This window comes from Bacteroides sp. HF-162 (assembly GCF_015679285.1).
Lineage (GTDB): Bacteria > Bacteroidota > Bacteroidia > Bacteroidales > Bacteroidaceae > Bacteroides > Bacteroides uniformis.
Window position 1 is genome coordinate 4,035,270 of sequence record NZ_CP064937.1, and the last position, 115,343, is coordinate 4,150,612.

Sequence of the window (115,343 nt, forward strand, 5' to 3'; positions counted from 1 at the left end):
ATCACTGTCCAGCATAAACATGCGGACACGCAGCCCATTGATGAGATAGGCTGCCAAAAAATATCCTCCGAACAAGGATACAGCCACCGCACAGCATTGTGTCATGGCATATTGAAAGCTTTGCGGCCCATCCCATCCCATCTTCATCAAAGAACCGATGAAAACGGACAACCCGCATAAACCAATCATAGGATAGACAAAAGCAGCAAACACTTTTCGCCTATCCTCTAAACTAATTTCCTCCCAGGCACGAGCCGGAGAGGAAATCAGTAGTATTGCTATATGAAATAAATCTTTGTAATTCAATATCTTATTTTTCAGTTTCTCCCTTTGTAACAGTATACACTTCTTCCTTAGTTTGAGAATCGTCCAACTTCAGTGAATATGAATTTACTTTCGTAACAATTTCAATAGTAGTCGGATTTTCAGAAGTGGATGTCTGACGTTTGTAACGTTCAAAAACCTTTCTTAAATCATATACTTTATAGAACAATCCCACCCCATAATAACCGCCAGTATTTGCAGTCAATGTGTAAGATGTGCTATTAGTGGATGTCGAATCACCATTAGAATTATGGCCCAAATATAATCTTAAAGTTGTTCCATTATCCTCATTCGGGTAATACACTAACGTCAAAAAATGCCTTTTATTAGTAATATAATAATTTATCGGAAGTAGAAGCGTATGATCGTCATAGAAAAACTTAGGAGCATATTTTATACCACCAGCATCATATCCTAACGAAATGATAGCAGCATTATTGGATTTACTGATGGAATCATTTGCAGCGACTCCCTTTTGTTCAACTATTTCCACTGTATTATCTAATGATTCAATAGAGTACAATTCAACCCCCTTAACATCTTTCTCATCAGCAGGTATATCTACTTGAGTAGGATCCCAACGATAATATATCTGTGCTACCTTATCGCTCATATCAGACATTTTAAAGCCATTGGCCTCTAAAGCCGAAATTGAGGCAGATGTTGGAGTTATAGTTACACCGTTCTCACCTTTAAAAGAATAAACACCCATATAGTTCTGAACTTTAACCATACCCCCTCCATAATTGTAAGGGTCACTATCCGAATTCAAACACGAAGTAAACGAAATGCCCATCAACAATGTCAAGGCAACCACCAAGAATTTTAATTGTTTCATCTTTTTTTCTATAAATATTAGAGTTTGCAAATTTAGATAAAAGAATTGAGTAATATAGTACTCTCCTCGTTTTTTCATTGTTTTTAAGATTAAATGAAAGATTAATCTAAATACTGCATATCACAGTAACATTTAACATTTACATCAGTTAATCCACACCTACACAATCTTGGCAAACAGCTCCAAATGTTCATCCACATAGCCAGCAACCAAAGCTGTATATTCCTCCTCTTTTTCCAAAAATTCATCTTCCAGCTCATCGAAAGCCTCATATTGCTCGTACATTGCCATAAACTCCTCGTCTGTACGTTCACGTTCCAAGTCATCACGATGGCTATCGTATACTTTCTTGGCAGCATAAACCAACTTACTCAAATCGCCCACTCTCCACAAACGCATCACTTTGGCAAACGGATTGTCGAAAATATAACCGCCATAACCATTTTGAATCAGTTGGCAGAAGCCTCCCTCCATCACTTCATCACGGAATATCTGATAGGCCAACAATGAATGCTGTTCACCGGTAAGCAAAGGCATCGTCTCGGCAGTCATTTCTCCGCCTATTTCTTTTTTATAAGCATCGGTGAATACGCCGATAAACGCATCCATCCCTTCGCCGGCAGCCTGGCGCAATGCCACATCTGTAACTTCTATCATAGTCTGAATCTTATTTGTTTCTCATTGATTGAATCGGGTGGCAAAGGTAAGAAATGAATTGCGAAAAAAGGAATCATAAGGACCAATTCTGTTCTGCTGCAAGCAGATTCAGCATATCTAAGAGGAAAACGTCCAAAAACTAGCCGCATACTCCCTGAAAACTAAGTACGGAATCGGCACCTATTATTCTTACCACAGCTGTTGTAAGAAAACAACACAGCCGTTGTAAGAAAACGACACAGCTGTTGTAAGAAAGGAACACAAGTGTAGTAAGAATAATAAGTAGGGAGTTTGAGGACAGTTGCAGGCACTTTCCCAACAAATTAATCCTAAGTTCCGGCATAACATTTCAGCCGCAGGATGACAGCGGATAACGCAAACTCATTTTTCAAAATCTGCTTTCGGGCGTACAAAGCAAAAGTCTGAAAAACATCCGCCGAACTACAATTTCACATTATTATAGAAAAAAGTCAAATTGAACAGTTGGCAGAAACGGGGAAAACAACTAACTTTGCACCCGACTAATAAAAGTAGACTACGTTTTTTTTAAATTATATCACTTAAAAAAGAGCTAATTATGACTTATTCACACGAAGTGGAACACATGTGTGTTGTGAAGAAAGGTCCTAACCACGGACCGGCTCCTATTCCCGAAGAAGGTAAATGGGTAAAAGCTAAAGAAATTGTTGACATCTCTGGTCTGACACACGGCATCGGCTGGTGTGCTCCTCAGCAAGGTGCATGTAAATTAACCCTCAATGTAAAGGAAGGCGTTATCCAGGAAGCTTTGGTTGAGACTATCGGTTGCTCCGGTATGACTCACTCTGCTGCTATGGCATCAGAAATCCTCCCGGGAAAGACTATCCTCGAAGCATTGAACACTGACCTCGTTTGTGACGCTATCAACACAGCTATGCGCGAACTCTTCCTGCAAATCGTTTATGGTCGTACCCAATCTGCTTTCTCGGAAGGCGGTTTGATGATTGGAGCTGGCTTGGAAGACTTGGGCAAAGGTCTGCGCAGCCAGGTAGGCACATTGTACGGAACGTTGGCTAAGGGTTCTCGTTACCTGGAAATGGCAGAAGGTTACATCAAGACTATCGCTTTGGACAAGAACGACGAAATCTGCGGTTACGAATTTGTTCATCTGGGCAAGTTTATGGATGAAATCAAGAAAGGTACAGACGCCAATGAAGCATTGAAGAAAGTTACCGGTACATACGGCCGCTTCACTGAAGAGCAAGGTGCAGTTAAACACATTGACCCACGTCACGAATAATATAAGGAGGAAAGACATATGATTAGAGAAGTAAAATTTGAAAGCCAAGACCGTCGTATCAAGCAGATTCTTGCCGCATTGAACGCAAACGGTATCAAAGACATCGAAGAAGCCAATGCTATCTGCGAAGCTCATGGTCTCGATCCTTATAAGACTTGTGAAGAAACTCAGCCCATCTGTTTCGAAAATGCAAAATGGGCATACGTTGTAGGTTGCGCCATCGCCATTAAGAAGGGCTGCAAGAACGCTGCTGAAGCTGCTGAAGCTATCGGTATCGGTCTGCAGGCATTTTGTATTCCGGGTTCTGTAGCTGACGACCGCAAGGTTGGTATCGGTCATGGTAACTTGGCAGCCATGTTGCTGCGCGAAGAAACCAAATGTTTCGCTTTCTTGGCAGGTCACGAGTCATTCGCTGCTGCCGAAGGTGCTATCAAGATTGCCGCTAAAGCTGACAAGGTACGTAAAGAACCTCTGCGTTGCATCCTGAACGGTCTCGGCAAGGACGCTGCACAGATTATCTCTCGTATCAACGGCTTTACATACGTTCAGACTCAATTCGATTACTATACAGGTGAACTGAAAGTAGTTCGTGAAATCGCATACAGCGACGGTCCCCGTGCCAAAGTAAAATGCTATGGTGCAGACGATGTTCGCGAAGGTGTGGCTATCATGTGGAAAGAGGGTGTGGATGTATCCATCACTGGTAACTCTACGAATCCGACCCGCTTCCAACACCCGGTTGCAGGTACTTATAAGAAAGAACGCGTATTGGCTGGTAAGCCGTACTTCTCAGTAGCATCCGGTGGTGGTACTGGTCGTACTCTGCACCCGGACAACATGGCTGCCGGACCGGCTTCTTACGGTATGACAGACACTATGGGTCGTATGCACTCAGACGCTCAATTCGCTGGTTCTTCATCAGTTCCTGCTCACGTGGAAATGATGGGATTCCTCGGTATCGGTAACAACCCGATGGTAGGATGTACAGTGGCTTGTGCGGTTGACGTGGCTACTGCCTTGAGCAAGTAATTTAAGTTACTTAATATAGATAAGCTCCTGTAATCCTTGTGGTTGCAGGAGTTTTTTATTTATGGTAACTTGACTTAGATAACAGATTGAAGCACCTTGCATCACTCATTATTCAGAGTGAATGAATGGTGAATCAGTAAGGAGATAACAAGATAAATCCTGCTTTATTTAAGTCCAAACAACTCATGTAAAGAGTAGCCAATTACCCCTCAAATCAAGCCATAAACAGGTTACTTTTGCAGCCGAATTTGCCATTCTTTAAAAACGGCTGCAAGAAGTGGCATAATCAATTATAATACAATGTGATACACTCCATATAACATTTAATTTAAAATGGAGAAACATTATACAATGGTTTACTTTTCATTAAGAGAAAGTAAACAAAACAAGAAAGGTCTATCACCTATTGAGGTTTCAATCACCACGAATGGAAAGAGAATCTACTTTAGCACAGGCAAACACGTACCTGCTGCTGATTGGAACAAAGAGAAGCAAGCTATAAAAGGCAAGAGTGAAGAAGCGCAGCTAATCAACGGTTATCTGATTCAACTACGGAATAAGATATATCAGAAAGAAATTGAACTACTCCAAAAGGGTTATCTTATCACTGCTGAACTATTGAAGCTATCACAGATAAGGTGGAAGCTCTGAACGAAAAGACTTTATTGGATGTTCTGAACGAACATAACACTGAACGCAAAGCAATGGTAGGTAAAACTGTTGCCCCTGCCACCTATTGGGTGTTTGAATATACAGGCAGATTATTCAAAGAGTTTATTCAGAAGAAATATGAGCGTAAGAACTTATATTTAAGAGAGATAAACTTGGGCTTCATTCAAGGATTCTATGCCTACCTTTTAGGAGAGAAGAAGATGGGAAAAAACTCCTGCACCAAGCATTTAAAGTTCTTAAAGAAGTTGCTAAATTTAGCTGTCGCCAACTCTTATATATCCTACAATCCTGTAAATGCTTATAAAGTAGAACGCGACCCCGTAGAAGTAGATTTCTTGGATGAAGAAGAATTGAGAAATATTATTAACTTTACGTGGGTTCGAAATAAAATCAAAAAATAGCAAGTTGTCCGTCATTGACAAAATTTACGTCAATGGCGGGTTGCTTTTCAAAAAAGCAGTATGCCGCCGACAAGGAGTTGGCTATAAAATTATTGAATGAACGATGTCTGGAGTGTTCTATCTACGCAATGTTCTTCAATTCGTCATTGACCGTGGCACTATAAAATATTTTGTGTAAATGGAAAATACGGGATTCAAAATCGAGTTCCGTATTTTTTATTTTATACATTTACCAAATGAAAAAGATTATGAAAGAAAAGAATCAAGTAGTGCCTGATGAGGTATTAAGCAAGGAGTTCCTTAGCCAGTTCAAGACAGAAGCGGATGTGAGCAGGTTTCTGAATCAGTTGCATGCGCAGGTATTGGAAAAGATGCTTGAAGGTGAGATGGATGCCCATTTGGGGTATGAGAAGAATTCCGTGGCAGGGAACAACACCGGCAACTCCCGGAATGGCAGTTATCCGAAGAAAATTCAGACCGGACATGGAGAGTCTGTCATCTCCATTCCGCGTGACCGCAACGGGCAGTTTGAACCGATAGCAGTCCCCAAGCATGAAAGCCGGGGACTTTCTATAGAGAAGCTTGTTATCTCCCTGTATGCCAAAGGAATGAGTGTTTCCGATATAGAGGAGGAGATGCGTGAGATTTATGAAATAGAGCTCTCTACATCAGCCATTTCCATTATTACAAACAAGGTAAGCCAGGCTGCGCAGGAATGGCAGAACCGTCCTCTGGATCCGGTCTATCTGATAGTCAGGATGGATGGTATCGTCTTCAAGGTACGGGATAACGGCAAGATTATAAACAAGACCGTCTATCTTTGTGTCGGTCTGAAACAGAACGGCCTGAAGGAAGTCCTTGGCATGTGGGTCGGCAAATCGGAAAGTTCCTCTTTCTGGATGGGTGTCCTGACCGACTTGAAGGCTCGTGGAGTGCAGGATATACTGATTACCTGTACTGACAATCTGAATGGATTTACAGATACCATCCGTACCGTATTCCCCCAGTCATCCACTCAGATCTGTGTGGAACATCAGATCAGGAACTCCTGTAAATATGTCGTTTATAAGGATAAGAAAGAGTTTACGGCGGATATGAAGAATATCTACAATGCACCTAATAAGGAAGTTGCTGCCGCAGAACTTGACAATCTGGAAAAGAAATGGGGAGGAAAGTATCCATACGCCATACTTTCATGGAGAAACAACTGGGATGATCTGACTGTTTTCTTCCAGTTCCCATTGGAAATCAGGAAAATAATCTATACCACAAATCTTATTGAGAATCTGAACGGAAAAATCAGAAAGTACACCAAATCAAAGCTTTCATTCCCGTCGGACGATGCCGTAAAAAAGACCGTGTATCTTTCACTTATGGAAATTGAAAAGAAATGGACAATGCCTATTTCAAACTGGGGATTGATTATGAACCAGTTTATGCTTATATTTGAAAACAGAATCCAGATATAAGAACAAACTTACAACTGAATCCTGTTTCCATTTACACAAAATTTTGGACAGTACCTTGACCGTTTCGATTAAGGCTCTTTTTCTGAGCAAAATCTTGTCGGCAATACTCATCAGTGAATTCTTCATATTGTTTTTAACTTTAATGACAAGCTGTATACCATTAAGAAAAAGGTTCTCAAACAGATCCTAACCAATATACCCTTTGTCTGCGCATAGTTTTCCTTTGATGTTCTCCAGAAACTTACCTTGCTTCAACGGTTCCCGGTCATCCACGTTTCCAGGCGTGAACATGAAATCGAGAATCTCACCCTTGTCATTGATTATCAGATGCAACTTGAATCCGAAGAACCATCCCATTGAACATTTTCCACGCTCGGCAAGTCCCTCAAATGTCTTATAAATAAGGAGTCTTTGGTTACGACAAACACGTAAGGGGGTGGAGTCGACAAAACTGATACCAATACAGGTTCCCAGCAGGACTTTTTTGATGAAGATGGTCATGGGAAGCAATACTTCCTTCTCCAGTTCCACAAAACGGTTATAAGAAACCTGACGAGGGAAAAGGTGTTTCAGATGTTTACAGACATACCCCTTATAGTAATGCTTGAAACAGCGGAAACCACCGGAGTGAAACCGGATTAGAATAACCATAATCTCAGCATCACTCATACGGTTGGGCTTGTTACAATACTTGGTCTTCTTATACTCAATCATATATTTTTCCTGTTGAAATGTAAATTCCTTGCAAAAATCATCGGCCATACAATAAATCTCTGTAACTTTAGACTCTGGAAACATAGTGGTAATCGTTTAAATGTTATAATTGGACACTATAATTTTAATACTTTTATCGCTATGTTTCTAATTATCAGAAAAATATATTTATTCTTATTTCGAATTCACGTGATTTAAGGTATGAACGCACTGCTTTCTGCTATTACAGAAAGTACAAGTGCAAATACATTCAGCTTCATGTAAAGATGAGCGAAGAACCCGTACACATCTTCATCATCAAATACGGACGAAGCACCCATCGGAAAGTGCTACTCACAACAGACACCTCCATGTACTCCGTCAGGGCCTTTGAACTGTATGAAAGACGTTGGGGCATAGAGGTCATATTCAAGGAATGCCGTGGATATTTAGGTATTTGAAAAAATAGAATTTATGGAGAAAATTTCAATGGCTTTTGGTTCTACAATACCGAGGTTATTCAATTACCATCCAAAGAAAATATAAACGAACCCCATGCCAATATCTACCCTTCCTGGCCGTGCGAAATGATTCAACCCGAACAAAGATCTGAGCAAAAACCGAAACCTTGAGAAAAAGAAGCAATTCCCTTACCACACCACATAACAGCCAAACGGGACACATACCACAAAGGTACATGTCCCGTTTTTAATTGTAACAATTGTAACGTAACGGCTGGTAGCGGCAAAGAAACTGATCAGAAATAAACCCCAAAAGGTGTGTCACAATGACAACATAACACACCTTTTATTGATTAATACATCTGATTATTTTTCTGTATAGCGTCGTATGATAGCTCCGCCCATTGGTTGGATGGGTCTGTTATCCCACAGATCACCGAAGACATTCATTGAGTGAACTGTTCCATTATAAGAAGAACGAGTTTGAAGTTGCGGCTTCTCTCCATTTTTTATCCACGTCAAAGCAATGTAGCCTAACTGGTCTTCCATCGTACCAAATTCACCCGGGTAAATGGCAGAATCATCAATTTCAACATCGGGAACAAATCCTGATGCATAATCTCCAAAACCTTTAGCATTTTTAATGTAGAAGCTGACAGGGTATAGATAAAAGTCATAGTTATAGAAACTACGTACCACACCTTCCATACCTACATTCTTTCCATTCGTTCTTTGACCGATAAGATTAACTTCTAAACCTAATCCACGGAGACCATTGATTACCATTTCACTGGCAGAAGCCGTTGTCTGACTAGTCAAAACATAGACAGTTTTTAGTCCCACAGCATGTTGAAGTGCTATTTCCAACGGTTCATAAACGCGTTCTACAGTTTCCTTGACACCAATTTTATAATCTCCTCCTTCCCCTGCATTGGTACGGTCTTCGTTAAATTGAGTATGTGCATATACCTGACCTTTATAATCAGCACCGACAATTAGGGTACCCATCATAGCACTAGAAAGCACATCACCACCATTATTATAACGTAAGTCAAGGATTAAATCAGTGACATGCTGCTGGCGGAAATATTCAAAGGCGGCCATCAAATCTTCATCAAAGTTTATATTGAATCCCATATAGAGTAAATAACCTACTTTTTTACCGGTACCTTCCATTTCTACTACCTTATGCTGATAGATAGCCGGATCTATAAAGGTTGCTGAGCCCAACTGCAAAGTGCCTTTCGGCATGAGTATGGGCGTAGACCCATTGTCCTCCCATTTTACACGATTCACAGTAACGCTCACATTACCATTATATATAAGTTCTCCCAACGCTTTATAATTAGCATCAGTAACAGCTGTACCGTCTACTTCAGTAATAAAGTCTCCGCGTACTAAACCTATCTGATCTGCCGGAGTACCTGGAGTAACCGCCATAACGGCATATCCGATAAAGTCTGCACCAAGACGAGTGGCTTGGAGCAAATATACACCTGAACCATATTGCTCTTGGCCTACTACCCGGGTGGTAGGAGCATCGCTTTTTAAGGTAGAATAATAATACATACGTTTTTTACCTTCCCAAAAACCATCATCGTGGTTGATCTCATCTTGGTCAGATACCCCGTCTAATATACTTTGGAAGAATTGATCGTAGTTGATACTGTAGTCTAAGAACAGATTATCAATCGGACGATTCCACAAATAATTCTGCTTCATATAAGCGGCTACCCATTCATTAACAGTACGGTACTTTCCATCACCTTGTTCTATGGAGCCCTCTTTTTGTTTGACGTTAAATGAAACAGAATTAGCAAAACCTGATACTTGAAGGGTTATGGTCGCTACACGGGCTGCCGTTTCTTCGTTTTTTTCTATAGTTAATCGCAGTAAAGATTCTCCCGCTACACCCGACGGAGTCTTCACAACGCACCATTCAGCAGAACTACTGGCTGTCCATTCAGCCTCTGCCATAAATTCAAAATCTATAGTTTCCCCTTCTATAATGGCTTCATTTTCATTTTCCCATAAAGCCTCTGAGACTCCTGTGCCTTGAATCAATTCATCATCGTCACTGCATGATGTCATAGTAAAAGTTAGCATGAGCATAACTATCAGCACCCTGTTAAATATCTTTTTCATGACTAATCTATTTTTAGTTATTTATATCTTTGTTCTACGGCCATTCTACGTTTATCTGCCATAGAAATATTATCTAATGTCAATACAACGTGCTGCGGCACCATAATGTGATCTACAGTTTTTGTGGTAGGCATTACAGCTCCTTGATTAGTATCACGTGTTAAGATGATTTCATCTGAGGCTGCAAAAGTCATATCACCCCACCATTGGCTTGAACCTGCCAGAACACCAGGATAATATTCAAACGAATTATCAACAGCTTTCTTGATAGTTATGGTAAGGTCATCGCTTACTTCTATCGGAAAACTTAGGGTCATATCAGTGAATTGATCACTGTTAGGACGTTTAGCAAATCCATGAAAATATATTTCGTGCCCGTTGAACTTTGCCATAGCATAATCCAGTTCACCATTTACAGGAGCACTTGTTGAAATGGCATTGCCTTTATTAAATTCGATAAACCATTTGGGACCATAATTGGCATCAGCTTCGTCTTGAGATGATGCCCATCCGTTGGCTAACAAAGTTTCCGGAGAGGCATACTCTACACCACTCGGAGCAAATCCTAATACAACCAGACGATTCTTATCATGATATGCCTTTTCGGTAGTTTCGTTTACCCCTGTGGCTATAACAACAGGGAAGGTTACATTCTGGCCCGTAACATCTTTAGTAGTAGCAGTATATTTCCCAGGAAGTTTAGCCCGGACTCCATTACCATCATACTGAGGCAATGTGGCTGTTGTAAAGTCGTGTACTACAGAAACACCTACGCCTTCTTCATTGGCGGCATAGATGCCAAATTCATATTCGGTATTTTGCGACAAATTGTCACTGCTTTCGAGCAGTAAACCTTCTGCTGTCATAGCTGCCGCTACTTGTTCTGGCGTCAACGATGAACCATTATTGGCTATGACATCGCCAGCAGTCAAAGATTCATTACCCGGACGGCTAAGTACTTCATTAATAGATCCTCTCGGGAAGATTCCAGCTACCATGGAAACGGTATGAGTAGTCTTGATGCGGAAAGCAGCCTTGTTCCAGGGTGTTTCTACCGATTCCGGCGTTGCGCTCAGTTCCGGCAGCGGACCTATAGGCTCACCGGTTCTAAAATCATACAGCAGTAATTTTTCACGGTTGTCTTTATCAAATCCTACAATTCCTACCTGATAATCAGTATTCGGCTTTAATCCCTTTGCATTGACCACGATGGATCCTGTGCCTTCGTTGCTTGTTTCACTCCAAGGTCCTATAATCATACGGCGTACAGAAGCTTCGCCTTCAAATGACATATAGTCAAATTCGGCTTTTGTATTTACATGATATCGGAAACGTTCGATACCAGCTTCTGGTATAATATTAATATCTGCTGTCATAGAAGTTATGTTCTTGACCATGACTTCTATGTTGTAAGGAGCCTTCCCCGCTTTTTTTGTTTTAAAGACCAGAGTCTTTACAGCCTTTTCATCAACCGTTCCTTCTTCGTTGAGTTCACCGGCAATCACGATAAACTCCATATCTGAATAAATATCTTGGCGGAATCCCGAAGCATCAAGAAATGTAGTATCAAATAAGTAAGTTTTATCTTCAGTGGCTTCTGTCCCAAAAGCATTAACGTAGGAAGTGGGAGTACCACCTACTAAGTTGATGATATAATCAAAATCTGATTTAGAAAGACAGACATGTTTGTATTTAGCAGCACCTTCTGGCTTCATGATATGATAGGAAAATGAAGTGGTTCCTACGCTTTCCAATGAAATCATGCCACTATATGGTTTATGGGTATCTATGGGCTGAGAAAGAATTTCACTATAAACGAAAGGATTAATGGTTCTGACAGCTGCATAAAGCATATAGTTAGAGTCGCCTGTCAAATCAGTAAGAGTAATTTTGGCCGTTTGGGAATCCTTTTCAAATATACCTGCTGTGCCCTCTTTGAAGAGCGTCTTTGCATCTGCTATTTTTTCTGCATCAGGTAATATTACATAGGCATAATCCGTTGCATCGCTTGACGAAATGGAAAAGGATGCGGTAGTTCTGGTTACATCACTGACCTCGAGATTTATTGAGGGAGGGATTGAAGTAACTACTTTACTTTCGTCATCGTCACTGCATCCCAGTAAACCCATCAAGGACATAAGTACAAATCCGACCATGCCCCCAAAATAATAAGATGTGCGCATAATTAAAAAAATCTATTAAAAATATAAAAAAAACAATATCATTACAACGGATAATAAATGATAAATCGGCACGGCACCGGCTGTTCTTCTTTCAACCAGCCTGTGACAGATATTCAGTATAATTTCTGTAGCACTCATATTTTAGTAATTCAATAATGCAAAGATATATAATTTTAGACAATAAAAGCAAAAGAAGGTGGGAAAGTTGTCAACTATGTCTGAAAATTAGGATATTCAGACGAGACATGCAAATGATATCCTCAAAAATCATACAAAAAACTCCCATCCTATCATCACTGACCAGACGAGAGATTGGATTTATTATTGGGGATATGTTATCATGGCTAAACAAAGGTAAGGGATATGTCAGGCTTCCGGTTATGCTGGCGTGATAAAAACAGCCTGCTATGGGATACCCTCCACAAAATCCTTCAGCCAATATAACCGGATGATGACTAAATTGTATAAAGGGTTGGGATAATATAAGTTCCCAATTATATACTTTAATACACTAATAACACAAAATAAAAACCGCACCCAAATTCAAACTTAGATGCGGTTTTTATTTATCTATATTCAACTTATACTATCTTATATCACAATTTCATTATATAAACCAAAGTATAGTTACAGTATCATTACCGCCAGTATCACCAACATTAAATGTACTTCCACCGCATATAAACTTTCCAATTAAATTAGTGACCCATCACATAATGCCCATCCATTTGGTATAGAACTACCTTTAAAGGCTATAATCATACCTGATACAAATCGGGCAAATACGTCTTCTATATCAGCTTTTGTAGGACATTCATTTGACGCCAAATCATTCCATGCCATATTATACCTCCTTTCTCAAAAACAATTCAACACTGTGGGTGGTTTTCGTCACTAAATTAAATGAGGGCAGAAATATTAGGGAACTTTCTTTATACATATAAATCTATATTTTAGTATTGATTTATAATATGTCACTACTGTCCACTAAAAATGGACAAGGTTAAAAATTAAATAAATTCGGTTCACTTGAATCATATTGGTCTTTGGCATTTTTGAAATTCGATTTGTCGAACAAGTCACTAAGATGTGTTTTGTCAGTTAGAGAGATTCCGAGAATTTGGAGAACTTCATAGGCGCTGCGTTCTAATTTCATATCGTGTTGTACTATTGCTACTAAGCAGTAAGTAATTATCTCACAATAGATTTGTATGAATACTGCGTTTTCTGATGTTCCCCAAAACTTCTTAATCCTCAGGTGTTGTTTTATCCATTTGAAGAATAGTTCAACACTCCATCTGTTTCGATAAAGCGATGATACTAACTCCGCAGATGCGTCAAGATTGTTCGTCAGGAAGATGTATCGTGTACCGTCTTCAGGATTCTCAATGATGAATTTTCTAAGTTTCTCGGGGTAATCCTTAGAACTTTTATAAACCGTAAAGCATCCGATTACATTTACACAAAATATTTTATAGTGCCGACGCTCAGTTCGCTGGTTCTTCATCAGTTCCTGCTCACCTAGAAATGATAGGATTCCTCGGCATTGGTAACAACCCGATAGTAGGATGTACAGTGGCTTGTGCAGTTGACGTAGCTCAGGCTTTAAGTAGATAATCATCTGATACACAGATTACGACAAAGATCTCTCCTTAGGGAAGGCTCTTCTTGTTTTAACAGACTTCCACGCTATCCTTGCTCTACTCACCTATACCCATCATCCTTTAGCATCATCACCTTATCAATTGTGACGATGCCCTATATTATACTCTATAAATTGCCACATTATCGCTAATTCTGTGACATACTTGTGACGGGGTATCTATACCGTCACAACAAAGTAAAACATTCATAAGTCACTATTGTATCAACTCATATCAAAATCATATTAAACACCTCCTATCTTATATTATTAATGGCATGTAATGAAATTACTTCAATCATACAACTTTATTTACTTTACACCTCTACCTTCAAATTCAAGAACATTTAGTTTACATTAGTTTCCCCTCTATAATATGGTTAACTTCGTATCAGATTAATTCAATTATCAATTATCAAACTGCTTGCTGTTCTTGAGGTTTCCAAATACGGCTTCCACATCCTGCAGTCGCTGATTGCGATATTTAAGGCCTTCCGGTGACATGAACTTTTCACGTTCTATTTCCTTGATTTTTCTCAGACGGTGATTCACCTGTACTATCCTTTCCGAGCGGCTTCTGTGACACCGGCATCTTAACGGGCAGCCCTTACAGTTATGTACCCTGTATCTTGGTCTGCACAAAACCGTTGCCTGTTATCCACCTTGCATCGGAGAGTCTTTCCATTCTCTGTCCCATCGGACAATACATGCCGTCGGTTTCTTCATTATAATAAAAGTAACTTCAGAAACGGATTGTTTCTGAAGTTACTTTTCTGTTCTTTATGAAAATAATTGTACTTTACGAAGCATGCAATGCCATGTCTGAAAGCATACAGATAGTTCTCTTCACTTCCGTATCCGGCATCACAGACAGATACGTCAAGATATCTGCCATAAAGGGAGAGGATAGGTGGAAGTATCACCTACACACTGATGGAGAGTTATAGCCCAAAATGAACTGGTTATTGGTACTGATCTGGGAATTATATCTGGAGTTGAATTGTCCGTTCCTCATATGCTCCTCTTTCATGCGTATGAAAGTGGCGTCATTGTCTGTCATTGGGTAGCTGTTACGTCCACCAAGTATTTTTCCCTATAATCCATATTTTTTGAGTTGTTCAGGCCATGACTTCCTTAGACGTCTTACCTTTGCTTTCATTTTCCTGTCAGCATCCCCCGTTCAGGGTATCATCTATCTGCACGAGTGCCTTTTCCACTTTCTTCGGGGTGATATCCTGATATGTGACCGGAGCGGAATCACGCAGTTCCTGTTTAGTGACGGAGCCCCAGACGAACCCGAACTGGATCATTTTGTGGAATAAAATCGCCTAAATATGGAGGCAAAAGCTGATTATCGTTGGAGGTGTAACTTTTAAACATTATCCTTGGGATATCTTGACTTGATTCCCTAAGATACGAAAAATTAGGGACACGGGCAAGTTCTGGCTGAGAGAAGTTAGGGCTTGTCCGTTTTTTTTGCAGACACAAAAAAGGCCATCTCAAACTCATTTTGAGACAGCCTTTTTTTCTATCTACCCACAATCGCCACCTTTATCACCCCCTCCAGCCTATTCTCAAAAATACGGTAGGCTTCATCAATTTCCTCTAATGGGAAACGATGTGTGATAAGCGGTGTGGTATCTATCTGCCCCGCCGCTATCAGGCGCAGTATCTCGGCACAATCGCACCCATCCACACCACCGGTCTTGAAGACAAGATTCTTGCCATACATCTCCGGCAAGGGCAATAACTGAGGCTGGTCATAAAGCGCCACAATGGTGACAATGGCATTGGGACGGGCACACTCCCATGCCAAGCGGAAAGTATCTTCCGTGCCGGCAACTTCAAGTACGACATCTGCCCCACCATGGTCGCTATGCTTCCTCACAAAGTCTTTGCAGTTTTCCGGCCCAATGACCAGCACCTCCGGATAATGCTCGCGGACAAAACGGGTTCTTTCGGCCGACTGCTCGCAGACAATAATGTGACGGGGATTCTTCAGCATGGTACAAAGCAGGGTACAAATACCCGTCGGCCCGGCACCGATGATGAGTACAGTATCTTCCTCGGTTATTTCGGAGATACGGGCGGCCCAGAAGCCGGTGGCCAACACATCGCCTACCAAGAGCGCCTGCTCGTCACTTACCGTATCGGGAATACGGTTCAGCCCCTGGTCGGCATAGGGCACACGTACATATTCCGCCTGGCCGCCATCGATACGGCACCCCAAAGCCCAACCGCCATTGGGATCGGTACAGTTGTTCACATATCCGCGACGGCAAAAGAAACATTTACCACAAAAAGTCTCCACATTCACAGTCACACGGTCGCCGGGCTTTACCGACTCAACGTCGGCACCCACCTGCTCTACGATGCCCACCATTTCGTGTCCTACCGTAATTCCGGGTACAGCGCGCGGTACGCTTCCATGCTTTATATGCAAGTCACTGGTGCATATGCTACCCAATGTCACCCGCACAATAGCATCGCGTGCATCCTCCAATACTGGTATCGGTTTCTCAAGCAATCCAAACTTTCCGTGTTCAATATAAGTATATGCCAACATAATATATGTTTTTTGAGTTATCACTTTTAAACGCGAAGTTGCCAGAAAGCAACGGCCGCCGCAGCCGCCACGTTCAGAGAATCGACACCGTGCGCCATGGGGATACGAACCACATAGTCGGCTCCCGCAATCGCTTCGTGCGAAAGACCATCTCCCTCAGTACCCATCACAATAGCCAACCGGGGCTCGGTCTTCAAAACGGGATTGTCTATGGAAATGGAATTGTCCGTAAGCGCCATGGCCGCCGTGCGGAAGCCCAACTCACCAAGCGTATCCAAAGGACCGTCCATCCACGTCCACGGCACAAGAAAAACCGTTCCCATTGAAACTCGGACCGCACGACGGTTCAGAGGGTCGCAGGAATTACGCGTCAACAGCACGGCATCCATGCCAAGAGCTGCTGCCGAACGGAAGATGGCCCCGATATTGGTGGTATCCACCACCCCGTCAATAACCACAATACGCCGGGCTCCCCGGCAGATGTCCTCCATACTCTTCGGAACCGGACGGCGCATGGCACAAAGAACACCACGTGTCAAGACGTAACCGGTCAGCTCGGCAAGCAATTCCCTACCGCTTGTGTAGACGGGTATATCGCCACAACGTTCAATGATTTCAGCAGCATCCCCATAGATGTGCTTGTGCTCACACAAAAGGGCCAAAGGCTCGTAGCCGGCATCCAGAGCCACCTTGATAACCTTAGGACTCTCAGCTATAAACAGCCCTTTGTCCGGCTCAAGGCGGTTGCGCAACTGGGCTTCGGTAAGGGTACTGAAGATCTCCACACCGGGATGAGTCAAAGATGATATTTCGATAATAGGCATCGGATGATTTATTATTTGACAATTACTATTTACAATTCATAGCAGAAAGCCCTATAACCCCTTTATTGTCTTCATCAGTTGTTCTCCCAGTCCGATGGTATATCCTTGCGATACAAAGACCACCCGATTGAAAGTATCGGCTATGATGAATATCGGCAGGCTCTCTTTATGCTTCAACTTCATGCTTTCTGCAATCTGCGCAGCGATACCGTCCGTATCTATACCATAAATAATGGTAGAGGGCAAATCGGGGAATGACTCGCGGGCGAACTTGCCGGCTTTGGCCTCATTAGGGAACAGCAACACCATCTTACGCCCCCACTTCTCCAAATCAGCCTTGAATGAAGCGATATCGCGCAACGCATGATTGGTTGGCTCTTGGTTGACACCCAGAATGCCTACGACAAAGTAACCGCGCCCACAAGCCTGCAGCAGACTCTGCCGGGCTGCGGAGCCGGCGTCCGGCAGCGGAGTGAAGAGAGACTCCGAATTAAAGTTCCCGATAACCTGCACCTCATCCTCGCTCTCGCGCATCACCAATTCAATTTCCGTTGTCTTCTCCGGCAGAATATTGAAAAAGGTGGTTTTAGAAAGTACCGTACCGCTGGCAAGGCGTGTACCTGTCACCAAAACATAACCTCCGGCCTCCAGAGCAGTTCCTTCCCTCAGCAGGCTATTCCAGGTAGTACCACCGCCCATATCCGTATCGCCTTCGTCATAAGAAAGCAACTGTAAACTACCCTGCGGAGTCAGTTTGGAAAGGGTGAAATGAGAATAGTATTTCGGGTTGTCCAACGAACGGATAGGCTTATAGGAAGCCACTAACTTTCCCTTCGAAGCAATTCCTTCCGCCATAAAGACCGGCTCTTCCGGATGATGGTTCAAGTCCACATCCGTCACACCATCATCCCCTATCAACTGTACTTTGCCGGTCACTCCGTTGATACGGGCAGGGATTGCCATGCTGCGTGCCATGGAGACGAAGAAAATGTCACGGCTATGGGCATCAGCCACACGGGCCTTCCAGACCCCTTCTGGAGAAATGGGAGCCCCTCCCAGATTACAGTCATTGTCTACCCGGATATTTTGGGCCACCCATGCCACCAGTTTCATCGGTTCTGCCTTGTATGCCTCAGCATCTTCCTTTGAGACGGCTTTCTTGAAAAAGCCTTTATAGGGGGTCAGCATCTCGTTGCTTACGCGTGGATTGCGCACATATCTGCGGAAATGGTCGGCATTCTTGCACATACGGGATTGCATGTGGTCCATCAGAACTTCCAGCGTAACGTCGCGGAGGTCTTTTGCCGAAATCCGTTGGAGCAGGTCCAGACCTCCTCTTTTGGACTTTTCAGAGCGCAACCGTGCCATGAAGTCGGCAATGACCCGGTGGTTTCCTCTGGAAGCGACCAGTATCCGTGAAACGGCATCTTCGTCGAGCTTGTACTGCCGGGCAAAATAACGTGCTGTCTCATCCGTCATGAACATAGACACATAAGCGTTGCGGATGGAATCTTCATGAACCATGCGGCGGTCGTTCGCCGCACGCTGTTCGGGCGTAACCGTCGGTAACTCCGCATTTTCGGGTGGCGGCACAAGTTCAAAATCTACCGCATGGCCGTCACCGACAGTCTTGTCCATCTTCACTGTCAGTTCATGGTCCTTGCCGAAAGACAGTTTGGCATAGCCGAACTTTCCGTCTTTGGAGGCCCATACCAGCATGTCGCCTTTGCCAGCCGTCAAGGAAGCTTTTCCCTCTTCATCACTCTGTTTCCGGGCCACAGTATAGAACTCCGCATAATTATAGAGTTTGAACTCCACACAGGCATCAGATACCGGATTGCCTTGCCCATCCGTTACCGTAACGGTGGACTTGGCTGTCGCTGCATAGTTACCGATTACATTGATTTCCGTATAAGTAGGAGTGACGGACATCACTTCCTCCGCTCCTTCATAACGTCCGAAGACCTTGGTATGCATCAACATACCGCGACTGGCCGGAGCATTGAACCAGCCAAGGTTGAGTACCGGTTCCGGTTCGCAGGCTCCAAGAAAATACCATTTCCCGTCTGCCCATGCTTCTACCCACGCATGATTGTCGTCCGTATGCGCCCACCGGGGGGTGTAGACCTGACGGGCAGGAATGCCCACCGAACGCAAGGCGGCAACCAGCAAGGTAGATTCCTCACCACAACGCCCGTATGCCGTGCGTACCGTTGCCAAAGGCGAACTGGTACGGGCATCGGAGGGAGTATAGATAGCCTTCTCGTGGCACCAGTGGTTCACCTCCAGAATGGCATCATAAAGGGACAGAGACTTGACACGATTCTTCAGTTCTTCGTAAAACACTACCCGTGCACTATCCAGATGCTCATTGTTCACCCGCACCGGAAGCACGAAATGACGGAACACCTCCTCGGGCACCGTTTCTCCCCAAGGCATTTCCTCGGCCGCCTTCCGAGAGGCTCGCACATTCATCAGATGAAATTCGCCGGGGTAGTCGGTTATGTCTGCCAAAGGCATATAGGCATAGAGAAACTCCAGTGCCTCACGCTCATACGGCGTCAGGTCCGCATCGAAAATAGCGAACAAATCACCCTGCGGTAACCTTTCCTTTTTTTGATTGAAGTCCTGCTCCACACGTTGGCGGTAAGAAGCGTCTGTAATGAAAGAACGTCCGCCACAAGAGGACAGCAGACATACCACTCCAAGAAATCCCAGAAGTCGTGCAACTCGTTTCATAATCCTTATTATTGAGGTTGAGCCACAAAAATAAGGATTATATTTCAATTTTTACTTCAGATGTATCACCAAAGTCATGTCTCCGGAGAAAATGAAGCTACATTTGGCATAGGACGGAGGCCCCATCATGCCTTCGGCATCATTGCTGAAACCAAACTTCTCCGTAGGGATGCCAAAAGCCCCGCTATCCAGCTTCCCGTTTCCATTCTCATCCTGGAAAAGGGAAATGGCATACGTGCCCGCAGGAAGTCCCTGGCAAGGGATGGAGAGCGACGTATCTTTTACATCTATCCGGAAAGCGGTCAAGGGTTTCTTCATGAACGCCTCTTCCGAGTTATAGAGGGCGACGTAGAGATGTCCCTCCACCTTTTCAATGTCACGCACTTCAATGGTCAGGTTCTGAGCAAAAAGCATCTGGGCAACACTTTGTAACACAAACACTAAAAAAATAATCATTGCTTTCATCTTTGTTCTTTTTTAAAGAGTTATCATTAGAAATTGGATACATCGTAAGCAGCCTTCTTCCCCAAAGTGACGTACACTCCTACATAAAAGAAACGGTCTTGGGAAGCCAGGACAGCCTTGTTGTCTACTTTGCCAAACTCATTCTTGCGACCGAGGATATTGCTGGCGGAAGCATGGATAATCACCTTCTTGCTCGCCAGAAAGGTCACCCCTAAATCCAAGCTATTATAAGGCTTCACTTCATCGTTCATCAACCCCGGCAGCAATGGATTATGATAGGGACGCCCCGTGCTGAAACGGTTCGTTAAGCTGATGATGGAGTGAAGACGGGGCAAGGAATATTTCACAACCAATGCCGCGTTATGCCGAGTGGCATACTGGGGAATGGTCAGCTCGGAACAACTCTGATATTTACGCTTGGAAATGTTATACGTATAGGACAACTGGTATTCCAGATTCTTTATCGAAATCCGGTCGCGGAAGAACAAGTCTACACCTCTGCTATATCCGTATCCACCGGAAGTCAGAAGTACACTCCCCGTTCCAGCATCTGTTTCTTCCAGAACCAAGCGGCTATAGTCTTTATAATAAAGTTCTGCCTTATAGAAACGTCCTTCATAACCGTATTGCATCCCCAGATTATATTGCATGCACACCTCGGACATCAACTTCCGGTTACGTACCAACCAGTCATTTTCGGGCAATTGCGTGTAGCGGCCCACTATGCCAGAGAGCATCATATCCCCCAAATAGTAATTTACCGCCAGACGCGGAGAAAAATTCATCTTCCGGTTCAGAGAAGTGTACTCCGTACGGAAAGACAATTCTGCCTTCAAGCGCTCCAGCGGATAGTAAGCAGCCGAAAAGAAACCTGCACTGATAGTGGGGGACATTTGGTTGGCATCGTCTATGTCGGAGTATAGATAACAATTCCGATAGTTACGGATATAACTCTCCACCCCCATATCCAGGTGGAATACTGACGAGAAGCGCCTAGACATCTTAGTCTTCAAATGCAACTCCCACTGGCGTTCCAGCCAATTATCTCCCGAAACAGCAGCAGCGTTGACCTCCCGATTATAATAGGAATAAGCAGCCCCTGCAAACCAGTCCCATCCACCTGCCGCACGATAGCGAAAGGTAGCATTGACGTAGATGTTGTCTTCGGCCAGAGCGAACAATCTGCGTTCATCCCCCTCATAGGCAGAAAAGTCTGTCCGGTCATATTGCGCATAGATCTTAAAAACCGTCGCATCGCCGGGGGTATGACGGAACTGGGTGGCACCGGAAAACATCCGGTAGGGCCGCTCAAATTCTGTCCGTCCGGAATAAACCTTGTCATATAAGCTCAGATTCTGGTAATTCAGATCGACGGACAAGGAGCCACGGTCCAAAGTCTTGGTACCGCCCCCGCCCACACCGACTACGGAAGCATTCACGCCCACCTTATCCACTTTACTATAATCCTTGGTTTCTAAGGGCAGAACAGCCGAAAGAGCCTCTCCGTACTCCTGCGAAGCCCCGCCGGAAGCAAAATTCACCCCACTGAACATGAAGGTGGAATAACGACTACGCGAAGGGGTATTTATTCCATTGGAGGTATAGGGATTCAACACATGCATCCCATCAATGAAGGTCTGTGTCTCATAGCTGCTCCCACCACGTACCAGTAATTCGCCGGTCTCCCCCTGCACCTGCGTACCGGGCAAGGTCTGCAATGCCTTGTACAAATCACCGTTTGTACCGCCCACCGTGACTAGTTCCACCGGATGCATATCGCTCCACCTGCTATTGGCGGCAGGAGTCTTTTTCCCTCTTACCACCACTTCGTCCAGACCTATACTATCGATATTGAATGTCAGACGCACGGTATCCGTCACCGACTTCTGCGCTACGGAAGCTTGTACAAAGAGAAGTCCGCCCGTCATTAAAAAGATTATTTTCCACTTCATATCTTCATGTTCGTTATGTTTTCCTGCCACAAACATAAAGGAAGGACACGGACAAAAAAAATATCCGGGACAGACGACCCGGATATGTGACGAACAACCAACGACTTGTGACGAATGGCGTATCTCTGTGACGAATAGCTACCGCTTTATCTTGTTTTCTATCAGTGCTTTCACCTCCTTGGCATAGGCACGTGAAACAGGAATCTCCTCTCCATCTCCCTCCAGCCTCAACCGGTATCCTTGAGAGTTTCCGTCCACTTTCACCACCTTGCGGGCATTCACCAGAAAGGCTCTATGACACCGGATAATGAAGGGGCAGGCAGCAACCGCCTCCTCTGCCTGCTTCATCGTGGCACGCAACATCTTCCGGGTACTCTCTCCCTTCAGTCGATAATCCACCTTCACATAATTTCCTTCAGCCTCCGCATAAAGAAAATCTACGGCCTTCACTTCCAGCATATCTTTGGTGCCACCGGAAAACACCAACACTTCCTCCGGAGAAAACTCCTTACTTTCCGCCCCAACCTCTTGAGATGCCCTCTTTGAAAGGTGGCAATTTATCTCCATGGCTTCTTGCAGATTACGGGTCAGTTGCAAATTGCGATTCCACAGCAAGAAAAACACGACTGGAAAAGGTGCCAGTACCATTACCCAAGACAAAGCCAGAAAAAACAACCGCTTGTCCAGCCACATACCCATCAACCATGAATGATAGACCCAAATTCCCACCGCTATCAGTAACAGCATCAGCAACACGTCCAACACGTGTTTACCCAACGTCCAGTTCTGCTCTTTATAATAGGTGGGAAACAATGCCGGAAGCAGGTAAGTGAAGATGCTCGAAGCACCCGCCGCTATAAGTGCCGAACCGGCAACCACCCAAAATACACCTTCCTTTATCCGGGAAATACCGAAAGGTTGGAGTATATATAGTATCAGAAATATAATGACCGAAGGTATCACCACCGCTTTCCAACGTTGATAAAACATGGGATAGGGGCTCCGCCAAAGTTCTGTCAGTTTATTCATAAGTATTACCTCTCTTCTTTACATGGTAGTACATGCAAAGATATGTAATATATTTGTTATATACGGATTGCAAAATACAGTATTTCTAGAGAAAATGAAGAAAGAAACATAAGTTTTTATGTTATAGAACATATTTATCGCAAACATTTCGTATCTTTGCAGCGTTATAAGATAAAAGAAAAGATATAAAACCCGCTTTCCGAAACGCGGAGAGCACAAAAAGATGAGAATTATGAAAAAGAATGCAAATGAAATTTTTATGTTACAGTACCAAATCAAACGCTATCAAGCAATGGGTAATGGAACAATGTGCCAAACACTGAACGGTAAACTACAAAAACTGCTTGCAAAGCAGCCCCTTGTAACCATGTAAAAAAACACCTTTAAATACAATGAATGAAGGGCGGAGAACTGAAAAATTCCCCGCCCTTCTTCTTCTCTGGCATATTCCAAACCAACAGAAAATAACTCAAGCCGCAACAATATCCTTCCCGAAAGGAGTCAATGCCAGCCCTGCCAACTTAAAATGTTGAATACCGAAAGGAATGCCTATAATAGTGATGCACAGCAACAACCCGAATCCCAAGTGCGAAAGGCAAATCCAAATGCCGCCCAAGAATATCCAAAGAATATTCATCAGCACATAGAGGCAACCGTTGGAACGTTCCCCGCTACGAACCTCTTTGCCGAAAGGCCACAAGGCAAGGCTTGCCATTTTCAAGGTCTGCATGCCGAAAGGGATGCCAATAATGGTGAACATCATCAATAAACTTGCAATAAGATACTCCACAGCAGTGATGATACCTCCAAACATCAACCACAAAATATTCATAAAACAGCCCATAGCTTTCCTTTTTTTAATACTGAACACAAATATAGCATTATTTATTTGAATGGTCCGTCTCCCAGTCACTAAATTCAAAACTCAGCTGCTCCCAGACTCCTTTCTCCTCCCCCTCTTCACGGGGGTTGGAAACGGAAAGCCCAATCAAACGGATAGGATGATGTTCATAATCCACTTCCTGCAGCAATTGCTTTGCCAAAGGCAGAATCACGTCAAGGGCAACCAGCTCCTTTGTTTGGGTCATACTGCGGGTAATCTGGCTAAAATCATGAAACTTGATTTTCAGCGTCAGCGTATTCCCGCGGAAATTGGCGTGCTCCAGTCGCCCCACCAGCTCCACTGCCGCATGGTACAACTCTATAATGACGGATGAACGCTTGCTGATGTCCTTCTCCAACGTATGTTCACAGCCCACAGACTTGCGGATACGGACAGCCTCTACCGGACGGGTATCGATGCCACGGGCAAAATCATAATAGACTGTCCCCACTTTGCCAAACTCGCGGGTCAGCATTTCCAAAGACTGCATGCGCAGCTGTTCCCCGTTGTGAATCCCCAAGGTGTGCATCTTCTTCGCCGTTACCGGTCCCACTCCCCAAAAACTTTCAATGGGCAGCCGGGCAACAAAGTCCAGTGCCTGGGCAGGATGTATGGTGCAAAGCCCGTCCGGCTTGCGGTAGTCCGAGGCTATCTTGGCAAGAAACTTATTATAGGATATGCCGGCGGAAGCCACCAGATTCAACCTCTCCCGCACCTTCCGCTTTATCTCCTTCGCGATGTCCACAGCCAACGGAATGCCCGGTTTATTCTCCGTCACATCCAAAAAAGCCTCGTCCAGCGAAATGGGCTCGATGACATCCGTATATTCATGAAAGATTTCGTGTATCTGGCGGGAAACGGATTTGTAGACTTCCATCCGTCCCGGGATAAAGATAAGTTGGGGGCACAGCCGCTTTGCCTTCAGTGACGACATGGCAGAACGCACCCCGAAACGCCGTGCCTCGTAACTGGCTGCCGCCACCACTCCCCGCTCCTCCGCATGGCCCACGGCAATGGGCTTGCCCCGCAATGCAGGATTATCACGCTGTTCTACGGAGGCGTAGAATGCGTCCATATCGATGTGTATAATTTTTCGTCCGGTCATTCTTCTTTCAACTCCCCGATACAAAGATACACTAATTTTTCTTCATCCGAAGTATCCGCCGATAGACATAAATGAAGGCTGGTATTAAAAAGGCATCTGCAAAAATCCATGCAGTAGGGTCACCAAAACACACGGCCAGATAGCCGAAAGCCGGAACAGCCAGCAGGCTGACCAGTATCCGGGCAATCATCTCCGAGACACCGGAAAGCATAGCAAGATTGGTATATCCCACCCCCTGGATAGTGTATCGCAGGATGCAGAGCAGTCCCAAAACCGGGAAAAAGGAAACGGAAATGTGCAGGAACAACTCCGTATTCTTTAAAATCTCCAACTCAGAGGCATCTACAAAGAGCAGGGCAAAAGTCCTGGCACCGAACATCAGTACACAGAAAGTGAATGCCCAATAAACAATCATCATCAGTGCGCTTGCCTTGACTCCCATCCAGATACGTTCCGGCTTGCCCGCACCGTAGTTTTGCCCGCTATAGGTGGCCATTGCCATGCCCAGACTCTCGAAAAGACACATGAAAAACATCTTGATACGCATGGCTGCCGTGAATGCAGCCACACAAGCCGTACCCAAAGCATTATTGGCGCTTTGCAACATAATGCTGCCAATGGCAGTAATGGAAAATTGCAGTCCCATGGGTACGCCGATGTACATCAGTGTGCGTGCCAAAGCACCGTCGAATTTCCGCTCGGCAGGCGTTGTCTTCAGAATGTCGAAACGACGCATCATATAGATGTAGCACAATATGGCCGAGACGCCTTGTGAAAATACGGTAGCGATGGCAGCTCCTGCCACTCCCCAACCCAGTACCAGAATGCAGAACAAATCGAGCAGGATATTCAGTACTGTAGAGAGAAGTAGAAACCAAAACGGCGTCTTGCTGTCACCCAATGCACGGATAATACTGGACAGCAAATTATAGAAGAAAGTAAAGGGAACCCCGATAAACGTAACAAGCAGGTAATAATAGGCTCCCGTGAATATGTTCTCCGGCGTACTCATCATGTGCAGAATATCTGCACAGTAAATGCTGGTAACCACGGCAATGACAACAGACATCACCGCAGCCAGCTGCAGGCTGATAGCCACATAACGGCGCATCGTGACATAATCCCGCGCACCGAACTTTTGCGCCACAGGAATGCCGAAACCTCCGCAACAGCCATTGCAGAATCCCAGAATAAGAAAAACGACCGAAGTGCTTGCCCCGACTGAAGCCAAGGCGTTGATACCCAGAAAGCGCCCCACGATGGCTGCATCCACCAATGAATAGGTCTGTTGCAGCAGATTGCCGAGCAGTAAAGGCAAAGTAAAGTTGAAAATCAACGGAAGAGCCCGTCCTTCCGTCATTTCTCTGGATGTTGCCATAAATCTGATACCTCCGAAATTGGGTGCAAAAATACGAAAAGATAGCGTTTACAGACTTGACGAAAGTCAAATTTAATAGGGAAGCTTAAGGAGAAGGAAGGCGAAGGATAAATCGTTCCATCGTGGGGGAAATATTATTCCACCACTAGGAAAAAATCGTTCCACCATGGTGGAACGATTTTTCCTCCACGATGGAACGATTAAATCTATGCAGATTCGGAGCTTAGTATTTACACTCGCGAATTATCTCTATCAGCTGCCAGAAATCTTCGGGATGAACATCTCCGATATTGCCGATACGGAAAGTGTCGGCTTGCGAAATCTTTCCCGGATAGATGACAAATCCACGCTCTTTCAGTTGTGTGTAGAAAGCTTTGAAATTGAAATCGGCATGAGGATAGAGGAAAGAAGTAATAACGGGCGATTGAATCTCGTCCGGCAGCAACGTTTGGAAACCGAGGGAACGCATGCCGTCCACCAGCACGCGGTGGTTCTCGCAATATCTGTTGTGACGGGCCTCCACACCGCCCTCCTCTGCCAGTTCGTCCATGGCTTGCTTGAAGGCGCGGACCACGTGTGTGGGAGAAGTAAAACGCCATTTGCCATGTCCTTTCTCCATGGCTTCCCATTGGTCGTAAATGTCGAGAGAGAGTGACTTGGAGACGCCCTTGCAGTGCAACAGCTCGGAACGGCGAGCGATGATGAAGCCAAATCCCGGAACGCCCTGGATGCACTTGTTGGCACTGCTGATGAGGAAGTCTATGCCCAGTTCGTGTACATCGAGGGGAACACCGCCGAAGCTGCTCATGGCGTCTACAATCAGTTTCTTGCCGTGCATCTTGACGAGGTGGGCTATCTCCTTGAGGGGATTGAGCACGCCGGTAGTGGTTTCGCAATGCACCACGGCAACGTGAGTGATTTCGGCATTGTGCGAAAGATAGTCGTCAACGTAGCTGACGGAGACTTGCTCCGTTTCGTCAAAAGCAAGCATGTCGTACGAGATGCCGTGATACTCGGCGATGTTGCCCATGCGGTCGCCATAGGCGCCGTTGCTCAGTATGAGAAGTTTGTCGCCAGGCTTGATGACGCTACCGATGACGGCTTCCACACAGTACGTGCCGCTGCCTTGCAGGAGGATGGAAGTATAGTCGCCGGTATGCTGGGTGGCGAGGGAGACGAGGGACTTACGGATTTCTTCCACAATGTGGAGGTTGTAGTCTTCGTCCCAGGTACACCAGTCGGTCAGCATGGCTTCCTTGACAGTTTGTGAGGTAGTAAGGGGGCCGGGGGTAAGGAGAATGTAGGGTTTCATATGCATTGAGTTTTTAAGTTTATACGTTTATAAGGGTTACAAAATCTCAAGTTTACGGTTTATCTCGGCGATGACTGCGGGAAGCTCGGCAATGGTATCGACCACATAGTGGGCACCGGCGGCAAGCATGCGGCGGCGGACATCGGCCTTACGGGCTTCGAGCTCATCGGCAGGCAAGGAGGAGACTTCCTCTTGTGTCAGTCCCAGTTCGTTACTGCCGAGGACTACACCGACGGTCCATGCTTTGGCATTGATACCCTCCTTGATGTCGGCGATGGTATCGCCATACTTCAACACACAATCTACGGAGGGGATGGCGAGGTCTGCCATATTCTTATATATCATGTAGGGAGCAGGACGGCCTGCAGGCAACCCGTCGGGAGTGACACAATTATCTACCGCATAGCCTTTGGCAGTGGCGGCAGGCAGCACAACATCCATCATAGAGCGGGTATAGCCGGTGGTGGAGCCAATGCGGACGCCTTGCGCACGCAGTGCGGAAATCGTTTCCACCACACCGGGAATAGGGTCGGTATAATCTTCGAGCGAGGCAAACAACACCCGTTGGAATTCGGCATAACGTGCCTGCACGTCTTCCTCACCGGCGGGACGGCCGAATTTCCGTTCAAATTCCGCACGGACACGCTCTATATTGAACAGCGCACGGATTTCTTCTACTTTGGTCAGCCCCATGTGCGCACGTGTTTCGGCAGCAGTGACGGGAACGCCGATGGCCCGAAAGCTCTCGACAAAGGCGGCGACGGGAGCAAAGCAACCGTAATCGACGGCAGTTCCTGCCCAGTCCATAATGATACATTCAATTCTTTTCATACGATATATTATTATTATTCAGTCTCAAGAAGCAAGGAATTGCCCGGCCGGGACCAACGGCGCAAACGGAAAAGGGAAGAGCCCAACGGTCCCGAAGCATTCTCCTTGCGATAGCGCTGCACCAGGTAGACAGCCGAGCATAGGAAAGCCACGCTGCACACAATGCCTACATAGCCCGACATCAGGTTATAGAAATCCAGCCAGTTGATGTCCGGATTGAAGAATTCCTTGAATACCAATACCACCACCGTACCGGTATACCCGATAAAATCGAGTGTGACGATAAAGAACCCCACATTCCCCTTGATGCGGAAGCAGGCGATGAAACGCTCGAAGAACAACGTCTGAAAGCTGAGGTAAACAGTATAGAGCGACAAACTCTGGAGGAACAGCCACGTCATGGGTGGCAGTTGCAACCCATCGTAATTGAAGGCCACGAATCCCAAGGTCGCTGTGCCGCACGTCACAAGCACCAGCAGCAGGCACAGCACCTTTATATTACTCCTCACCGCGGACATCAGCCCGAAAAGCAACAAGATAATCAGTGTCACCACCGCATCTACCTTGGCAAATGCCCACGACGACAGCCCCACCGCCTCCACATCCAGAATCTTCACCAGGAAGTCCTCCTTGATGTCCTGCAAGACGGTGATGAACAAGTTTGCCGCAAACAGCATCAGCAATACCGGCATGAAGCTCTTGAAGAGGTCCGCACGCGCCCTGCCGTCCAGCGTCACCCGTTCCGAGCGCAGTGCCCGGTCTGCCGCGGTAGGTTGCGGCATTCTCGTCATCAGCCAGCCCAGCAACGACAGCAGCGGGAAGGCAAAGGCACCGATAAAGGCAGGCATCCAGAACTCACTGATGTGGAGATGCTCCATCACAAACAGCCCGACAGACTTTGCCGTGCCCGAACTGATGGCAATGCTCAGCCCCATCAGGCTCGCCAGCAGATCCGTCACCCGCCGCCCCTCGAGGAAACTGAAAATCACTCCCCACATGCATCCCAACGAAAGCCCGTTGAAGAACAGCGCAAAGACATTCAGCGGCCGGGGCAACGCTCCGAACAGCACCAGCGAAAGCTCGGCCACCGCCACCGAGAGGATGATGAACTTCAGACGGTTCTCCTTCTTCAGTTCCGAAATTACCTTGATGCCAATCAGCTTGGAAATAAAATAGCCGGAAATCTGCACGATGCTGGTTGCCGTCTTGTAATCCATCCCGAAGAAGTCGAGCCCGTCGAAGCCCGCAGCCGTAAACGGCTTGCGCAGCGCATAGACCAGTGAATAGGAAAGCAAAGCCGCTCCACCCGCCCAAAGGATGAATAAGGCATCAGCCAGTCTCTTGCTCTGTATTATCTGTTTTTTCTCACCGTTGAACATAGTGTGTTGTTTAAATTCGTTCTTGATTTCGGTGGCAAAGATAGAGGCGGGCGCTGACAGCAAAAATGAATTTCCATTATTAATAAACTTCATGAAAACAGCCCTTTATTATGTAACATTAATGAAATATTTATGTAACGCCAGCATAACATCCGCACCTTTTCTTTGCACCCATTTAAGTAATGTATCATAGAAGCACACCCTTATGAACGACCTTTTAGACATATACAAACGCATCGAATACCTCCGCAACAAAGGAGTGAAAATGAAAGAAATGGCAGACCACACCAACATGGCGGCGAGCGTCCTCTCCTCCCTCTACTCCAGCGTCCTCCCCACCTACATCAGCACCCTGCGGAAAGGCAGTACGGAGGAAGAATCCCTGGACTACGCCCTCTCCCAAGTGAACAACGTATCGAAGAAGCGCCTCCTCGGCTCCCTCAAAGAACTGAAGGAACAACTTTTTGAGCTGGAGCCTGCTCCAGCCACGGGGCAAAAAGCCAACCCTTTCCTCGACATGCTGACCGAAGAGATGCTCCACTCGGCGCAGGAAGTGTACAATTACAGCGGCATCTACATCAGTTACAGCCTCTCTTCCTCCTCCAATGCCTTAAAGGTGGAGCCTTACCTGATAACCCCTGCCGACAGCAACGACCACGTCAAAGTGGTGCACATGAGCGCCTACAACACCACCCACTTCGGCACTGCTATCTTCAACAACCACCAGAATGCCTATATCTTCTTCAACGAACGCGAGGCACCCCAACTGGCCTTGTTCACCATCTACCTGCAACTGCCCATGTACGACTTTCCCCACCTGCTCAAAGGGCTCTACCTCTGTCTGGACTACAACCGCAACCCCATAGCCCGCCGCATCCTCTTCATCAAACACTCGGACAGCACCTCCATGGACGACTTCCTGGAACTGAAAGGCCAACTCATCCCCCAAGACCAGCTGACCGACGAGCAACGCCCCTACTACAACTACACCTGCCAGCCGGGCGACTTCATCAAAACCTGCTCCGTCCCCTCTCCCCTGCTGAACGAGAAAGACCTGGAACGGGAGAAACGGATGTTGGAAATCTAAGATAACCCGGACAGTCCGGGATTTTTCACTTTGCAACCAAGTTGCATCTCCTTTCCGCTACCTTTGCTGCAGAAAATAGAAAATAGGAGGAAACAATATGAGTTGCAAATGCTGCTGCACACACGGACATACAGCGATACAAGAAAAAAGAAACAGTCTGCTGAAAGATTATTGGAGAATCATCCTCTCCGCCCTATTGCTCTTCGGAGGGCTCATCCTGAATGCTACTGACACCACCTTCTTCAAGGGAGAGTATGTACCTTTTATATGGTACTTGCTTGCCTATCTCCCCGTAGGCCTCCCGGTGATGAGGGAAGCCTGGGAAAGCATCCTGCAAAAGGACGTGTTCAGCGAATTCACCCTTATGTCCATCGCCACCCTCGGCGCCTTCTATATAGGCGAATATCCCGAAGGCGTTGCCGTCATGCTCTTCTACTCCTTGGGAGAGCTCTTTCAGGACAAAGCCGTAGACAAAGCCAAGCGTAACATCAGCGCCCTGCTCGACGTACGTCCCGAAACGGCAACGGTCATCAGAAACGGCAGTACACTTGTCGAAGCTCCCCAACGTGTGCAGGTAGGCGAAACCATCGAAGTAAAAGCCGGAGAGCGCGTCCCCCTGGACGGAACGATGCTGGACGAAGTTGCCGCCTTCAACACCTCCGCACTGACGGGAGAAAGTGTTCCCCGCAACATCCGCCAGGGCGGGGAAGTGCTTGCCGGAATGATTGCGACCGACAAAGTCGTACGCATCCAAGTCACCAAACCCTTCGAGAAAAGTGCTCTTTCCCGTATATTGGAACTGGTGCAGAATGCCTCCGAGCGCAAAGCGCCGGCAGAACTTTTCATCCGTAAGTTTGCCCGTATCTATACGCCCGCCGTCACCGGACTGGCGGCATTGATTGTACTGCTCCCCTTCCTCTATTCGCTGGCAGATGCACAATTCTCGTTCATCTTCAATGACTGGCTATACAGGGCATTGGTCTTTCTGGTTATCTCCTGCCCGTGCGCCCTCGTCGTAAGCATTCCGTTAGGCTACTTCGGAGGAATCGGCGCCGCCTCCCGCCTGGGTGTCCTCTTCAAAGGTGGCAACTACCTTGATGCCATCACCCAAGTCAACACGGTGGTATTCGACAAGACGGGTACGCTGACCAAAGGTACCTTCGATGTACAATCCTGCCAGGCACAACCGGGAGTTACGGAAGAGAAGTTGATACAGCTTGCCGCCTCGGCAGAGCGAAACAGTACGCACCCCATAGCCAAAGCCATCATAAGCTATGCCAAACAAAGAGATATAGAGCTGATTGCCACAACGGACGTTACGGAGATTGCCGGCCACGGACTGCAAGCCACTATGGATGGAACGCGTGTCCTGGTGGGCAACACCCGCCTGCTGACTAAGTTCGGGATAGAATATCCCGATGAATTGTCATCAATTGTCGATACGATTGTGGCCTGCGCCATCGGAACAAAATATGCCGGTTATCTGTTGCTATCAGACACATTAAAGGAAGATGCCGTCAACGCCGTCAAAGAATTAAAAGCTTTAAATATCAATAATATTCAGATATTATCGGGAGACAAACAAGCCATTGTTACTAACTTTGCAGAAAAGCTAGGCATCACCCAGGCATACGGAGACCTGCTGCCGGACGGAAAGGTGAAGCACATCGAGGCACTCCGCAGCAACCCTGCCAACCGAATAGCCTTTGTGGGCGACGGCATCAATGATGCCCCGGTTCTTGCCCTTAGCCATGTGGGCATCGCCATGGGCGGACTTGGCAGCGATGCCGCCATCGAAACCGCCGATGTAGTGATACAGACAGACCAGCCTTCGAGAGTGGCCACCGCCATTCATGCGGGCAGGCAAACCCGCCGGATTGTCTGGCAGAACATCTCGCTGGCTTTCGGAGTGAAGCTGCTTGTCCTCATCCTCGGTGCCGGTGGAATCGCCACACTTTGGGAAGCTGTCTTTGCCGACGTAGGCGTCGCCCTCATTGCGATAGTGAACGCCATACGCATACAGAAACTTATTAAATAGAAAAAATGGAAGAAAAGAAATATTTGGACCTATTGGCCAAAAGGGACATACAGCCCACTGCCATCCGCATCCTGGTATTGCGCACCATGATGCAGGCAGGCCGTTCCGTCTCATTGCTCGACCTTGAAACCATGCTGGATACGGTGGACAAATCCACCATCTTCCGTACCCTTACCCTATTCCTCTCCCATCATCTGATACACAGTATAGATGACGGGACGGGTTCCTTCAAGTATGCCGTGTGCAGCGACAGTTGCTCTTGCGACGTAAGCGACCTGCACACCCATTTCCATTGCGAGAAATGCAACAAAACCTTCTGCTTCACCAACATTCCCACTCCGGTGGTGAAGCTGCCTCAAGGATTTACACTGAACAGCATCAACTATGTACTGAAAGGCATTTGTCCGGACTGTGCAGCAGAAGTCAACCGGGAGGCTTAGTTAAAAAATAAAAATCCATGCAGTCATTCATGTTCTTCTCTATCCTTAAGAAATAACATTGAGACAAACACATGGATACAAAAGCTCTTGTCACTTTATGCCAGAAGGGAAACGGGCAGGCCTTGAGCCTGCTCTACGAAAACTATTCAGAGAAAATGCTGAAAGTATGCCTACGCTATATTCCCGACCCAACGATAGCCCAAGATCTTCTTCACGACGGTTTTGTCATCATATTCACTTCCATTCATTCGCTGCGCAACCCGGAGAAACTGGAATACTGGATGAAAAAGATTATGAGAAACCTGGCACTGCAATACCTCAACCATGCCAATGCCAACCCCACCATCCCATTGACAGATATTCCGGAAGAGGAAGAGCCTGCTGAAAATCCTTTTTGTCCGGATTTCATTTCGTACGATAAGATGCTGGATATAGTGGAGAGCCTTCCGGAGGGCTACTGCAAGGTATTTAAACTGGCAGTACTGGAAGGATTGTCCCACAAAGAAATCGGAGATTTACTGGGTATAGCGCCACACTCCTCTTCCTCCCAATTGTTCCGGGCGAAAATTTTACTTAAAAAGATGCTGGCAGGATACCGTGTATTCATTGTTTTGACAGTATTGCTTCTCTTTCCAACGCTGTATGACTATCTGTACAGAGAGAAAAAGAGTATCAGGGAAAACCGTTTGTCCAAAGTTTCTTCCAGGCAAGCCGGGAGTACGCAACAAACAAAGAAAACCGATACTCCCCGAACCGACGAACAATGCTATACCAAAGAAAATCTGAACAAAAGGGAACGAATCATCCCTCCCGTTCCAGTTTCCACAGAATGGCCCCTTGCCATACCCACAATGAAAGATAGTATCCACAAATATCCCATACCTTCTCCATTCACCGGACAGACCATCACCAACCGACAGATGGCTTTCGTCTTCTCCCCTTCCCTGATGCCGCCAACCCGCAAGAAGAAATCCGGAAAATGGAAGTTGATGCTGGCAGGTTCACTCGGACCGCAACTGGCACAGAACTTATATAAGCTGATTGCCACTCCACATACCGACGGCATTTCAAGTGACTTCCCTCAACAAGTCAGTACGTGGGAAGAGTATTATTCTTATCTGCACACCCGCTATCAGCAAGGTACTCTGGGAAAAGATTCCATCGGACTCATGCAGATTGCCCAGAATAACAGCGGCAGGATTGTTGAGAACCAGCAGCATCATGCCCCCATCGTCGTGGGACTCTCTCTCAGCAAGAAATTGAATGAGCGTTGGAGTCTGGAAACCGGATTGCAATATACGCTTCTCAGGTCGGAGTTCACTACCGGCGAAGCATTCCGCATTCAAGACAACCAGAAGCTACATTATATCGGCATCCCTCTCCGGCTTTCCTACCGTTTCTGGCATTACAAACGTTTCTCCGGTTATGCCACGACAGGCATGCAGGTGGATATCCCCATAAAAGGGACACTCCAAAGCTTCCATGTCACGGACAGTATTCCACACAAGCTCGGCAGTCATCCGGTAAGTGCTCCCTGGCAGTGGTCGGTCAACACAAGTATAGGCATACAATATCACCTCACACCCCAGGCAGGCATCTATCTGGAGCCGACTGTAAACTATTACATCCCCGACGGCAGCCAACTGCGCACCATCCGAAAGGAACACCCGTTCACATTCACCCTCCCGGTAGGCCTCCGCATTTCCTGGTAAAAAAACGATGCGCCACGCAGTCTTTTACCCGACTGATTATCTATTTATATGGATAATCAAACTCAAGAAGGAACAAAGAACATGCAGAAACGACATACCGACCGGGAAAGCTACTTTGATGAACAGTCACAGACCAGCAAGAACTATTATATCCCCTACATAAAGGAAGTCATCGGACACATCCCCGATAAAGTGCTGGAAGTGGGCTGTGGAGAGGGAGGCAATCTGCTTCCCTTTGCCAAAGCCGGTTGCCGGGTGATGGGCGTAGACATTGATGCCATGCGAATAGAGCAAGCCAGGACCTTCTTCACCCAAAGGCATCAGCAGGGACAGTTCATTTCCACCGACATTTTCCAGCTTGAGGACAAGGCTACGAATTTTCCCCTGATTCTTCTACACGATGTGATAGAGCATATCAGAGACAAAGAACGGTTCCTCTCCGGCCTACAAAAACATTTGTCTGCCGACGGAGCTGTATTTGTAGGATTTCCCGCCTGGCAAATGCCATTCGGAGGCCACCAGCAGATAGCACACAGCCACATTGTTTCACATTTCCCTTTTCTCCACCTCCTTCCCCGCACTTTATACAGATGGATATTAAGACTATGCGGTGAGCAGGAACGCGTAATCACGGAGCTACTGGATATAAAGAGCACCGGATGCACCATCGAACTGTTCAATCGCATCGCCCGGCAAGCCAACTATCAAATCATTGACCGGAGACTGTACCTTATAAACCCACATTATAAAATCAAATTCGGCTTGTCCCCACGAAGGCTCAACGGAGTTATTGCTGCTATCCCGTACATAAGAAACTTCTTTTGTACAAGTTGCTTTTACATATTAAAGAAAGGGACTAAAACTGTTAATCACTACTGATTTCCCAGCTTTAGAATTGATTCCGAACCATCAATTTAAGATTATATATTCAGAAGAAACCATTAAATTTTTGAATAGCTCTGATGAAAGAGGGGGTGTAGAAACCCTCATAAACTAAAAAATCACCCTCACTGCAGATGGTTGTAGCGAAGGGGATTTCAATAAAAGAGGAACTTGCACTTCTTCCCTTTTAATGTTTTTACATCGTTACTTGGTTCATTACAGCCTCGTCAGGTGTCGTTCCTATTTCATCGGCAAATAATATGTGGGTGATAGACCCTCTCGGGGTCGGAGTTTCGATTTTAATTCTTTGACCTTGGTACATCTCCGGAATATCCACCAGCTTACATCTATGGGCTTCGTTATTGCCAAAACTGACATAATAATCTTCCCCTATTACCAGCTTTACAGGTTTACGTTGAGAGAAATGAGTCGGACAAACAGAGCTATCCACTTTTATATCTATCACAAAACCAAGAGCGGATGTTACCTTAGATAGTATATCAATGCTCACATTATAAGCCCCTTTCTCTATCTTGGCTATATTAACACGATTAACACCACAAAGATTAGCCAATTCCTCTTGGGTCATATTTCTCTTCTTGCGAAGAATGGCTAACCGACTACCAATCCGTTCACGTTCTTTCAAAATCTTCTCTGTACATTTTCCTTCGTGAATTTTCATAAATCTGTTGCAGAATTTAAAGTGTTGCCCCCACTTCTAATAGTTATTGGTTTTTGAACAGACAAAAGTAGATATTAATTTTGAATTGTAGCACATTTACTACAACCGTTTTCTAAATGAATATAAAAGGTAGGGGGAGTAGAAGAAAAGAGAAAGCCCCTGAATTACTGGAATTCAAGGACTTACAAACTTCTTTTTACTATATCCGTGGAGCTGGAGGGTGTCTCTCGAACCTTTTTATAAAATCTCACAGAACATCAAATATCATATAATCAGTTATTTATCTCTTTCTTTCATTAATCTAAATATCTCTTAATATCATTGTATATCTCATTTTTCGGGTGTATTTTTGGGTGTCATTTTCAAACACACCCAATTATGAATATTAAAAGAAATATCATTTTTGCACCGGAAAGCCGCAAAAAAGACGGTATTCCAGTTACAAAGAATGTGCCAATCCGTATGCGTGTTATCTTTGCCAGTCAGCGTATCGAATTTACAACGGGATATAGAATTGATGTAGAAAAATGGGACACAGACAAGCAACGGGTTAGAAACGGTTGTACCAACAAACTAAAGCAAAGTGCATCCGAAATCAACGCAGAACTATTGCGGCAATACACCGAAATACAGAATGTGTTCAAAGAATTCGAGGTGCAAGATGTAATACCCACCCCTGCACAAATTAAAGAAGCGTTCAACCTAAAAACAAAAGAGGAAAAAAAAGAAAGCCATGAAGAAAAGCAGAAGGTTGAATTGGATTTCATGAAAGTTTTCAATGAATTTGTTGCAGAATGTAGCAAACAAAATGACTGGTCTTCCTCAACCCTCAAAAAGTTTGCAACAGTCAAAAAACACATTTACACATTTGACCCTAATACTACGTTTGACAGTTGGACGGAAAAACATTTCAATGACTATATAGAATTTTTACGTACAGAAAAAAACATGCGCAACACTTCCATTGCCAAACAAATCAAGTTCGTAAAATGGTTCTTACGTTGGGGTAATCGAAAAGGGTATCACCAAAACATGGCTTATGATAAATTCACGCCTAAAATGAAAAGTGCACCAAAAAAAGTGATATTCCTCACCCAAAATGAAATAAATAAACTAAGAACCTGCCCAATACCACCAACAAAGAAATACCTTGAAAGAGTAAGGGATGTATTGCTATTTTGCTGTTTCACAGGATTACGTCACTCCGATGTGTATAATTTGAAACATAGTGACGTTAAAAACGGTCACATCGAGGTTATTACCATAAAGACAGCAGACAGTCTTATTATTGAATTAAATGATCACAGCAAGGCAATACTCGAAAAGTACAAAGATGTGCCGTTCCCTAATGACAAGGCATTGCCAGTTGTAAGCAACCAAAGAATGAACGAATTTTTAAAAGAACTGGGACAACTGGCAGAAATAGATGAACCAATACGAGAAACATATTATAGAGGAAATGAACGAATAGACGAAGTTACACCTAAATACGCATTGTTAAGTACCCACACTGGAAGACGAACATTTATTTGTAATGCTTTGGCGCTTGGGATTCCAGTACAAGTAGTAATGAAATGGACGGGACACAGCGATTACAAAGCGATGAAGCCCTATATTGATATAGCGGATGAGATTAAAATCAATGCCATGACTAAATTTAATCTGATATAACTATGGACGAAAGAATAACATCAATGATACCCCGCTACGGGAAACTCAACAAGATATACACCGAAATAATGTCCGGAGGCAGTTTCTCTTTTGAGAAGCAACAGTTCATTTCCGGTTTTTACAGAGAGTACGGGGACACGCAGACCTTTGAAACCGCACTTATCAGCCTCATACTTGAAATGGACGCTACACACTATTCCGTACTCCTGAACAGCCTGAAACGTGAGATTGAGAACAATATATCGACCTACAATACCTGCAAGGAGTTTTTCGACCGTCTCGATACCGGATATGTCTGCCGACAGCATGAAAGCCGTTTTGACTGGGGCATTGACAGACAGATGAAAGTCACAAATGAATATTACCGGGAACTCATGGAAGCCAACGGCTCTTTGGAGGCGGTAGGTTTCAGGGAGCACGACCGTCAGGAAGAGGAGCTTTTGGAAAGAAGGTACGAACGGTGCAAACGGGAATACGACAAGGAGAAAGCCAGGCTGGACGAACTGTACAAGCAAAAGGAGCAGGCAAAGCGTGAAGCCCTGCAATGCCTGAAAAACCATTGCGGGGATATTTGCAGGCTGAGCGGCTCACTATTGGCTATCCTTGAAAAATACCTGACAGACCAAAAGAAAAAGGAGGGAGAAGAAAAGGAAGCTGTCACCGCACAGACAACCCCGCCCACCTACTTCCCCATGAAACTCTTGTCAGCCGTTTACGAAAAATGCAACGGTGAGCAGTTCGAAGCCGTTTCCGAATTGGACTTCTACGCCAACATGAACCTGCAACCATACGAAAGCAGACTGAAAATAAGACCGAGGGAGAAGGCACGTGTATGCTATCTCATTTTCCTTATGGGTGAAACGCTACCCAAGCCGGACAGAGAAAAATGGAAAGAGGACATCATGAACCTGCTGGGAATAGACGATACATACTACAAGTCAAAATACAAAGAGCCCGTTTCCGATTTTCCCAGTGACAGCAATCAGGAATTTGCTAAGGAAATGCGGTCAATATTCCGATAGCCGATGATATGTCCCGACATTCCACGACACAACCACTTTTACCACTCAAAATAATTTCTACCACTTTTTATTACTTACTGATATTTAACAAGATAGCGTGATACCCCAATCACGCTATCCACATCCTTACCACTCGTACCCGGGACTAACTTTGCACTGTTCGAACGAGGTAAAAAGCCCACGCGCAGGGCTTACAGTGTAAACTTAATCATATCAAGAAAATGGAAGTGAAAGAACTTTTATCAAAACCCGTATGGCAGATGACGGGCGAGGAATTCATATTCCTGAACCGCCATGCCTTGCAGGAAAAAGAAATGGGAGCAGCGCAGCCCGTAGCCGACAAGGACAAGAAATACGTGTACGGGATAGGCGGCATAGCCCGGCTGTTCGGGTGCAGCATACCCACCGCAAACCGTATCAAGAAAAGCGGAAAGATAGACAGAGCCGTCACGCAGATAGGACGCAAAATCATCGTCGATGCGGACATGGCACTGGAACTGGCAGGACACAAAAACGGGGGACGCAGATAAGGAGGCAGGCTATGGAGTACAGAGAAAGAAAAGAGGTCACGCCCGAAGAGGCGGTGATACTATGGCAAGCCTCACGGCTCGACCTTTCGGATGACTACGAGAAGGCACCCGAAATCCTGAAAGTGCGGGGCTCCGTCATAGGCACGCTGGGCAATTTCAGTGCGTCAATCGGAAAAGCCAAAAGCAAGAAAACATTCAATGTTTCCGCAATCGTGGCGGCTGCGCTGAAAAACGGAACGGTACTAAGCTACACGGCTGAACTGCCCGAAAACAAGCGGAAAATACTCTATGTGGACACCGAGCAAAGCACCTACCACTGCGCAAAGGTGGCAAAACGGATATTGCGCATGGCGGGACTACCCACAGACAGAAACCATGAAGACCTTGAATTTCTCGTCCTAAGGAAATACACGCCCGAAGAGCGTATAGCAATCGTAAGGGAGGCAATCTACCGAACCGAGAATGTAGGGCTGGTAATCATTGACGGAATACGGGACATGGTGTATGACATCAACAGTTCCGGCGAGTCCACAAGAATTATCTCCCTACTGATGACATGGACGGGGGAAAGGAATATCCACATCCATACTATCCTGCACCAGAACAAGGGGGACGAGAACGCAAGGGGGCACATCGGAACCGAACTCAGCAACAAGGCGGAAACCGTACTGCAAGTGGAGAAGGACAGCAAGAACCCCGACATAAGTACGGTCAAAACCGCACATATCAGGGCGGTGGATTTCGAGCCGTTCGCATTCCGTATCAATGAGGAGGCACTGCCCGAACTGCTGGACGGCTATCAGTTCAAGGAGAAGGAGCCGGGCAAAGGGAGGAGGAAATTCGACCCGTACAAGGATGTCACCGAGCAGCAGCACCGCATCGCACTGGAAGCGGCATTCACCCTGAAAGACGAATACGGCTACAAGGAACTCGAAAGGGTATTGAGGGAAACCTACGCCTCTGTCGGTGTCATGCTTGGCGGAAACAGGGTGACAGACCTCATTACCGTATTGAAGAACAAACGGATGATCGTGCAGGAGAACGGCAGGAAATACACCTTCAAACCCGATTTCCACTATTAGCGGTATTGCATGGAAACCACTTTACTTTAGTCACGTACTATATATATACGGAAATAAAGTAAAGTGGATATAGCCCGTAATATATAGAAAAGGTACGGGCAAAAACAAAAAAGACATTTGCACCACTTGACAAGAAAAACAGCATGACAGCCCGGAAACCGCTTTACTTTAGTCAGGGTGCATATATATAGCGAAGTAAAATAAAGCGGATGCAGCTCACAACATGCAAAAAGTACGGGCGAAAAGAAAAAACAATGTCCACTTAAACAGAAACCCACATGAATACGAATGAAGCGAAGCAGATACGCATAGAGGAATATCTGCACAGTCTTGGCTACAACCCAGTAAGACGGCAGGGAGACAGCCTATGGTACAAGTCACCGTTCAGGGACGAGCAGGAACCGTCCTTCAAGGTGAACGTGGAACGCAACCTATGGTACGATTTTGGCGCGAGCAGGGGCGGGAACATCATCGCACTGGCGCAGGAGCTCTACGCGTCCGACAGCCTGCCCTACCTCTTGGAACGGATAGCGGAGCAGGCACCAAACGTGCGCCCGGTCTCCTTCTCTTTTGGCGGGCAACCACTCTCTAAACCGAGTTTCCGGCAGTTAGAGGTGGTGCCGCTTTCTTCCCCCGCCCTATTGTCCTATCTGCGGCAAAGGGGGATAAATACGGAACTGGCAAAAAGAGAATGCAGGGAGGTGCGCTACCTGACTGACGGCAAACCCTACTTTGCCGTCGGCTTCCCCAACCGTTCGGGAGGCTACGAAATACGCAACAAATTCTTCAAGGGCTGTATAGCCCCGAAAGACATCACACACATACGGCAGGAACAGCCAAAGGAATCCTGCTACCTCTTCGAGGGCTTCATGGACTACCTTTCCTTCCTCACCCTGCGGCTGGAAAGGTGTCCTGCCCGCCCCGACCTTGACGGGCAGGACTACATCGTACTGAACTCGACTTCCAACCTCTCCAAAGCAATCCGACCATTGGGCGGTTACGGGCTCATCCACTGTTTCCTTGACAACGACAAGGCGGGAATGGAAGCCGTTCAGGAACTGCGGGAGGAATACGGGCTACGCATCCGGGACGCATCGCACATATACGGAGGCTACAACGACCTGAACGACTTCCTCCGGAGTAAACAGAACGAACAACCCGAACGGCAGCAGGAGAAGCCGGAGAGGAAAGGCAAAGGTTTCAGGATGTAACCGCACGTGCACCGGACGACTTTTGAAAAAGTCATAGCTCATTAGGGCTTTTTCTTGACGCAATGCACGCATCGCTAAAAAAGCCCCAATGAGCAAAAGGGACGCCGCCCCTTTTGAAACCCCGGAGCCATGCGGCATGGAAGCAAGGCAGGGGAAGTATTAACCGAAAAAATATATTACAGTTATGGGATATGCAGTTTTGCATTTGGAAAAGGCGAAAGGTGCGGACGGTGCAATGTCCACACACATAGAGCGTACCATTCATCCGAAGAATGCAGACAGAACACGAACGCACCTGAACCGGGAACTGGTGCGGTTTCCCGAAGGGGTGAAAAACCGAACGCAGGCGATAGCACACCGGATAGAAACGGCAGGTATCAGACGCAAGGTGGGCACCAATCAGGTGAAGGCAATCCGGGTACTGCTCACCGGAAGCAACAAGGACATGAAACAAATGGAAGCGGACGGACGACTTGACGGCTGGTGCAACGACAACCTGAAATGGCTACGGGAAACATACGGGGAGCAAAACCTCGTATCGGCAGTCCTGCACATGGACGAGAAGACACCGCACATACACGCCACTATCGTACCGATAGTGACGGGAGAACGCAGGAAAGCCAAACAAGACGAACAGAACGGGAAGAAAAAATACAGAAAGAAGAACCCGCAGGATGTACGGCTGTGCGCTGATGACGTAATGGCAAGGCACAAGCTGAAACACTATCAGGACACTTATGCACAAGCCATGAACAAGTACAGTTTGCAAAGAGGTGTGGACGGCTCACTGGCAAGACACGTTTCCACCTCACAATATTACAAGGAACTGGTGGAACAGCAGGACAGCCTGCAAGAGAACATAGAAGCCCTGCTGGGGCTGGAAGAGGAAGCGCAGAAGAGGTTGAAGCAAGTAAAGAGGGAAATCAACGTGCAGAAGATGAAAGGTGCGGCGGTAAACGCCACCACAGTCATAGCGGACGGGGTGAGTTCTCTTTTGGGCGGCAGCAAGGTCAAGAGGCTGGAAGCGGAGAACGAAAATTTGAAGCGAGACATTGTAGATCTGCAAAAGCAGGTACAAGCCGAACAGAGGGAGCAGACAAAAATGGAGAACCGCCACAACAGCGAGATAATCAGGATAGACCGAAGTTACCAGCAGAAAATTGCAGGGTATGACAATAGGCTGAAACAGATAGACACCTATTTCCCTATCGTAACGGAACTGCTGCCCATAGCCGAACAATGCCGGGAAGTGGGGTTCACCGAAGAACTGACAAGGCAAATCGTCAGCCTGCAACCCGTGGAGTTCAAGGGAAGGCTCTATTCAAAAGAACACAAGGAGAAGTTCAGGACGGAGCATTCAACGGCAACCGTAGAGAGAAATCCGCAGGAGAAAGGAAAGTTCCGGCTGTGCATTGACGGAATGCCGATACTTGAATGGTTTAAAATGAAGTTTCAAGAGCTCAAAGAGAAACTGGGTGTAGGCTACACCCAAAAAGAGGAAAACATACCCAAAAGGGGATTGAGGATGTAAAGCGTAATAAAAAATAAGGGGCTTTGGTTTCATTTATTCAGCTGTTTTTCATATTTTTGCACTGGATTGAGTGTGTTCTTTCCAAGACATATTAGAATTTTTAGAAGCGTTATGCTTATCTTGTAGATGAAAACGTAGGAAATTTTCAAAGAGTACAAGGATAGCATAGTGGTTCTCACGCTATAGGCGTGGGCTGCTATATCCATATCTGTACTCAAGGTATTTTCCTACGACCTTCATCTAAGACGTGGCATGTAGGCCCACGCTTCTTTTTGTATAACTCTGCTTAGTAGGGTCTCAGGCGGCTATGTATGAAACCAACAACATGATTTCACAAGATGAATTTTCTTTATTTGACCCTCAAAAAACGAGAGCTTCAGTCTTACCTGATAAGCCCGGTAACTATATCATAGTATTACGTAGTACGTCCTCATTGCCCATAAAAGTGCAAATTTCCACTACTCCCATACTAACCTCTTTTCAGCACAAAAAAGAAAAATACAATGTCGTGTATGTAGGCAAAAGCAGTAAAAGTCTGCGTATTCGTGACTATAAACAACATTTCACTGGCACTGCCGGAAATTCCACAATTCGTAAATCATTAGGATGTTTATTGGGATTCAAACTGATTCCAAGAGACATTAACTCTCCCCAAAACGGAAAAACTACATTTGGTGAATTTGACGAGCGTACACTGACCGAATGGATGAAAGACAACCTGCTACTTTTTTATTATGCAAATAATGATTGTGCAAATGTTGAAAAAGAATTGATTCGCACATATAATCCCCCTCTTAACTTGCAAGGAAATTTCAATAAAACTAATCTTGATTTCCGCAAGGAGCTTTCTGCGCTTCGTTCATGCACTTCAGCGAAACAAGCCCCAATACCAAATAACCAATTAAAACTAAATACTTATCCACAACAAATGCAATGCAGCAATTGTGGTATAAATCTAACAATTGATGAAGGGTTAAAAAATGAGGAGTACATTAAATGCCTTTCTTGTGGTTGTATTATTCAAAATCCCACCTACATACAAAATAAAAAAAATAAAGAACGCCGACAATGGATAGCGGTATTGATTTTTCTTGTTGTGGTTATAATTTTTAATATTTCAAGTAGAGAATACAGCACTTCTTCAAAGGGTAACAATAGAATCGAAAACTACGGGAGCAACAAAGGACCATCTCAAACAAAAGCTATGGCAGGAGTAAGGGTCTATCTTAAACGGCATTATCTTAAAGACCCTGACAGTTATGAAGGAATAAGTTGGGAAGCCTTTGGTATATATAATAAAGACAATAATACTTATTTTGCTCTTCATAAATATAGGGCTAAAAACAGTTATGGCGGTTACGTAGTGGAAGAAAAACTTTTTGTATTGGATTCTGACGGGAATGTTATAAAAGTTGTAGATGACATGAATGAAGTCATTAATGGTTATTGATATTTCCAATGAACAAACAATGAAGTTATGAAGGAGCAAAATGCTGAAAGACTTTCTGAATATGAGAAAGCCCAAATAGAGTTTGCAAAAGGTAAAGCGGAGTTTCTACAAGGATGTGGCGGTTGCCTGATGATTCCAATCATCATTATCATTCTACTTTGTATAGTAATTTTAATAGGTCTAATCGCTTCTCCTTTTATGGATTAATCAAAAAATTTAATTCTAACTTAAATAATATAGCATCATGAAAAAAATTATTACTTCTATTTTCATTTTGATGTTTTATCTTGGTTGTTCACCATCACAGAAGGATGTACTATTTGCAAACGCTTCCGATGAACAAATCATAGAATGGGGTAAACAGTACGTAGTCCATTCCATTGAGGATAGTTTAAAGGAAGGAGAAAGTTACAAAATAATGGAATGGATTTTGGCAGAAAAAAAGACAAGTATTCCCGTTGAAGTATGGCAAATGGATAATACATATAAAAAAGATTCAATACCAGGATGCACCAAGCTATTAGATACACGAGGTATTTTTGATGAACTCGCATTTATAGGAAACGGTGATAGCGCATTTGTAGCTTTCGCTGTTGCATATACAATAAATGAAAAGAATGGGAACTGCTCATTCTTAGAAAAAACATTTACCCTCGATAAAAACGGTAAAGTATCAAATTGCAGCGATTACCTCAGCCCTTCTCAAAAGATGAAACAAACAGAAGAAAAATTCCACAAAGCTTTGGAACAACTGGGACCTTTTCTCATTCAGGCGGTAAAGGAAGGTGCCGCTATGGCAGGCAAAGATACAAGTGGCATAACAAATGTGACGATTAATGGAAAAACATATTCCGAATAACTTATAATATGACGTATTATGAAGAAAAATGAACGTATTTCAAGTATCAACAGTGTATTGCAAGATTATTTTACGAAACATCCTCAAAGCGAAATGACTCTTGCAAAAGAGTTTATGCATCTTTTTATAAAGAATGGCATTTTCAATAAAGATTATAAGGAAGGTTTACCCATTCGAAAAATTCTGAGAGCTTTGGATGATGAAAATTCATTAGACAAAATCCCCTACGTTCATGCCGAAAGGAAACCTAAAATTACTAATTGGTATTTTCGCCCTTTGTTTTTATCGTTTGTAATATTTATGGGTACGCTTTCGAGTTGTTCTTTTAAGTCAAATACCGATTTTCCTGAAGTGACCCATGTAGCTTTCCAAAAAGAAAAACATGGGAAATGGGGCATGGTTGGAGTTGATGGAAACATCTTGTTTGAAAACAAATTTGATAAAAGACCGTCTTATGCAGTAAATGGAGTGTTTAGAGTTTGGGATTATGATACAAATCAATATCTTTACTATTCCGCAACTCCAACTCCTAAATTAATAGGGACTCCAAAAGGTTATAAGCAAGGAGGTGTATGTAGTGAGGGAATAATCCCAGTTGTGTCTACGGATGAACGTATTCACTATTTAACAGAAACGGGAGAAACTGCTTTTTATTTGCTTCCGTATCAGGGGAAGGAATTCTTATGTGTATCTCCGTTCTTTACGGAGCAACGTGCTTGGTTTCGATTAGAAAATCGTAAATGCGGATATATAGATCCACAAGGCAATGTTGTGATAGAACCTATTTATGATAACGCTTTCCCTTTCCATGAAGGAAAAGCTATTGTATATAACAAAGAAGTTGACAAATGGTTAGTTATCGACCCCAATGGAAAAGAATTATTTGAAGCCAGTTCCAATGGATACCAACAATATTCATACACTTTTTTTGAAAACGGATATTGTTTAATAGAAAACTTCTTACTCAATGAAAAAGGCGAAAAAGCACAGAGATTCCCCTCTAATATTTATAGTATTTCACCTTTCATTGACAATGTCGCTTTATTTCAAGACAGTAAAACTGGATTATGGGGACAACTTAACATACAAGGAGAAAGCATTGTAGAGCCTAAGTATTCGCGAGCTTTAGGTATTGTAGGTGATTGGATATATGTTGCTGATACAATTGCTAATTTAAAAGATGACTGGGATAATCAATATATGAATGTATATGCAATAAATTCTAAAGGTGAGATTAAAAATAAAATAGAAAACGTTTCATGTTTTTACCCATTATCCCAATATATCATAATGGCAGAAAATGAGAAATATTACTTTGCTAACAAGAAAGGGAATCCAGTAGACAACAACTCTTATTACAAAATTTCAGTTCCCCCATTTACAAATTCCCCCAGTTACTCATCCTTTTGGTCTTCTTTAATAGCACCTCACTCCTTGTCTGATTATGATGCTTGGGGAGTTGTAACCAATTATATAGATGAAAAGAAAACATTGGCGTCAATATTTGATAAATTAACATCCGATGGCATTGATAGTTTAAAAATGGGTCAACCTATTTCAAGAATTATGGATTTATACAATATAAAACAAATGCCAGCAAGTGGGATGGTTGACTTGCATAACAGAGATTGGGGTATAAATCAAGTTTTTGCAACATATTCCGTCGGCATTCTTTATGAATGTAAGTGTGTAATTGTGATTAAAGTAGAGATTAATGCGAATGCTTCACCGATAGGTGATAATCCTCAAAAATTATTTGATGCTATACCACAATATCTTACAGAAACTTTGGGACTAAAAAGGGAAGATGAAAACCTTTATCGCTCTAAAGATGCTTGTTATGATATTGTTTATTGTAAAGGAGAAAATTCGTTCTTTTTAATGTCTAAAGCGATGACAGAGGAATAGTTAAGAAATATTCATGTATCATCGAACACTTAAAAATATTCCCGCACAGGACATCAAATTCTGTACGGGAATACTTTTATACATAAAAAATAATTATCTAAGTATTGTGGACCTGGGGAGAATCGAACTCCCGTCCAAACGAGGAAACCATATGCTTTCTACATGCTTATCTTTGCCTAAAATTTTCGAACATAAGCAAGACCAAAGCCACCAACTTATGCCTTATCCTCTAAAGTTTCGTAAGAGTTACGAGGAAAAACTCAAACTATTCCCGATTTTACTGTGCCACTTTATCAAACGCTTCGGAACAAGAGCTTTTGAGTGACATCTCGTTTCTACCACTTTGGCGGAAATAAAGCTAATCTACTATACTTCGATTAAGCAGCGAGAGCATAATTTTCGTTGCCAGATAAATTTTTGAAAACTGGGATTATAGTGCCAATCAACCACGCACTGCATGCTTACATACCATTCCAACTCGCTGTCAATTCCAGTCAAGCCCAAAATGATTTTGCAAAGATAACGTTTCTTTATTACTTAAACAAATCCATAGATTAGTATCTTTGTATATTAGAAAATATCATACTGTTAATTTATTTAAGAAATAGACTATCATTCAATATAAAGAATGATAAATAAACATCTGCCACATTAAACCGGGTGTAAATTAGGGTGTATTATTCATAACTACCTAATAATCAACATCTATTGTGGAGCTGGAGGGAATCGAACCCTCGTCCAAACGAGGAAATCATAAGCTTTCTACATGCTTATCTTTGCCTAAATTTTCGTGCAGCGGCAGAACCAAAGCCATCAACCGTTGCCTTATCCTCTAAATTTTCACCCGCGCCACGAGGCTGACACGAACTATCCCCGATTTGACTGCACCACTTTATCGGAATGCTTCGGAGCAACAGCTTCCGAGTGATGTCACGTCCCAGCACCTGGTGCCGGGATTAAGCTTCAATCTACTATACTTCGATTAAGCAGCGAGAGCGTAACGAGTTTCGCCAGATAAAATTTTGAGGACTGAGATTAAAGTGCAAATCAACGACGCACTGCATGCTTACTTACCATTTCTGCCCGCTGTCAAATCCAGTCAACCCCATGACTTTGTAACGGTCTGAAATTTAAAAGATTGCGTAACTCATTGCTAAGTAGGGAGGGTGAAAAAGGGATAAATGCTACTTTATTTTTCATCCTCTACCGCTTTCTTTGGCCCAAAGATACATATTCTTTTATTAGCAATCACCATATATTTACAAATATTAGCTAATACTGACTTTTCGTGATAAAAACAATAATCTTCCATACATAGAATATGTGCACCCCATTGTCATCAATGTTCAAACAGCTACCAAAGCCAGTATCCGTTGACGGAATTACCCCCTGCAAGAGGGAATATCTATCTTCTGTAATGGATATTTGCACAAAAGAGATGGGAAGTTAACGGAAAAAGTCTCTGAAGTTAACTGAAAAACCGGAAAGAATTAAGGAAGCAATCTATCCCAAACTTTGGTTTTTCCATACCCAGCCTTGAGATGTCTAAACCAAGGTTTGGTTTAGACATCCCAAGGTTGAAAAGAAAGTTCTTCCGTACAAGCAACAATTCCGCCAACAGATTCCTATTATATAAATACACCCTCGTTTAACAGATGTAGCCGTAATACTTGTATACACCGCGATTGCATCTACTTTTCAGGTTATTATAGTGTTCTTTCTTTTTAAAAGTGAATGATATGTTTCGTCTAATAATGATTTGAATTCCCCGGTAGCGTCTTGGAGGATATTTTTAGTAAGAGGAAGACCCTTCGGACAATAAAAGCCGATACTTCGGACTATTTTATCCCTTTATTTCACACATTAGCCGTATTTTTGTCAACAAAAGAAACAATAATAACCAAGAGATTTTTAGAACATATCATGAAGAACCTTATTGCCCTAACCCTGCTGCTTGGAGGAAGCACACTGCTCTGCGCACAAAAGCCTGCCAAAACACCGGCAACCTACAAGCCGGTGAAAAGTGAAATGTACCGCAAAGGTTGGATAGACTTCAACAAAAACGGAGTGAAAGACGTGTACGAAGCCCCCTCCGCCCCGCTCGAAGCACGCATCGAAAACCTGCTGCAACAGATGACGCTGGACGAAAAGACCTGCCAAATGGTCACCCTCTACGGCTACAAACGCGTACTGAAAGACGACCTCCCCACCCCCGAATGGAAAGAGCTGCTCTGGAAAGACGGCATCGGCGCCATCGACGAACACCTGAACGGCTTCCAGCAATGGGGGCTGCCTCCCTCGGACAATGCCTACGTCTGGCCCGCCTCGCGCCACGCCTGGGCACTAAACGAGGTGCAACGGTTCTTTGTGGAAGATACCCGTCTCGGCATCCCCGTAGACTTTACCAACGAAGGCATACGCGGCGTGGAAAGCTACCGCGCCACCAACTTCCCCACCCAACTGGGACTGGGACATACCTGGAACCGTGAACTGATTCGCCAAGTAGGACTCATCACCGGACGCGAAGCCCGCATGCTGGGCTACACCAACGTCTACGCCCCCATCCTCGACGTAGGACGCGACCAGCGCTGGGGACGCTACGAAGAAGTTTACGGCGAATCTCCCTACCTCGTAGCCGAACTGGGCATCGAAATGGTGCGCGGCTTGCAGCACAACCACCAAGTGGCCGCCACCGGCAAGCACTTTGCCGCTTACAGTAACAACAAAGGCGCCCGCGAAGGCATGGCACGCGTGGACCCGCAAATGTCGCCGCGCGAAGTGGAAAACATACACATCTACCCCTTCAAACGCGTCATCCGGGAAGCTGGCATGCTGGGCGTAATGAGTTCGTACAACGATTACGACGGTATCCCCGTGCAGGGCAGCTACTACTGGCTCACCACCCGCCTGCGTGGCGAAATGGGATTCCGTGGCTACGTCGTATCCGACAGTGACGCCGTAGAATACCTCTACACCAAGCACGGCACCGCCAAAGACATGAAAGAAGCCGTCCGCCAAAGCGTGGAAGCCGGGCTGAACGTACGCTGCACCTTCCGCTTGCCCGACTCCTTCGTCCTTCCCCTCCGCGAACTGGTGAAGGAAGGCGGGCTGAGCGAAGAAGTCATTAACGACCGTGTGCGCGACATCCTCCGGGTAAAGTTCCTCATTGGTCTGTTCGATGCCCCCTACCAGACAGACCTTGCCGGTGCCGACCATGAAGTGGAAAAAGAAGAGAACGAAGCCATCGCCTTGCAGGCATCCCGCGAGTCCATCGTTCTGCTGAAGAATGCCGGTGAGCTGTTGCCCTTAGACATCAACTCCATCAAGAAGATTGCCGTCTGTGGTCCCAATGCCAACGAAGAAGGCTACGCGCTGACCCATTACGGCCCCCTTGCCGTAGAGGTGACCACTGTACTGGAAGGCATTCAAGAAAAGACAAAAGGCAAGGCAGAGGTGCTCTACACCAAAGGCTGCGACCTAGTGGATGCCCACTGGCCCGAAAGTGAAATTATAGACTATCCTCTGACCGACGACGAGCAAGCCGAGATAGACAAAGCCGTAGAAAATGCCCGCCAAGCTGATGTTGCCGTCGTAGTATTGGGCGGCGGACAACGCACCTGCGGCGAAAACAAATCGCGCACCAGCCTCGACCTGCCCGGCCGGCAGTTGCAACTGCTTCAAGCCATACAAGCCACGGGCAAGCCCGTCGTACTGATACTCATCAACGGACGCCCGCTCTCCATCAACTGGGCAGACAAGTTCGTCCCCGCCATCCTCGAAGCCTGGTATCCCGGCTCCAAAGGCGGAACGGCCCTGGCCGACATCCTCTTCGGCGACTACAACCCTGGTGGAAAGCTGACAGTGACCTTCCCCAAGACCGTAGGGCAAATCCCCTTCAACTTCCCCTGCAAGCCTTCTTCACAGATAGACGGTGGTAAGAATCCGGGGCCCACGGGCAACATGTCACGCATCAACGGAGCACTCTACCCCTTCGGTTACGGCTTGAGCTACACCACCTTCGAGTACTCCGACCTCGACATCACCCCCCGAGTCATCACCCCGAACGAGTCTGCCACCGTCCGCCTGAAGGTGACCAACACCGGCAAACGTGCCGGAGATGAAGTAGTGCAGCTCTATATCCGCGACGTACTGAGCAGCATCACCACCTACGAAAAGAATCTTGCAGGCTTCCAGCGCATCCACCTCGAACCGGGCGAAGCCCAGGAGCTGTCCTTCACCATCGACCATAAGCACCTGGAGCTTCTGGACACCGACATGAAATGGGTGGTGGAACCCGGCGACTTCGTGCTCATGGCCGGCGCCTCTTCCGAAGACATCCGCCTGAACGGAACGCTGACCGTAGAAGACTACCAGACCCGTGCCAAAGCCATTGAAGCCCAAAAACCAGCAAAGCGTGTGAGTGCCAGCACCAACCCAGAGGATGCCGAAAACGTGCTCGACGAAAAAATCAATACCGCATGGCAAGGAAATAAGGGAGATTATATTACCTTTGCCTTGAAGAACGGAGCCAAGGTAGATAAAGTTGCCATTGCCTTTACACGTGACAACAACCTGCCGGCAACCTTCGAAATCCAGCTCTCGGGCGGTGGCGGACAGTTCCTCACCGTATATTCGGGCACCGTCAGCGAATACGGCAAACTGATTTCCTATCCGTTCAAAGGCACTACCGCCAGCGACCTCCGCATCGTGCTGAACGATGACCGCGTCAGTATTGCCGAAGTTAAATTTTAATGTGCTAATGTGCCAATATGCTAATGTACCAATGACCATGCAGCATATACAGCGCAGCCAATTAGCACATTAGCATATTAGCACATTAACACATTAAATTAATGAAAACACTTCTTTTCTGTATGCTCGGATTAGGTTTGACAGCATGTGGCTCTTCTCCAAAGGGCACTAACGGTGACCAGGACGAACTCGCCATGCTAATAGGTACTTACACGAATGGCTCAAGCAAGGGTATCTATACCTTCCGCTTTAATCAGGAGACGGGAACAGCCGTTCCGCTCAGTTCAGCGGCATTGCCCAATCCCTCCTACCTCGTCCCCTCGGAAGATGGCGAATTTGTCTATGCCGTCAGTGAAATGAACGACAGCACAGCAGCCCTCAGCTCCCTTGCCTTCGACCGGGAAACGGGAGAACTGCGCCTGCTGAACACCGTTCCCACCTTCGGCGCCGACCCCTGCTACGTGGCCACCAATGGCCGGGAAGTGTTGACTGCCAACTACAGCGGTGGAACCATGTCCGTTTTTCCTTTACAGAAAGACGGCACTTTGGCTCCTGCAGACACGCTCTTTCAAGGCTCTGCCACCGGTCCCGACGCCATACGGCAAGCCACTCCCCACATCCATTGCACGGTCTTTTCACCGGACGGAAAATACATCTTTGCCACCGACTTCAGTGCCGACCGCATCCTGCGCTTTGTGATGCACCCCGACAACCCTATTCCTCATGCTTCTCTGGAAGCCGTTGGCATTGAGGCAGATTCCGGCCCGCGCCATCTGACATTTAGCCCTAACGGGAAGTTTGCCTATCTCATCACCGAACTGTCCGGTAAGGTCATTGCCTTCAGTTACGACGACGGCTGCTTGGAACAGATACAGACCATCACAGCCGACACCGTAGCCGCCCGTGGAAGTGCAGACATCCACCTCAGTCCGGATGGGAAATACCTCTACGCCAGCAACCGTCTGAAAGAAGACGGCATCGCCATCTTTGCCGTGAATCCCGAAAATGGGACCTTGGCAAAGGTAGGTTATCAGCCCACCGGCATCCATCCCCGCAACTTCAACATCACGCCCAACGGTAAATACTTGCTTGCCGCCTGCCGCGACAGCAATGTCATTCAGGTATACAAACGAAACGAAGTTACCGGACTCTTGGAAGATACTCATCAGGACATTGTAGTTGACATGCCGGTTTGCGTACAGTTCGTCAGCTCTGTTAATAATTTATAAAGCAATATTTAGCAAAGATAACTTCATTAACTTTGTCCCTTAGCTAAATCAGTCTAAACGAATGTACATTATGAAGAAGAATATATTGATGCTCTCAGCTCTGTTCTTGTCTACCACTGCCCTGGCGCAAACAGACGTAACCACCGGTGTGATGCGTGGCAAAGACTACGGAGTGACCTATATGTTACCCAAAACAGAAATAGAAATCGTATTGCAAGCCACCAAGCATACCTACACTCCCGGAGAATTTTGCAGATATGCCGACCGCTATCTGCGTCTCAACAACGTGTCTGCCGAACCCGAGGAGTTCTGGACACTGGATAAGATAGAAACCCGCATAGCCGGTGTACCGGATAAGGACAACGTCTATTTCGTGAAGATGAAAGACAAGACCGTAGCACCCCTTATGGAGCTTACCGAAGACGGAATTGTCCGCTCCATCAACATTCCGTTCAGCGGCAAGCCTGCTGCCAAGACGCCCGAAGCCAAAGCCACCGAAAGCAGCATTGACCCACGCAGTTTTCTGACGGAAGAAATACTGATGTCCAACTCCAGTGCCAAGATGGCCGAGCTGGTGGCTAAGGAAATATACAGCATCCGCGAAAGCAAGAATGCCCTCCTGCGCGGCGAAGCAGACAATATGCCCAAGGACGGCGCTCAACTCAAGCTGATGCTTGACAATCTGAACCAGCAGGAAACGGCTATGACGGAAATGTTCTCGGGCAAAATAAAGAAAGAACCCAAGACATTCACCATCCGGCTGACGCCTAAAGAGATGAAAGATGAAGTGGCTTTCCGTTTTTCCCGAAAGCTGGGAGTGGTGGCCAATAATGACCTTGCCGGTGAACCGTATTATATCAGCGTCACCGACCTCAAAAGTCCCGATGTATCTGCCACCGAGGAAGGCAAAAAGAAAGTGGACGGTGTAGCCTATAACCTTCCGGGCAAGGCACAAGTGACATTGGTGTATAACAATAAGAAATTGTTTGACGACCAACTTCCCATTACCCAATTCGGCACCGTAGAATACCTCGCACCGGTACTGTTCAACAAGAATTCTACCATCAAAGTGCTGTTTGATACGGCAACGGGAGGATTGATAAAAGTGGATAGGGAATAAAGGAATTCTAATTCCGGATTGTCAACTGGATAAATCCATCCTTACGCAACTGCATTACGTAGGCGGTGACCCGGGGAATATAATTCTCTTCCTCCCCAAAGTGCCTGGCAAGTAGATAGATGATTTCGCGCACGGTACGATGTCCATCTATCAGATTCCAGACAGCTGTACCGTGTTCTTCCAGCCTCACATGGATGTCAGGAGACATCCCCTTCGGCAATAAAAAACGACGCATCCATTCGTATTTAAACCGTGGGTAGGCGAGTACGGCGCACTCACCTTCCCATTCGGTTGTTATATGTCCACAGCGGACCGGAACAGCGTCCAACAGACTTACTTTTCCTTCGGGTATTTCCATCATACGGTATCCGCTTTTCCTATTATTTCTGAATATTAGGCTCTTCCAGCTTATAACCATACTTCTTGTCTGCCTTCTTCAGCAGTAGAGCCACTATAAGGGACAAGCAGGCAATACTGGTAAAAATGCACATAGGCACCGTATAGTCATACATATTCGTTCCATCTGGTTTCTTGCCGGATATACAATAGGCATCAAGCACCCACCCTATCAATGTAGGAATACCCCAAAGACCGATATTCTGGATAAAGAAAATCAATGCGTATGCCGTACCCAACTGGCTTACCGGGAATATCTTGGCCACAGCCGGCCACATGGCAGAAGGTACCAGCGAGAAAGCGATACCCAAAATTATCATCAGCACAATAGCTACCAGCCAATAGTTTATATCGGGAATAGCATAAATGAAATGCACACATATCAGCATGGCCGAGCCCAGCAGCATGATAGATGCGGACTTACCTCGCTTGTCAATGAAACCACCAAAGACCGGAGTCAGAATCAGCGCTCCCAATGCCGGAAGTCCGGCAAATGTACCGGCCACATTCTCATTGATACCGTATTTGATAATCATCAACTCGGAAGCAAACTTCTGGAATGGGAATACACAAGAGTAGAACAATACACACAGCAATGCTATCAGCCAGAAACCGGGATTGACCAGAATATTCTTCACATCCTTAAAAGAGAACTTCTCTTCCTCATCTTCCGTACCGGCAGCAATGGCAGCAGCTTCCATCTGTTTGTCCAGCTTCTTGTCCATCACTGCAAAGATGAAGAAAGCAATCATACCGCCCAACAACAGAACCAAACCCAACAACACCGGTGTGGAAATACCGAAAGCGCGGGCCAAAGGAATGGCTACGGCATAACCGGCTTGCGAACCGATACGTGCTAAAGCGACTTGTACCCCCATAGCCGTGGCAAGCTCTTTCCCCTTAAACCACTTGGCTATGATTTTGGAAACTGTAATACCGGCGACCTCCGCTCCTACTCCAAAAATGGAATAACCGGCAAAAGCAACAAACACACCCGTTTTATAGCCAAATATTTCATTGATTCCGAATAAAGTCGCGTCGGCACCGGCAAGTCCCGTCATTGCATAGTATTCAAGTGCTGTACCACCTACCATCAGGATAGTTGCCAGCTTTCCGGTGAAACGGATACCAAAGCGGTCGAGGATTAATCCTCCCCAAATCAACATCAGGAAAAAAACATTCAGAAAACTATAACCACCGGTAAAGAATCCGAAATCGGTACTCGACCAAGCCAAGTCCGTTTCCAACATTGTCTTCAACGGTGCTACCACGTCGTTTACATAATAAGCTGCCATCATCGTGAAGGCAACAATCACCAATGCCCCCCAACGGGTAGCCTTGGAATCATTCAATTTAAGTTTGAGTTGTTCTGTCATTGTACTATTTGGATTTCAATTTATTAATCAGATTGCATAAATTGCTGACAAAGGTAAATAAATACTTCATTAAAACGAAAAAAGGTTGACACCTTTTCAGTATCAACCTTTCTCTTATTTTTCCAAGCGGGAGTCATCCGCAATATCCTTATCTTATTCTGCTGCTGGGGCTTCTGCTGCAGGAGCAGGAGCTTCAGCCGGAGTTGTAGCTGCAGGGGCCTCCGATTGCGGAGCTTCTGTACCTACGGGCATGTTATAAGGATTAGTTTTTTCTTCTTGTTGCGCCTGTTCCAGAATCACATCACCGCCCTTACCTGTGGAAGAAGGAATAGTGTAAGCAGAAACAATACTGAAGACTACCATGACAGCTGCCAGAGTCCAAGTTGCTTTTTCCAAAAAATCCGTAGTCTTGCGCACACCCATAATTTGGTTGGATGATGAAAAGCCTGATGCCAGACCGCCTCCTTTAGAATTTTGAATCAATACAATGAAGCACATCAGCACAGATGCAATCAGCATTAAGATAACTAATAATAAATACATTTTGTTATTTTGATTTAGCGTTAATAATCAATTTCTCCAAAAATCTGATTTGGTCTGCAAAGTAAGCATTTTTTTTTGGATAATTCAAACTTAATTTTTTAATAATTTCAAGTGCCTTGTCATATCTGTGCTGTTTTATATAGATTTTGGCTAAAGTTTCCGTAAAACAGCTATCGTCCAATTCTTCCGTTACCGGCGATACGGAGCGCTCTTCCTCTTCTTCAGTCTCTTCCTCCTTCTCTACAAGAAACTCTCTTCTCGTATTCGCGACATCTGGAGACTCACTCTTTTGAATAAAGTCATCTATCAATTCATGTCCGCGCAGTTTAGGTACTTCCTGCTCATTTTCTGCATCTACACCAGGTTCTTCCTGCATTAAATAGGCCGTATAATCCACCGCATAATCCAGCTCTGTATGCTGTGAATGCTCTTCGGGAACAGTAGCCAAAAACGCATCTATCAAGGAAAGGGTACGGTCTACACTCGGCTCTTTCTCCGAATCGCCGGAAAAAAGCGACGAGACCTTCTGGGATTTCAAAGTATAGCGGTCACCCTCTATAAAGTAAAACAACACACGACGGTCTGCCACATACAACACAGCCTTGCGCAGCTCCGCGCCAAAGTTGATGTCGTGCAGCAGATAGAGGTTTTTCAGATAGAGCAAACGGAGCGACTGGAAATAAGGATAGCGTGCCACCAATGTGCGAAGCTCGTACAAAGTATCCCTATTCAGCGTCTCGGGATGCTGAATCCATTGTTGCAAATGGGTAGGCGTCATGAGTTTACCAGTTAGCTATAGTTGCATTGAAAATCTGTTCAGCAATGTCCTTCACCATCAGGGTTATCAGCTGGTCCTGCACATCGGTCAACAATTGTGAGGAATCATAGGTCTGGAAAGCCGAGAACTGCTGTTCAAAGTCCTCCTCATGGTTCGTGTTATTGGTGTAGCGCACGTTAACTGTCAGTGTCACCTTCACCTTCGAAGAGAAACCGCTGGCATCCACCGATTCATTATATTGGTTGTAACCGGTTATTTCTCCGTCTATGTCCAAGTCTCCTCCGGAGTTCACCAATTGCAGGCGAGTCTGCTGAATGAACATATCCTTCATTTTCTGATTAAACTCTGTTGCCAACGGTGCATATACATACTCTGCCCGGTTCTGGAAATCGGCAATGGAAATCGTTTTTACCTTTGTATAGTCAATAGAGCTTATCGGAGCAAGTCCCAACTTCATACTACATGAATTCACCAGAAATAACAAGCTTACCAACAAGGAAGCAAATGCCGCTTTTTTAATCCAATCCATATTCTTTTATCTTTCTGTATAACGTACGCTCAGAGATATTCAAATCCTGAGCCGCACTCTTACGCTTGCCGTGATGTTTTTCAAGCGCTTTACGTATCATTTCTTTCTCCACTTCATCCAGGGAGAGTGACTCCTCCACATATTCTTCCGTATCCTGGAAGTCATCGTCCACTGGAGTAACCGGCTTCACCGAAGGATGTATAATAGTAGGGACACTGGATGTCACCGGAGGTACCACCGCCGGAGTGACCGGCGCATAATAGGTAGATGTGGCAACCGTCGGATTGGATACCGTTCCCCTTTCAGCCATAATCTCATGCACCAGCTTTTTCAAGTCCGTTACATCCTGACGCATATCAAACAGAACCTGATAGAGAATTTCCCGTTCACTTCCGAAGCTCTTGTCCTCCTTCACTCCAAAGAAGGCAGGCAGGCGCTGCATATTGTTCTGCTCAGGCAGATAGCCCTTCAGTATGGATGCATTGATTTCACGATTGGTCTCAATGATGGATATCTGCTCGGTGATATTCTTCAACTGGCGCACATTACCCGGCCATGAGTAGCTCAGCAATACTTGCTTGCCGTCTTCCGTCAGCTGAATGGCAGGCATACGGTACTTCTCCGCAAAGTCCGAAGCAAATTTGCGGAACAGCAGCACCACGTCTTCACCGCGTTCGCGCAATGGAGGAACCTGAATAGGTACTGTGTTCAAACGGTAATACAAGTCTTCACGAAAGCGTCCGTCAGCAATGGCCTGTGTCAAGTTTACATTGGTAGCGGCAACAATACGCACATCGGTCTTTTCCACCTTAGAAGAACCTACCTTGATGAATTCACCGCTCTCAAGCACACGCAGCAAGCGTGCCTGGGTAGGCAAAGGTAATTCGCCGACTTCATCAAGGAAGATTGTTCCGCCGTTGGCTTCACCGAAATACCCCTTCCGTTCACCGATAGCCCCCGTGAATGCACCTTTTTCGTGGCCAAACAGTTCCGAATCAATCGTTCCTTCGGGAATGGCCCCACAATTCACGGCAATGTACTGTCCATGCTTGCGCCGGCTGTATTGGTGTATTATCTGCGGAAAGCTCTCCTTTCCCACACCACTCTCTCCAGTAATCAGTACAGACAAGTCGGTAGGCGCTACCTGGATAGCGATATCAATGGCACGCATCAGCGCTTCGTTATTGCCGATGATGCCAAAACGTAATTTTACTTGTTGTATTTCCGCTTTTGTCATTCTACAAATCTTCTTCTACACTATCGAGTTTCAGTTTGTCGCTATCGTCACGTTTCTCGTAATATTGCTTGCGCAGCGGATTTGCATGTGCCTCTTTCTCACGCTGGCGGTTACGGAACACATCTATAGCCACATAGATAGCCTGCCGGAACGAATCTTCAGAGGCAATTCCTTTCCCGGCGATATCGTAGGCCGTTCCATGAGCAGGCGAAGTGCGTATCACCGGCAAGCCGGCAGTATAGTTTACGCCCTCGTCCATAGCCAATGCCTTGAACGGTGCCAGCCCCTGGTCGTGATACATGGCCAGGATACCATCAAAATGGATAAAGTTATCTGAGCCCATAAACCCGTCTGCCGGATAAGGACCATAGCAAAGCATACCCTTAGCAGCCATTTCGTTGATGGCCGGAATGATAATCTCCTGCTCTTCAGTTCCCAGCAATCCACCATCTCCTGCATGCGGATTCAGTGAAAGCACTGCAATACGCGGTGCGCCGATAGCAAAATCCTGCTTCAAGGAGCGGTTGAATATCTTCAGTTTTTCTTGTATCAGTTCTTTGGTGATGCTTCCGGCTATCTCTTTAACGGGAATATGTCCGGTCACCAATGCTACCCGGAAGTCATCTTTCATCAGAATCATAAGGGCCTTCTCGCCATCTCCCAATTTCTGCTCTATATACTCCGTATGTCCGGGGAAGGCGAACTCCTCCGACTGGATGGTGTGCTTGTTGATGGGAGCTGTGACAATCACGTCTATCATCCCCTCCTTATATTCCTCAATGGCTTTTTCCAGTGCACCAAGTGCAGCTTTACCAGCTTCAACGTCAGGTTTAGAAAACTCAACCTTTACTTCATCATCCGTACAGTTCACTACACTCAAGCGATTGGGAGCCGCTTCGGAAGCGGAGTTGACGATACTGAAGTTGGCAGGCAAGTCCAATGATTTACGATGATAAGCTGCCACTTTAGGCGAACCGTAGATAATCGGCGTACACAATTCCAGCATCACCGGGTCTGCAAACGTCTTTAAAATCACTTCATACCCTACACCATTAATGTCGCCTTGTGTAATGCCGACTCTTATTTTGTTATCTTCCATTTTTATTACTTATTATTAGTAGTATCTTTTGCGGTTACACCTACCGGAATCTCCTCACCTTCCTGCTTACTGCCGGGCAGTTTCAAGGTATAGAGCGAAGCCTCCATCTGACGCACCAGATTACGTTTCATTTTATCAGGTGAATAAATAAATATTTCAGATACAATTATACGCTGATTGGCTTTGTCCAAACGTACATGCGATACGAACGGACCACCCATGAAATCACCCTTCACACGCCACAAGCCGCGGGCCTCCAGTGCATAGTCTCCCTGCACACTGATGGGACGTACATCGGTCATCAGAGAATCCGTCGACATATACATACCTTCTTGGGCACCCGGGATATTGATTTTCATCACAGAATCGCGTTTATGAACAAAATATTCTTTAGTAAACGTATCCTTATCCGTATAAGGATAAGAGTAGATTACAAAGTTCTGATCACCGGTAGCCGCATTCGTACCTGCCCAGAAGAAGTTCTCCCCCTCCTTGGTAGATGTCAGTTCGCCCGGCACCCATACATCGCAATCGAACTGGCTTTTCACCTTCGTTGCTATATAGTCGCTATGCTTGTCCTTCAATACTGAAATCTGACGGTTCATTTCCGCATGGGTAAAGAAATCGATGATTACCTGCTTGTTCTCCTCCACAAATTTCTCGAACGAAACCTCGTCCGGCGCCTGAATAGTGAGAATAGACTGAGGAGCGGCATACACATTCCTTGCATACTTGAATTTAGGCTGGGTATAGAGATCCTTATTCACATCGACAATAATGATATTGCGAATCAGTTTTAAAGTGGCATCATAATTGGAAGGGGCAGTATACATGATTCGGAATGAACGTTCTGACTGGGGAAGCCCCGGAACATCAGAATCAAGCACATCGAAAAGCGCCCTACCGGCAGGACGTTCCCACAAGCCGGGCTCCACCACTACCAGAACTTCATACGCACGACCGCTGGAGGTCGGAGTAAACACACCCTTTTTACCACCACCGCAGGCGGAAAAAAGTGTCAGTACGAGAACCATACTTAAATAAAACAAGTGCTTTCTCATATCTCTATCATTTTAGTTTTTCACAAAGCTACGAAGAATGCGTAATATCCTCCCTACCTAAGTTAATAATTTATATTAATTCTTCTTTATTCTCCTCCTGCTTGGCAGTGGACAACATGCCACAAGCGGCAAATATATCCTCTCCACGCGACGACCGTATAGTGGTAAACAGACCGTGAGAAGTCAGATAATCACGGAACGCAATCATGGTTTCCATATCGGCTCCCTCAAGATTCACCCCAGGTATGGCATGAAAACGAATCAGGTTAATCCGGCAGTCCAACCCACGTAGCAGCTTCAGAAGTTCCTTTGCATACGGTAACGAGTCATTCACTCCTTTGAAAACAATATATTCAAAAGATAGTCTGCGCTGTTTGCTAAAATCATAGTTTCTTAACAATTCTACAATCTCCGTGATGGAGAACGCCTTCTCTGCCGGCATCAGCTCGCGGCGTTGCAAAGGTATCGGCGAATGAAGGCTGATAGCCAGGTGGCAATCCGATTCCTCAATAAAACGCAGCAAGCCCTTCTTCAGTCCCACAGAAGAAAGTGTAACACGCTTGGGACTCCACGCATACCCATAAGAGGCGGTCATTATTTCCAGCGCTTTCAATACCTCGTCCAGATTATCAAGTGGTTCGCCCATACCCATCATTACCACATTGGTCAGCTTGTCCCTTTCGGGCAACGAATTGATCTGGTTAATAATCTGGTTAGATGTCAGATTGGCGGTAAAACCCTGCTTGCCGGTCATGCAGAATTTGCAGTTCATCTTGCAGCCCACCTGGGAGGAGACACAAAGCGTAGCCCGGTCTTCGTCGGGTATATAGACAGCTTCCACAAAATGTCCCTCGCCTGCCCGGTACAAGTATTTCACCGTACCGTCTACAGAGCGCATGGCATCTACCGGCGCTTTGGCACCTACCTCATAGATTTCTTTCAGCAATTCCCGATGCTTCAACGAAAGATTGCTCATTTCGTCTATAGAAATCACCTTCTTGTCATACAGCCAGGAAGCTATCTGCTTGGCAGAGAAACCGGGCATTCCCAGATTCTTCACCACATTCTGCAATTCAGAGAGCGTCAAGCCCAATAGAGGTCGTTTCTGCATATCGTTTTTCATTAAAACAAAACTCTTTCAAGAATGCAAAGGTAGGAATAAAGTTGCACAAAGACAACGGAGAGTGTAGAAAATGAAATGTACAGACAATGAAAAAGCCGCCCGGAAGTACCGGACGGCTTTTCAATATATTTTTTCTATTCTTAGAAGAATAAATAACGTTGGTCTTTTACGTTGGCTTTCAGATACAAGTCACTGATGAACTGGCTTGCCATGCGTGCATGCATGTTGGCCAAGTTATCCTCTTCAGTTTCCTTGTTGAATGTTTCGTTCAGTTTCTCTTTTGCATAAGGTTGCAGAACGAATACACCACCATTACCCTTGATAGGAGCACTCAGCTTGTTCACTTCGGCAATAGAAGCGTATGCGCCTACCAGAGGTTCGCTGCTACGCAATGCCGGGATATAGGCAGGAGCAGAGAAAGTAACGTGCTTTACAGAATCACTGACAGCATTTGCCATATTCTTATACTGCTCGAACGAAGTTGCATTGGCAGCCTTCATATCAGCCATAATCTTCTCTGCTTTCTTGTCACGGAGAATTTCAGCTCTCAACTGGTCTTTTACCAAAGCCAGTGGGCGATAGCCTTCAGGAACAATACTTGCAACACCTACTACCAGCATATGGTCGCTCTCGCCACATTCGTACAAACCGGAAACTTCACCGGCTTTTGCCTCAAACGCCCATTTCAAAGCATCTTTGGTACCTCTGATACCACCGATACCATGTTCAGAGCTGTACAAGTCGGCTCTATCCAGCAACTTATAACCAGCATCTTCCGCATTGGCAATCATTTTCTCTAAAGTATTGTTTGCAGCAATAAACTGGCTGAACTCATTGTATGCCTTACTGTAAGTTTCCTTACTGAATTCTACCGGACGCTTGATAACGGCTACCTTATATTTATCCTTGACAGCCTTCTTGTTGGTTACCTGCAAAATGACATTTGCCTGTCCCAACGCCAAGTTGGTCAGCTCGTTCTGTCCCAAAGTAGTGACAGCAGTAATATATTTCAAGTTGTCACCGTCAATCTGTGCGCCTTCGTAATTAGCAGAAGAAATCCAGGTAGGCTCACCGGTCTGACCGTATTTCTTCGCAACTTCAGCAAAGCTGGCACCCTCCTTAATAGCATTGTAGATGCTGTCGGCCAAAGTCTTCGTCTTTTCAGCATCTTCAGCAACCACTTGAATCTGACGGAACTCGATAGAGTCCGGCATGGCAGCAGTAGCCAATTTCTTGAAAGAGTTGAGAGTATTGTCCGATACGTTATAATAAGGTCCGAACACACCACCCACCGCAACAGAGTCCAAACGGGCAGTCACATCAGCGGGCAGAGACTTAGTAGTGTAGAACAAGTCTGTATAAGAAGTTTCGGAACCGGTAGAACGGATGAAGGTAGTATAGTCAGAAGGATTGGCAATAAGTTGCTCCGTATATTCCTCCATTTCCTTTTGGAGAGCAGCTCTGTCTTCTGCACTTGCAGTTACCTGCACATCAATAAACTTAATGTTACGGGTTTCCACATATTGCTTGAATTGCTCTTTCTTCTTATCGTAGGCAGCTTTCAAGTCAGAATCCTTGATGACAATAGTAGAATCAACAATAGAAGAATAGGGAACTGCTGCAAGCAACAGGTCTGACTGATCCACTCTTGCATCAAATGCATCCTGAGCTTCCACAGGATTGGAGAAGAGAGATTTCGTAATCAAAGCCTGATACTTTTCCTGAAGACGAGCCTGGATAAGAGACTTCTCAAGGAAAGACCAGAACTTATACATAGACTCATAATACTCTGCATAATTGGAAGGCATCTGTGCCTTGTTCATCTTGGAATAGTCTACTAGGAACTTCTTCAACATATCCTTATCGAACGCACCGGTCTGGGGATTACGGAACGGAGTCTGTTGCAGCATCGGATGCACACCGGCATCAATGATAGCCTGAACTTCCGCCTTAGATACAGACAAGCCAAGTTTCTTAGCTTCTTTTTCAATCAGTTTATTATTGACGTATGTTCTCCATACTTCATCTTTGATTCGGTTGGTTTGTTCATCGCTCAATGCACTGTTGCCACTGGAGAACTTGATAACTTCTGTATATTCTTCTACCAATGCTTGAAAATCCTGAGCGGAAATTGTCTCCCCGTTCACTTCACCAACGTCTTGTGACTGGTGTGGCTGAAGCACTTTCCACGCGTCACCTGCGATGAAAGCAAACAGCGCCAAACCAATAACAATCACCAATAAAGGTCCTTTAGACCGAATGTTTTGTAATGTTGCCATTTTAGTTAATATGATTTATTTGTTTATTATTATTTTCCTAACATGTTCATTTTAGCGCACGAAGATACAAAAAATGCTAATACGCATCCATTTATTCTTTAAAAAATTACGCCTAAATGAAATTATTCAATGACTTTCAGTCTTACCAACTCAATTTTAGTAGCTGTCACCTTGATTATTTTAAACTGATAATTATCCACTTCAATCACTTCATGCAGCTTCGGGAAACTTTGATAACGGTTCAGAATCAGACCGCCCACTGTCAGATAATCGTCCGATTCCGGCAGGTCGAGCCCGAAAGTCTCATTTACCTTTTCTATTTCCAGACGGGCCGAAAGCACATATTCACGTTCACCCAGCTGCTTACATACATAGGACGTATTATCATGCTCATCCTCAATATCGCCGAAAATTTCTTCCACCAAATCCTCCAAAGAAACGATGCCTGCCGTACCACCAAATTCGTCCACCACTACAGCAATCGTTTTTTTCTGCTGCATGAACAGTTTCATCAGTTTGTGAGCCGACATCGTTTCGGGTACAATAGGCACTTCCTTCACGTTATTCTTCCAGTCTGCCGGATTCCTGAACATTTCCGACGAGTGAATATATCCCACCACATTATCTATATTTCCATCATATACTATGATTTTAGAAATACCCGACTCCACAAAAAGACATTTCAATTCTTCCAATGTGGTGGTCAGATCTACAGCTACCACCTCTGTACGCGGTACAATACAGTCGCGTATCTTTATATTCGAAAAATCAAGCGCATTTTGGAATATCTTTACCTCTGCATCCAGTTCTTCTTCACTTTCCGCATTCTCTATGCTCGACTGGATGAAGTAATCCAAATCCACTTTGCCAAAAGCCTTGGCCGACGCTTCCTTGTTTACTTTCATCCCAAATATCCGAAGGAACAGATACGACAATCCCGATGCAAATTTTGAAACAGGAAACAGAATGACATAACATATAAATAAAGGAATGGCACACACCCTCAGCATCAGATTGGGATTGATTTTAAACAAAGTCTTCGGCAAGAACTCACCGGTTACCAAAATAATAAGAGTGGAAATTATAGTCTGCACCAACACCATTACAAAATGGTTGGAAATAATTCCGGCAAGAAGATTCACCTCTATGATTTGTGCCATCAAGATACCATAAATGACAAGCGCGATATTATTACCAACCAGCATGGTCGAGATGAAGTTATTCGGGTTGCGAAGAAAATAGGAAATGATACCGGAAGTGACGCCTGACTTCCTTTCCATCTCAAAGCGCAGTTTATCTACGGAAACAAAGGCAATCTCCATTCCTGAAAAGAAAGCGGAGAAAGCCATGGTTATCAATAAAAAAATAACGGTATCCATTTTATCAATTTATGGTATCAGTCTGCAAGCTATCTGCTGCGGCAGCCTCTTCGTCAACATAGAAGATGCCCTCCGGCTTGCGAATCGTGTAAACAGTCATTTGCTGATTGGATTCAAAGCCATGTCCCGTAATGATACGGTCAGGCTGTTCGATACGGATAAACTCATCCGAATAAATTCTTTGTGTCCGCTGGTCCCAATACAGCAACTCTGTATCAAACTGCTCACCTTTCAAATTCTGTATATGCACATTCCCCATCAGTTTCCATAACTCTTCCTTATTAAAGAAATAGGCTGTATCGGCCTTGATACTTGCCTCCACTTGGAAGATAGAGTCAAACTTTTCCAAATAGACCCCCTTTTCAAAAGCCCAGTATGGAGGATTCTTCCGGTCAAAGACCAGCCACTCTTCCGTATTGATGCGGTAACGTGTTACACCGGAATCAGACACTAGCGTAGTCACCCCGCGGGTGTCCATCACCGCCATAGAATCACGCTCGGTAATGGCATCGCCCAGCTCCTTCTTCTTCCCGGAACATGAAGAAAATAAAAGAAGCATAACCATTGCCCCAAAGACAATGGTTATGCTCGCATTTTTATGATAAACAACGTTGATGAGTTGTAGCAACATAGTTTTATCTGATAGTTGTAGATTCACCTATCCATCCGCCGATAGTGATACGGTCACCAGCTTTGTAACCCAACATAAAGAGGTCTTTAGCCTGGGGAGTGTGACGGGAATAAGTACTAATCAGCTCGTTAGCACGTTCTGTAACTGAAGGATCCACCGCTTTAGCTCTCTGCAACTTATCAATTACTACAAAGTAAGTACACTTATTCAGAGCTGGCTCGTCAGTCCAATTAGGATTGGAACCGTAAAGCTGTGCCAGCAAGATATAAGGATCACCATAGTTTTCCTTAAAGCTAATAGCCTTCTGGCAATATGCTCTTGCCTGAGAAAGTTTCTTAGCCTGCATCAAAGCAGCAGCAGTGGCATATGCCATTTCAGCTTTCTTGTCATTATCGGTTTCCTTAGCCAATGCTTCGTCAAAGTATTTCACGGCATTGTCATAGTCACCTTTTTTATAGTACATGTATGCTACACCTACAGCAGCATCGGCAGTCGGGTCAATTTGATACATGTATTCAGAAGCCTTGAAATAAACTTCACTTTCGTTACACTTCATCAATTTCAAAATATTCAATGCTTTCTTCAAGAAAGTAGAGTCTGTCTTATTTTCTTCTACTTTAGGGCCATAGATATTCTGCAAAGATTCACAATCAGCCACACCACTCTGGATGAACATAGCTACCAAATTATCCTTGATAGTTTGCAGGTTTGCCTTCTTTGCCTCTTTGGTTTCAGCTGCGATAGCATCATCCGCATACTTGGAAGCATCAATATAGTCTTGGAAGAACTGGTCAGTATGATTGTCATCTGCCTTTACCTTCTGCATAGAAACATCCAAGAAATAGTGTAAAACCGCACCTTTGGAGCCGCCCTTTTCTGCTTGGACAGATTCTTTCAGCCAATTGTAAGCTGTATTAAGGTCCGGAGTCGGAGCAAATTGAAGATAATCCACTGCTTTGGCACCCAAAGCATCAGCTACACTCGGCACCCCCTTCATTCCCTTGTTAACAAATTCAGGAATGTACTTCATTCTCAAGTCATACACATCCATCAGCTCATCAAAATACTTCTTATAATCAGCAGAATTTCTATCTTTAATCTGACTCAAGAAACCCACTAAAATCTTCTGAGCATCTGTAAATGTATAATACCGCAGTGTAGGGCAATCCTTCAATACAGCCATACAAGGAGCGTATGCATCCTTAAAGTTACCAGCTCTCACTGCTTCATGAGAGATACTACTGTTCGAATTACAATTTTCAGTCTGTGCGAAAGTACTGGTCGCTCCACCCGAAAGGAGCAAGACAGCCACAAGCGTCTTAATTTTCATTGTATTTAAATTTTAGTTGTTATATTTTTTGTCTATTCAATTTCCATTAATCCACTTTACGCTTGAAGAACCAGCGTTCGTTAAAGGTTACTCCGATACAAATACGCAATGTATTTTCGTTCAAGAACGCAGCTTGGGTTCCTTTGGTTCGCACGTATTGCGCAGAAAGGCTCAATACGGAACGGGTTCTCGGTATAGGTAATCCAAAACCGGCAGTAATGCCATATTCATCAGCGGCACGTACACCGTCTATCTTATAATAAGGCTTGGAGTAATAAGCTCCCAAACGATACTTCACATGAGACAAATAACTTCGTCCCATAGGATTCGGCAGATATTCTGCACCAACGGATACTCTTCCACGGTCGCAAAACGCCTCGTCATTATTCATATAGCTCACTTTACTCCAATTTTGAAACATCACATCCGCTCCCACCGTCAGACGATCGTCGTACACGTATGTCACACCTGCTCCAAATGTTGTTGGAATGCCGCAAGTAACAATAGTGTCCCTTGTTACCGAGGTAACTCCCGTATTACTATTGCCAGTCTGCGTAACTTCGTACGCATCGTTGCTCAAATCATGCCCCGGAGAAAATACGATTCCCAATGTTGCAACATGCTTTTTTCCAAACTGGTGGGTGTACTGTGCTCCAAAATCCAATTTATAGCTCTTTACAGCCACATTAGACTGTATTGTAATAGGAAATACACTAGAACTGGACGGAAAGGTTTCCGCAGCGGTTCTTGTTATATCTCCCCAAAGATACGAAAAATTCGCACCGACGGAAAGATTTTTAATTATTTTAAAGCCTGCACCTAAATAAAGCTGGTGCAGACCTCCTTCTCCCGAATAGCTTACCGTCGTAGATTTGTCTGGGAATTCCGTATCTTCCCGGTACTCTCCCATGCTGTATCCCACATTCGAATAAGGCAATAACCCCAAGCTTATGGCAGCCCATTTACTTGCACGAAATTGCATCGTGATGTAATCAAAACTGGAATTCTTGGCATTTTGTTTCAGAGTGCCGTTACTGAGGTTTGTATTCTGTAGAGAGACTGCTCCATCAAAGATAAAAGTCAGCGAATCTACCGCCGTATAGGATGCCGGATTAGCAAAGTTAGTCTGGTACTTGTCTCGTAAACCATAGGCAATACCACCCATCGCCCTGCTGTTACTTGAGCCTTGTTCAGACAACTGTCCATATCCATATCGTGTATAGGGAGAATTCGTATTATTTTGAGCGACTGCCGCTCCTGATAATATCGTAAGCAAGAGCACTAACAGTGTTTGTCTATAGCCTGTCATTATTATAGTTTAAAATTCTATTTAATCCTTTCAACACTAAAAATCTGTCTGCAAAGATGATACTTTTTAAGTTTGTATCAAAAGAAAAATCATCCCCGCCCGTTAAAAAAACCAAAAGTTCAGGATATTTATGCTTCATAGCCGTAACGTAACCTGAAATTTCATATTCAATACCCTTCAGTACTCCGGCACGGATAGCCGTATCGGTATCCTTCCCCATGGGCACCATCCGCCCCTCAAGAGTCACCATTGGAAGCCGTCCGGTAAACTGATGAAGCGCCTTGAAACGCATCTGCAGGCCGGGAGAGATATTCCCGCCATGATAACGGGCAGCAGCATCGACAAACTCATAAGTGATACAAGTACCGGCATCAATCACCAGTATATCCCTGCCAGGAAATTGCTCATTGGCTCCTACCACCGCCGCCATACGATCATACCCCAGCGTCCGGGGAGTTTCATAGAGGTTTTCTACCGGAAGAGAAGTCTTTTCATTGAGCCACAGAATGGGAACAGCCATACCTTCCAGTTGCGACAACACCTCTCTGCTCAAATCAATGACAGTAGCCACTATCGCTTTTTCAATCGTATATGTACGGCACACTTCAGGCAATCGTTCCAACGTCAGATTGGAGTCATACACCACCTCTACGATACGTCCACCATCAAACACCGCCATCTTGGCAATTGTATTTCCTATATCAATAATGAGATTCACCGTATTGCATAAATTTAGCGGCGCAAAGATATAACATTAATATTGAAATTCAGCAGAAACTGCCTCTTTATTAGAAGAGCAACCGCACAAGAATTCTTATTCATATCCGTACCAAACAAGCACAATGCCACTCCAATAATTTGTTGAGATTTATTAAAACCACAACACCATACCACAACCACCTGATTATCAATATAGTTGAGATGCATTACATTCAGTATACGACCGATCCCTATTCAGTATACGATTGAATGGCATTCAGTATACGGCTGAACCAGGTTCAATATACCACTATTCTTTCACCTATATCATTTGTAAATAGAAAACACTTACCGCTCGTACTCGGAAGTTGATTCAAAACAGCCAATAATGCGAATCAAGAATTGTATCAGGTTCATAATTAAAAAAGATTCTTCGGACACAGATGACTGGGATAACACGAATAACCACTTTAGTTCCTCATCACAAATTGGGATAATATTAGTTTTTTCCGTAAGTTTGCAGCATGAAACGAAGCCTACTTATACATATATATATAGTAATCTTTTTCTTCTGTTTGCCTGCAGCGAATGCCCAGGTGACACAACAGCAAAAGAGTGCTGCAACAGACTCCGTGCGCGTCAGTCTACTGACTTGCGCTGCAGGAGGAGAGATTTATTCCCTATTCGGACACACTGCCATACGGTACGAGAACTATACGCGCGGCATTGACGCCGTCTTCAATTACGGCATGTTCAACTTCAACGCCCCTAACTTCATCTTCCGTTTTGCCTTGGGAGAAACGGATTATCAACTTGGAGTGACCGATTATGAGCATTTCGCCGCCGAATATAACTATCTGGGACGCGATGTCTGGCAACAGACGTTAAACCTAACAGAAGAAGAAAAAGAACGCCTGATAACACTATTGACAGAGAACTACCGCCCCGAAAACCGAGTATACCGCTACAATTTTTTCTACGACAATTGCGCCACCCGCCCGCGAGACCAGATAGAGCGTGCCATCAACGGCACGCTGCAATACGCTGACAATATGACTGATAACAGTACGGGAATCTCTTTCAGGGATTTGCTGCATAAATACAGTGAAGGCCATTTGTGGTCACGTTTCGGCATGGACTTATGCATGGGCAGCAAAGCAGACGAACCCATCAACCGCCGGCTGGCAATGTTCGTCCCCTTCTACATGCAGGAGTATTTCAATAAAGCGCAGATTGTGGACAAAGAAGGACAAGCACGGCCACTGGTTGCCAAAGAAGAAAAAATCGTAGTAACGGGTAAAACACCAGCCGACTTCGTCAGCAGAGGCATCACACCGATGCAGTCGGCTTCGCTATTACTGATACTTGTAGCAGGCATCAGCATTTACGGCATACGAAGAGGAAAAACTCTCTGGGGCATGGACCTCATACTCTTCTTGGTTGCCGGAATGGCTGGATGTATACTGGCATTTTTAGCACTATTCTCACAGCATCCGGCAGTAAGTCCCAATTATATACTATTTGTATTCCATCCATTTCACCTTTTTTGCCTTCCATTCATGCTATCCAGGGTACGAAAAAGGGAAATAAGCCGCTATATGCTGGTTAACTTTGCAGCTTTAACACTTTTTATAGGGCTTTGGGCAATAATTCCGCAGAGAATTCCGCCAGCAATATTACCTTTGGCACTGTGTTTGCTGATACGTTCTGCAAGCAACCTCATTCTGACATACAAACGAAAGTAATGAAAAAAGGACTGATAACTTCCATACTCGCACTTACATTCAGTGGTTTGCAAGCCCAACCGCTGCCTGCCTCCCCAAAGCTGGTGGTAACATTGACCATTGACCAGTTGCGTACAGACTATATGGAAGCATTTTCGTCCTTATACGGAGAAAAGGGGTTTAAGCGCTTACTGCGTGAAGGTAAAGTCTTCCGTCAAGCAGAATTTCCTTTTTGCGGAACGGACCGAGCCTCGGCCATTGCCGCCATCTATACCGGGACAACACCGTCCATGAACGGCATCATTGCAGAGCAGTGGCTGGATGCAGGTACACTACGCCCCATAGACTGTGTAGAAGACCCCAACTTCATGGGCAACTATACCGACGAAAGCACTTCCCCCTCCCAATTACTGACCTCTACCATTGCCGACGAGCTAAAAATAGCTACCCGCAACAAAGGTCTGGTTTATGCCATTGCGCCTTTCCGCGATGCCGCCATATTGGGTGCCGGACACGCGGGGAACGGTGCCTTCTGGCTTAATAACAATACCGGAAAATGGTGCAGTACAACTTATTATAATGAATTTCCGTGGTGGCTGAGTCAATACAACGACCGGAAATCTCCCGACTACCGTATCAAGGATATGGTATGGACACCTGCTCTTCCTTTTACCAACTATACATTTCTGCCCGAATGGCGTAACGAACCATTCAAATACAAGCTGGACGGTGAACGGGCAAACAAATTTCGCCGCCTGATTACCAGTCCTTTCATCAACGAGGAAGTCAACCTGCTGACCGAAGAGCTGCTGAACAAGAGCACTATCGGACAAGATGACGTACCCGACCTATTATCGCTGACTTACTACGCAGGAAATTACAACCACCGGAGTACGCAGGAATGTGCCATGGAAATGCAAGATACCTACGTACGGCTGGACCGTAGTATAGCTTCCTTATTAGAGCTCATAGAACGTAAAGTTGGGCTCCACAACGTACTTTTCTGCATCACCTCCACCGGCTATGCCGACCCGGAAGCTGCCGACCCGGGCGTATATCGGATACCGGGTGGTGAATTCTACCTGAACCGCTGTGCCGCCCTGCTGAACATGTACCTCATGGCATCCTATGGCGAGGGACAATATGTGGAAGCTTATTATGACCAACAAATCTATCTCAACCATAAACTTATTGAGAACAAGCAGCTGAGCCTGACTGAAATTCAAGAAAAATCTGCCGAATTTCTGGTTCAGTTCAGTGGCGTGAGCGAAGTATATTCAGCTCATCGCCTGCTTTTGGGCCCCTGGTCACCGCAAATAGAACGTATACGCAATGGTTTTCACCGCAAGCGCTCTGGCGATTTGCTCATTGAAATACTTCCGGGCTGGACTATCATGCAGGAAAATAGTATTGATAACCGTGTAGTACGTACGGCCGATATTCCTGCTCCCCTCATTTTATTGGGAGGAGGAATGAAGGCTGAAATCATCCGTATACCCATCAGTATCGACCGCATTGCCCCTACCCTGGCAAGTGTAATGCGCATCCGCGCCCCTAATGCAAGTACAGCATCTCCCCTCGACTTTTGATTCTAAAATAATCTGTGCAAATCTGGATAATCTGTATAGAAATCAGTAACTTTGCACGCTCAACTAACTCAGCAATAATAATAAAAACAAATATATAATGGGATTTAATGAATTTTTAAGCTCGATTTTCGGCAACAAATCCACACGCGACATGAAAGAGATACAACCGTGGGTGGAGAAAATCAAAGCCGCTTACCCGGAAGTAGCCAAACTCGACAACGACGCCCTACGCGCCAAGACAGAAGAACTGAAAGCCTACATCCACGATTCGGCAGCCGAACAACGCGCCAAAGTGGAAGAACTGAAAGCCAGCGTTGAAGATACCGAACTGGAAAAACGCGAAGACCTCTTCAACCAAATCGACAAAATCGAGAAAGAGATATTGGAGATTTATGAAAAAGCGCTGGACGAAGTATTACCCACCGCTTTCTCTATTGTAAAGGAAACAGCCAAACGATTCTCTGAAAATGAAGAAATAGTGGTTACAGCTACCGATTTTGACCGCCAACTGGCTGCCACTAAAGACTTTGTACGCATCGAAGGCGATAAAGCCATCTACCAGAACCATTGGATAGCAGGTGGCAACGATACTGTATGGAACATGGTACATTATGATGTACAGCTATTCGGCGGTGTGGTTCTACATAAAGGTAAGATTGCCGAAATGGCAACCGGTGAAGGTAAGACATTGGTAGCTACCCTACCGGTATTCCTCAATGCCCTGACTGGTAACGGCGTGCACGTGGTAACAGTGAACGACTATCTGGCAAAACGTGACTCCGAATGGATGGGTCCTCTTTACATGTTCCACGGTTTGAGTGTAGATTGCATCGACAAGCACCAGCCCAACTCTGATGCCCGTCGCAAAGCTTATCTGGCAGACATCACGTTCGGTACAAACAATGAATTCGGTTTCGACTACCTGCGTGACAACATGGCTATCAGCCCCAAAGACCTGGTACAACGCCAACATAATTATGCCATTGTCGATGAGGTGGACTCAGTATTGATTGATGATGCCCGTACTCCGCTGATTATCTCCGGACCGGTTCCCAAAGGCGATGACCAACTCTTCGAACAGCTCCGCCCACAAGTAGAACGTCTGGTAGAAGCTCAGAAAAAACTGGCTACCCAATACCTGGCCGATGCCAAGCGCCTGATTGCATCGAACGATAAGAAAGACCAGGAAGAAGGCTTCCTCGCTTTGTACCGCAGTCACAAGTGCCTGCCCAAGAACAAGGCACTCATCAAGTTCCTCAGCGAACAAGGCATCAAGGCCGGTATGCTGAAGACCGAAGAAATCTACATGGAGCAGAACAACAAGCGCATGCACGAGGTGACTGACCCGCTGTACTTCGTTATCGAAGAGAAAATGAACAGCGTGGATTTGACAGACAAGGGCGTAGACTTGATTAGTAGCAATGTAGAGGACCCCACTTTCTTCGTACTCCCCGATATCACAGCGCAACTCTCTGCCTTGGAAAACGAAACAGAGCTGACAGACGAACAGCGCCTTGAAAAGAAGGATGCCCTGATGACCAACTATGCCATCAAAAGCGAACGTGTGCATACCATCAACCAACTGTTGAAGGCATACACCATGTTCGAGAAAGATGACGAATATGTGGTAATCGACGGCCAAGTGAAGATTGTGGATGAGCAGACGGGACGTATTATGGAAGGACGTCGTTATTCTGACGGTTTGCACCAAGCCATCGAAGCCAAAGAAGGCGTGAAAGTAGAAGCTGCCACCCAGACTTTTGCCACCATTACATTACAGAACTATTTCCGTATGTACCACAAACTATCCGGTATGACCGGTACGGCAGAAACAGAAGCCGGCGAGTTGTGGGACATCTACAAACTGGATGTAGTGGTTATTCCGACCAACCGCCCCATTGCCCGTAACGACATGAACGACCGCGTTTACAAGACAAAACGTGAAAAATATAAAGCAGTCATCGAAGAGATAGAAAAAATGGTGGCAGCAGGACGCCCCGTACTGGTGGGTACCACTTCTGTTGAAATCTCTGAAATGTTGAGCAAAATGCTCACCATGCGTAAGATTGAACATAGTGTATTGAATGCCAAACTGCATCAGAAAGAAGCGGATATTGTGGCTACTGCCGGTTTGAAATGTGCTGTAACCATTGCTACCAATATGGCCGGTCGTGGTACCGACATCAAGTTGAGTCCGGAAGTGAAAGCTGCAGGCGGTCTTGCCATCATCGGTACAGAACGCCACGAATCACGCCGTGTGGACCGTCAGTTACGTGGTCGTGCAGGACGTCAAGGCGACCCGGGTTCTTCTGTATTCTTCGTATCTTTGGAAGATGACCTGATGCGTTTGTTCTCCAGTGACCGCATTGCCAGTGTAATGGACAAACTGGGTTTCAAAGAAGGTGAAATGATTGAACACGGCATGATTTCCAAATCCATTGAACGTGCGCAAAAGAAAGTTGAGGAAAACAACTTCGGCATCCGTAAGCGTCTGTTGGAATATGACGACGTGATGAACAAGCAACGTACAGTAGTCTACACCAAACGCCGCCACGCTTTGATGGGCGAACGTATCGGTATGGATATCGTGAACATGATTTGGGACCGTTGTGCCAACGCCGTCGAAGCACCCGACTATGAAAACTGCAAGATGGATGTGCTCCAGACGCTTGCCATGGAAGTACCTTTCACCGAAGAGGAATTCCGTAATGAGAAGAAAGAAAAACTGGCAGACAGAACTTTTGACGCTGCCATGGAACTCTTCAAACGCAAGACAGAACGTATGGCACAGATAGCCTATCCGGTCATCAAGCAAGTATACGAAATGCAGGGACACATGTACGAAAACATACTTATCCCCATCACAGACGGAAAACGTATGTACAACATCTCCTGCAACCTGAAGAAAGCTTACGAGACAGAATGTAAGGAGGTGGTGAAGTCATTCGAGAAATCCATCTTGCTGCATGTTATCGACGAAGCATGGAAAGAAAACCTGCGCGAGCTGGACGAGCTGAAACACTCCGTGCAGAATGCAAGTTACGAGCAGAAAGACCCGCTACTGATTTACAAGCTGGAATCTGTGAACTTGTTTGATGCAATGGTCAACAAAATCAATAACCAGACCATCTCTATCCTGATGCGTGGACAAATCCCGGTACAAGAGGCTCCGGCTGAAGCCCCTGAGGCTCCCCAGGCTCCCCGCCAAGTAGAGGTGCGCCAGGCTGCTCCGGAACAACGCCAGGATATGAGCAAGTATCGCGAACAGAAGGTTGATTTGAATGACCCGAACCAGCAGGCCGCTGCGGCACAAGATACACGTGAACAACCAAGACGCGAACCTATCCGTGCCGAGAAGACCGTAGGACGCAATGATCCTTGTCCTTGCGGAAGCGGTAAGAAATACAAAAACTGCCACGGAAGGAATGCATAAATCAAAGCTATAAAATGATAAAGCGATAGGGTGATAAGATGATACCGTCAGGTATCTTTTATCACCCTATCACTTTTTCTCCTGCCACATTATCACATTTTTTATTCGTTCCAGCTTTTGAATATTCAGCTAAAAGAGTACTTTTGCTCCAAAGAACAAAACCAAAGACTATGACCAAATATCACTATTGTCTGTTATTGATGGGTTCTCTGCTGTTAGGCAGCTGCCAGAGTGTAGAACAACTGTCCATTGATTACATGCTTCCGGCAGAAGTCAGTTTCCCGGCAACATTGAAACGTGTGGCTGTTGTCAACAACATGCCAAACGTACCGGACAACAAACTCATCATCAGTGAGGAAGAACAGAAAAAAAGTGAGAATGAGGTGGCACGCCTCACCAACTACTACAATGGAGACGCCGCAATAACAACCGAATCCCTTGCAGAGGCCCTTGCCAACGAAAACTATTTTGAAGAGGTTGTGATATGCGACTCTGCCCTCCGGAGTAAAGACATCAATCCCCGCGAAAGCACATTATCGAGGGATGAAGTACTGGAACTTACACAGAATTTGGACGTAGATTTCCTGATAGCCCTGGAAAACATACAAATGCGTTCCAATCGCAAGATAAGTTATATGCCCGACTGGGGTGTGTTCCTCGGCACAGTGGATGTAAAGGTATATCCTACCGTCAGAATATATTTACCTAACCGCAAAGGTCCTATGGTAACCGTCAACAGCAATGACAGTATTTTCTGGGAAGAGGCAGGAAATGGTGAAGCGTCAGTACGTTCCCGCCTCATCAGCGAAGAAGACATGGTGAAGCAAGCATCTGAATTTGCAGGAACGGTTCCGGTAAGACATCTACTCCCCTATTGGAAAACCGGTAACCGCTATCTCTTCAGTGGTGGTTCTGTAAATATGCGTGACGCAGCCGTATATGCCAAAGAAGAAAATTGGAGTAAAGCAGTAGAGCTCTGGAAGCAGACCTACGAAACAAAAAAAGGAAAACAGAAAATGTATGCAGCCTATAACACCGCTTTGGGCTACGAAATGCAAGACAGCATAGATACTGCCTTGGAATGGGCATTAAAAGCGCAAAACCTTGCCCGTGAGAAAAGCAAGACAGACAAAAAAGAGACAGGCGAAATACATGATGGAACCATCTCCTATTACATCTTTATCAGCATGTATGTAGACGAATTGGAGAAACGAAAAGAGGGAATGGCACGCCTGAACATGCAAATGAACAGATTTGATGATGATTTTTAGTCAAATGATGCAGAGATAACCGTTTTTTTTATACCTTTGAACAACCATTAAGAAAAGAAAGTTATTATGAAGCTCAGTCAATCGTCATTAGCACTCTTAGAGGACACTCTTAAAAAAGCAATCGGCAAATACACCTGCGGTTGCGAACAGACTATCGTTACAGACATTCATCTGCAACCGAATCAGAATTCGGGCGAACTGTCTATCTTTGATGATGAAGACAAGGAGCTAGCCAATACCACCATTGAAGAATGGATGACATACGAGGGAGATGATTTCTACGAAAATGTAGAGCGTATCTTGTCCTCACTGCTCTGCAGCATGAAAAATGAAGGAAAGTTCGACAAGCTGACAATTCTGAAACCATTCTCTTTTGTACTGGTGGATGACGATAGAGAAACAATAGCAGAACTGCTGCTGATGGATGATGATACTCTATTGGTCAATGAGGAGCTACTGAAAGGATTGGATGAGGAACTGGATTCTTTTCTGAAAGAGCTGCTGGAAAAATAATATTCCAAGTAATCAGCCTATAAGGAAAAGATACCTTCTTATAATAAATTAGCCCCTACGATATAAAACAACCGCAGGGGCTAATTCTTTTTTTACCTACACCAATACCTAACGTATCTTAATTCCATAGAAAGAACTTGAGGTGGTAACAAAAAGTATATCCTTCTGCCTTCCACCAATTGCCAAGGAAATCGGGCGTTCTTCTATCTGAATACGTCTCTGCTCTTTACCATATTTGTCATAGACAAATATTTCACCATCAGCAACATAGACATTCCCATCAGCATCGGTCACATTACTGTATTGGCCATAAGGACATATTATTCCTTGTTCTGTCAAACGGCCATCCACACCAACGGAAAGTTGTACTGTCGTTTTATTCATCTCATTTACAATATAAACCGGTTCTGACTGACCGGGCACTGTAACAGTCAAAGCACAAGAACGTCCCAAATCATAGGTATCCGGAATAATTGTCACGCCATCCGGAGCGACAAAACTATACTCAGGCATACTGGCAACCACCTTGTCAAAGTCACCTCTCCAGCGACTGGAAGGGTGAATGACCTTCTGTATATTCTTCATACCGGCTGTAACAACACGTGGCATAGGCTTCATCGTAGCATCCACGCTATCCGGATTAAAAGAATACCCCCAAGCACTCCAGCCACTGTTACCCCAACCACTGTACATCGGATTATCATCCGGCAAGCGCACTACCGTTTCCTGCTTGCCGTTCACCAGATAACCCGGCTGAGGGTCATAGCGGAAAATAACCAGTAGATTGTCTTGCGTATCAGTAGCCAATGTAAAAGGCTTCCAGGGATAATCAGCTATCAAAGTAATCTGCTCTGTGTCTGCCGACCATCTATAGATTTTCTTCAGACGGTTTTCACAGAAGTAGATATTTCCTTTACTGTCGGTAGTAGCTCCGGAGGCCAGTTCAAAACCGGTAGCCAGCTTCACAGGCTTGTCCATGACCGTGCAGGAAGGGCGAAGGCTCTTCTCGCTGCCCGAAACAGTGAGACGGGCAAAGTCCCACGAATAAACGGGCAACTTCTTATTCATATCATATATAGGAAACTCTATGACTGGCAATATCTGCGTATAATTGTGCATATTACGGAAAGTGATATTCTTGCAATCCCATATGCGGAAACCTATCCTCTTTGGCATAAAAGCACGGATAACGCGATACATCCACACATTTACCATTTCGATATTTTGACAATTGGACATTTCTGCCATATAACAATCAGGCCCTTCACGACCTTCTTCCTCAAACTGGAAAGCATAAATTTTCCAGTTGGCCACATTATGGAAACGGGCTTCAGTACGGACATGATGCTCCAAAGACATGGCATAAATACGTCCCGGAGTCTTCGTTTCGCTAATATAAAGCCCACTGGCAGCATACGTACTGGCTGTCCAAACATCCTTAATTGTCCCACCGCCATTGTTTGTAATCCACAAACTCCAATACTGGTTGTCCCAAGCCATATCCTTACCGGTCTCCATGACCGGAGAAGACGGGGAACTAATTCGACGCTCGCCCCTGCGGTAAGACGACTGTCCGGAAGCATTCGGAGCCGGTTTGCGCAAGGTGCCGTGCCCGCCTACAAACTTCACATCATTCAAGTACGAACACTCACCCGCCATCCATTTACAGCCGACAGCACGGTAATTATACGCACCAGTATTAATACCTATACCATTCAGTACGTCGTCGCCGCCTTCGGAAGATTCAACCAAAGGCACAGGCACGCCGAAACCACTGAATGCAGGCTCGCTTTCCTTCAACAGAAATTGAGTCCCAAAAGGATGCAGCCCAATCAGCTTAGTACCGGGAGACAGCTTCAACGTTCTCGTCAGGCGATACCAACCCTGGGGCACATAGATGTTTTTATGCAAAGAGACAGCTTTCTCAAAAACTTCCGTATCATCAGTCTCGCCATCACCTTTTGCCCCTAAGTCTCGGATATTGACCCATGTCTCCATTGCCGGAAGAACCGGAAGGTCCTTGCCAAGTGTAACCGGCAGTTTTGCCACCGGCTCTATTTCACATATTTCCCTGAAAGAAGAAGCATCATTCAAATCCTGATACACCAGACCGTAAGTAAACTCCTTGACTCTGTACATTTTTGCTTTTCCGGCAACTTTCTTTCCACTTTGAGCATAGCCCACCAGTACGGGAACATTCCTGCAATCCACATTCACCAGATTCAATTGCGAAAAAGTATTTCCCTCTACGCTTACCCTGACACCGGCTTCCGAAATATTCTCCCACAACGAATTCTCCACATGAAGGCGGTCTGCCAGATTCTCTGCCATTTCAAAGGCAACGGGCGTATTCTTCACATGCATATTGACGATGGCAAACCCCACCTCTTTTGAATAGACAGCCGCCTTTCTCTGCCCCTCAAAGTAAGTATCGACCATCATCATAGGCCATCCCGGAGAAGTCCTAGAGGAAATTATCCCATATTCACCGCCATAAAACCTAACGTCTTCCAGTTCATTGCCAACATCATACATGCCGGCTTTTCCCGAACCAATCCGAATGTCGCAATGATTGATAAATCCATGCTGGGCAAAATGCGCACGAATGGCGACGGCTTGAGGATTACCTTTGTCTATACGGAAATCCACATTGGACACCGCACTATAGAAAGTACCTGCACCGGCATCCGAAGGCTTCCTGCCCTCTTGTGCCAGCCCTCCCGTAAACCATATCATATAATTTTGAGTAGTCTGGAAACCGGGTGTATCGGCTCCCAAATAAATCACCGGCCGTTTCTTCCCATAACCAATCAGCCGAATGGATGAGGGAATTTGAATCGTCTTGCTAATGCGATAATTTCCTTCCGGCAGAAACAGTATCCCAAAATTCTTTTCGCGCTTCACCTGATTGATTGCCTCTTGAAGCGCATCGGTCACGTCGGACTTTCCATCAGCCTTGAAGCCGTAATTCTCCGGGGTAAAGTAGAATGCTTCCGGATCGTCCGGTCTTTGCGTATAGGCGGAACCACCCCCTACCGCCCACCCGGACGACATATTACAGATAATCCAACAGACTATCAGCAGGTATCTCATTATTTGATAATTTCTCATTACACAGATTGTTTTAATATGGATTTTCCTTATTTAATACGTACACCAAAGAACTTGGAACGGCCTGTGACAAACAATGTATTGCCATCCTTACCGCCAAACTGTAATGTGGACGGACGTTCGGGAACACGAATCATCCCTTTCTTCTTGCCATCCTTATCAAATACATATATTTCTCCGTCAGCCACATACAAGTTCCCTTCCTTATCTACAGCAGAACCAAATTCGCCCTGCTCCACAAAATAGCTCAAGTTGGAGAGCGTGCCGTCATTGGCCACATCCATCTTCACCATTCTGCGGTCATATTCATCAGAGGTATAGAAAGGCTTTCCCGGATAGGCTTCCAGCAAGGAAGAACTACGTGACAAGTCTAAATAATGAGGAATGATAGTTTTTCCATCCGGTGCCAGGAAGCACATTTCAGGAACATAGACCGACACCGCATTGAAATCGTGGAAGTCTCTCCAACGGTTAGAAGGATAAAGAGCCTTATACACGTTCTTCACTTGACCCATCGGAACACGCGGCAACAGTTTGATGGTCTCTTCCGGATTTTCCGGGTCAATGGAGTAGACTCTCATTGTATATGCGGAATTACCATATCCGCTGAAAGAAGTACCTTTTGTATCAGGCATTACCGGCATTTCCTCCGGTTTACCATTAATCAGATATCCCGGCTGCGCATCATATCTGAACAATACCAATAGATTATCTTCTGAATCAAAAGCCAGGTTGGAGGGTTTCCACGGGAAATCTGCCAGCAGCGACAAGCTGTTTGTCTCTACCGACCATTTAAAGATACGACGCATCCGATGGTCGCAGAAGTAAATGTTACCTTTACTGTCGCGCGCAATGCCTTCGGCAAATTCCAAATCGGAAGCCAATTGGTTCACCTTACCTATTTCATTGCCTAACGGTTGCTGATGAGGTTCTTTTCCGGTTACAATCAAGCGAGAAAGTTCCCACGGGCGGATGTCAATGTCTTTGTTGACATCGAACACTGCAATGTTATTCGTATATTTAATCTGAGAATAGTTATGCAGGTTCAGAAATGCGATGTTCTCGCAATTGCGGATACGTACAGAACTGTGATACGGTTCATTGACACGGATAACGCGGAACATATACAAGTTTGCAAAGGTCACATCCTTGCAGTCGTCCATCTCTATCGGTTGGCAATCGGTACTTTCGCGGCTCTCTTCCTCGGTTTGCATGCAATACACCTTCCAGTTGGACACCTTGTTGAAACGTACTTCATTTCTTACATGATGCTCGATGGACATGGCATAGATACGCCCCGGAGTAGAAGTATTGTTGGCATAGAAACCATTGGTGGCATATGTGCTTGCTGTCCAGATGTCTTTAAAGGTGCCGCCACCGTTGTTGGTCACCCACAGACTCCAATACTGGTTGTCCCAAGCAAGATCCATGCCCGAAGCCGCTACCGGATTATCGGGAGAGCTGATACGAGCCGGTCTGTTCCACCGGCCACGTGGTTCCTCAACACCCGGTTTAGGTTTCCATAAACCGCCATGCCCGCCTACAAACTTCACGTCATTCATATAAGAATCTGCATTTGCCATCCACTTCACACCTACAGCACGATAGTTATAACCGCCGGTATTGATACCAATGCCCACCAGCATATTTGCACCGCCTTCCGAAGATTCCACCATCGCTTTCGGACCGCCAAAACCACTGAATGCAGCAGTACTTTCGTCCAGCTGGAACTGAGTGCCAAAAGGATGCAGGCCTATCAACTTGGTATCGGGCTTCATCTTCAAAGTTTCGGTAATGCGATACCAGCCCTGGGGTACATAGATATTATCATACTTGTCAATAGCCTCCTGGATGGCCTTCGTATCATCCGTTTCCCCATCTCCCTTTGCACCGAGTTCGCGCAGATTTACCCATGTTGCCATTGCAGGCAGTGCAGGGATGTCCATCAGTTGGGCAACCGGCATCTTCTGTATCGGTTCAATATCAACCAACGTTTCATTTTCCGGCATATCCACCATGTTATCCATCTGCAAGCCGTGGTCGTATGACTTTACCTTATAGATTTTATGAGCAACATGGGTGGCCGTATTGCTACGGGTATATTTCGCCAAGGTCGGTACATTCTTACAATATACATTGCGGAAGGTTATCTGATTGTTGCTGTTGTTCTCGTTGGTAATCACCACTGCCGGACCACTTACATTTTCAAAATAGCTGTTTTCCAAAAATAACTTGTCGCAATAATTAGGGTCAATATCAAATACAGCCGGAACATTCTTGGCATACAGATTCACCATTGCCAAACCGGACTCCTGACAACGAAGAGCAGCTACACGTTGTCCCTCAAAATAAGAGTCGACCATCATTACCGGCCATCCGGGAGAAGCTTTTGTCGTATAAATGCCATAATCTCCCCCGTAAAAAGCAACGTTTTCCAACTCATTGCCCACATCGAACAGACCAGCCTTGCCTTTACCTATGTATACGGCCACATAACTGATAAAACTGTGTTGGGCAAAGTGTGTGCGTAACGCCACTGCATGCGGATTGCCATCTTCTATACGCAAGTTGATATTCGACATGGCACTGTAGAACGTACTGGCACCGGCATCACGGGGTTTCTCACCTTCCTTGACAACGGCTCCCGTAAACCAGAACATGTATTTAGCTTTTCCTTTATCATCAGCTACTTCCTCCTGAAAACCCGGAGAATTCTTAGCCAGAATAAATTCCGGGCGATTCTTTCCATAGCCAATCAAACGAATAGCCGTAGGAATATAAATGGTCTTGCTGATTTTATATTTACCTTCAGGGATAAAAAGGATTCCGAAATTCTTTTCTTTCTTCACTTGATTAATCGCTGCCTGCAAAGCATCCGATACATCCATCTTTCCATCCGCCTTTATAGGATAGTTCTCGGGAGTGAAATAAAAAGCTTCGGAGTCATTGGGTTTTAGAGGATAAATCGAATTCAATTGTACAGCATACAACTGAGTACATATCATCCCCAGCAAAATTAAAATAATCGTGTTCAATTTCTTCATGGTCTTATTTTTAATGTATGGATAAAAAAAGACGTTCTGCCGTCAAGCAGAACGTCTCCCTCTGCTATAAATTACAATTTTATAACTACTACCGGCGCATAATTATGCCGTACAGTGCCCACACCCGAAACATCAGCCAGAGCGCCAATACGGAAATAATAATTCTTGCTGTATTTCAAGACATCAGCATTTTGTCCCAGATCGATGGACAATGTATAAATATCAGCGCTATTTATAGCAGTACTCGGACTAAACACTTGCTTATCAGTCCCTCCATTCAACGTCAATTTCACATTGTTACCTACCCACATATCTGAAAAAGCAAACAACTGAATCTCTTTCAATTTCACTTCTTGTTTACCAGCTTCCAACGAGAATGTAGCAGTAATTACATTGCCATTCTTTTCTACTTTTGGACTTTTGACGCGAATATAAGGAATAACCTTGAAATCATACACATTATCCCCCGGTTTAACAACAAAATCCTTCACTTCAAACGGATAAAAATTCCCATTTTCAAAACGGACATCATAAGTGGCGGCAAAAACCATATTGTTACGATATTCTCCGGTATTTGTGATGTACCAGGTTTGATCCGTAGCATTAGTAAATCCATGCTCCCTCACTTTAATTGCATTACCGTTTTCCATATCAGAACCTACAAGTTCACCGGTCTGTTCGTCAAGGATAGAACCATGTATGGAAGCATCCGGTCCCTCATAATTATCAATTTCACAAGATGTCAATGCGAATAAGAAGCATGACACAAATAACAATATCTTTTTCATAACTTTCTACTTAATATTATTCAAATTAATGACCAGGATTCTGAACTAAACCATTCGTGGCAATATTAGGTATGCCCCTATAGTAATTGATGTTCTGGAAAGTACGCCCTCCTCTTGTTTCGTCACCAAAGTAGTTCACCCTTGCAAAGACATATTTAGGCTCTGCACCACGCAAGTCAAGCATCGGCACCAAAGCTTTACGAATTCTATTATTGCTGAACTCAGTATGGAATTCCCTACGACGATTCATATCCCAAAAACGCTTTCCTTCAAACGCCATCTCCACACGACGTTCCTTCAAAACACTCTCTAATGTCAAAGATATCCGGTCGGTGTGTCCGGCTCTACGTCGCAAAGCATTCAAACAGTTCTCAGCCAATTCCTTATCGCCAAATCCACTACCATTTTCCACAACAGCCTCAGCATAATTCAGGTAGACTTCTGCCAAACGCATATCAATATAAGAGGTAGTGGACGAAAGACGGTCGGGAGACATGCTCTCGCCCTCGGGCATATACTTACGGACTCCAAAACCTGTAGCAGTCCAATTAGCATCCTCACCACTGTTCACATTATTAAATCCGGAGAACATGGTTTCACCTTCGGCTCCTAAAGCATAATATGTTGTTCCATTTTTCTGAGTAGACTCGTTTGAATAAGCCACATAGCTATTATTGTCCTTGATAAATCCGCCCTGGATAATAATCTCAGTGCCGGCATAAGATGAACCCGGCACAACCACACTTGCCAACAGACGTGCATCCTTGTTGGCAAACGGTTCATACAAATCGTTGTATTTAACAAAAGGTACCGACATCAAGGTGTTCACTACAGAAGCATTATTCATATTATGGAAATTAGCGATATAAGCATCTTCATTCCCATCCGTACGAGTTACAATCTTTGCACTTTTTCCCGTGCCGTCATCCGTATAATCTTCAAACAAATCAACGATTTCCAACATCGGATTGAAACGTCCATATTTCAGAGCGCCCGGATTGACTTGAGGAAGGATATTAAACTGAGCATAGCTATGTCCCTGATTAGTATTGGTTGTTCCATTAAGATACGCTTTACTGAAAATGACCTCTTCATTCTGGTCATTCAGGAACAAGGCCTGGAAGTTTGATGCAGCCTCCTTAACAGTAGCCGGAGTAGGCTTATAAAGAGATTTACCGGAATTCTCTATAAGGAACTTAGATGCTTCAATACATTCTTTATAGAATGCATCGGCATCGGCAGAAGTCATTCCACCCACCAGTTTCTGAGTGACAGCCTCACCAGCCAAAGGTGCCAGATTCCAATACTTGGCTACAGAAGCTGCATGAAGTGCAACTCTTGACTTCAACGCATAAGCTGCCCACTTGGTTACGCGATACAAATCCGAACCAGAAGTCGCATCGGGCAAGGTAGCAGCAGCAAGGGTACACTCATTCAATACAAATTTCCAAGTATCCAACTCTGTACTGCGGGGAACTGCTACAGCACCCGGTCCACCATCGGCATAATCATCGTCCTGCACTTTGTCAATCAGAGGAACGCCGCCATATCTTTTTACAAGCCCATAATACATATAAGCACGTGCAAAATGGGCTTCACCAGTCATATGATCCGCATCTGCAACAGAAATTGTTCCAGCTTCTTTGGCTTTTTCTACATTTTGCATAAAAATATTCACCTGACGAATATCTCCATAGGGCCAATAATTGAATCCTTCATAACCTATATCCACTCCTCCGTCACTACGGGTAGCTTCGTCGGTAAGAAATGCTAAATTAGTAGTTTCATTCACACCATCATAACCGCGTTGATTAAAACCAGCATTCGGACGATAATTAAAATCTTCCATAGGAATCATGGTATATATGTTTGCCAATAGTGCCTTTACACCACCTTCTGTCTCCAATAACTGATCGGGAGACACTTTATCCAGCGGTTCAAGTTCCAAGAAGGCATTACAACCGGACAATCCCATCAATGCACATAATGAGAATATCGATAAAATATTTTTTTTCATGGTATTTCAGAATTAAAAGTTTATGTTTAACCCAAAGTTATAAGTTCTCATCAACGGATATGCCAAGTTGGCTCCCCAATCCCTTTCCTCACGTTCGGGATCAGCATCCTTCAAAGCCTTGTTACAGAACGTAAACAGATTTGAACCATTGACAAAGATACGGGCACTGTTCAACCCGATTCTTTTCATAAATGATTTTGGCAGATTGTAACCAATCTCCATACTCTTCAAACGGAGATAAGTAGCTTGCGGAAGCCAAACGGAAATACCATAATTCCATCTACTACCATTATCCGAAGTATTGGAGAAATTGTGGCGTAATGCCGGATAATAACCGGCTACCCATTGTGTGGCAGGATTATACGGATCATCTGTTATATTTACAGGATGCCAACGATCTACATACTTCGCAATTAAATAAGATTTATTTGTCTTGCCACCATATCCCCAAACATCATCATTGGCATATCCGATGGAGTAACCGGAAGCTCCTTGAAACAGCATATTGAGATCAAAATTCTTATAAGAAGCCGCCAAAGTCAACCCATACTGGATAGGAGGATTTGCACCGGTTGCCCAAAACTCCGGAACACGGTCACTGCTGTTAATCCTGCCATCACCATTCAAGTCAAGCAATCTGTAACTACCCGGAAGCATCTTAGAGTTACCCAAGTTTCCACCAATCAAAGGAGCCGTTTCATACTGTTCCAAAGAAGTATATTGGCCATCGTATTTATACAACCACATCACATTACTGTTGCGGTTTTCCTTTCCATTCAGCCATCTATCCATAGAACTGGTATATTCGGCATGTTCCACATGCAGACTTCTTTCACGTGCATACGTAAAATTAGCACTTACTGAATATGAGAAGTCCTTACCGATTTGTCCTCTGTGTCCCAATTCAATCTCAAAACCCCGGTTCCGGTTAGAATTCAGATTTTCCTTCGGGAAACTTGCACCAAATGTATCAGGAGCAGATTGTGCACGGTCAGCCAAAATGCCTTCATTCTTACGATTGAACCACTCGATAGTACCACTCAACTTACCGTTCCATAAGTCAAAGTCCAGACCTACATTGGAAATAGAAGATGTAACCCAAGAAAGCCGGTCAGTCACTACACCAGGAGCTACCATACCCATAATCTGGCTGGCACCATCAAAAACATAACCATTAGAAGCTGAATTATAAGCAGATACATATTGGAAAGGATCACCGGCATCATATCCACTTTGCCCAAAAGAACCCCTGATTTTCAAATTAGTAATGAACGGCAAATTGTCCTTGATGAAACTTTCTTCCGAAAGTCGCCATCCGGCACTTACCGACGGGAAGAACGTCCAACGCTTAGAAGGAGCATAACGATAAGAACCATCATAACGTCCTACTACCTCCAACAAGTATTTACCGGCATAATCATAGTTCGCACGCATCAGATAGGCTGCCAAACGGCCAAAACTACGATACCCTGAATTGGTAGCTGTACCCGGACTTGCCTGATTCAAAATATCATTAGTAAACAACTCTGAATATTGCCGGGAACCGGATAATTCATCGCGTCGTGTACTGCTCAACTCTGCCACAGCTGTCACATTCAAATTGTGCTGATTGAAAGAACGCATATAATTAGCCTGCAACCTACCATAAATCTTCTGATATATTCTCATCGTATTGGAATAAGCATCAGTACTACCTCCCGTACCGGCAGGCGCATCTGTATAATAATCATACAACGGATAAGAACGATTTAAAGAAGAGTTGTTACGATTGTTACCGTCAAATGACCCCAAAAGACTCAATGCCAACCCTTTTACAAAAGGAACTTGCCAATTCAATTCCACATCGGCAGAATACGTCAGGCCTCTGTTCTTGCGATAACCGTCTATATCCGGATCAACCAACGCAAAAGGATTCTTGTTTTCAGGACCGATTGCAGACAAATGATTGGGATTATTAATCGTATGAGTACCGATACCACGGTCATTAACCATCAAAGTCTTAAAAGTCCACATAAAATCCTCTCTCGGCCTTTGGGTTTCATCCCAACGCCCGGACAGATTCACATTCAGTTTCAGCCCTTTCGTAAGCTCTGCAGTCAGGTTACTTCTCAGATTATATCTATGATAGTATTGGATACCACTCTTCAGCAAACCATTATCGCCATTATAGCCGAAGCTCACATAATATTTTACCTTATCCGTTCCGCCTCTCACAGAAACAGTATGCGATTGCTGGAACGCCAGTTTATTCATAAACATGTCAATCCAGTTATTGTCTGTATAACCCTTAGCCCCGGTTCTATACAGTTCCAGAATATCGTCAGTGTATTCAGGGGCAGCCTGGTCATTACGTGCCCTTTCATTGGCCAACATGCGATAAGTATAAGCATCTACCGTTTCTTCCATACCCGTGGCATTCTTCATACCGAACAATGCTGAGTAAGATACTCTGGTCTTTTCGGCTACACCTTTTTTGGTAGTAACAATGATTACGCCATTAGCCGCATTCATACCATAAATAGCGGCAGAAGCATCTTTCAAAATAGAGATACTTTCTATATCCTCAGAATTCAGCTGTGCAAGTTCTTCAGTACCTTCACGTGTGATACCATCAATTACCACCAACGGGTCACCATAACCGCGAATGCTCACCATATTGTCGAAAGTTCCCGGCTCTCCGGTTTTCTGACGAATCAATAACCCCGGCATCTTACCTTGAATATTGCTAATCAGATTCTCGGTCTTGGTCGTAGCTATTTCATCAGCACCAATGGCTGCAATGGCACCGGTCAGTGATTCTTTCTTCTGTACACCATATCCTACAACAACCACTTCATCCAATATCTCAGCATCTTCTACCAAAACTATCTTGAACGAATTTCGGCCTGCAACCTTTATGTTTTGCGTCTTATAACCTACATAGCTTATTATAAGAGTAGCATCAGAGCCCACATTGGTCAGAATGAAATTACCGTCAATGTCTGTTATGACACCGTTGGTAGTTCCCTGCACCAAGATACTGGCACCAATCACCGGTTCACCGGTTGCATCGACCACAGAACCTTTCACTGTCGCAGCCTGCAAGGTTGCCTGTATCCCATCAGCTCCTATAGCTTTATCATAAAGGATTATATTACGGTCCAATACCTTATAGCCTATATTGGTTCCTTTGAACACATCGTTCAGAACCTTGAATATGGTTTTGTTATTTGCCCGGACCGATACACGGCGCTTAACGTCAATCTGCTTGTTGTTGTAGAAGAAAACGAATTCAGTACCCTGTTCCAATTCTGTCAGTACTTCATCAACGGTCTTGTCTTCAAGAGCAATGTTTACCATTGTCTTTTGAGCATAACCTTCATTGGCAAAAGTCATACCAACCAAACAAAACAACATAAATAATGTGCATCTCATAGCAAGAGGAATTTTTTTCATGCATCTCATCAGGACACTTTTTGCCCTAAATGATTGGATACAATAGTGTTTTTTCATAATTTTGTATTGATTTCTAGTGAAAAAATAAAGTTGCTTTATCTGTCGCCAAACAGATATTTAAAAGTTACTGTGTTTCATGCAGGAAAATGCGCCAACATTTTCCTGCATGTTTTTCTAAACGGACTTGTGTTTCATCATACTACTTTTTAAAGGGTTAATAAACTTCTATTACCTGTCTCTCGGCATTCACATCACCATCTTCAACAAACTTGAAATGAATATTCGAGGAGATTCGGAAGTGCTCCAATATTCGCTCCAAACGTTGTTTGGTAAATGTAGCCGTAAAGGAATTCTGCTTCAATGAAGCCTTTTTCAGAATGAATTCCACATTATACCTTTTGCTCAAACTCTTCAATATATCTTCAAACGGAGTGTTCCTGAAAATCAAGCGTCCGTCCTTCCAACATGTTTCCACGTCTACATTGACTTCTTTCACAACGACCTTTTCCCGCACTATATCATAAATAACCTTTTGCCCCGGTATCATCATTACATTATTCCTCCTGCCATTATTCACATAGGAGAAACTGACTTTACCCGAAACCAAAGTGGTCTGTACCGTCCTGCTCCCTTTGTAAGCCTCTACGTTGAACTCCGTTCCATGTACCACTATCTTGGAATTGTTCAGCGTGCCGACAATGAACTTCTTTTCATCTTTTGCGACAGAAAAGAATGCTTCACCCACCAACTTCACTTCCCTTTTATCATCGGCAAATCGGGAAGGATAGCGCAACGACGACGACGAGTTCAGAACGACTTCCGTTCCATCCGGCAATTCGACAGAAGTAGTCATTCCCGGATTTGTCCTGACTTCCATCATATGTATCTCTTCTTTATCCTTGTCCCAATAAAGGATAGACCACGATACCATCAAAGGGATGAATAAAATGGCGGCCGCCCGTTGCATCCCTCTAAATAATACCCGATACCTATTGACCTTTTTCTGTTTCATCTTACGATGTACATCCTCCAAGGCCTTCTTTACATCCAGCCTGGATGAAATCTGCGCCATGTCCGCCGCCAGGCCGAGTGTCTGAACCTGGCGGGCTGTCCTGCGGTTCTCTTCCGATGCCTCCAACCACTCCTCTACCAGAGCAGTTTCATCTTCCGTTGTCTCTCCTTCATAATACTTGAGAAGCAGGTTCTCCATTCCCTCTCTTTTTACCATAATTTTTATTGCTAGCTTTAATCTAAAGACAAACGGGTGAAAAGAACTCCTAAACAAAAAGCTAAAAATATTTTATATACTTAGATTATAATGGGAAAAAAAGCTATTTTTGCCCAACAATAATGAACCCCCACCCTATGAGAAACATACCATTAGAAGATACATCTTTATTATCCGCCATACAAAAAGGAGATAGAAGTGCTTTTGATGTGTTATTTCAAAAGTACTATTCTGTGCTCTGCACCTACTGCTATCGTTTTGTCCGGTTGGAAGATGCAGAAGAGATTGTTCAAGACGTCATGCTATGGCTTTGGGAAAACCGCGAAAGACCTATTATCGAATATTCGCTCAAGCAATATCTGTTCAAGGCTGTCTACCATCGTTGCATGACCCGGATTGCCCAAAATGAAGTGAAGCAACGGGCAGACACCGCTTACTATGAACGAATGTTCGCCATGCTGCAGGAGGTGGATATCTATCAAATCAACGAATTAAGCAAGCATATACAAAGGGCCATCAACGAATTGCCGCCTACTTATAGGGAAGCTTTCATCATGCATCGTTTCCAGAATCTGAGTTACAAGGAAGCTGCCGAACTACTCAACGTTTCCCCCAAAACGGTAGACTACCGCATTCAGCAGGCTTTGAAGATTTTAAGGGTCAAGTTGAAAGATTATCTGCCACTGATATTGATGCACCTGCTCACCTCGCATTAAGACCATACACACGCAGAACGTCCCCTATACCTTGCCGGCTACACACCGGGACTTAGCCCTAAAGAGTATAGGACTGAAAGGTCAAAACATCCGGATGTTTTACTACAATACATGGGGATGTTTTCACCCAAAACACCCGGATGTATTACCTCAAAACATCCGGGTGTTTTAATGGAAAGGATGCGGATGTTATGACCTCTCAGTATACGGGTCAGACCGGTTCAGTCCTGATGGGAGAGGCACTAAGTCCCTATACATCCCGTGTTCATTAATTATTCTAAAAAAAGTTAGGGAAAACTCCGGGCCACCGGTCATATAAGCAAGAAGTAACCCTATTATTATCATAACCTCAAAATGCACGCAATGAGAAAACTGATTATCCTATTGTCGGCGCTGGTGTACGTCATCCATGCACAAGCGCAATTTTCAGTGACAGCCCATCAGGAAGGATGGGACAATATTCCTCCACAAGTACAAAAACCGGGATTTTCCTTTCAGCAATCCGTATTTGCCAATATGGACGGGGACGATGCCCTTGAAGAAGTAATGCTTTTCGGACGTGACAACGGACACTACCCCACTTTCGACCTTTTCAAGGCCTACTATGCAATCGTAGACAACTATACCAAAGAAGTACAATACATTTCCGACGAGATTTATGTCACCGACAAGTACAATCTCCTTGTAGAAGACCGCAACAAGGACGGCATCTCCGAGCTCTACATATCCTACTTCAAAGACGGAAAGTTCAGCGTAGACGAACAAGGTTACAATCTGCGCACCACACGCTGCTACGACCATATAGAATGGAACCCTACTGGCAAAAACTTTAAATCTTCCGGAAAATGAAAACAAGACTGACACTTATCCTGGTACTCCTTATTTATATAGGAGCTGCCTCGCACACACACGCACAGCAAAAGAAAGTAATCAAAACCATAATGATAGCCGGGCAGGACGGCAGCCATTACTGGCAAGGCGCCTGCGAAGCCATGAAGCAGATATTGGAAAACAGCGGAATGTTCAAAGTGGACTTCGCCTTTACACCCGACTTTGGTGGAGACATCGCCACCTTCAAACCCGATTTCCACCAATATGATTTAATCGTCATCAACTACGGCGGAGCTACATGGACAGAGCCCGTACGCAAGAATTTCGAGAAATACGTTGCCGATGGAGGCGGTGTGGTAGTGATACATTCTTCCGTCGTCCCAATGGCCGACTGGAAAGAATACAACGAGATAATAGGCATGGGGGCATGGGACGGACGAAACGAAAAGGACGGCCCGTATCTGTACTGGAAAGACGGACAATACGTCTACGACTACTCTCCGGGGTATGCCGGCTACCACGGCTTGCAGCACGAAACCGTCATAGAACACCGCGCCCCCCATCATCCTATCCTGCAAGGATTGCCTCCTCAATGGAAACACTTCAAGGACGAGATATATACCCGCCTACGCGGTCCGGTAAGAAACATGGAAATATTGGCAACCGCCTACGAACGCGGACGGCATGAACCGTTGATGTGGACAGTAAGCTACGGGAAAGGGCGCATATTCGTCGACCTCCTGGGGCACTGCGGCAACGACCCGAACATGACTTACTCCATGCGCTGCACCGGTTTCCAGGTGACTTTACTCCGGGGATGCGAATGGGCTGCCACCGGCGCCGTCACCCAAGAAGTTCCCGCAGATTTCCCACTGAAGGATACTTATACATTACGTCCGGAGTTCAAGGCTCCTTTTCATGCTTACCCTGAAACCAAACACTGAATACCATGAAATACATCATCCGAACACTGCTGCTGGCATGCTGCTGCATGCAGGCACAAGCACAAGCTCCGTGGAAACCCGATACGGAACTGGAGAAACAATTACAGCAAAGCAATCATGTGCACCGCATAATGAAAGCTAATCCCGCACACGCCGGACTGACGCGGTGGGAAAAGAAAGAGGTATTGAAAAGCAGGGTACTCCCTCTGGCCGAAGATTTCGGCGCTCTGCGCCATACCGGACCCGGAACCATACATGTAGACCGTAAAGTCACTGTCTCAGGCAAAGGAAGTGTCCGTCTGGACACTCCTGCCTCCCTGGGCAAGAAGAATCCAACAAACCGGAATTACGCCACCCCGGAGATTATCCGTCCCCTCGACCGGGAAGACTTGCGGGAATACAACCGCTTTTCCGTTTGGGTATATGTGGATGCACCGGGCGTTTATCTGACCTTTGCCGGATTCACCCTATACAATGAAGGGGAGAAAATCATGCCGACTCCCGGACGCTTTGAAGGACAACACTTCGAGACTGTCTATCCCAACAAATGGCAGCACATCATATGGGAAATACCGGACCTATACCGTGATTGTGTCACAGGCTTTTCGGTAAACATCATGCTGGCAGGTGCTCCTGCAGGAGCCAGCGAACACATGAGCCTATACATAGACGACATGCGCATCGAAAAGGTAGAAGCGGAAAACAGCCGGGGATTCGACCTGCGAAAAGATGCAATGGCCTACTGCCACAGCGGATACAAGCCGGGAGCACGCAAGCAGGCTTTGGTGCAGCACGTACCGGAAAGGACTTTCAGCCTACACGATGCCGCCACGGGACAAACCGTTTATCAAGGTAAGGCCAGTCCTCTGAATCAAGACAAGAAGCAGGACAAAGGATTTCTTGTGCTGGACTTCAGCAGTTTCAATACGCCCGGACAATACTTCCTCTCCATCGGTGATGTACAATCAAAGCCTTTCCCCATCGGAAATGATGCCTACCTGTCTACCGCCTGGCACACGCTGAACTTCTTCTTTTCCGAACGTTGCGGTTTCGACCAGCCCGGCATTCATCAGGAATGCCATCAGGATGTATTCGCCTATCATCCCGACGGACGGAGCATGAGTATTGCCGGAGGATGACACGATGCAGCCGACCTGACTCAAGGAACGGGAAATACAGCCGAATCGTGCATCGCCCTCCTCGAAATGGCCGGTGCCGTACAAGGCAAAGACAGTATCTTCTACGAACGCCTGCTGGAAGAGGCACGCTGGGGAGTGAACTGGATTCTGCGTACCCGCTTCGGTGACGGCTACCGACTGGGCGGACTGATTATCGGCATTTGGACAAAGAATATCCGTGGTGACAAAGACGACATGCAGACAGAAGCACGAAATACACCTACGGACAATCTGAAAGCCGCTTCCAGTTGCGCACTCGCCGCCCCTCATTTTGAAAAGAAAGACCCGGTATTTGCACGGTGGTGCCGGAACAGTGCCATTGAGGACTTCCAATTCGCCATCGACCTGCTGGATACACAAAGGACGGAACAGAACGAAACCGAACTTTATGCCCTTGCCACCGTCACAGCCATGCGTTTGTACCGCCTTACACAAGATGTTTACTATCTGGACTGGGCAACCCGGCTGGCACGTACCGTCATGGCAGGCCAACAATTGGAAAAGCGTACCGACTGGAAAATCCCCCTGCGAGGTTTCTTCTATGAATCTTCCCGGAAAAAGCGTATTCTGGCCTATTATCACCAAAGCCAAGAGCACTTGATGGCCGAAGGACTCTCGATGCTACTGACAGATGCCCCCACCCATCCGGACGCCCCGTTGTGGCAGGCATCTTGTGAAGCCTATGCAGACTATCTACGCGGGGTTTCACAACTGATTGAGCCGTATGGCATACTGCCAAGCGCCGTATACGAGGTGGATAATACCGATTATAAGAATCTGTACCATGAAGGCGAGCAGGTAGGGCTTCCCAGTCTGGAAGAATACAATGCACAAGTGCGCAACGGTATCCCTCTCTCAAAGAACTTCTACCTGCGCCGTTTCCCCGTTGCCTACCAGTTCAGGGGATTCCACGCTGTTGTCATGGGTAAAGCCAAAGCAGCCTTTATTCTTGCACGCCTATTCAATGATAAAGCGTTAAGGGATATTGCAACCCGCCAGGTAGAATACATATTAGGCTACAACCCGTTTGCCATGAGTACCGTTTATGGAGACGGATATGACTACCCGCCACTTTACGGAGCCTATGCCGGAGATGTGGTGGGAGCTGTACCCGTAGGAATCGAAACATTCGAAAATGAGGACGAACCCTACTTCCCGATGCAAAATAACTGCACTTACAAGGAAATCTGGACACACACCACCGCACGCCTAATGTGGTGCGTAGCAGAACTATTCAAATAAACAGTTCATTATACCGCTAAAAAAAGCTCCGGAGTTGAAGGTTCCGGAGCTTTTTCTCTGTTTTTATGTGACGGACAGTTATGCCTTTTTCAATGCTGCAATACTTTCCTTGAGAGATTTGATGATACTTTCAGCATCTGCCTGCTTCTTGCGTTCCATCTCAAGAACGGCGGCAGGAGCATTATTCACAAACTTCTCGTTACCCAGTTTCTTCAGCACACCCTGCAAGAATCCTTCCTTATGCTTCAGTTCGGCCTCCATACGGGCTATCTCGGCTTCCACGTCAATCATGTTACCCAAAGGTACGGCATATTCCGTAGTACCTACCATGAAGGAAGCAGCACCGTCGGCCTTGTTCTCCACCACATTGATGGACGAAAGGTTACACATTTTCGTAACAACCGCGTTGAACGCCACAACCGGATTCTCACCGATAACCTGCAACTCAAGTACCTCTTTTTGGGCGATGTTCTTCTGCAAACGGATGGAACGGATATTGCTGATAACCTCTTTCACCACTTCAAACTCCCGGATGATATCCTCATCTACCAATGCCGACATTGACAACGGGCTTACCATCAAGCTCTCACCGTCTGTACGGTCGCAAAGATGCTGCCACAACTCCTCTGTAATAAATGGCATGAACGGATGGAGCAGATGCAACAAGTTATCAAAGAAACCGATAGTTGCTTCATACACTTTCCGGTTAATGGGCTGGCCGTATGCCGGTTTAATCATTTCCAGATACCAGGAAGAGAATTCGTCCCAGAACAGTTTGTAAACAGCCATCAGCGCTTCACTCAAACGGTACTTGCTAAACAAATCAGCCACTTCGGCAGCTACTTCATTCTGCTTGGCCTCAAACCAGCGTACTGCCAGTTCTGAAGCTTCCGGTACCGGAACTTCCACACTGACTTCCCAACCTTTAATCAGACGGAAAGCGTTCCATATCTTATTATTGAAGTTACGTCCTTGCTCACACAATGCATCGTCAAAGAGGATGTCGTTTCCGGCAGGAGCTGAAAGCATCATGCCCATACGTACACCGTCGGCACCGTATTTCTCAATCAAATCCAGCGGGTCGGGAGAATTACCCAACGACTTGGACATCTTACGTCCCAGCTTGTCACGGACAATACCCGTAAAGTAAACGTTCTTGAACGGCATCTTGCCTTCGTACTCATAGCCTGCCATAATCATACGGGCTACCCAGAAGAAGATAATGTCCGGACCGGTCACCAAGTCGCTGGTAGGATAATAGTAGTTTATCTCCTCGTTACCCGGATTGTTGATACCGTCAAACAAAGAGATGGGCCACAACCAGGAGGAGAACCAAGTATCCAGGCAGTCCTCATCCTGACGAAGGTCTTCCAGTTTAAGGTCTGCATTACCCGTTTTCTCTTTTGCCAATGCCAAGGCTTCTTCGGGAGTGGCAGCCACTACATAACCACCTTCCGGCAAAAAATAAGCAGGAATGCGATGCCCCCACCACAACTGGCGGCTGATACACCAGTCCTTGATATTTTCCAACCAGTTCTTGTACGTATTCTTATATTTGGCAGGATAGAACTTCAACTCATCATTCATCACCGGCGGCAAAGCCATGTCGGCAAAGTGCTGCATCTTCAAGAACCACTGCATGGAAAGCTTCGGTTCGATGGGCACATTGGTACGTTCGGAGAAACCTACCTTGTTGGTATAGGCTTCCACTTTTTCCAGCAATCCGGCAGCAGCCAGGTCCTTCTCAATCTGCTCGCGCACATCGAAACGGTCCATGCCGATATACAAGCCGGCAGCTTCACTAAGCGTTCCGTTATCATTGAAGATGTCGATGCTCGGCAGGTTATACTTTTCACCCAGCATGTAGTCGTTCACATCGTGGGCAGGAGTTACCTTCAGACAACCGGTACCGAACTCTATATCTACGTAATCGTCCTCGATAACCGGAATAACACGTCCTACCAACGGAACGATCACCTTCTTACCCTTCAACCAAGTATTCTTGGGGTCATTCGGATTGATACACATGGCAGTATCTCCCATGATGGTTTCGGGACGGGTGGTAGCAACCACTGCATAACGTCCTTCGGGGTCACCTTCTACCATGTACTTCAGATAGTACAGCCTGCTGTGTTCTTCCTTGTAGATAACTTCCTCGTCACTAAGAGCGGTCAGCGCCTTCGGGTCCCAGTTCACCATACGGACACCACGGTAAATCAAACCTTTGTTATACAAGTCGACAAAAACCTTGAGCACGCTTTCACTACGTTTCTCATCCATTGTGAAAGCTGTACGGTCCCAATCGCAGGAAGCACCCAGCTTGCGAAGCTGCTTCAAGATGATGCCACCATGTTCATCCGTCCATTCCCAAGCGTGTTTCAAGAATTCGTCGCGGGTAAGGTCCGTCTTCTTGATGCCTTGTGCGGCAAGCTTGTTCACCACCTTGGCCTCGGTAGCAATGGAAGCATGGTCGGTTCCCGGCACCCAGCAGGCATTCTTGCCTTCCATGCGGGCACGACGTACCAGAATATCTTGTATGGTATTATTAAGCATGTGTCCCATGTGCAACACACCAGTGACGTTGGGGGGCGGGATGACGACGGTGTAAGGCTCACGACCATCGGGTTTCGAACTGAATAATTTGTGGTCCAACCAATACTGGTACCACTTTCCCTCCACGTCAGCGGGATTGTACTTACTTGCTAATTCCATGTTTTTAAATCTCTATAATTAATTTATTGCGAATAACGGGGACAAAATTAATGAATTAAAATTTAAATATATATTTTTGTCCCTACAAAACAGTATATAAAATGAGGGGGAAGCTAAAAATCCGGTATGTCATATTAATCGTGTTACTGTCTATCACATGGGCAACACAGCTCATACCAAGTTTGGGAGAAGTATATGCGCAGTCTGTATATCCGGTAATCTCCCATATTCTGTCCTCCTTTTCAAAACTCATACCTTTTGCCATAGGCGACTTGTTTATTTTCCTCAGCATCATCGGACTCCTTTTCAATCCCATCAGGGCACGCTATATTCAGAAAAAGAAGTGGAAACAGATTCTGCTGAACGAGATGGAATACTTGCTGTGGATATACGTATGGTTCTATCTGGCATGGGGACTGAACTACTCACAGAAAGATTTCTACGGCAGGACAAACATACCTTATACTGCCTATACTCCCGAAATCTTCCGGACATTTGTATACAACTATATCGACAAACTGAACACTTCTTATACGGACATTACTTCTATTGACGAACCATTGGTCTGCCGGGAAAGCGTATACGGATACAACCAAATCAGTGATACGCTGGGGGTACACCGCCCTCCTCACTCTTCTCCACGTGTAAAAACCATGCTTTTCACCCCGTTCATTTCCATGGTCGGTGTTACGGGAAGCATGGGACCCTTCTTCTGCGAATTTACACTGAACGGTGATTTGCTCCCGTCGCAATATCCCGCTACTTATGCCCACGAGCTGGCCCACCTGCTGGGTATCACCAGCGAGGCTGAAGCAAACTTTTACGCTTATCAGGTCTGTACCCGTTCGCAAGTGAAAGAGATTCGTTTCAGCGGGTATTTCTCCGTACTCTCACATGTGCTGGGTAGCGCCCGCCAACTGATGAGCGAAGAAGAATACGCAGAGCTTTTCAGCCGGATACGTCCTGAAATCATAGAACTGGCCCAAAAGAACCAGCAATACTGGATGGAAAAATACAGTCCGCTCATCGGGGACATTCAAAACTGGATTTATGACTTGTACCTGAAAGGAAACAAGATTCAAAGCGGACGCAAGAACTATTCGGAAGTAATAGGCTTGCTTATCTCATACGAAGAATGGAAAAACTAAATTTCAAAACCATGCATACAAGAAAAGAACAGATGGAAGCCTTCGGCCGCTTCCTCGACATACTCGACGAACTGCGCGAGAAATGTCCCTGGGACCGCAAGCAGACCAATGAAAGTCTGCGCCCCAATACTATCGAAGAGACTTATGAACTTTGTGACGCCTTGATGCGCGATGATAAGAATGACATCTGCAAAGAGTTGGGCGATGTGCTGCTGCATGTAGCTTTCTACGCAAAAATAGGCTCCGAAACCGGTGATTTCGATATGAAAGACGTATGCGACCGTCTTTGTGAGAAACTTATCTTCCGCCATCCCCATGTCTTCGGTGATGTAAAGGCCGAAACCGCAGGTCAGGTTTCTGAAAACTGGGAACAGTTGAAGTTAAAGGAAAAAGATGGAAACAAGACAGTATTGAGCGGTGTACCCGCCGCCCTACCCTCACTCATTAAGGCCTATCGTATCCAGGACAAGGCCCGCAATGTAGGATTTGACTGGGAGGAACGCGAGCAAGTGTGGGATAAGGTAAAAGAAGAAATCCAGGAATTCCAGGCTGAAGTCGCCCATATGGATAAGGAGAAAGCTGAAGCCGAATTCGGCGATGTCATGTTCAGCCTCATCAATGCTGCCCGCCTCTACAAAATCAATCCGGACAATGCACTGGAACGCACCAACCAGAAGTTCATCAACCGATTCAACTATGTAGAAGCACACAGCATCAAGGAGGGTAAAAATCTCCATGACATGACACTGGAAGAAATGGATAAGCTATGGAATGAAGCGAAAGCACTGGAAAAAGAAAGCAAACAAGATGATTCTTCTAAAGGTCAGGTTTAACTGGCTAAAGTAGAGGTTTAGGGAACTAAAGTAGAGGTTTAGCAAGGCTAAAACGAGGTATCTCTCATTAACAAAAGAAGGTTGCTCACACCATCGTGGCAACCTTCCTTATTTGTAATTCATTCACTACTCATTTTTTCCCTTGCGGTCTTCGCTGGGGGCCATCTCCCTTTTTATGCATGCCTTTCAGCAGTTCACGATGGAAACGCATTTCAGCTCTTTGCACCAGATAAATCTTTTTACAAGACAATATCTTCTTGAATTTATCAAAGTAGGTCTTGTCCAACCGGTCAGAAGCAATACGGGCATCATACACACCTTCCATAATTTCCTCATACTGGGCTTCGGTTGTTTTTTCATCTTTCCCTTGCCGGAGCAATTTCCAAGCCTCGTCATTCAACTGCTTTTTCCGGTCTTGCAATTCAAAATACAATGGGAAGAACTTAGCTGCTTCCTCACTCGTCAGCCCGGCTTTCTCCGTTATAAACGCTTTTTGTTTGGCACGAAACTCTTCGGGTGACAGATGCTGATCACATCCATCACTAGCCCAAAGCAGGGGCATCATGCCACATATCATAACCAATAAAACAATCAGTCTTTTCATTTTTAAATAGTTGAGTGTTGTTACTTTATTCTGCATCAGAGTCTGCCAAATAAACATACAATGAATAATCATCCAGCATGGAATTCTCTACGGCCATATTAATATATTCCATTTCTGTTTCCGTATCATCAGCAGCCATACGCTCTACAGATGGAGTATACTCCGAAGAAGCCACGCGGATAATCAATGCCGCACCTATAAACATGGCGGTCATATACAACCAAGGCTTTACCTTCTGCCACATTGTAGGCTCTGTCTGTACAGCAGTGAGTTTTTCTTTTTCGGGAAGCCGGTTCATTACCTCTGAAGTAAGATTCTCAAAGTAGCCGTCAGGAACGCGGAAAGGATTTTCCGTCCCTATCTTTTTCAGTATTTTATCTTCTTCTTTCATAAGCTTTCTCCTTTCTGTTTAATTAGACATTGTTTTGTGGCAAAGGTTTAATATTCCTCACCCAAAAACTTTTCTATTTTCTTCACGGCATGGTGATAAGAAGCCTTCAAGGCACCTACGGAAGTACCGAATATATCAGACATCTCTTCGTATTTCATTTCCTGGTAATACTTCAAATTAAACACCATACGTTGTTTTTCCGGCAAGGCAAGCAAGGCTTTTTGCAAAGCCATCTCTGCTTTATCACCGGAGAAGTAAGGATCACTTTCAAGCTTTTGAAGTGCATCTGCCTCGGGATCATCCAAAGATACTGTGGAAGCAGCCCGTTGTTTGTTCAGAAAAGTGAGGCATTCATTCAAGGCTATGCGATAGAGCCAGGTAGAGAGTTTAGCCTCTGCCCGAAAATAATCTATATTGGTCCATGCCTTAATGAAAGTATTCTGAAGTAAATCATTGGCATCTTCATGAGAGAGGACCATACGACGAATCTGCCAATACAGCTGCTCGCTATATTGGGCAACAATCATCTCAAATCCCCGCTTTTGTGTGCTTTCTTCTTGCAGAAGGGCCAACACTTCGCGTTCATTATAGGAAGGGGTCATAAATTTCTATTCGCATTTGTTATTTTAGACTGCCAAAGATAATGCAAACCGAAAGCAGAACAAAATGAACGAGTTCATTTTTTATGTCGAGGTGCAGTTATCTTCGCACTTGTGCAAAGATACGAAAAGTTTAATTCATACCGATACACAAAGTGTTTCTTTGGCAAGCTGAGTATCCGGAAAAATAGCGGATGCTTCTTGAAGTAAGATATTTTCATCTTCATATCGTGCCGAAAAATGTCCTATCAACAACTTCTTCACCTCAGCCCTCCTGGCTATTTCAGCCGCTTGTGCAGCAGTTGTATGAAATGTTTCTTTAGCACGCGGTGCATCCTCATTCGCAAATGTCGCTTCATGAAAAAGCAAGTCAACTCCTTTTATCTGCTCTACGATAGAAGGAAGATAGATGGTATCCGAGCAATAGGCATAACTGCGGGACGGAGCAGAAGGGCGGGTCAACAAGTTGTTGGAAACAGTTTTTCCCTCCGGTGTCACGTAATCGGCCCCATTCTTTATACGATTCAATTCGTATACCGGCACTTGGTAGAAATCGACCATTTCACGGATAATATGGTTAGGACGCTGCTTTTCTGCAAACAAAAAGCCACAACACGGCATACGATGACGCAAAGGAATGGTAGTAACCGTCAACGAACGGTCTTCATAAATCAGCATCGGTTCTTTCGTATCAAACTCATGGAAAAGGACCTTGTACGTCATCTGTCTATTAAAAAAGTCCAGCATAGGTGTCAGCAATGTTTCCAGCCCTTTTGGAGAATGGATATGCAACTCGGCTGTACGTCCTAAAAGGTTTAGTGTAGAAATCAGTCCCAATAAGCCAAAACAATGGTCTCCATGCAAGTGAGAGATAAAGATATGATTCAAACGTGAAAACTTCAGATGTGATTTACGGAACTGCAACTGTGCCCCTTCCCCACAATCAATCATAAACAGCTTGTCGCGCACGTTCACAATTTGAGACGTAGGGAAATGACGTGTTGTGGGTAAAGCGGAACCACAACCAAGAATATGTAACTCAAACTTTTCCATTCCAAACCTTCCGAACTGATTTCTACTCCTTGATTTATAGAAGAGCCTTTATCTCTGAAATTCCAAAGGATATTTCAAAAGTTTCTCTAGATTTATTCCCTTTATACAGATAGCCCACCCCTTTATCACACTTCACACATACTTCCAAGAACATGCGCAAGGCTGGATCGGAGGAATTCAAAGAGTTCTTCACATTTGCCTTCATCTGTTCTGCATTTTCCTTCAAAGCAGACATCTGTACTACAGATTCGTCAATCGTATAATGATACAGCACCTTATCCGACTCGATTGTCAGTTTATTGAGCAAAGTGGCTTCATCCACCTGCATCGGGCATGATACGTTGGTCATCTTCACTTGCTCTTCCAATTTCTTCTTATCACTGCTTTCAGCAGCTGAACCGCCATTCAATATATCTTTCAAGTCTTGAGTAGTCAGATAACACTCCACTTCGTTACCGGATGTCTTTCCTTTATAGATGAACTTCATACCGGAATCAGTACCGACAACCAAATCCAGCATCTCTTTAATAGCCCCTTGTGGATTACCCAACATAACAGTCACAGCAGACTTCATTGCATCGGGATTCTTTTTCAAAGCATCTATATCGAGGAAACTTTCATTCATAAGCAGCACATATACCACATCCGCCCCATCAAAAGTAATGCTGGATATTTCGCCGGAAGCTCCCATATCCATGGGACATTGTTTGTTGGCAGCCGCGATAGCCAGCTTGAGTTTAGACTTCTGGCCGCACGCGGTTAGTAACATCAGTGACAGGCAAGTGAACAACACCGTCTTCCCTACATTTTTGAACATGTTTTTCATAATAAATGAAAATAAATTATTGAATATTTCTATGATTACAAGAGCAACCACCCTGCAAAGATAAACATTTATGGAAAAACCATCCTTAATTCCATAAAATTCTATTGACAAATCATAAAAAAGAAGGGCACTTGTTTACGCAAGTACCCTTCCTTCATTTATAGAATGGAGTAATTATTTCTTTCCAGCTTCCATCTGTTCCTTCAAGGCAGCCAAAGCATCGATGTCACCCAGAGTAGTAGATGCAGCCTGGTTTTGGATAGCAGGAGCAACGTCTTCTCTCTTACCGGTTGACTTCTTAGTAGCAGCCTTCTTTTCAGCTCTTTCTTCTGCCTTTGCAGCATCTTCAAAGATACGGCTGTGAGAAAGGATAATACGCTTAGCATCCTTATTGAACTCAATTACCTTGAATTCAAGCTTCTCGTCCAACTGAGCTTGTGAGCCGTCTTCCTTAACGAGGTGCTTCGGAGTAGCGAAACCTTCTACACCATAAGGCAGAGCAACTACAGCACCCTTATCCAGCATTTCGATAATAGTACCTTCGTGTACAGAACCTACTGTAAATACAGTTTCAAATACATCCCAAGGATTTTCTTCGAGTTGCTTGTGGCCAAGGCTCAAGCGACGGTTTTCCTTGTCGATTTCCAGAACTTGTACGTCGATGTCTGCACCAATCTGAGTGAATTCAGACGGATGTTTAACCTTCTTCGTCCAAGACAGGTCAGAGATGTGAATCAAGCCGTCAACACCTTCTTCGATTTCAACGAATACACCGAAGTTAGTGAAGTTACGAACTTTTGCAGTGTGCTTGCTGCCGATAGGATACTTCTCTTCGATAGTTTCCCAAGGATCAGACTTCAGCTGTTTGATACCCAAAGACATCTTACGCTCTTCACGGTCCAAAGTCAGGACTACTGCCTCAACTTCGTCACCTACCTTCATGAAGTCCTGTGCAGAACGCAAGTGCTGTGACCAAGACATTTCAGATACGTGAATCAGACCTTCAACACCCGGAGCGATTTCGATGAATGCACCGTAGTCAGCCATAACTACAACTTTACCCTTCACGTGGTCGCCAACTTTCAGGTTAGCATCCAATGCATCCCAAGGATGTGGAGTGAGTTGCTTCAAGCCGAGAGCGATACGCTTCTTCTCATCATCAAAGTCAAGGATAACAACGTTGAGTTTCTGGTCGAGTTCAACCACTTCTTTCGGATCGCTGACACGGCCCCAAGAAAGGTCTGTGATGTGAATCAAACCGTCTACGCCACCCAGGTCGATAAATACACCATAGGAAGTGATATTCTTAACGGTACCTTCGAGAACTTGTCCTTTTTCGAGTTTACCGATGATTTCCTTCTTCTGTTGTTCCAGTTCGGCTTCGATAAGAGCCTTGTGGGAAACAACCACATTCTTGAATTCCTGGTTGATCTTAACAACCTTGAATTCCATTGTTTTGCCAACGAATACATCGTAGTCGCGGATAGGCTTCACGTCGATTTGAGAACCCGGCAAGAAAGCTTCGATGCCGAATACGTCTACAATCATACCACCCTTTGTGCGGCACTTGATGTAACCCTTGATAATTTCTTCGTTTTCCAAAGCTGCGTTTACGCGATCCCAAGAACGGGTAGCACGAGCTTTACGGTGAGACAGAACGAGCTGTCCTTTCTTGTCTTCCTGATTTTCGATGTATACCTCAACAGTATCACCAACCTTCAGTTCAGGATTGTAACGGAATTCACTCATCGGAATGATACCGTCTGATTTGTAACCGATGTTCACAACTACTTCACGCTTGTTCATTGCGATTACGGTTCCATCAACTACCTCGCGGTCGTTAACCTTGTTCAACGTATTGTCATACGCCTTTTCCAGTTCTTCGTGGCTTGCACTGGCTACTGATTCGCCGTTCTCATAAGCATCCCAGTTGAAGTCTTCAATAGGAGCTACATTCTTTAAATTTTCCATTAATAAATAAATTGTTTAACTCGTTAATTAAGTGAGACTTTATGTTGACTCATTGTAAATCGGGCGCAAAGATAGAAGTATTTTCTTGAACTACAAAACAAAAAGCATTCAAAACAGCAGTGGAATAATCAATTAAAGAACAAAAAAAATATTACCTTTGCATCGTTTCATTTATACATAATCTCAATAATTTATCATGAAAAAGATAATCGCATGCATTTCCATCATTTGCTATACATTATTATGTTATAGCCAAAATCAGACAACGGACAACAACTACCGTACACAAAAGAACATTTCCTATCTTCATCCTGGCGAAAAGGACAGCTATAAGCTGGAGCGTTGTAAGCTCGACATCCATTATCCTACAGATAAAAAAGGATTTGCAACCCTTGTCTGGTTTCACGGTGGAGGACTGGAAGTCGGAGAGAAACATTTCCCGAAGGAGTTCTTGAATCAAGGCTACGCCGTGATAGCCGTAAACTACCGACTCAGCCCGCGTGCCCAAAATCCTGCCTACACGGAAGATGCCGCAGAGGCCGTTGCTTGGACTTTCGAGAACATAGAAGAATTCGGAGGAGATAAAGATAAAATATACATAGCCGGTCATTCAGCCGGTGGTTATCTCTGTCTGATGCTCAATCTGGACAAGAGTTACCTGGCAAAGTGGAATATTGACGCCAACAGCCTGGCAGGTGCTTTCCCCATCAGCGGACAGACTACTACCCACTACACCATCCGCAAAGAACGCGGGCTGCCTTCCGACACTCCGATTATAGATAAATATGCTCCTTCCAATAACGTAAGAAAGGACGCTTCACCCATGATACTTATCACTGGCGACAAAGAGTTGGAGATGCTGGCACGCTATGAGGAAAACGCTCATCTATATGCCCTCCTCAAAGCACTGGGACAAAAAACCACCCTCTATCAGATGGAGGGATTTGACCACGGTACGGTGGCCGCTCCCGCATGTACCTTGATAAACAGCTATATGAAGAAGGCAAGCAAGAAGTAACCACTACCCTTGCCTTTCTTTTACGTATGCCAATGCCGCTCCTATTGCTGTTCTATATTCAGCATAGGGCGGTATATGAAAATGTACATGATAGATGGCTTCCATTTTAGAAAATACCTCCCGGCACTGAGGCAGTTGGGTAAGATTCCCTATCAGAACGAAATCCTTGATAGGACTATTCAAAGCTGACAGTACAGCAGCTCCTCCAATGGTTTGAAGCACCGTATAAATTATACCGCAGGCAATATCTTCTTGAGAAGCATTGCTATCTGCTTTCCCGAAAAGAGAGGCGGTAGCACTCACAGGCAAGTCAGGCAAAGCAGTGTTGCAAATATCACCTATCTGCAAGTTGACACGAGTTACATCCCCTTTCTCAGCCAACTCGGACACTTGATGAATATCATGAGTTTTCAACAGCAACCTTGATAGTCCCTGCAAGGTACCTCCACCAATCCCCAAGCCGCCAATATGCTGCACCTTGTCGCCGTCAATTTTCACAAAAGAAGTGCCGGTACCCATGCTGACTACAATCAGTTGGTCTATATCCGTTGCATGTCTGGCTCCCAAACCATTGGCAATAAACTCATCCGTTTTGCGAGTAGGCAGTCCATATAGAGGGCTGTTGACAAATGCGCTTCCCACTCCCGTTAGCATCACCTGCTCCACATCGACCAGCTGTATACCATTGTCATAAATATACTTACCGAATGCTCCGAATAAGGAAGTCACCGGGTCGGTAGCCGTAATAAACATTGGAGACTGTATCTGTTCTCCATTGATTCCAACGATTTTCGTGGTACTTCCACCCACATCTATTCCTATTACTATACCCATAGCTCCAAGTAATTTGCAGCAAAGTTACAAAAGAATCAATAATTGACAATTGATTAATGTGTCAATATGCTAATTGGCTGCGATATGTTTATGCTGTGCCATCACGCCGCAGGTCATTGACACATTATCACATTGGCACATTACTATCGGTTAAACAGCTCGAAGGTGAATTTGCAACCAATTTCCTGATACTTCCAGTTTGCAAAGCTGGCAAACAAGCCAAAATCAAAAATATGCGTACCAATGCCATACCCTACTTCCAGATAAGGTTTCAAGTGAGGTACTACCAGTGCATTCAGATACAGACGTTCGTTCAAGACATACTGGGTATATTTCATCAAATGGCGAAGCAGAAGGAAAGGCGCTTCGTATGTAAGGTGTCCACGGATATATTTGCGGGAAGAGTTATACCAACGCCCATCAAGCAATTGGAACACCCCGCCAATATCATCGCTCCAACCCATAGGCAGATTGGAGCGCCGCAAATTGGCAAAGTCCACAAAGTACAGTTCTTTCTGATTGGTGAACTCTCCCCAGCCAAAGCGCCAATAAATATCGCGCATCAATCCCAAAGAAACCTGATGCTGCAAATCGACCTCCACACGCTCGTACGAACCGCTGCTCTGCAATACTCCGCTGATGCCCCGTTCCCAATCCACCGAGATGGAAGGGTATTTGGAGTGAAGGTTCACCTTACGGTCACCATTCATATAGTAATATTGTCCCGGAGTCCAAGACAAACGGACACGGGGGGCAAAACTGTTATAAGTATGCCGAAACTTATTCAGGACATTGGGGTCGAAATTCGGAAAGAACGACGAGCCGCCGGAACCTACGTTTGTTACAGATTTTACCGATGGCATACTCGGATAGTTAAGTTCAAACCGGGAACGGTTCACTTCCGTACGTCTATGCATGGATATACCCACTTCCAGCGACAAGCCGTTCACTATCTCCCAGCTATGGCGCAGATTCAGATACAAGTCCTTGAAATAATCCAGATGTATCTGGTTGAAATCAAAGATACTGTCGGGAATAGCTTTCAAGTCATCCAGCACATCACTACTATAAATCCGGTTACCATTACCAAATTCCAGATGAAATGCCGCACGCTTACGAGGCCAATAATCAAAATCAGACTTCACCCTCCAGTAAAATTCTTTCTCTTTAAAATTATAACCTATCCGGGGAACGATTCGCAGCAGGCGGTCGCCCCTGAATATACGGTTGTACTTGAATTCCTGCCGATACGAAATTCCATGTTTGCCGCTATAACTCAAAAGAAAAGGATTAATCAACGGCGAACAGCGTACACTTCCCAATTTATCAAGGTCTACTGTGTAGCGACTAATCAGAGCATCCCCAATCTGTCCCCAGAATTCCAGATTCTTATTGACCGGCTTCTTTTTCCGGATGAGTGTATCCCGACGCAAGAAAAAATCCTGATACAATGTTTCCTCGTGCGGGGTCAACGGAATGGGACGTAAAGTTTTAAAGTAGGCAGTATCACGCCGAAAAGCATTCGTATCCGTACGCAACGTGTATGAATCTGACAAGTCATATTTACTTTTCTTCACCGACTTCCGTATATCACTTCCAGGAGTTTTCTGAATGATGTTCTTATAATCGAGTACAGCTTCATAAGTACCATCTACCACATTTCCCAAAAAACGGAACGTTGCATCCACATCATACTGCAACGGAAGAAATTCGTCCGAATCGCCCACATTACCCATCTTCACCAGATTATTGAACCGCACCATCTCATTACGTCCGGAAAAACGCATCTCGCGTACACTCCACACGTTATCACTCACAATCAGATAACCGCCCACCAGCTGAAAGCTTTTGCTTTTCGGCATAAAACGGATTTTATACTGGCGAGCATGCCGTTCCCCCATCACCGTATCAATCCGATAAGTATAATATTTTTTGGCATTGGGTGCTAAAGGAGAGAGTAGTTTGTCATATAATAGGGTAGAAGAATAGATATTGATGTGAAAATATTCCGGCAATCGTCCGTCCATTTCCCAAAACTCGGAAGCAGTGCCGACACTTGCCTTTACCTTCTGGTCATAGATGTCGGGAGCAGTAAAATGCAAATCGCTATAAGTTTCCATCATATATTCCCGCACCCCTTTTTTGGGCCGGAACATGGAAGGGATGTAGCGGAGAATATGATTCTTCTTACGAATATTCACCCAGCCCTTTATGTAAAGCTCAGCCTTGTAACTTTCAATAATACGTTCATAAAGGGGGGCAAAGAAGATGACTTTCTCCATGATGGAGTCTGCGGAACTCACATGTTTGTCAACCGGATAAGATACACGCTCCGCCCCTGCCTTCTGTACAAAAGAAAACAAGAAGCAAATCCAAATCCATATAAACAACAAACGTTTCAACCGCAATTTCTCCTTATAGAATCGGGACAAATATACGGAAGAATTCGTGTAATGCAAAAACATGTTCCATAAAGAAGCAGGGATGACACTTGTGACACCCTTTATTATAAAACATATGTTACGCGCGAGAGACAATAATACACAAGCACACATAGTTTGTGCAAGATAAATACGAACCTATATAAATTGTTATAAAAAGGGCGCCACAAGTGTCATGTACAGAATGATTCGTAATTGTGACGCATGAAAATTACTAATCACGACGCACTAAGATTACTAATCGTGATGCGGAAAGATTACTAATCGTGATGCGGAAAGATTACTAATCATGGCATGGAACAAACGTAAGCTTTGGGTCGTTTTTCCATAACAAGCAGACTTTTTCAGGGGGGCTATTCTCAAAAAACACTAATATTTTCGAGAATACCCCCTAAAAAAGAGGGGGTAGTTCAGAAAAAACATGTATTTTTGCGCCCAACAACCAATAAAAGGAGAGACTTATATGTCAAAAATGCGATTTTTTGCTTTGCAAGAACTTGCCAATCGGCAACCTCTTGAAGTGACTACCCCTTCAAACAAACTGTCCGACTACTACGGCAGCCATGTCTTCGACCGTAAGAAAATGCAGGAATACCTGCCCCGTGAAGCCTACAAAGCCGTAACCGACGCCATTGAAAAAGGCACTCCCATCAACCGCGAAATGGCAGACTTGATTGCCAACGGCATGAAAAGTTGGGCAAAATCCCTCAACGTCACCCACTACACGCACTGGTTCCAGCCCCTAACGGATGGAACTGCCGAAAAGCATGACGGCTTCATCGAATTCGGCGAAGGAACGGAAGTAATTGAACGTTTTTCCGGCAAACTGCTCATCCAGCAGGAACCGGATGCATCCTCTTTCCCCAACGGAGGTATCAGAAACACATTCGAAGCACGAGGATATACAGCCTGGGATGTTTCCTCACCCGCCTTTGTGGTAGATACCACGCTTTGTATCCCCACCATCTTCATCTCTTATACCGGCGAAGCGCTCGACTACAAGACTCCATTGCTCAAAGCCTTGGCAGCTGTAGACAAGGCGGCGACAGACGTATGCCAGTTGTTCGACAAGAATATCACACGCGTTTATACCAATTTAGGCTGGGAACAAGAATATTTCCTCGTCGACTCGGCACTGTACAATGCCCGCCCGGATCTTTGTCTGACCGGACGTACCCTGATGGGACACTCCTCGGCCAAAGACCAGCAGTTGGAGGACCACTATTTCGGCTCCATCCCCCCACGTGTCACAGCTTTTATGAAAGAACTGGAAATCGAATGTCACAAACTGGGCATCCCGGTCAAGACCCGCCATAACGAAGTAGCTCCCAACCAGTTTGAGCTGGCGCCTATCTTTGAGAACGCCAACCTTGCCAACGACCACAACCAGCTTGTGATGGATCTGATGAAACGCATCGCACGCAAGCATCACTTCGCCGTACTGCTTCACGAAAAGCCCTACAACGGCGTGAACGGCTCCGGTAAGCACAACAACTGGTCGCTTTGTACCGATACGGGTATCAATTTGTTTGCACCGGGCAAGAATCCGAAAGGGAACATGCTGTTCCTTACCTTCCTAGTAAACGTACTGATGATGGTATACAAAAACCAGAACTTGCTACGCGCCTCCATCATGAGTGCCGGAAACAGCCACCGTCTGGGAGCCAATGAAGCACCTCCCGCCATTCTGTCCATCTTCCTGGGCAAACAGCTGTCTTCCATCCTCGACGAGATAGCCCGCCAGATAAGCAGCAGCAAGATGACATCGGAAGAAAAGACAACACTGAAATTAGGCATCGGACGTATTCCTGAAATATTACTGGATACTACCGACCGTAACCGTACTTCTCCATTCGCCTTTACCGGCAACCGCTTTGAATTCCGTGCCGCAGGTTCATCTGCCAACTGCGCCGCCGCCATGATTGCCATCAATGCGGCTATGGCCAATCAGCTGAACGAGTTCAAAGTATCCATCGACAAACTGATGGAAGAGGGGGTCGGCAAGGATGAAGCTATCTTCCGCATTATGAAAGAGACCATCATCGCCTCCGAGCCTATCCGCTTTGAGGGGGACGGCTACTCCGAACAATGGAAGCAGGAAGCTGCACGCCGTGGGCTGACCAACATCTGCCACGTTCCCGAAGCCTTGATGCACTACATGGATAACCAGTCCCGTTCCGTACTCATCGGCGAACGTATCTTCAACGAAACGGAGCTTGCCTGCCGCCTGGAAGTAGAACTGGAAAAATACACCATGAAGGTACAGATAGAAAGCCGTGTATTGGGTGATCTTGCCATCAACCACATCGTACCGACTGCCGTTATCTACCAAAACCGTCTGCTGGAAAATCTCCGTGGCCTGCGCGAGACCTTCTCTCCCGAAGAATACGAAGTCCTCAGTGCCGACCGGAAAGAGCTTGTACGCGAAATTTCCAAGCGCGTAACCGCCATCAAGGTACAAGTACGCGAAATGACCGAAGCCCGCAAAGTAGCCAACCACATGGATAACTACAAAGACAAGGCTTTCGCTTACGAAGAAACCGTACGCCCTTATCTGGAAAGTATCCGTGACCACATCGACCACCTTGAGATGGAAATTGATGATGAAATCTGGCCGC

88 protein-coding genes, 2 other RNA genes and 6 pseudogenes (2 of these 96 cut by a window edge) are annotated in these 115,343 nt (G+C 45.2%); 40 read left to right on the forward strand and 56 right to left on the reverse strand.

Annotated features, from left to right (window positions below; all coding sequences use genetic code 11):
• The 3 genes from ITJ87_RS17180 to ITJ87_RS17190 all read right to left on the reverse strand — a co-directional run.
• On the reverse strand, nucleotides 1-306 hold the 5' portion of the coding sequence (locus ITJ87_RS17180) for a Yip1 family protein (protein WP_117601624.1). It extends 267 nt beyond the left edge of the window; 306 of the gene's 573 nt are visible here — the first part of the coding sequence; its start codon is at nucleotides 304-306; the stop codon falls past the left edge of the window.
• Nucleotides 307-310: 4 nt separating this feature from the next.
• Nucleotides 311-1,240, reverse strand: coding sequence for a hypothetical protein (locus ITJ87_RS17185; protein WP_118696439.1), 930 nt, complete (start codon nucleotides 1,238-1,240; stop codon nucleotides 311-313).
• 81 nt (nucleotides 1,241-1,321) lie between these two features.
• On the reverse strand, nucleotides 1,322-1,819 hold the full coding sequence (locus tag ITJ87_RS17190; protein WP_117964215.1) for a DMP19 family protein: 498 nt from the start codon (nucleotides 1,817-1,819) through the stop codon (nucleotides 1,322-1,324).
• 577 nt (nucleotides 1,820-2,396) lie between these two features.
• Between ITJ87_RS17190 and ITJ87_RS17195 the strand changes: the two genes are divergently transcribed.
• The 3 genes and pseudogenes from ITJ87_RS17195 to ITJ87_RS17205 form a co-directional block, all read left to right on the forward strand.
• Nucleotides 2,397-3,098, forward strand: a complete 702-nt coding sequence (locus ITJ87_RS17195; protein WP_005831848.1) for an iron-sulfur cluster assembly scaffold protein — start codon at nucleotides 2,397-2,399, stop codon at nucleotides 3,096-3,098.
• 18 nt (nucleotides 3,099-3,116) lie between these two features.
• Complete coding sequence (locus ITJ87_RS17200) at nucleotides 3,117-4,127, forward strand: GGGtGRT protein (protein ID WP_057089564.1); 1,011 nt, start codon at nucleotides 3,117-3,119, stop codon at nucleotides 4,125-4,127.
• Nucleotides 4,128-4,460: 333 nt separating this feature from the next.
• Nucleotides 4,461-5,170: pseudogene (locus ITJ87_RS17205) on the forward strand (phage integrase SAM-like domain-containing protein); the annotation flags it as partial.
• A 19-nt stretch (nucleotides 5,171-5,189) separates the two neighbouring features.
• Here the strand turns inward: ITJ87_RS17205 and ITJ87_RS18840 are convergent.
• A pseudogene (locus tag ITJ87_RS18840) lies at nucleotides 5,190-5,354 on the reverse strand (IS982 family transposase); the annotation flags it as partial.
• Between the two features lie 94 nt (nucleotides 5,355-5,448).
• On the opposite strand from ITJ87_RS18840, the gene ITJ87_RS17210 reads away from it, so the two are divergent.
• Complete coding sequence (locus tag ITJ87_RS17210; protein WP_370540408.1) at nucleotides 5,449-6,669, forward strand: IS256 family transposase; 1,221 nt, start codon at nucleotides 5,449-5,451, stop codon at nucleotides 6,667-6,669.
• Here the strand turns inward: ITJ87_RS17210 and ITJ87_RS17215 are convergent.
• A pseudogene (locus ITJ87_RS17215) lies at nucleotides 6,607-7,467 on the reverse strand (IS982 family transposase). The gene ITJ87_RS17210 and the pseudogene ITJ87_RS17215 overlap by 63 nt on opposite strands.
• 182 nt (nucleotides 7,468-7,649) lie before the next feature.
• Here ITJ87_RS17215 and ITJ87_RS17220 point away from each other — a divergent pair.
• Nucleotides 7,650-7,823: a hypothetical protein gene (locus ITJ87_RS17220; RefSeq protein ID WP_158562782.1), complete on the forward strand. Its 174-nt coding sequence runs from the start codon at nucleotides 7,650-7,652 to the stop codon at nucleotides 7,821-7,823.
• 366 nt (nucleotides 7,824-8,189) lie between these two features.
• Here ITJ87_RS17220 and ITJ87_RS17225 read toward each other — a convergent pair whose 3' ends face one another.
• From ITJ87_RS17225 to ITJ87_RS17240, 4 genes and pseudogenes are all read right to left on the reverse strand, one after another.
• A complete protein-coding gene (locus ITJ87_RS17225; protein WP_117601683.1) occupies nucleotides 8,190-9,968 on the reverse strand; it encodes a S41 family peptidase in 1,779 nt (592 codons plus the stop codon).
• Nucleotides 9,969-9,985: 17 nt separating this feature from the next.
• Complete coding sequence (locus ITJ87_RS17230) at nucleotides 9,986-12,151, reverse strand: hypothetical protein (RefSeq protein WP_117964210.1); 2,166 nt, start codon at nucleotides 12,149-12,151, stop codon at nucleotides 9,986-9,988.
• 693 nt (nucleotides 12,152-12,844) lie between these two features.
• Complete coding sequence (locus ITJ87_RS19035) at nucleotides 12,845-12,994, reverse strand: phage tail protein (protein WP_117601680.1); 150 nt, start codon at nucleotides 12,992-12,994, stop codon at nucleotides 12,845-12,847.
• 160 nt (nucleotides 12,995-13,154) lie between these two features.
• Nucleotides 13,155-13,610: pseudogene (locus ITJ87_RS17240) on the reverse strand (transposase); the annotation flags it as partial.
• A gap of 20 nt (nucleotides 13,611-13,630) precedes the next feature.
• Here ITJ87_RS17240 and ITJ87_RS17245 point away from each other — a divergent pair.
• Nucleotides 13,631-13,768, forward strand: a pseudogene (locus ITJ87_RS17245) (GGGtGRT protein); the annotation flags it as partial.
• Between the two features lie 433 nt (nucleotides 13,769-14,201).
• On the opposite strand, the gene ITJ87_RS18845 reads toward ITJ87_RS17245, so the two are convergent.
• The gene (locus tag ITJ87_RS18845; protein WP_229135049.1) at nucleotides 14,202-14,435 is read right to left on the reverse strand and encodes a transposase; all 234 of its coding nucleotides are present in this window, start codon (nucleotides 14,433-14,435) and stop codon (nucleotides 14,202-14,204) included.
• 140 nt (nucleotides 14,436-14,575) lie between these two features.
• On the opposite strand from ITJ87_RS18845, the gene ITJ87_RS18850 reads away from it, so the two are divergent.
• On the forward strand, nucleotides 14,576-14,740 hold the full coding sequence (locus ITJ87_RS18850) for a hypothetical protein (protein WP_229135050.1): 165 nt from the start codon (nucleotides 14,576-14,578) through the stop codon (nucleotides 14,738-14,740).
• Between the two features lie 219 nt (nucleotides 14,741-14,959).
• On the opposite strand, the gene ITJ87_RS18855 is transcribed toward ITJ87_RS18850, so the two are convergent.
• The 7 genes from ITJ87_RS18855 to ITJ87_RS17280 form a co-directional block, all read right to left on the reverse strand.
• Complete coding sequence (locus tag ITJ87_RS18855; protein ID WP_226791205.1) at nucleotides 14,960-15,103, reverse strand: hypothetical protein; 144 nt, start codon at nucleotides 15,101-15,103, stop codon at nucleotides 14,960-14,962.
• A 218-nt stretch (nucleotides 15,104-15,321) separates the two neighbouring features.
• Complete coding sequence (locus ITJ87_RS17255; protein ID WP_117964209.1) at nucleotides 15,322-16,359, reverse strand: alcohol dehydrogenase; 1,038 nt, start codon at nucleotides 16,357-16,359, stop codon at nucleotides 15,322-15,324.
• A gap of 26 nt (nucleotides 16,360-16,385) precedes the next feature.
• Nucleotides 16,386-17,183, reverse strand: coding sequence for an RNA methyltransferase (locus ITJ87_RS17260; RefSeq protein ID WP_117964208.1), 798 nt, complete (start codon nucleotides 17,181-17,183; stop codon nucleotides 16,386-16,388).
• A gap of 51 nt (nucleotides 17,184-17,234) precedes the next feature.
• Complete coding sequence (locus tag ITJ87_RS17265; protein WP_117964207.1) at nucleotides 17,235-19,922, reverse strand: transglutaminase domain-containing protein; 2,688 nt, start codon at nucleotides 19,920-19,922, stop codon at nucleotides 17,235-17,237.
• A gap of 51 nt (nucleotides 19,923-19,973) precedes the next feature.
• Nucleotides 19,974-20,387, reverse strand: coding sequence for a DUF2141 domain-containing protein (locus tag ITJ87_RS17270; RefSeq protein WP_117601676.1), 414 nt, complete (start codon nucleotides 20,385-20,387; stop codon nucleotides 19,974-19,976).
• A gap of 26 nt (nucleotides 20,388-20,413) precedes the next feature.
• Complete coding sequence (locus tag ITJ87_RS17275) at nucleotides 20,414-22,339, reverse strand: TonB-dependent siderophore receptor (protein WP_117964206.1); 1,926 nt, start codon at nucleotides 22,337-22,339, stop codon at nucleotides 20,414-20,416.
• Between the two features lie 138 nt (nucleotides 22,340-22,477).
• Nucleotides 22,478-23,368, reverse strand: coding sequence for a LytTR family DNA-binding domain-containing protein (locus tag ITJ87_RS17280; RefSeq protein ID WP_117964205.1), 891 nt, complete (start codon nucleotides 23,366-23,368; stop codon nucleotides 22,478-22,480).
• Nucleotides 23,369-23,600: 232 nt separating this feature from the next.
• Between ITJ87_RS17280 and ITJ87_RS17285 the strand changes: the two genes are divergently transcribed.
• Nucleotides 23,601-23,741, forward strand: a complete 141-nt coding sequence (locus tag ITJ87_RS17285; protein WP_165491341.1) for a hypothetical protein — start codon at nucleotides 23,601-23,603, stop codon at nucleotides 23,739-23,741.
• 96 nt (nucleotides 23,742-23,837) lie between these two features.
• Here the strand turns inward: ITJ87_RS17285 and ITJ87_RS17290 are convergent, their stop codons facing one another.
• From ITJ87_RS17290 to ITJ87_RS17315, 6 genes are all read right to left on the reverse strand, one after another.
• The gene (locus tag ITJ87_RS17290; RefSeq protein WP_005832831.1) at nucleotides 23,838-24,212 is read right to left on the reverse strand and encodes a YccF domain-containing protein; all 375 of its coding nucleotides are present in this window, start codon (nucleotides 24,210-24,212) and stop codon (nucleotides 23,838-23,840) included.
• Between the two features lie 37 nt (nucleotides 24,213-24,249).
• Entirely contained in the window at nucleotides 24,250-25,356 is a 1,107-nt protein-coding gene (gene dinB, locus ITJ87_RS17295; protein ID WP_117964204.1) for a DNA polymerase IV, read from the reverse strand.
• Nucleotides 25,357-25,387: 31 nt separating this feature from the next.
• Nucleotides 25,388-26,734 carry an MATE family efflux transporter gene (locus ITJ87_RS17300; protein WP_117974328.1) on the reverse strand — a complete coding sequence of 449 codons (1,347 nt, stop codon included), beginning with the start codon at nucleotides 26,732-26,734 and terminating at the stop codon, nucleotides 25,388-25,390.
• Between the two features lie 223 nt (nucleotides 26,735-26,957).
• The gene (locus ITJ87_RS17305; RefSeq protein WP_117600516.1) at nucleotides 26,958-28,046 is read right to left on the reverse strand and encodes a 2-aminoethylphosphonate--pyruvate transaminase; all 1,089 of its coding nucleotides are present in this window, start codon (nucleotides 28,044-28,046) and stop codon (nucleotides 26,958-26,960) included.
• 36 nt (nucleotides 28,047-28,082) lie between these two features.
• Complete coding sequence (gene phnX, locus ITJ87_RS17310; RefSeq protein WP_117964202.1) at nucleotides 28,083-28,877, reverse strand: phosphonoacetaldehyde hydrolase; 795 nt, start codon at nucleotides 28,875-28,877, stop codon at nucleotides 28,083-28,085.
• Between the two features lie 14 nt (nucleotides 28,878-28,891).
• Nucleotides 28,892-30,349, reverse strand: coding sequence for a DUF5690 family protein (locus ITJ87_RS17315; protein WP_117600419.1), 1,458 nt, complete (start codon nucleotides 30,347-30,349; stop codon nucleotides 28,892-28,894).
• Nucleotides 30,350-30,461: 112 nt separating this feature from the next.
• Here ITJ87_RS17315 and ITJ87_RS17320 point away from each other — a divergent pair, with 112 nt between their 5' ends.
• From ITJ87_RS17320 to ITJ87_RS17340, 5 genes are all read left to right on the forward strand, one after another.
• Nucleotides 30,462-31,343: a hypothetical protein gene (locus tag ITJ87_RS17320; RefSeq protein ID WP_117964201.1), complete on the forward strand. Its 882-nt coding sequence runs from the start codon at nucleotides 30,462-30,464 to the stop codon at nucleotides 31,341-31,343.
• Between the two features lie 97 nt (nucleotides 31,344-31,440).
• The gene (locus tag ITJ87_RS17325) at nucleotides 31,441-33,381 is read left to right on the forward strand and encodes a heavy metal translocating P-type ATPase (protein ID WP_061412306.1); all 1,941 of its coding nucleotides are present in this window, start codon (nucleotides 31,441-31,443) and stop codon (nucleotides 33,379-33,381) included.
• A gap of 5 nt (nucleotides 33,382-33,386) precedes the next feature.
• Nucleotides 33,387-33,821, forward strand: a complete 435-nt coding sequence (locus tag ITJ87_RS17330) for a Fur family transcriptional regulator (RefSeq protein WP_005831909.1) — start codon at nucleotides 33,387-33,389, stop codon at nucleotides 33,819-33,821.
• 71 nt (nucleotides 33,822-33,892) lie between these two features.
• Nucleotides 33,893-35,533 carry a sigma-70 family RNA polymerase sigma factor gene (locus tag ITJ87_RS17335; RefSeq protein WP_117964200.1) on the forward strand — a complete coding sequence of 547 codons (1,641 nt, stop codon included), beginning with the start codon at nucleotides 33,893-33,895 and terminating at the stop codon, nucleotides 35,531-35,533.
• Nucleotides 35,534-35,614: 81 nt separating this feature from the next.
• Entirely contained in the window at nucleotides 35,615-36,412 is a 798-nt protein-coding gene (locus tag ITJ87_RS17340; RefSeq protein WP_098031974.1) for a bifunctional 2-polyprenyl-6-hydroxyphenol methylase/3-demethylubiquinol 3-O-methyltransferase UbiG, read from the forward strand.
• A 199-nt stretch (nucleotides 36,413-36,611) separates the two neighbouring features.
• On the opposite strand, the gene ITJ87_RS17345 is transcribed toward ITJ87_RS17340, so the two are convergent.
• Nucleotides 36,612-37,097, reverse strand: a complete 486-nt coding sequence (locus ITJ87_RS17345) for a helix-turn-helix domain-containing protein (RefSeq protein ID WP_008665278.1) — start codon at nucleotides 37,095-37,097, stop codon at nucleotides 36,612-36,614.
• Nucleotides 37,098-37,475: 378 nt separating this feature from the next.
• On the opposite strand from ITJ87_RS17345, the gene ITJ87_RS17350 reads away from it, so the two are divergent.
• The 10 genes from ITJ87_RS17350 to ITJ87_RS17395 all read left to right on the forward strand — a co-directional run bounded on the left by ITJ87_RS17350 (nucleotide 37,476) and on the right by ITJ87_RS17395 (nucleotide 48,361).
• Nucleotides 37,476-38,768, forward strand: a complete 1,293-nt coding sequence (locus ITJ87_RS17350) for a site-specific integrase (protein ID WP_117710131.1) — start codon at nucleotides 37,476-37,478, stop codon at nucleotides 38,766-38,768.
• A 2-nt stretch (nucleotides 38,769-38,770) separates the two neighbouring features.
• Complete coding sequence (locus tag ITJ87_RS17355) at nucleotides 38,771-39,790, forward strand: hypothetical protein (RefSeq protein WP_117710132.1); 1,020 nt, start codon at nucleotides 38,771-38,773, stop codon at nucleotides 39,788-39,790.
• A gap of 221 nt (nucleotides 39,791-40,011) precedes the next feature.
• Nucleotides 40,012-40,320, forward strand: a complete 309-nt coding sequence (locus ITJ87_RS17360; protein WP_117748935.1) for a DUF3853 family protein — start codon at nucleotides 40,012-40,014, stop codon at nucleotides 40,318-40,320.
• Between the two features lie 11 nt (nucleotides 40,321-40,331).
• Entirely contained in the window at nucleotides 40,332-41,402 is a 1,071-nt protein-coding gene (locus ITJ87_RS17365) for an AAA family ATPase (RefSeq protein ID WP_117710134.1), read from the forward strand.
• A gap of 278 nt (nucleotides 41,403-41,680) precedes the next feature.
• Nucleotides 41,681-42,613 carry a toprim domain-containing protein gene (locus ITJ87_RS17370; protein ID WP_117710135.1) on the forward strand — a complete coding sequence of 311 codons (933 nt, stop codon included), beginning with the start codon at nucleotides 41,681-41,683 and terminating at the stop codon, nucleotides 42,611-42,613.
• A gap of 184 nt (nucleotides 42,614-42,797) precedes the next feature.
• The gene (gene mobV, locus ITJ87_RS17375) at nucleotides 42,798-44,144 is read left to right on the forward strand and encodes a MobV family relaxase (RefSeq protein WP_117710136.1); all 1,347 of its coding nucleotides are present in this window, start codon (nucleotides 42,798-42,800) and stop codon (nucleotides 44,142-44,144) included.
• A gap of 325 nt (nucleotides 44,145-44,469) precedes the next feature.
• Entirely contained in the window at nucleotides 44,470-45,594 is a 1,125-nt protein-coding gene (locus ITJ87_RS17380) for a GIY-YIG nuclease family protein (protein ID WP_117748934.1), read from the forward strand.
• Nucleotides 45,595-45,621: 27 nt separating this feature from the next.
• Nucleotides 45,622-45,801, forward strand: a complete 180-nt coding sequence (locus ITJ87_RS17385; protein ID WP_005680237.1) for a hypothetical protein — start codon at nucleotides 45,622-45,624, stop codon at nucleotides 45,799-45,801.
• 37 nt (nucleotides 45,802-45,838) lie between these two features.
• On the forward strand, nucleotides 45,839-46,453 hold the full coding sequence (locus tag ITJ87_RS17390; protein WP_117589534.1) for a hypothetical protein: 615 nt from the start codon (nucleotides 45,839-45,841) through the stop codon (nucleotides 46,451-46,453).
• An 18-nt stretch (nucleotides 46,454-46,471) separates the two neighbouring features.
• The gene (locus tag ITJ87_RS17395; RefSeq protein ID WP_117589535.1) at nucleotides 46,472-48,361 is read left to right on the forward strand and encodes a WG repeat-containing protein; all 1,890 of its coding nucleotides are present in this window, start codon (nucleotides 46,472-46,474) and stop codon (nucleotides 48,359-48,361) included.
• Nucleotides 48,362-48,465: 104 nt separating this feature from the next.
• On the opposite strand, the gene ssrA (ITJ87_RS17400) is transcribed toward ITJ87_RS17395, so the two are convergent.
• Both ssrA (ITJ87_RS17400) and ssrA (ITJ87_RS17405) read right to left on the reverse strand, forming a co-directional pair.
• Nucleotides 48,466-48,863: a transfer-messenger RNA gene (gene ssrA, locus ITJ87_RS17400) on the reverse strand.
• Between the two features lie 206 nt (nucleotides 48,864-49,069).
• Nucleotides 49,070-49,468, reverse strand: a transfer-messenger RNA (tmRNA) gene (gene ssrA, locus ITJ87_RS17405).
• 816 nt (nucleotides 49,469-50,284) lie between these two features.
• Here ssrA (ITJ87_RS17405) and ITJ87_RS17410 point away from each other — a divergent pair.
• The 3 genes from ITJ87_RS17410 (at nucleotide 50,285) to ITJ87_RS17420 (ending at nucleotide 55,462) form a co-directional block, all read left to right on the forward strand.
• Nucleotides 50,285-53,113 carry a beta-glucosidase gene (locus ITJ87_RS17410; protein WP_117964199.1) on the forward strand — a complete coding sequence of 943 codons (2,829 nt, stop codon included), beginning with the start codon at nucleotides 50,285-50,287 and terminating at the stop codon, nucleotides 53,111-53,113.
• 101 nt (nucleotides 53,114-53,214) lie between these two features.
• Nucleotides 53,215-54,342: a lactonase family protein gene (locus ITJ87_RS17415; protein ID WP_005831925.1), complete on the forward strand. Its 1,128-nt coding sequence runs from the start codon at nucleotides 53,215-53,217 to the stop codon at nucleotides 54,340-54,342.
• Nucleotides 54,343-54,412: 70 nt separating this feature from the next.
• Complete coding sequence (locus ITJ87_RS17420) at nucleotides 54,413-55,462, forward strand: DUF4831 family protein (protein ID WP_057258670.1); 1,050 nt, start codon at nucleotides 54,413-54,415, stop codon at nucleotides 55,460-55,462.
• A 7-nt stretch (nucleotides 55,463-55,469) separates the two neighbouring features.
• Here ITJ87_RS17420 and ITJ87_RS17425 read toward each other — a convergent pair whose 3' ends face one another.
• From ITJ87_RS17425 to ITJ87_RS17495, 15 genes are all read right to left on the reverse strand, one after another.
• Nucleotides 55,470-55,823 (reverse strand): PqqD family protein, encoded by a 354-nt coding sequence (locus ITJ87_RS17425; RefSeq protein WP_057258649.1) that lies wholly within the window; start codon nucleotides 55,821-55,823, stop codon nucleotides 55,470-55,472.
• A 19-nt stretch (nucleotides 55,824-55,842) separates the two neighbouring features.
• Nucleotides 55,843-57,234 (reverse strand): MFS transporter, encoded by a 1,392-nt coding sequence (locus tag ITJ87_RS17430; RefSeq protein WP_117878395.1) that lies wholly within the window; start codon nucleotides 57,232-57,234, stop codon nucleotides 55,843-55,845.
• 153 nt (nucleotides 57,235-57,387) lie between these two features.
• Nucleotides 57,388-57,777 carry a preprotein translocase subunit SecG gene (secG, locus tag ITJ87_RS17435; protein WP_009038088.1) on the reverse strand — a complete coding sequence of 130 codons (390 nt, stop codon included), beginning with the start codon at nucleotides 57,775-57,777 and terminating at the stop codon, nucleotides 57,388-57,390.
• A gap of 4 nt (nucleotides 57,778-57,781) precedes the next feature.
• Nucleotides 57,782-58,555: a tetratricopeptide repeat protein gene (locus ITJ87_RS17440; protein ID WP_117964198.1), complete on the reverse strand. Its 774-nt coding sequence runs from the start codon at nucleotides 58,553-58,555 to the stop codon at nucleotides 57,782-57,784.
• A 4-nt stretch (nucleotides 58,556-58,559) separates the two neighbouring features.
• Nucleotides 58,560-59,084: an LptE family protein gene (locus tag ITJ87_RS17445; RefSeq protein ID WP_117600431.1), complete on the reverse strand. Its 525-nt coding sequence runs from the start codon at nucleotides 59,082-59,084 to the stop codon at nucleotides 58,560-58,562.
• Nucleotides 59,071-60,321, reverse strand: coding sequence for a sigma-54-dependent Fis family transcriptional regulator (locus tag ITJ87_RS17450; protein WP_117964197.1), 1,251 nt, complete (start codon nucleotides 60,319-60,321; stop codon nucleotides 59,071-59,073). The genes ITJ87_RS17445 and ITJ87_RS17450 overlap by 14 nt, the downstream gene beginning before the upstream one ends.
• A 1-nt stretch (nucleotide 60,322) precedes the next feature.
• Nucleotides 60,323-61,420 carry a 4-hydroxythreonine-4-phosphate dehydrogenase PdxA gene (gene pdxA, locus ITJ87_RS17455; protein WP_117964196.1) on the reverse strand — a complete coding sequence of 366 codons (1,098 nt, stop codon included), beginning with the start codon at nucleotides 61,418-61,420 and terminating at the stop codon, nucleotides 60,323-60,325.
• A gap of 5 nt (nucleotides 61,421-61,425) precedes the next feature.
• Nucleotides 61,426-62,481: a DUF4837 family protein gene (locus ITJ87_RS17460; protein WP_117600434.1), complete on the reverse strand. Its 1,056-nt coding sequence runs from the start codon at nucleotides 62,479-62,481 to the stop codon at nucleotides 61,426-61,428.
• Nucleotides 62,482-62,551: 70 nt separating this feature from the next.
• A complete protein-coding gene (rlmN, locus tag ITJ87_RS17465; RefSeq protein WP_117600517.1) occupies nucleotides 62,552-63,592 on the reverse strand; it encodes a 23S rRNA (adenine(2503)-C(2))-methyltransferase RlmN in 1,041 nt (346 codons plus the stop codon).
• A 152-nt stretch (nucleotides 63,593-63,744) separates the two neighbouring features.
• Nucleotides 63,745-65,883, reverse strand: coding sequence for a peptidylprolyl isomerase (locus ITJ87_RS17470; protein ID WP_117964195.1), 2,139 nt, complete (start codon nucleotides 65,881-65,883; stop codon nucleotides 63,745-63,747).
• Between the two features lie 122 nt (nucleotides 65,884-66,005).
• Complete coding sequence (locus ITJ87_RS17475) at nucleotides 66,006-67,262, reverse strand: hemolysin family protein (protein ID WP_117964194.1); 1,257 nt, start codon at nucleotides 67,260-67,262, stop codon at nucleotides 66,006-66,008.
• Nucleotides 67,263-67,266: 4 nt separating this feature from the next.
• The gene (lptC, locus tag ITJ87_RS17480) at nucleotides 67,267-67,893 is read right to left on the reverse strand and encodes an LPS export ABC transporter periplasmic protein LptC (RefSeq protein WP_117600437.1); all 627 of its coding nucleotides are present in this window, start codon (nucleotides 67,891-67,893) and stop codon (nucleotides 67,267-67,269) included.
• A 4-nt stretch (nucleotides 67,894-67,897) separates the two neighbouring features.
• Nucleotides 67,898-69,223, reverse strand: a complete 1,326-nt coding sequence (locus ITJ87_RS17485; RefSeq protein ID WP_117600438.1) for a M48 family metallopeptidase — start codon at nucleotides 69,221-69,223, stop codon at nucleotides 67,898-67,900.
• A gap of 46 nt (nucleotides 69,224-69,269) precedes the next feature.
• Nucleotides 69,270-70,532, reverse strand: a complete 1,263-nt coding sequence (locus tag ITJ87_RS17490; protein ID WP_117600439.1) for a hypothetical protein — start codon at nucleotides 70,530-70,532, stop codon at nucleotides 69,270-69,272.
• On the reverse strand, nucleotides 70,519-71,250 hold the full coding sequence (locus ITJ87_RS17495; RefSeq protein WP_117600440.1) for a type III pantothenate kinase: 732 nt from the start codon (nucleotides 71,248-71,250) through the stop codon (nucleotides 70,519-70,521). The genes ITJ87_RS17490 and ITJ87_RS17495 overlap by 14 nt, the downstream gene beginning before the upstream one ends.
• Before the next feature lie 505 nt (nucleotides 71,251-71,755).
• On the opposite strand from ITJ87_RS17495, the gene ITJ87_RS17500 reads away from it, so the two are divergent.
• From ITJ87_RS17500 to ITJ87_RS17520, 5 genes are all read left to right on the forward strand, one after another.
• Complete coding sequence (locus ITJ87_RS17500) at nucleotides 71,756-72,976, forward strand: DUF4105 domain-containing protein (RefSeq protein WP_117964193.1); 1,221 nt, start codon at nucleotides 71,756-71,758, stop codon at nucleotides 72,974-72,976.
• Nucleotides 72,976-74,544 (forward strand): alkaline phosphatase family protein, encoded by a 1,569-nt coding sequence (locus ITJ87_RS17505; RefSeq protein ID WP_117964192.1) that lies wholly within the window; start codon nucleotides 72,976-72,978, stop codon nucleotides 74,542-74,544. Before ITJ87_RS17500 ends, ITJ87_RS17505 begins: the two co-directional genes overlap by 1 nt.
• A gap of 97 nt (nucleotides 74,545-74,641) precedes the next feature.
• Nucleotides 74,642-77,977 (forward strand): preprotein translocase subunit SecA, encoded by a 3,336-nt coding sequence (gene secA, locus ITJ87_RS17510; RefSeq protein ID WP_117964191.1) that lies wholly within the window; start codon nucleotides 74,642-74,644, stop codon nucleotides 77,975-77,977.
• A gap of 170 nt (nucleotides 77,978-78,147) precedes the next feature.
• The gene (locus ITJ87_RS17515; protein WP_117964190.1) at nucleotides 78,148-79,248 is read left to right on the forward strand and encodes a DUF6340 family protein; all 1,101 of its coding nucleotides are present in this window, start codon (nucleotides 78,148-78,150) and stop codon (nucleotides 79,246-79,248) included.
• A gap of 66 nt (nucleotides 79,249-79,314) precedes the next feature.
• Nucleotides 79,315-79,761: a hypothetical protein gene (locus tag ITJ87_RS17520; protein ID WP_117964189.1), complete on the forward strand. Its 447-nt coding sequence runs from the start codon at nucleotides 79,315-79,317 to the stop codon at nucleotides 79,759-79,761.
• A 108-nt stretch (nucleotides 79,762-79,869) separates the two neighbouring features.
• Here ITJ87_RS17520 and ITJ87_RS17525 read toward each other — a convergent pair whose 3' ends face one another.
• From ITJ87_RS17525 to ITJ87_RS17550, 6 genes are all read right to left on the reverse strand, one after another.
• A complete protein-coding gene (locus ITJ87_RS17525; RefSeq protein WP_117964188.1) occupies nucleotides 79,870-82,872 on the reverse strand; it encodes a glycosyl hydrolase family 28-related protein in 3,003 nt (1,000 codons plus the stop codon).
• 29 nt (nucleotides 82,873-82,901) lie between these two features.
• Nucleotides 82,902-85,916 (reverse strand): glycosyl hydrolase family 28-related protein, encoded by a 3,015-nt coding sequence (locus ITJ87_RS17530; RefSeq protein WP_117964187.1) that lies wholly within the window; start codon nucleotides 85,914-85,916, stop codon nucleotides 82,902-82,904.
• Between the two features lie 71 nt (nucleotides 85,917-85,987).
• Nucleotides 85,988-86,704: a DUF3823 domain-containing protein gene (locus ITJ87_RS17535; RefSeq protein ID WP_117964186.1), complete on the reverse strand. Its 717-nt coding sequence runs from the start codon at nucleotides 86,702-86,704 to the stop codon at nucleotides 85,988-85,990.
• A 25-nt stretch (nucleotides 86,705-86,729) separates the two neighbouring features.
• Complete coding sequence (locus ITJ87_RS17540; RefSeq protein ID WP_117964185.1) at nucleotides 86,730-88,721, reverse strand: RagB/SusD family nutrient uptake outer membrane protein; 1,992 nt, start codon at nucleotides 88,719-88,721, stop codon at nucleotides 86,730-86,732.
• Between the two features lie 12 nt (nucleotides 88,722-88,733).
• Nucleotides 88,734-92,135 (reverse strand): TonB-dependent receptor, encoded by a 3,402-nt coding sequence (locus ITJ87_RS17545; RefSeq protein WP_057255850.1) that lies wholly within the window; start codon nucleotides 92,133-92,135, stop codon nucleotides 88,734-88,736.
• Nucleotides 92,136-92,370: 235 nt separating this feature from the next.
• Entirely contained in the window at nucleotides 92,371-93,384 is a 1,014-nt protein-coding gene (locus tag ITJ87_RS17550) for a FecR family protein (protein WP_057255723.1), read from the reverse strand.
• Between the two features lie 137 nt (nucleotides 93,385-93,521).
• Here ITJ87_RS17550 and ITJ87_RS17555 point away from each other — a divergent pair, with 137 nt between their 5' ends.
• The 5 genes and pseudogenes from ITJ87_RS17555 to ITJ87_RS18865 all read left to right on the forward strand — a co-directional run.
• Nucleotides 93,522-94,100, forward strand: coding sequence for an RNA polymerase sigma-70 factor (locus tag ITJ87_RS17555; protein WP_008665234.1), 579 nt, complete (start codon nucleotides 93,522-93,524; stop codon nucleotides 94,098-94,100).
• Nucleotides 94,101-94,454: 354 nt separating this feature from the next.
• On the forward strand, nucleotides 94,455-94,949 hold the full coding sequence (locus ITJ87_RS17560; RefSeq protein ID WP_117964184.1) for a hypothetical protein: 495 nt from the start codon (nucleotides 94,455-94,457) through the stop codon (nucleotides 94,947-94,949).
• Nucleotides 94,946-95,875, forward strand: coding sequence for a ThuA domain-containing protein (locus ITJ87_RS17565; RefSeq protein WP_117964183.1), 930 nt, complete (start codon nucleotides 94,946-94,948; stop codon nucleotides 95,873-95,875). The genes ITJ87_RS17560 and ITJ87_RS17565 overlap by 4 nt, the downstream gene beginning before the upstream one ends.
• A 5-nt stretch (nucleotides 95,876-95,880) precedes the next feature.
• A complete protein-coding gene (locus ITJ87_RS18860) occupies nucleotides 95,881-97,014 on the forward strand; it encodes a cellulase N-terminal Ig-like domain-containing protein (protein ID WP_227203880.1) in 1,134 nt (377 codons plus the stop codon).
• A gap of 12 nt (nucleotides 97,015-97,026) precedes the next feature.
• Nucleotides 97,027-98,295, forward strand: a pseudogene (locus ITJ87_RS18865) (glycoside hydrolase family 9 protein); the annotation flags it as partial.
• A gap of 78 nt (nucleotides 98,296-98,373) precedes the next feature.
• Here the strand turns inward: ITJ87_RS18865 and ITJ87_RS17575 are convergent.
• Complete coding sequence (locus ITJ87_RS17575) at nucleotides 98,374-101,007, reverse strand: valine--tRNA ligase (RefSeq protein ID WP_117964182.1); 2,634 nt, start codon at nucleotides 101,005-101,007, stop codon at nucleotides 98,374-98,376.
• Between the two features lie 101 nt (nucleotides 101,008-101,108).
• Between ITJ87_RS17575 and ITJ87_RS17580 the strand changes: the two genes are divergently transcribed.
• Both ITJ87_RS17580 and mazG read left to right on the forward strand, forming a co-directional pair.
• A complete protein-coding gene (locus ITJ87_RS17580) occupies nucleotides 101,109-102,155 on the forward strand; it encodes a DUF3810 domain-containing protein (protein WP_117964181.1) in 1,047 nt (348 codons plus the stop codon).
• An 11-nt stretch (nucleotides 102,156-102,166) separates the two neighbouring features.
• Entirely contained in the window at nucleotides 102,167-102,988 is an 822-nt protein-coding gene (mazG, locus tag ITJ87_RS17585) for a nucleoside triphosphate pyrophosphohydrolase (protein WP_117964180.1), read from the forward strand.
• Nucleotides 102,989-103,118: 130 nt separating this feature from the next.
• Here mazG and ITJ87_RS17590 read toward each other — a convergent pair whose 3' ends face one another.
• From ITJ87_RS17590 to rpsA, 6 genes are all read right to left on the reverse strand, one after another.
• Nucleotides 103,119-103,592, reverse strand: a complete 474-nt coding sequence (locus ITJ87_RS17590) for a hypothetical protein (protein WP_009038074.1) — start codon at nucleotides 103,590-103,592, stop codon at nucleotides 103,119-103,121.
• Nucleotides 103,593-103,617: 25 nt separating this feature from the next.
• Nucleotides 103,618-103,983 carry a hypothetical protein gene (locus tag ITJ87_RS17595; RefSeq protein WP_117964179.1) on the reverse strand — a complete coding sequence of 122 codons (366 nt, stop codon included), beginning with the start codon at nucleotides 103,981-103,983 and terminating at the stop codon, nucleotides 103,618-103,620.
• Nucleotides 103,984-104,030: 47 nt separating this feature from the next.
• On the reverse strand, nucleotides 104,031-104,585 hold the full coding sequence (locus tag ITJ87_RS17600) for an RNA polymerase sigma factor (RefSeq protein WP_117964178.1): 555 nt from the start codon (nucleotides 104,583-104,585) through the stop codon (nucleotides 104,031-104,033).
• Between the two features lie 135 nt (nucleotides 104,586-104,720).
• Nucleotides 104,721-105,635: a ribonuclease Z gene (locus ITJ87_RS17605; protein ID WP_117964177.1), complete on the reverse strand. Its 915-nt coding sequence runs from the start codon at nucleotides 105,633-105,635 to the stop codon at nucleotides 104,721-104,723.
• Nucleotides 105,636-105,669: 34 nt separating this feature from the next.
• Nucleotides 105,670-106,461: a hypothetical protein gene (locus tag ITJ87_RS17610; RefSeq protein WP_117964176.1), complete on the reverse strand. Its 792-nt coding sequence runs from the start codon at nucleotides 106,459-106,461 to the stop codon at nucleotides 105,670-105,672.
• A 174-nt stretch (nucleotides 106,462-106,635) separates the two neighbouring features.
• A complete protein-coding gene (gene rpsA / locus ITJ87_RS17615; protein ID WP_005831997.1) occupies nucleotides 106,636-108,432 on the reverse strand; it encodes a 30S ribosomal protein S1 in 1,797 nt (598 codons plus the stop codon).
• Between the two features lie 196 nt (nucleotides 108,433-108,628).
• On the opposite strand from rpsA, the gene ITJ87_RS17620 reads away from it, so the two are divergent.
• Complete coding sequence (locus ITJ87_RS17620; RefSeq protein WP_117964175.1) at nucleotides 108,629-109,450, forward strand: alpha/beta hydrolase; 822 nt, start codon at nucleotides 108,629-108,631, stop codon at nucleotides 109,448-109,450.
• A gap of 3 nt (nucleotides 109,451-109,453) precedes the next feature.
• Here ITJ87_RS17620 and coaW read toward each other — a convergent pair whose 3' ends face one another.
• Together coaW and ITJ87_RS17630 are read right to left on the reverse strand one after the other, a co-directional pair.
• Nucleotides 109,454-110,284, reverse strand: a complete 831-nt coding sequence (gene coaW / locus ITJ87_RS17625) for a type II pantothenate kinase (RefSeq protein ID WP_117600456.1) — start codon at nucleotides 110,282-110,284, stop codon at nucleotides 109,454-109,456.
• Between the two features lie 143 nt (nucleotides 110,285-110,427).
• Nucleotides 110,428-112,749 (reverse strand): DUF5686 family protein, encoded by a 2,322-nt coding sequence (locus ITJ87_RS17630; RefSeq protein ID WP_117964174.1) that lies wholly within the window; start codon nucleotides 112,747-112,749, stop codon nucleotides 110,428-110,430.
• Between the two features lie 439 nt (nucleotides 112,750-113,188).
• Here ITJ87_RS17630 and ITJ87_RS17635 point away from each other — a divergent pair, with 439 nt between their 5' ends.
• Nucleotides 113,189-115,343, forward strand: the 5' portion of a protein-coding gene (locus ITJ87_RS17635) for a glutamine synthetase III (protein WP_005832915.1). It continues 35 nt past the right edge of the window; 2,155 of the gene's 2,190 nt are visible here — the first part of the coding sequence; its start codon is at nucleotides 113,189-113,191; the stop codon falls past the right edge of the window.

Coding starts and splice junctions, on each gene's coding strand:
- ITJ87_RS17185 (WP_118696439.1), bottom strand. CDS start 1,240: ATGAAAAAACGAGGAGAGTACTATATTACTCAATTCTTTTATCTAAAT.
- ITJ87_RS17190 (WP_117964215.1), bottom strand. CDS start 1,819: ATGATAGAAGTTACAGATGTGGCATTGCGCCAGGCTGCCGGCGAAGGG.
- ITJ87_RS17195 (WP_005831848.1), top strand. CDS start 2,397: ATGACTTATTCACACGAAGTGGAACACATGTGTGTTGTGAAGAAAGGT.
- ITJ87_RS17200 (WP_057089564.1), top strand. CDS start 3,117: ATGATTAGAGAAGTAAAATTTGAAAGCCAAGACCGTCGTATCAAGCAG.
- ITJ87_RS17210 (WP_370540408.1), top strand. CDS start 5,449: ATGAAAGAAAAGAATCAAGTAGTGCCTGATGAGGTATTAAGCAAGGAG.
- ITJ87_RS17220 (WP_158562782.1), top strand. CDS start 7,650: ATGAGCGAAGAACCCGTACACATCTTCATCATCAAATACGGACGAAGC.
- ITJ87_RS17225 (WP_117601683.1), bottom strand. CDS start 9,968: ATGAAAAAGATATTTAACAGGGTGCTGATAGTTATGCTCATGCTAACT.
- ITJ87_RS17230 (WP_117964210.1), bottom strand. CDS start 12,151: ATGCGCACATCTTATTATTTTGGGGGCATGGTCGGATTTGTACTTATG.
- ITJ87_RS19035 (WP_117601680.1), bottom strand. CDS start 12,994: ATGGCATGGAATGATTTGGCGTCAAATGAATGTCCTACAAAAGCTGAT.
- ITJ87_RS18850 (WP_229135050.1), top strand. CDS start 14,576: ATGAAAATAATTGTACTTTACGAAGCATGCAATGCCATGTCTGAAAGC.
- ITJ87_RS18855 (WP_226791205.1), bottom strand. CDS start 15,103: ATGATCCAGTTCGGGTTCGTCTGGGGCTCCGTCACTAAACAGGAACTG.
- ITJ87_RS17255 (WP_117964209.1), bottom strand. CDS start 16,359: ATGTTGGCATATACTTATATTGAACACGGAAAGTTTGGATTGCTTGAG.
- ITJ87_RS17260 (WP_117964208.1), bottom strand. CDS start 17,183: ATGCCTATTATCGAAATATCATCTTTGACTCATCCCGGTGTGGAGATC.
- ITJ87_RS17265 (WP_117964207.1), bottom strand. CDS start 19,922: ATGAAACGAGTTGCACGACTTCTGGGATTTCTTGGAGTGGTATGTCTG.
- ITJ87_RS17270 (WP_117601676.1), bottom strand. CDS start 20,387: ATGAAAGCAATGATTATTTTTTTAGTGTTTGTGTTACAAAGTGTTGCC.
- ITJ87_RS17275 (WP_117964206.1), bottom strand. CDS start 22,339: ATGAAGTGGAAAATAATCTTTTTAATGACGGGCGGACTTCTCTTTGTA.
- ITJ87_RS17280 (WP_117964205.1), bottom strand. CDS start 23,368: ATGAATAAACTGACAGAACTTTGGCGGAGCCCCTATCCCATGTTTTAT.
- ITJ87_RS17285 (WP_165491341.1), top strand. CDS start 23,601: ATGAAAAAGAATGCAAATGAAATTTTTATGTTACAGTACCAAATCAAA.
- ITJ87_RS17290 (WP_005832831.1), bottom strand. CDS start 24,212: ATGGGCTGTTTTATGAATATTTTGTGGTTGATGTTTGGAGGTATCATC.
- dinB (WP_117964204.1), bottom strand. CDS start 25,356: ATGACCGGACGAAAAATTATACACATCGATATGGACGCATTCTACGCC.
- ITJ87_RS17300 (WP_117974328.1), bottom strand. CDS start 26,734: ATGGCAACATCCAGAGAAATGACGGAAGGACGGGCTCTTCCGTTGATT.
- ITJ87_RS17305 (WP_117600516.1), bottom strand. CDS start 28,046: ATGAAACCCTACATTCTCCTTACCCCCGGCCCCCTTACTACCTCACAA.
- phnX (WP_117964202.1), bottom strand. CDS start 28,877: ATGAAAAGAATTGAATGTATCATTATGGACTGGGCAGGAACTGCCGTC.
- ITJ87_RS17315 (WP_117600419.1), bottom strand. CDS start 30,349: ATGAAGTTTATTAATAATGGAAATTCATTTTTGCTGTCAGCGCCCGCC.
- ITJ87_RS17320 (WP_117964201.1), top strand. CDS start 30,462: ATGAACGACCTTTTAGACATATACAAACGCATCGAATACCTCCGCAAC.
- ITJ87_RS17325 (WP_061412306.1), top strand. CDS start 31,441: ATGAGTTGCAAATGCTGCTGCACACACGGACATACAGCGATACAAGAA.
- ITJ87_RS17330 (WP_005831909.1), top strand. CDS start 33,387: ATGGAAGAAAAGAAATATTTGGACCTATTGGCCAAAAGGGACATACAG.
- ITJ87_RS17335 (WP_117964200.1), top strand. CDS start 33,893: ATGGATACAAAAGCTCTTGTCACTTTATGCCAGAAGGGAAACGGGCAG.
- ITJ87_RS17340 (WP_098031974.1), top strand. CDS start 35,615: ATGCAGAAACGACATACCGACCGGGAAAGCTACTTTGATGAACAGTCA.
- ITJ87_RS17345 (WP_008665278.1), bottom strand. CDS start 37,097: ATGAAAATTCACGAAGGAAAATGTACAGAGAAGATTTTGAAAGAACGT.
- ITJ87_RS17350 (WP_117710131.1), top strand. CDS start 37,476: ATGAATATTAAAAGAAATATCATTTTTGCACCGGAAAGCCGCAAAAAA.
- ITJ87_RS17355 (WP_117710132.1), top strand. CDS start 38,771: ATGGACGAAAGAATAACATCAATGATACCCCGCTACGGGAAACTCAAC.
- ITJ87_RS17360 (WP_117748935.1), top strand. CDS start 40,012: ATGGAAGTGAAAGAACTTTTATCAAAACCCGTATGGCAGATGACGGGC.
- ITJ87_RS17365 (WP_117710134.1), top strand. CDS start 40,332: ATGGAGTACAGAGAAAGAAAAGAGGTCACGCCCGAAGAGGCGGTGATA.
- ITJ87_RS17370 (WP_117710135.1), top strand. CDS start 41,681: ATGAATACGAATGAAGCGAAGCAGATACGCATAGAGGAATATCTGCAC.
- mobV (WP_117710136.1), top strand. CDS start 42,798: ATGGGATATGCAGTTTTGCATTTGGAAAAGGCGAAAGGTGCGGACGGT.
- ITJ87_RS17380 (WP_117748934.1), top strand. CDS start 44,470: ATGATTTCACAAGATGAATTTTCTTTATTTGACCCTCAAAAAACGAGA.
- ITJ87_RS17385 (WP_005680237.1), top strand. CDS start 45,622: ATGAAGGAGCAAAATGCTGAAAGACTTTCTGAATATGAGAAAGCCCAA.
- ITJ87_RS17390 (WP_117589534.1), top strand. CDS start 45,839: ATGAAAAAAATTATTACTTCTATTTTCATTTTGATGTTTTATCTTGGT.
- ITJ87_RS17395 (WP_117589535.1), top strand. CDS start 46,472: ATGAAGAAAAATGAACGTATTTCAAGTATCAACAGTGTATTGCAAGAT.
- ITJ87_RS17410 (WP_117964199.1), top strand. CDS start 50,285: ATGAAGAACCTTATTGCCCTAACCCTGCTGCTTGGAGGAAGCACACTG.
- ITJ87_RS17415 (WP_005831925.1), top strand. CDS start 53,215: ATGAAAACACTTCTTTTCTGTATGCTCGGATTAGGTTTGACAGCATGT.
- ITJ87_RS17420 (WP_057258670.1), top strand. CDS start 54,413: ATGAAGAAGAATATATTGATGCTCTCAGCTCTGTTCTTGTCTACCACT.
- ITJ87_RS17425 (WP_057258649.1), bottom strand. CDS start 55,823: ATGATGGAAATACCCGAAGGAAAAGTAAGTCTGTTGGACGCTGTTCCG.
- ITJ87_RS17430 (WP_117878395.1), bottom strand. CDS start 57,234: ATGACAGAACAACTCAAACTTAAATTGAATGATTCCAAGGCTACCCGT.
- secG (WP_009038088.1), bottom strand. CDS start 57,777: ATGTATTTATTATTAGTTATCTTAATGCTGATTGCATCTGTGCTGATG.
- ITJ87_RS17440 (WP_117964198.1), bottom strand. CDS start 58,555: ATGACGCCTACCCATTTGCAACAATGGATTCAGCATCCCGAGACGCTG.
- ITJ87_RS17445 (WP_117600431.1), bottom strand. CDS start 59,084: ATGGATTGGATTAAAAAAGCGGCATTTGCTTCCTTGTTGGTAAGCTTG.
- ITJ87_RS17450 (WP_117964197.1), bottom strand. CDS start 60,321: ATGACAAAAGCGGAAATACAACAAGTAAAATTACGTTTTGGCATCATC.
- pdxA (WP_117964196.1), bottom strand. CDS start 61,420: ATGGAAGATAACAAAATAAGAGTCGGCATTACACAAGGCGACATTAAT.
- ITJ87_RS17460 (WP_117600434.1), bottom strand. CDS start 62,481: ATGAGAAAGCACTTGTTTTATTTAAGTATGGTTCTCGTACTGACACTT.
- rlmN (WP_117600517.1), bottom strand. CDS start 63,592: ATGCAGAAACGACCTCTATTGGGCTTGACGCTCTCTGAATTGCAGAAT.
- ITJ87_RS17470 (WP_117964195.1), bottom strand. CDS start 65,883: ATGGCAACATTACAAAACATTCGGTCTAAAGGACCTTTATTGGTGATT.
- ITJ87_RS17475 (WP_117964194.1), bottom strand. CDS start 67,262: ATGGATACCGTTATTTTTTTATTGATAACCATGGCTTTCTCCGCTTTC.
- lptC (WP_117600437.1), bottom strand. CDS start 67,893: ATGTTGCTACAACTCATCAACGTTGTTTATCATAAAAATGCGAGCATA.
- ITJ87_RS17485 (WP_117600438.1), bottom strand. CDS start 69,223: ATGAAAATTAAGACGCTTGTGGCTGTCTTGCTCCTTTCGGGTGGAGCG.
- ITJ87_RS17490 (WP_117600439.1), bottom strand. CDS start 70,532: ATGACAGGCTATAGACAAACACTGTTAGTGCTCTTGCTTACGATATTA.
- ITJ87_RS17500 (WP_117964193.1), top strand. CDS start 71,756: ATGAAACGAAGCCTACTTATACATATATATATAGTAATCTTTTTCTTC.
- ITJ87_RS17505 (WP_117964192.1), top strand. CDS start 72,976: ATGAAAAAAGGACTGATAACTTCCATACTCGCACTTACATTCAGTGGT.
- secA (WP_117964191.1), top strand. CDS start 74,642: ATGGGATTTAATGAATTTTTAAGCTCGATTTTCGGCAACAAATCCACA.
- ITJ87_RS17515 (WP_117964190.1), top strand. CDS start 78,148: ATGACCAAATATCACTATTGTCTGTTATTGATGGGTTCTCTGCTGTTA.
- ITJ87_RS17520 (WP_117964189.1), top strand. CDS start 79,315: ATGAAGCTCAGTCAATCGTCATTAGCACTCTTAGAGGACACTCTTAAA.
- ITJ87_RS17525 (WP_117964188.1), bottom strand. CDS start 82,872: ATGAGAAATTATCAAATAATGAGATACCTGCTGATAGTCTGTTGGATT.
- ITJ87_RS17530 (WP_117964187.1), bottom strand. CDS start 85,916: ATGAAGAAATTGAACACGATTATTTTAATTTTGCTGGGGATGATATGT.
- ITJ87_RS17535 (WP_117964186.1), bottom strand. CDS start 86,704: ATGAAAAAGATATTGTTATTTGTGTCATGCTTCTTATTCGCATTGACA.
- ITJ87_RS17540 (WP_117964185.1), bottom strand. CDS start 88,721: ATGAAAAAAAATATTTTATCGATATTCTCATTATGTGCATTGATGGGA.
- ITJ87_RS17545 (WP_057255850.1), bottom strand. CDS start 92,135: ATGAGATGCACATTATTTATGTTGTTTTGTTTGGTTGGTATGACTTTT.
- ITJ87_RS17550 (WP_057255723.1), bottom strand. CDS start 93,384: ATGGTAAAAAGAGAGGGAATGGAGAACCTGCTTCTCAAGTATTATGAA.
- ITJ87_RS17555 (WP_008665234.1), top strand. CDS start 93,522: ATGAGAAACATACCATTAGAAGATACATCTTTATTATCCGCCATACAA.
- ITJ87_RS17560 (WP_117964184.1), top strand. CDS start 94,455: ATGCACGCAATGAGAAAACTGATTATCCTATTGTCGGCGCTGGTGTAC.
- ITJ87_RS17565 (WP_117964183.1), top strand. CDS start 94,946: ATGAAAACAAGACTGACACTTATCCTGGTACTCCTTATTTATATAGGA.
- ITJ87_RS18860 (WP_227203880.1), top strand. CDS start 95,881: ATGAAATACATCATCCGAACACTGCTGCTGGCATGCTGCTGCATGCAG.
- ITJ87_RS17575 (WP_117964182.1), bottom strand. CDS start 101,007: ATGGAATTAGCAAGTAAGTACAATCCCGCTGACGTGGAGGGAAAGTGG.
- ITJ87_RS17580 (WP_117964181.1), top strand. CDS start 101,109: ATGAGGGGGAAGCTAAAAATCCGGTATGTCATATTAATCGTGTTACTG.
- mazG (WP_117964180.1), top strand. CDS start 102,167: ATGCATACAAGAAAAGAACAGATGGAAGCCTTCGGCCGCTTCCTCGAC.
- ITJ87_RS17590 (WP_009038074.1), bottom strand. CDS start 103,592: ATGAAAAGACTGATTGTTTTATTGGTTATGATATGTGGCATGATGCCC.
- ITJ87_RS17595 (WP_117964179.1), bottom strand. CDS start 103,983: ATGAAAGAAGAAGATAAAATACTGAAAAAGATAGGGACGGAAAATCCT.
- ITJ87_RS17600 (WP_117964178.1), bottom strand. CDS start 104,585: ATGACCCCTTCCTATAATGAACGCGAAGTGTTGGCCCTTCTGCAAGAA.
- ITJ87_RS17605 (WP_117964177.1), bottom strand. CDS start 105,635: ATGGAAAAGTTTGAGTTACATATTCTTGGTTGTGGTTCCGCTTTACCC.
- ITJ87_RS17610 (WP_117964176.1), bottom strand. CDS start 106,461: ATGAAAAACATGTTCAAAAATGTAGGGAAGACGGTGTTGTTCACTTGC.
- rpsA (WP_005831997.1), bottom strand. CDS start 108,432: ATGGAAAATTTAAAGAATGTAGCTCCTATTGAAGACTTCAACTGGGAT.
- ITJ87_RS17620 (WP_117964175.1), top strand. CDS start 108,629: ATGAAAAAGATAATCGCATGCATTTCCATCATTTGCTATACATTATTA.
- coaW (WP_117600456.1), bottom strand. CDS start 110,284: ATGGGTATAGTAATAGGAATAGATGTGGGTGGAAGTACCACGAAAATC.
- ITJ87_RS17630 (WP_117964174.1), bottom strand. CDS start 112,749: ATGTTTTTGCATTACACGAATTCTTCCGTATATTTGTCCCGATTCTAT.